Origin of the sequence: Thioalkalivibrio sp. AKL8, assembly GCF_000380525.1 — a bacterium.
Classification (GTDB): Bacteria; Pseudomonadota; Gammaproteobacteria; order Ectothiorhodospirales; family Ectothiorhodospiraceae; genus Thioalkalivibrio; species Thioalkalivibrio versutus.
In genome coordinates this window covers 167520-280153 of sequence record NZ_AQYF01000008.1, presented here as the reverse complement: position 1 = coordinate 280153, position 112634 = coordinate 167520, and the positions used below count along the sequence as shown (strand labels likewise).

Annotated in this window: 108 protein-coding genes, 2 tRNA genes, 1 other RNA gene and 6 pseudogenes (1 of these 117 only partly in view); 72 read left to right on the top strand and 45 right to left on the bottom strand. The window is 65.5% G+C overall.

What is annotated here, in order from left to right; genetic code table 11:
- The 7 genes from G335_RS0108650 to G335_RS14270 all read left to right on the top strand — a co-directional run.
- Positions 1–2017, top strand: partial view of a nitrate reductase gene (locus G335_RS0108650; protein WP_018176477.1) — the 3' portion only. The gene continues 674 nt to the left of window position 1, outside the view; 2017 of the gene's 2691 nt are visible here — the last part of the coding sequence; its start codon lies off the left edge, out of view; its stop codon occupies positions 2015–2017.
- Positions 2018–2019: 2 nt separating this feature from the next.
- Positions 2020–3468, top strand: a complete 1449-nt coding sequence (gene cysG / locus G335_RS0108645; protein ID WP_026304799.1) for a siroheme synthase CysG — start codon at positions 2020–2022, stop codon at positions 3466–3468.
- Entirely contained in the window at positions 3465–4316 is an 852-nt protein-coding gene (locus G335_RS0108640) for a uroporphyrinogen-III synthase (RefSeq protein WP_026304798.1), read from the top strand. The genes cysG and G335_RS0108640 overlap by 4 nt, the downstream gene beginning before the upstream one ends.
- A 59-nt stretch (positions 4317–4375) precedes the next feature.
- Positions 4376–5317 (top strand): aldo/keto reductase, encoded by a 942-nt coding sequence (locus G335_RS0108635; RefSeq protein ID WP_018176474.1) that lies wholly within the window; start codon positions 4376–4378, stop codon positions 5315–5317.
- A 36-nt stretch (positions 5318–5353) separates the two neighbouring features.
- Positions 5354–6022, top strand: a complete 669-nt coding sequence (locus tag G335_RS0108630; RefSeq protein WP_018176473.1) for a DUF6064 family protein — start codon at positions 5354–5356, stop codon at positions 6020–6022.
- A gap of 70 nt (positions 6023–6092) precedes the next feature.
- Positions 6093–6365 (top strand): cupin domain-containing protein, encoded by a 273-nt coding sequence (locus tag G335_RS0108625; protein ID WP_018167919.1) that lies wholly within the window; start codon positions 6093–6095, stop codon positions 6363–6365.
- A 75-nt stretch (positions 6366–6440) separates the two neighbouring features.
- Positions 6441–6590: a hypothetical protein gene (locus G335_RS14270; RefSeq protein ID WP_018176472.1), complete on the top strand. Its 150-nt coding sequence runs from the start codon at positions 6441–6443 to the stop codon at positions 6588–6590.
- Here G335_RS14270 and G335_RS14495 read toward each other — a convergent pair.
- Positions 6591–6785, bottom strand: a pseudogene (locus tag G335_RS14495) (hypothetical protein); the annotation flags it as partial. It lies immediately after the preceding gene.
- A gap of 90 nt (positions 6786–6875) precedes the next feature.
- Here G335_RS14495 and G335_RS13550 point away from each other — a divergent pair.
- Together G335_RS13550 and G335_RS0108610 are read left to right on the top strand one after the other, a co-directional pair.
- A complete protein-coding gene (locus G335_RS13550) occupies positions 6876–7004 on the top strand; it encodes a type II toxin-antitoxin system RelE/ParE family toxin (RefSeq protein WP_018176471.1) in 129 nt (42 codons plus the stop codon).
- Positions 7005–7023: 19 nt separating this feature from the next.
- Positions 7024–7302, top strand: coding sequence for a HigA family addiction module antitoxin (locus tag G335_RS0108610; RefSeq protein WP_018176470.1), 279 nt, complete (start codon positions 7024–7026; stop codon positions 7300–7302).
- Between the two features lie 102 nt (positions 7303–7404).
- Here the strand turns inward: G335_RS0108610 and G335_RS0108605 are convergent, their stop codons facing one another.
- From G335_RS0108605 to G335_RS0108585, 6 genes are all read right to left on the bottom strand, one after another.
- Positions 7405–8082, bottom strand: coding sequence for a glutathione S-transferase family protein (locus G335_RS0108605; protein ID WP_018176469.1), 678 nt, complete (start codon positions 8080–8082; stop codon positions 7405–7407).
- 4 nt (positions 8083–8086) lie between these two features.
- Complete coding sequence (locus tag G335_RS0108600) at positions 8087–8551, bottom strand: EVE domain-containing protein (protein WP_018176468.1); 465 nt, start codon at positions 8549–8551, stop codon at positions 8087–8089.
- A 31-nt stretch (positions 8552–8582) separates the two neighbouring features.
- The gene (locus G335_RS0108595; protein ID WP_018167914.1) at positions 8583–9230 is read right to left on the bottom strand and encodes a 5-formyltetrahydrofolate cyclo-ligase; all 648 of its coding nucleotides are present in this window, start codon (positions 9228–9230) and stop codon (positions 8583–8585) included.
- Positions 9231–9260: 30 nt separating this feature from the next.
- Positions 9261–9446, bottom strand: a non-coding RNA gene (gene ssrS / locus G335_RS13895) — 6S RNA.
- 74 nt (positions 9447–9520) lie between these two features.
- The gene (locus G335_RS0108590; RefSeq protein ID WP_018167913.1) at positions 9521–9955 is read right to left on the bottom strand and encodes a rhodanese-like domain-containing protein; all 435 of its coding nucleotides are present in this window, start codon (positions 9953–9955) and stop codon (positions 9521–9523) included.
- Positions 9956–10000: 45 nt separating this feature from the next.
- Positions 10001–10507 carry a heme-binding protein gene (locus G335_RS0108585; RefSeq protein WP_018176467.1) on the bottom strand — a complete coding sequence of 169 codons (507 nt, stop codon included), beginning with the start codon at positions 10505–10507 and terminating at the stop codon, positions 10001–10003.
- Positions 10508–10656: 149 nt separating this feature from the next.
- Between G335_RS0108585 and aroC the strand changes: the two genes are divergently transcribed.
- The 7 genes and pseudogenes from aroC (at position 10657) to greA (ending at position 19925) form a co-directional block, all read left to right on the top strand.
- Positions 10657–11760 (top strand): chorismate synthase, encoded by a 1104-nt coding sequence (gene aroC / locus G335_RS0108580; protein WP_018176466.1) that lies wholly within the window; start codon positions 10657–10659, stop codon positions 11758–11760.
- 44 nt (positions 11761–11804) lie between these two features.
- Positions 11805–12968: an MFS transporter gene (locus G335_RS0108575; protein ID WP_018176465.1), complete on the top strand. Its 1164-nt coding sequence runs from the start codon at positions 11805–11807 to the stop codon at positions 12966–12968.
- 71 nt (positions 12969–13039) lie between these two features.
- Positions 13040–13834, top strand: a complete 795-nt coding sequence (gene dapB, locus G335_RS0108570) for a 4-hydroxy-tetrahydrodipicolinate reductase (protein WP_018146247.1) — start codon at positions 13040–13042, stop codon at positions 13832–13834.
- Between the two features lie 411 nt (positions 13835–14245).
- Positions 14246–14503 (top strand): annotated as a pseudogene (locus G335_RS14355) (hypothetical protein).
- Between the two features lie 518 nt (positions 14504–15021).
- Positions 15022–16155 carry a glutamine-hydrolyzing carbamoyl-phosphate synthase small subunit gene (gene carA / locus G335_RS0108565; protein WP_018176464.1) on the top strand — a complete coding sequence of 378 codons (1134 nt, stop codon included), beginning with the start codon at positions 15022–15024 and terminating at the stop codon, positions 16153–16155.
- 60 nt (positions 16156–16215) lie between these two features.
- The gene (carB, locus tag G335_RS0108560) at positions 16216–19449 is read left to right on the top strand and encodes a carbamoyl-phosphate synthase large subunit (protein WP_018146245.1); all 3234 of its coding nucleotides are present in this window, start codon (positions 16216–16218) and stop codon (positions 19447–19449) included.
- Positions 19446–19925 carry a transcription elongation factor GreA gene (gene greA, locus G335_RS0108555; RefSeq protein WP_018146244.1) on the top strand — a complete coding sequence of 160 codons (480 nt, stop codon included), beginning with the start codon at positions 19446–19448 and terminating at the stop codon, positions 19923–19925. Before carB ends, greA begins: the two co-directional genes overlap by 4 nt.
- A 49-nt stretch (positions 19926–19974) precedes the next feature.
- On the opposite strand, the gene yhbY is transcribed toward greA, so the two are convergent.
- On the bottom strand, positions 19975–20274 hold the full coding sequence (gene yhbY / locus G335_RS0108550; RefSeq protein ID WP_018146243.1) for a ribosome assembly RNA-binding protein YhbY: 300 nt from the start codon (positions 20272–20274) through the stop codon (positions 19975–19977).
- Between the two features lie 68 nt (positions 20275–20342).
- Between yhbY and rlmE the strand changes: the two genes are divergently transcribed.
- The 31 genes from rlmE to G335_RS0108395 all read left to right on the top strand — a co-directional run bounded on the left by rlmE (position 20343) and on the right by G335_RS0108395 (position 52022).
- A complete protein-coding gene (rlmE, locus tag G335_RS0108545) occupies positions 20343–20969 on the top strand; it encodes a 23S rRNA (uridine(2552)-2'-O)-methyltransferase RlmE (protein WP_018167907.1) in 627 nt (208 codons plus the stop codon).
- A 43-nt stretch (positions 20970–21012) separates the two neighbouring features.
- Complete coding sequence (gene ftsH, locus G335_RS0108540) at positions 21013–22992, top strand: ATP-dependent zinc metalloprotease FtsH (RefSeq protein ID WP_018146241.1); 1980 nt, start codon at positions 21013–21015, stop codon at positions 22990–22992.
- 104 nt (positions 22993–23096) lie between these two features.
- Positions 23097–23984: a dihydropteroate synthase gene (gene folP, locus G335_RS0108535; protein ID WP_018176463.1), complete on the top strand. Its 888-nt coding sequence runs from the start codon at positions 23097–23099 to the stop codon at positions 23982–23984.
- Positions 23984–25324 (top strand): phosphoglucosamine mutase, encoded by a 1341-nt coding sequence (gene glmM / locus G335_RS0108530; RefSeq protein WP_018167905.1) that lies wholly within the window; start codon positions 23984–23986, stop codon positions 25322–25324. The genes folP and glmM overlap by 1 nt, the downstream gene beginning before the upstream one ends.
- A gap of 145 nt (positions 25325–25469) precedes the next feature.
- Positions 25470–26237 (top strand): triose-phosphate isomerase, encoded by a 768-nt coding sequence (tpiA, locus tag G335_RS0108525; RefSeq protein ID WP_018176462.1) that lies wholly within the window; start codon positions 25470–25472, stop codon positions 26235–26237.
- Entirely contained in the window at positions 26234–26617 is a 384-nt protein-coding gene (secG, locus tag G335_RS0108520) for a preprotein translocase subunit SecG (protein ID WP_018167903.1), read from the top strand. Before tpiA ends, secG begins: the two co-directional genes overlap by 4 nt.
- Before the next feature lie 22 nt (positions 26618–26639).
- A tRNA-Leu gene (locus tag G335_RS0108515) sits at positions 26640–26724 on the top strand.
- A gap of 265 nt (positions 26725–26989) precedes the next feature.
- Positions 26990–27346 carry an NADH-quinone oxidoreductase subunit A gene (locus G335_RS0108510; RefSeq protein WP_018146236.1) on the top strand — a complete coding sequence of 119 codons (357 nt, stop codon included), beginning with the start codon at positions 26990–26992 and terminating at the stop codon, positions 27344–27346.
- Positions 27337–27813 carry an NADH-quinone oxidoreductase subunit B family protein gene (locus G335_RS0108505; RefSeq protein ID WP_012982122.1) on the top strand — a complete coding sequence of 159 codons (477 nt, stop codon included), beginning with the start codon at positions 27337–27339 and terminating at the stop codon, positions 27811–27813. The genes G335_RS0108510 and G335_RS0108505 overlap by 10 nt, the downstream gene beginning before the upstream one ends.
- Before the next feature lie 17 nt (positions 27814–27830).
- On the top strand, positions 27831–28550 hold the full coding sequence (locus G335_RS0108500; RefSeq protein ID WP_018146235.1) for an NADH-quinone oxidoreductase subunit C: 720 nt from the start codon (positions 27831–27833) through the stop codon (positions 28548–28550).
- Positions 28543–29796 (top strand): NADH-quinone oxidoreductase subunit D, encoded by a 1254-nt coding sequence (locus G335_RS0108495; protein WP_018146234.1) that lies wholly within the window; start codon positions 28543–28545, stop codon positions 29794–29796. Before G335_RS0108500 ends, G335_RS0108495 begins: the two co-directional genes overlap by 8 nt.
- Positions 29796–30326 carry an NAD(P)H-dependent oxidoreductase subunit E gene (nuoE, locus tag G335_RS0108490; protein ID WP_018167902.1) on the top strand — a complete coding sequence of 177 codons (531 nt, stop codon included), beginning with the start codon at positions 29796–29798 and terminating at the stop codon, positions 30324–30326. Before G335_RS0108495 ends, nuoE begins: the two co-directional genes overlap by 1 nt.
- 1 nt (position 30327) lies before the next feature.
- A complete protein-coding gene (gene nuoF, locus G335_RS0108485; protein ID WP_018176461.1) occupies positions 30328–31608 on the top strand; it encodes an NADH-quinone oxidoreductase subunit NuoF in 1281 nt (426 codons plus the stop codon).
- A 33-nt stretch (positions 31609–31641) separates the two neighbouring features.
- A complete protein-coding gene (gene nuoG, locus G335_RS0108480; RefSeq protein WP_018176460.1) occupies positions 31642–34041 on the top strand; it encodes an NADH-quinone oxidoreductase subunit NuoG in 2400 nt (799 codons plus the stop codon).
- A gap of 12 nt (positions 34042–34053) precedes the next feature.
- Entirely contained in the window at positions 34054–35118 is a 1065-nt protein-coding gene (gene nuoH, locus G335_RS0108475; protein WP_018146230.1) for an NADH-quinone oxidoreductase subunit NuoH, read from the top strand.
- Between the two features lie 10 nt (positions 35119–35128).
- On the top strand, positions 35129–35617 hold the full coding sequence (gene nuoI / locus G335_RS0108470; protein ID WP_018146229.1) for an NADH-quinone oxidoreductase subunit NuoI: 489 nt from the start codon (positions 35129–35131) through the stop codon (positions 35615–35617).
- A 15-nt stretch (positions 35618–35632) separates the two neighbouring features.
- Positions 35633–36289 (top strand): NADH-quinone oxidoreductase subunit J, encoded by a 657-nt coding sequence (locus tag G335_RS0108465; RefSeq protein WP_018146228.1) that lies wholly within the window; start codon positions 35633–35635, stop codon positions 36287–36289.
- An 89-nt stretch (positions 36290–36378) separates the two neighbouring features.
- Positions 36379–36684 carry an NADH-quinone oxidoreductase subunit NuoK gene (nuoK, locus tag G335_RS0108460; protein WP_018141813.1) on the top strand — a complete coding sequence of 102 codons (306 nt, stop codon included), beginning with the start codon at positions 36379–36381 and terminating at the stop codon, positions 36682–36684.
- 6 nt (positions 36685–36690) lie between these two features.
- Positions 36691–38700: an NADH-quinone oxidoreductase subunit L gene (gene nuoL / locus G335_RS0108455; RefSeq protein ID WP_018146227.1), complete on the top strand. Its 2010-nt coding sequence runs from the start codon at positions 36691–36693 to the stop codon at positions 38698–38700.
- Positions 38701–38752: 52 nt separating this feature from the next.
- Complete coding sequence (locus G335_RS0108450; RefSeq protein WP_018167897.1) at positions 38753–40267, top strand: NADH-quinone oxidoreductase subunit M; 1515 nt, start codon at positions 38753–38755, stop codon at positions 40265–40267.
- Between the two features lie 13 nt (positions 40268–40280).
- Positions 40281–41729 carry an NADH-quinone oxidoreductase subunit NuoN gene (gene nuoN / locus G335_RS0108445; protein ID WP_018167896.1) on the top strand — a complete coding sequence of 483 codons (1449 nt, stop codon included), beginning with the start codon at positions 40281–40283 and terminating at the stop codon, positions 41727–41729.
- Between the two features lie 3 nt (positions 41730–41732).
- Positions 41733–42077 carry a DUF2818 family protein gene (locus G335_RS0108440; protein ID WP_026304797.1) on the top strand — a complete coding sequence of 115 codons (345 nt, stop codon included), beginning with the start codon at positions 41733–41735 and terminating at the stop codon, positions 42075–42077.
- A gap of 60 nt (positions 42078–42137) precedes the next feature.
- Positions 42138–42214, top strand: a tRNA-Met gene (locus G335_RS0108435).
- 197 nt (positions 42215–42411) lie between these two features.
- Complete coding sequence (gene rimP, locus G335_RS0108430; protein ID WP_018176459.1) at positions 42412–42867, top strand: ribosome maturation factor RimP; 456 nt, start codon at positions 42412–42414, stop codon at positions 42865–42867.
- A gap of 77 nt (positions 42868–42944) precedes the next feature.
- The gene (nusA, locus tag G335_RS0108425; protein ID WP_018146222.1) at positions 42945–44438 is read left to right on the top strand and encodes a transcription termination factor NusA; all 1494 of its coding nucleotides are present in this window, start codon (positions 42945–42947) and stop codon (positions 44436–44438) included.
- Positions 44439–44502: 64 nt separating this feature from the next.
- Positions 44503–47268, top strand: coding sequence for a translation initiation factor IF-2 (gene infB, locus G335_RS0108420; RefSeq protein ID WP_196802249.1), 2766 nt, complete (start codon positions 44503–44505; stop codon positions 47266–47268).
- Positions 47268–47735 (top strand): 30S ribosome-binding factor RbfA, encoded by a 468-nt coding sequence (gene rbfA / locus G335_RS0108415; protein ID WP_018176457.1) that lies wholly within the window; start codon positions 47268–47270, stop codon positions 47733–47735. The genes infB and rbfA overlap by 1 nt, the downstream gene beginning before the upstream one ends.
- Before the next feature lie 31 nt (positions 47736–47766).
- Entirely contained in the window at positions 47767–48741 is a 975-nt protein-coding gene (gene truB, locus G335_RS0108410) for a tRNA pseudouridine(55) synthase TruB (protein ID WP_018176456.1), read from the top strand.
- 114 nt (positions 48742–48855) lie between these two features.
- Positions 48856–49125, top strand: coding sequence for a 30S ribosomal protein S15 (rpsO, locus tag G335_RS0108405; protein ID WP_018146218.1), 270 nt, complete (start codon positions 48856–48858; stop codon positions 49123–49125).
- 122 nt (positions 49126–49247) lie between these two features.
- A complete protein-coding gene (gene pnp, locus G335_RS0108400; RefSeq protein WP_018167890.1) occupies positions 49248–51335 on the top strand; it encodes a polyribonucleotide nucleotidyltransferase in 2088 nt (695 codons plus the stop codon).
- 69 nt (positions 51336–51404) lie between these two features.
- On the top strand, positions 51405–52022 hold the full coding sequence (locus G335_RS0108395; protein ID WP_018167889.1) for a class I SAM-dependent methyltransferase: 618 nt from the start codon (positions 51405–51407) through the stop codon (positions 52020–52022).
- A gap of 181 nt (positions 52023–52203) precedes the next feature.
- Here G335_RS0108395 and G335_RS0108390 read toward each other — a convergent pair whose 3' ends face one another.
- Complete coding sequence (locus tag G335_RS0108390) at positions 52204–52482, bottom strand: hypothetical protein (protein ID WP_018146215.1); 279 nt, start codon at positions 52480–52482, stop codon at positions 52204–52206.
- 111 nt (positions 52483–52593) lie between these two features.
- On the opposite strand from G335_RS0108390, the gene G335_RS0108385 reads away from it, so the two are divergent.
- Positions 52594–54042 (top strand): circularly permuted type 2 ATP-grasp protein, encoded by a 1449-nt coding sequence (locus G335_RS0108385; protein ID WP_018146214.1) that lies wholly within the window; start codon positions 52594–52596, stop codon positions 54040–54042.
- A 1-nt stretch (position 54043) separates the two neighbouring features.
- Positions 54044–55003 (top strand): alpha-E domain-containing protein, encoded by a 960-nt coding sequence (locus G335_RS0108380; protein WP_026313083.1) that lies wholly within the window; start codon positions 54044–54046, stop codon positions 55001–55003.
- A 19-nt stretch (positions 55004–55022) separates the two neighbouring features.
- Here the strand turns inward: G335_RS0108380 and G335_RS0108375 are convergent, their stop codons facing one another.
- Complete coding sequence (locus tag G335_RS0108375; protein ID WP_018146212.1) at positions 55023–55847, bottom strand: proteasome-type protease; 825 nt, start codon at positions 55845–55847, stop codon at positions 55023–55025.
- Positions 55848–56009: 162 nt separating this feature from the next.
- Between G335_RS0108375 and G335_RS0108370 the strand changes: the two genes are divergently transcribed.
- Positions 56010–56606, top strand: coding sequence for a histidine phosphatase family protein (locus G335_RS0108370; protein ID WP_018176455.1), 597 nt, complete (start codon positions 56010–56012; stop codon positions 56604–56606).
- A gap of 107 nt (positions 56607–56713) precedes the next feature.
- Positions 56714–57313 carry a histidine phosphatase family protein gene (locus tag G335_RS0108365; protein ID WP_018176454.1) on the top strand — a complete coding sequence of 200 codons (600 nt, stop codon included), beginning with the start codon at positions 56714–56716 and terminating at the stop codon, positions 57311–57313.
- Positions 57314–57376: 63 nt separating this feature from the next.
- Here the strand turns inward: G335_RS0108365 and G335_RS0108360 are convergent, their stop codons facing one another.
- Entirely contained in the window at positions 57377–57826 is a 450-nt protein-coding gene (locus G335_RS0108360; protein ID WP_018146209.1) for a host attachment protein, read from the bottom strand.
- 235 nt (positions 57827–58061) lie between these two features.
- Between G335_RS0108360 and G335_RS0108355 the strand changes: the two genes are divergently transcribed.
- The 3 genes and pseudogenes from G335_RS0108355 to G335_RS0108345 form a co-directional block, all read left to right on the top strand.
- Positions 58062–59099 (top strand): DUF21 domain-containing protein, encoded by a 1038-nt coding sequence (locus G335_RS0108355; protein WP_018176453.1) that lies wholly within the window; start codon positions 58062–58064, stop codon positions 59097–59099.
- 20 nt (positions 59100–59119) lie between these two features.
- A pseudogene (locus tag G335_RS13545) lies at positions 59120–59449 on the top strand (hypothetical protein); the annotation flags it as partial.
- 296 nt (positions 59450–59745) lie between these two features.
- Positions 59746–60000, top strand: a pseudogene (locus G335_RS0108345) (hypothetical protein); the annotation flags it as partial.
- Between the two features lie 30 nt (positions 60001–60030).
- Here G335_RS0108345 and G335_RS0108340 read toward each other — a convergent pair.
- The 3 genes from G335_RS0108340 to G335_RS0108330 form a co-directional block, all read right to left on the bottom strand.
- Positions 60031–60417 (bottom strand): YajD family HNH nuclease, encoded by a 387-nt coding sequence (locus G335_RS0108340; RefSeq protein WP_018176450.1) that lies wholly within the window; start codon positions 60415–60417, stop codon positions 60031–60033.
- 70 nt (positions 60418–60487) lie between these two features.
- On the bottom strand, positions 60488–61522 hold the full coding sequence (locus tag G335_RS0108335; RefSeq protein WP_196799424.1) for an alpha/beta fold hydrolase: 1035 nt from the start codon (positions 61520–61522) through the stop codon (positions 60488–60490).
- On the bottom strand, positions 61512–63533 hold the full coding sequence (locus G335_RS0108330) for a site-specific recombinase (RefSeq protein ID WP_018176448.1): 2022 nt from the start codon (positions 63531–63533) through the stop codon (positions 61512–61514). The genes G335_RS0108335 and G335_RS0108330 overlap by 11 nt, the downstream gene beginning before the upstream one ends.
- A 266-nt stretch (positions 63534–63799) precedes the next feature.
- Here G335_RS0108330 and G335_RS0108325 point away from each other — a divergent pair, with 266 nt between their 5' ends.
- The 3 genes from G335_RS0108325 (at position 63800) to G335_RS0108315 (ending at position 66356) form a co-directional block, all read left to right on the top strand.
- Entirely contained in the window at positions 63800–64414 is a 615-nt protein-coding gene (locus G335_RS0108325; protein WP_018167879.1) for a BMC domain-containing protein, read from the top strand.
- 1 nt (position 64415) lies between these two features.
- Entirely contained in the window at positions 64416–64988 is a 573-nt protein-coding gene (locus tag G335_RS0108320; protein WP_018167878.1) for an NUDIX hydrolase, read from the top strand.
- Between the two features lie 78 nt (positions 64989–65066).
- Positions 65067–66356, top strand: coding sequence for a TlpA disulfide reductase family protein (locus G335_RS0108315; protein WP_018176447.1), 1290 nt, complete (start codon positions 65067–65069; stop codon positions 66354–66356).
- A gap of 144 nt (positions 66357–66500) precedes the next feature.
- On the opposite strand, the pseudogene G335_RS14185 reads toward G335_RS0108315, so the two are convergent.
- Positions 66501–66596, bottom strand: a pseudogene (locus tag G335_RS14185) (rhodanese-like domain-containing protein); the annotation flags it as partial.
- Positions 66597–66780: 184 nt separating this feature from the next.
- Between G335_RS14185 and pgaA the strand changes: the two are divergent.
- From pgaA to pgaD, 4 genes are read left to right on the top strand one after another with little or no spacing between them, the layout of a single operon-like run.
- Positions 66781–69177 carry a poly-beta-1,6 N-acetyl-D-glucosamine export porin PgaA gene (gene pgaA / locus G335_RS0108310; RefSeq protein ID WP_018176446.1) on the top strand — a complete coding sequence of 799 codons (2397 nt, stop codon included), beginning with the start codon at positions 66781–66783 and terminating at the stop codon, positions 69175–69177.
- Positions 69177–71234 (top strand): poly-beta-1,6-N-acetyl-D-glucosamine N-deacetylase PgaB, encoded by a 2058-nt coding sequence (gene pgaB / locus G335_RS0108305; protein ID WP_018176445.1) that lies wholly within the window; start codon positions 69177–69179, stop codon positions 71232–71234. Before pgaA ends, pgaB begins: the two co-directional genes overlap by 1 nt.
- 9 nt (positions 71235–71243) lie before the next feature.
- Positions 71244–72506 carry a poly-beta-1,6-N-acetyl-D-glucosamine synthase gene (gene pgaC, locus G335_RS0108300; protein WP_018167874.1) on the top strand — a complete coding sequence of 421 codons (1263 nt, stop codon included), beginning with the start codon at positions 71244–71246 and terminating at the stop codon, positions 72504–72506.
- Between the two features lie 34 nt (positions 72507–72540).
- Positions 72541–73056, top strand: a complete 516-nt coding sequence (pgaD, locus tag G335_RS0108295; RefSeq protein WP_018167873.1) for a poly-beta-1,6-N-acetyl-D-glucosamine biosynthesis protein PgaD — start codon at positions 72541–72543, stop codon at positions 73054–73056.
- A gap of 113 nt (positions 73057–73169) precedes the next feature.
- Here pgaD and G335_RS0108290 read toward each other — a convergent pair whose 3' ends face one another.
- Positions 73170–73844: a rhodanese-like domain-containing protein gene (locus tag G335_RS0108290; RefSeq protein WP_026304796.1), complete on the bottom strand. Its 675-nt coding sequence runs from the start codon at positions 73842–73844 to the stop codon at positions 73170–73172.
- A gap of 273 nt (positions 73845–74117) precedes the next feature.
- Between G335_RS0108290 and G335_RS0108285 the strand changes: the two genes are divergently transcribed.
- Positions 74118–74708 (top strand): Sbal_3080 family lipoprotein, encoded by a 591-nt coding sequence (locus tag G335_RS0108285; protein ID WP_018167871.1) that lies wholly within the window; start codon positions 74118–74120, stop codon positions 74706–74708.
- 35 nt (positions 74709–74743) lie between these two features.
- Here the strand turns inward: G335_RS0108285 and G335_RS0108280 are convergent, their stop codons facing one another.
- The 3 genes from G335_RS0108280 to G335_RS0108270 all read right to left on the bottom strand — a co-directional run bounded on the left by G335_RS0108280 (position 74744) and on the right by G335_RS0108270 (position 78016).
- Positions 74744–76048 (bottom strand): TlpA disulfide reductase family protein, encoded by a 1305-nt coding sequence (locus G335_RS0108280; RefSeq protein ID WP_018167870.1) that lies wholly within the window; start codon positions 76046–76048, stop codon positions 74744–74746.
- A gap of 108 nt (positions 76049–76156) precedes the next feature.
- The gene (locus G335_RS0108275; protein WP_018167869.1) at positions 76157–77671 is read right to left on the bottom strand and encodes a GGDEF domain-containing protein; all 1515 of its coding nucleotides are present in this window, start codon (positions 77669–77671) and stop codon (positions 76157–76159) included.
- Positions 77672–77782: 111 nt separating this feature from the next.
- Entirely contained in the window at positions 77783–78016 is a 234-nt protein-coding gene (locus tag G335_RS0108270; RefSeq protein ID WP_018146192.1) for a hypothetical protein, read from the bottom strand.
- A 137-nt stretch (positions 78017–78153) separates the two neighbouring features.
- On the opposite strand from G335_RS0108270, the gene G335_RS0108265 reads away from it, so the two are divergent.
- From G335_RS0108265 to G335_RS13540, 5 genes and pseudogenes are all read left to right on the top strand, one after another.
- Entirely contained in the window at positions 78154–79470 is a 1317-nt protein-coding gene (locus G335_RS0108265; protein ID WP_018176444.1) for a rhodanese-like domain-containing protein, read from the top strand.
- 236 nt (positions 79471–79706) lie between these two features.
- Complete coding sequence (locus tag G335_RS0108260) at positions 79707–80318, top strand: TetR/AcrR family transcriptional regulator (RefSeq protein ID WP_018176443.1); 612 nt, start codon at positions 79707–79709, stop codon at positions 80316–80318.
- A gap of 34 nt (positions 80319–80352) precedes the next feature.
- Complete coding sequence (locus G335_RS0108255) at positions 80353–80844, top strand: DsrE family protein (RefSeq protein WP_018176442.1); 492 nt, start codon at positions 80353–80355, stop codon at positions 80842–80844.
- A 70-nt stretch (positions 80845–80914) separates the two neighbouring features.
- Entirely contained in the window at positions 80915–81415 is a 501-nt protein-coding gene (locus G335_RS0108250) for a DsrE family protein (RefSeq protein WP_026304795.1), read from the top strand.
- Between the two features lie 380 nt (positions 81416–81795).
- Positions 81796–82842 (top strand): annotated as a pseudogene (locus tag G335_RS13540) (diguanylate cyclase).
- Positions 82843–82858: 16 nt separating this feature from the next.
- Here G335_RS13540 and G335_RS0108240 read toward each other — a convergent pair.
- The 3 genes from G335_RS0108240 to mscL all read right to left on the bottom strand — a co-directional run bounded on the left by G335_RS0108240 (position 82859) and on the right by mscL (position 85069).
- Positions 82859–83626 carry an ABC transporter permease gene (locus G335_RS0108240; RefSeq protein ID WP_018146186.1) on the bottom strand — a complete coding sequence of 256 codons (768 nt, stop codon included), beginning with the start codon at positions 83624–83626 and terminating at the stop codon, positions 82859–82861.
- Positions 83623–84591 (bottom strand): daunorubicin resistance protein DrrA family ABC transporter ATP-binding protein, encoded by a 969-nt coding sequence (locus G335_RS0108235; protein WP_018169332.1) that lies wholly within the window; start codon positions 84589–84591, stop codon positions 83623–83625. Before G335_RS0108235 ends, G335_RS0108240 begins: the two co-directional genes overlap by 4 nt.
- Positions 84592–84658: 67 nt before the next feature.
- Positions 84659–85069, bottom strand: coding sequence for a large-conductance mechanosensitive channel protein MscL (gene mscL, locus G335_RS0108230; protein WP_018169333.1), 411 nt, complete (start codon positions 85067–85069; stop codon positions 84659–84661).
- 225 nt (positions 85070–85294) lie between these two features.
- Here mscL and G335_RS0108225 point away from each other — a divergent pair, with 225 nt between their 5' ends.
- Complete coding sequence (locus G335_RS0108225; protein ID WP_018176438.1) at positions 85295–86788, top strand: plastocyanin/azurin family copper-binding protein; 1494 nt, start codon at positions 85295–85297, stop codon at positions 86786–86788.
- A 53-nt stretch (positions 86789–86841) separates the two neighbouring features.
- Here the strand turns inward: G335_RS0108225 and G335_RS0108220 are convergent, their stop codons facing one another.
- The gene (locus G335_RS0108220) at positions 86842–87189 is read right to left on the bottom strand and encodes an antibiotic biosynthesis monooxygenase (protein WP_018169335.1); all 348 of its coding nucleotides are present in this window, start codon (positions 87187–87189) and stop codon (positions 86842–86844) included.
- A 198-nt stretch (positions 87190–87387) separates the two neighbouring features.
- Positions 87388–87690, bottom strand: coding sequence for a DUF3817 domain-containing protein (locus G335_RS0108215; RefSeq protein WP_018176437.1), 303 nt, complete (start codon positions 87688–87690; stop codon positions 87388–87390).
- Positions 87691–87799: 109 nt separating this feature from the next.
- On the opposite strand from G335_RS0108215, the gene G335_RS0108210 reads away from it, so the two are divergent.
- Positions 87800–88417 carry a class I SAM-dependent methyltransferase gene (locus G335_RS0108210; RefSeq protein WP_018176436.1) on the top strand — a complete coding sequence of 206 codons (618 nt, stop codon included), beginning with the start codon at positions 87800–87802 and terminating at the stop codon, positions 88415–88417.
- A gap of 38 nt (positions 88418–88455) precedes the next feature.
- On the opposite strand, the gene G335_RS0108205 is transcribed toward G335_RS0108210, so the two are convergent.
- The 5 genes from G335_RS0108205 to G335_RS0108185 all read right to left on the bottom strand — a co-directional run bounded on the left by G335_RS0108205 (position 88456) and on the right by G335_RS0108185 (position 92931).
- The gene (locus G335_RS0108205) at positions 88456–88725 is read right to left on the bottom strand and encodes a hypothetical protein (RefSeq protein ID WP_018176435.1); all 270 of its coding nucleotides are present in this window, start codon (positions 88723–88725) and stop codon (positions 88456–88458) included.
- 172 nt (positions 88726–88897) lie between these two features.
- A complete protein-coding gene (locus G335_RS0108200) occupies positions 88898–89332 on the bottom strand; it encodes a DsrE family protein (RefSeq protein ID WP_018176434.1) in 435 nt (144 codons plus the stop codon).
- A 353-nt stretch (positions 89333–89685) separates the two neighbouring features.
- A complete protein-coding gene (locus tag G335_RS0108195; protein ID WP_018176433.1) occupies positions 89686–91320 on the bottom strand; it encodes a methyl-accepting chemotaxis protein in 1635 nt (544 codons plus the stop codon).
- 279 nt (positions 91321–91599) lie between these two features.
- Positions 91600–92232 carry a hypothetical protein gene (locus G335_RS0108190; RefSeq protein WP_018650391.1) on the bottom strand — a complete coding sequence of 211 codons (633 nt, stop codon included), beginning with the start codon at positions 92230–92232 and terminating at the stop codon, positions 91600–91602.
- A gap of 69 nt (positions 92233–92301) precedes the next feature.
- Positions 92302–92931: an alternative oxidase gene (locus G335_RS0108185; protein WP_018169342.1), complete on the bottom strand. Its 630-nt coding sequence runs from the start codon at positions 92929–92931 to the stop codon at positions 92302–92304.
- 236 nt (positions 92932–93167) lie between these two features.
- On the opposite strand from G335_RS0108185, the gene G335_RS0108180 reads away from it, so the two are divergent.
- Entirely contained in the window at positions 93168–93587 is a 420-nt protein-coding gene (locus tag G335_RS0108180; RefSeq protein ID WP_018146175.1) for a rhodanese-like domain-containing protein, read from the top strand.
- Between the two features lie 165 nt (positions 93588–93752).
- A complete protein-coding gene (locus tag G335_RS0108175) occupies positions 93753–94679 on the top strand; it encodes a hypothetical protein (protein WP_018169343.1) in 927 nt (308 codons plus the stop codon).
- 86 nt (positions 94680–94765) lie between these two features.
- Here the strand turns inward: G335_RS0108175 and pyk are convergent, their stop codons facing one another.
- Both pyk and G335_RS0108165 read right to left on the bottom strand, forming a co-directional pair.
- Positions 94766–96229 carry a pyruvate kinase gene (gene pyk / locus G335_RS0108170; protein ID WP_018176431.1) on the bottom strand — a complete coding sequence of 488 codons (1464 nt, stop codon included), beginning with the start codon at positions 96227–96229 and terminating at the stop codon, positions 94766–94768.
- 279 nt (positions 96230–96508) lie between these two features.
- The gene (locus tag G335_RS0108165; RefSeq protein WP_018176430.1) at positions 96509–97093 is read right to left on the bottom strand and encodes an ion transporter; all 585 of its coding nucleotides are present in this window, start codon (positions 97091–97093) and stop codon (positions 96509–96511) included.
- A 476-nt stretch (positions 97094–97569) separates the two neighbouring features.
- Here G335_RS0108165 and G335_RS0108160 point away from each other — a divergent pair, with 476 nt between their 5' ends.
- Positions 97570–98217, top strand: coding sequence for an HD domain-containing protein (locus G335_RS0108160; protein ID WP_018176429.1), 648 nt, complete (start codon positions 97570–97572; stop codon positions 98215–98217).
- 412 nt (positions 98218–98629) lie between these two features.
- Here the strand turns inward: G335_RS0108160 and G335_RS0108155 are convergent, their stop codons facing one another.
- From G335_RS0108155 to G335_RS0108095, 14 genes are all read right to left on the bottom strand, one after another.
- Positions 98630–99067 carry a GreA/GreB family elongation factor gene (locus G335_RS0108155; RefSeq protein WP_026304794.1) on the bottom strand — a complete coding sequence of 146 codons (438 nt, stop codon included), beginning with the start codon at positions 99065–99067 and terminating at the stop codon, positions 98630–98632.
- 328 nt (positions 99068–99395) lie between these two features.
- The gene (locus tag G335_RS0108150) at positions 99396–100499 is read right to left on the bottom strand and encodes an SEL1-like repeat protein (protein WP_018176427.1); all 1104 of its coding nucleotides are present in this window, start codon (positions 100497–100499) and stop codon (positions 99396–99398) included.
- Between the two features lie 267 nt (positions 100500–100766).
- On the bottom strand, positions 100767–102563 hold the full coding sequence (locus G335_RS0108145; protein WP_043690014.1) for an SLC13 family permease: 1797 nt from the start codon (positions 102561–102563) through the stop codon (positions 100767–100769).
- A gap of 524 nt (positions 102564–103087) precedes the next feature.
- Positions 103088–103408: a HigA family addiction module antitoxin gene (locus tag G335_RS0108140; RefSeq protein WP_018176425.1), complete on the bottom strand. Its 321-nt coding sequence runs from the start codon at positions 103406–103408 to the stop codon at positions 103088–103090.
- On the bottom strand, positions 103408–103686 hold the full coding sequence (locus G335_RS0108135) for a type II toxin-antitoxin system RelE/ParE family toxin (RefSeq protein WP_026304793.1): 279 nt from the start codon (positions 103684–103686) through the stop codon (positions 103408–103410). Before G335_RS0108135 ends, G335_RS0108140 begins: the two co-directional genes overlap by 1 nt.
- Positions 103687–103889: 203 nt before the next feature.
- Positions 103890–104261: a SecDF P1 head subdomain-containing protein gene (locus G335_RS14180; RefSeq protein WP_143592464.1), complete on the bottom strand. Its 372-nt coding sequence runs from the start codon at positions 104259–104261 to the stop codon at positions 103890–103892.
- Positions 104262–104282: 21 nt separating this feature from the next.
- Positions 104283–104846, bottom strand: a complete 564-nt coding sequence (locus tag G335_RS0108130) for a GNAT family N-acetyltransferase (RefSeq protein ID WP_018176423.1) — start codon at positions 104844–104846, stop codon at positions 104283–104285.
- A gap of 293 nt (positions 104847–105139) precedes the next feature.
- The gene (locus G335_RS0108125) at positions 105140–105976 is read right to left on the bottom strand and encodes a toll/interleukin-1 receptor domain-containing protein (protein ID WP_018176422.1); all 837 of its coding nucleotides are present in this window, start codon (positions 105974–105976) and stop codon (positions 105140–105142) included.
- Positions 105977–106309: 333 nt separating this feature from the next.
- Positions 106310–107416, bottom strand: coding sequence for a molybdenum ABC transporter ATP-binding protein (modC, locus tag G335_RS0108120; RefSeq protein WP_018176421.1), 1107 nt, complete (start codon positions 107414–107416; stop codon positions 106310–106312).
- Positions 107413–108105, bottom strand: coding sequence for a molybdate ABC transporter permease subunit (gene modB, locus G335_RS0108115; RefSeq protein ID WP_018176420.1), 693 nt, complete (start codon positions 108103–108105; stop codon positions 107413–107415). Before modB ends, modC begins: the two co-directional genes overlap by 4 nt.
- Positions 108106–108111: 6 nt before the next feature.
- Positions 108112–108912, bottom strand: coding sequence for a molybdate ABC transporter substrate-binding protein (gene modA / locus G335_RS0108110; protein WP_026304792.1), 801 nt, complete (start codon positions 108910–108912; stop codon positions 108112–108114).
- Positions 108913–109166: 254 nt separating this feature from the next.
- Positions 109167–109553: a winged helix-turn-helix domain-containing protein gene (locus G335_RS0108105; protein ID WP_018176418.1), complete on the bottom strand. Its 387-nt coding sequence runs from the start codon at positions 109551–109553 to the stop codon at positions 109167–109169.
- A gap of 317 nt (positions 109554–109870) precedes the next feature.
- Entirely contained in the window at positions 109871–111829 is a 1959-nt protein-coding gene (acs, locus tag G335_RS0108100) for an acetate--CoA ligase (protein WP_018176417.1), read from the bottom strand.
- Between the two features lie 102 nt (positions 111830–111931).
- A complete protein-coding gene (locus G335_RS0108095) occupies positions 111932–112543 on the bottom strand; it encodes a 3'-5' exonuclease (protein WP_018176416.1) in 612 nt (203 codons plus the stop codon).
- Between the last annotated feature and the right edge of the window lie 91 nt (positions 112544–112634).

Below are 112634 nucleotides of genomic sequence, written 5' to 3'. Positions count from 1 at the left end.
CAACGGCCTGCTGGATCACCTGCGCCGCGAGGATGCGCTGGACCCGGCATTCCTGGAACGCCATGTCGATGGCTTCGCCGACGCCCTGGCGGCGGCGCGCGCCTCCAGCCCGTCGATTGCCGTGACCGCTGAGGCCTGCGAACTGGACCCCGAGGCGGTGGCCACCTTCTTCCGCTGGTTTGCTCGAACGGAGCGGACGGTTACCGCGTTCTGTCAGGGCATCAACCAGTCCGACAGCGGTGTGGACAAGGCCGGGACGATCCTCAACGTGCACCTGGCCACCGGCCGCATCGGCCGCCCGGGCATGGGCCCGTTTTCGCTGACCGGTCAGCCCAATGCGATGGGTGGGCGCGAGGTTGGCGGACTGGCCAGCCAGTTGGCCGCGCACATGGGCTTCGACGAAGTGTCCCTGGATCGCGTAAGCCGCTTCTGGAATGCACCGAATCTCGCCCGCAAGCCGGGGCTCAAGGCGTTGGATCTGTTCCGCGCGGTCGAGTCGGGGCAGGTGAAGGCGATCTGGATCATCGGCACCAACCCCTTGTTCAGCCTGCCCGAAGCCGAACGCTTCGAGCGGGCCCTGCGCGACTGCCCGCTGGTCGTGGTCTCCGACTGCGTGCGCGAGACCGAGACGACCCGCGTGGCCGACGTGCTGTTGCCGGCGACCACCTGGGGCGAGAAGGACGGCACGGTGACCAATTCCGAGCGGCGCATCTCGCGCCAGCGCCCGTTCCGGGAACCCCCGGGCGAGGCGCGTCACGACTGGTGGGCGCTGGCCGAGGTCGCCCGCCGCCTGGGCTTTGCCGAGGCCTTCCCCTATACGCAGCCGGTGGAGATTTTCCGCGAGCATGCGGCCCTGTCCGCGTTCGAAAACGACAGCACGCGGGACTTCGATATCGGCGCGCTGGCCGCGACCGACGCGGCCGCCTTTGAGGCCCTCGAACCGGTGCAGTGGCCGCTGCCCGCCGGAGCCGAGGCGGGAACGCCGCAGCTCTACGCCGATGGCCGCTTCTTTACGGCCAACGGTCGTGCGCGGCTCGCCGCCGTGACCCCGCAATCGCCGACCGACACGATCGATGCCGAATACCCTTTGCGCCTGAACACCGGCCGCATCCGTGACCAGTGGCACAGCATGACCCGCACTGCGAGTACCCCGCGCCTGAGCGCGCATCAGTCGGAGCCGTTCGTCGAGATCCATCCGGTAGATGCCGGGCTGTTTCGTGTGCAGGCGGGTGATCTGGCCGCGGTGACCAGCCGTCACGGGCACCTGCTGGCGCGGGTGCAGGTGAGCCGCGAGCAACGCCCCGGCAGCGTGTTCGTGCCGATGCACTGGAGCCGGCCGATCGCGCGGCTGGCGCGGGTGGATGCCCTGGTGCCCGCGCATGTCGATCCGGTCTCCGGGCAGCCGTCGTTCAAGCACACGGCCGTCTCGGTGCGCCCGGCGGCGATGGGCTGGCACGGCTTCGTGCTGAGCCGCGAGCCAGTGAGCCTACCGGAGGCCGACTACGCGGTGACCGCGCGCGGCCCGCGGCATCTGCGCTTCGAACTGGCCGGGCGCGGCGCGCCACCCGAGATCCCCGACTGGCGGGCACGGCTGGACGGTCCCGGCGAGTGGCTGGAGTTCGCCGACCCGGCGGGTGGTCGCTACCGCGCCGCGCGTATTCACGTGGGCCGGCTTGCCTGCGTGCTGTTCGCGGGTCCCGACCGCGGCCTGCCCGAGCGCGAATGGCTGGGCGGTCTGTTCGCGGCCGAGTCGATCACCGATGACGAACGCATGGCCCTGCTCACGGGGTGTCCGCCGAACGGCCAGGCCGCACGCGGGCGCATGGTCTGCGCCTGCTTCGGCGTGGACGAGACGCGCATCCGCACGGCGATTCGCGAGCAGGGGCTGGCGAGCTGCGAGGCCGTGGGTGCCTGCCTCGAGGCCGGCACCAACTGCGGCTCCTGCCGCCCCGAGATCCAGACCCTGTTGAATGAAGAATCCGAGGCGCCCACGGATCCCGTGGCGCGGGAGGGATGAGCATGGAACACCTGCCGATCTATATGCAGTTGCACGGCCGCCAGGCCCTGGTGGTCGGGGGCGGTCCGGTGGCCGCGCGCAAGGCGGCGCTGCTGCTGGAGGCCGGGGCGCGGGTGCGCCTGCGAGCCCCTGACTACAGTGATGCCGCCGAGCGCTTGTTGCGCGAGCACCCGGAGTCGATCACCCGCGAGCCGGGAGCCTACCGAACCGAGTGCCTGGGACCGGTGGCGATCGTGATCGCCGCGACCGACAACGAGCAGGTTAACCGCCAGGTCTCGGAGGACTGTGTTGCGCGCTCGATACCGGTGAACGTGGCGGACCAGCCCGAGCTTTGCAGCTTCATCCTGCCGGCCATCGTCGAACGCGGCCCGTTGACCATCGCGATCGGCTCCGGTGGCCGTGCCCCGGTGCTGGTGCGTCTGCTGCGCGCGAAGATCGAGAGCCTGATACCGGACGGCTACGGGCGCCTGGCGGATCTCGCCGGTCGCCTGCGCGACCGGGTGCGCGCCCATTTCGACAGTGTGAACGCGCGGCGGGCCTTCTGGGAGCGTGCGTTTGCCGGGCCGGCCACCGAGCTGGCGCTGGCCGGACGTATGGACGCGGCCGCAGAGCGTCTGGAACAGGAATTGAATGAAGCGGATGCCGCTACGCCAGGCGAGGTCTATCTGATCGGCGCCGGGCCGGGTGATCCGGACCTGCTGACCTTCCGCGCGTTGCGTCTGCTGCAGCAGGCCGACGTGGTCGTCTACGACCGCCTGGTGTCCTCCGAGGTGGTGAACCTGGCCCGGCGCGAGGCCGAGCGCTTCTATGTCGGCAAGGAGCGCGATCACCACTGCGTGCCGCAGGAGGCGATCAGCGAACTGCTCTCGCGGCTGGCGCGCGAGGGCAAGCGCGTGGCTCGGCTGAAGGGCGGCGACCCGTTCGTGTTCGGCCGCGGCGGCGAGGAGCTGGACGTGCTCGCCCGCGACGGCGTGGCCTACCAGGTGGTGCCCGGCATCACCGCGGCCAGTGGCTGTGCCGCCTATTCGGGCATCCCGCTAACCCACCGTGATCATGCCCAGTCCGTGCGCTTCATTACCGGTCATACCCGCGAGGGCCGGCTGGATGTGGACTGGTCGCAGTTGATGAACACCCGCGAGACGCTGGTGTTCTATATGGGCCGCAAGGGGCTGGGGGAGATCTGCCGGGGCCTCAAGGGTGCGGGCCGTGCCGGGCGGACCCCGGCCGCGATCATCGAGAACGGCACGACCGCCCGCCAGCATGTCGTGACCGGCACGTTGGACACCCTGGCCGCCCGCGCCGAGCGCGAACAGGTCGGCTCGCCCAGCCTGATCGTGATCGGCGAGGTCGCCGCCTGCCACCAGCGCCTGGCCTGGTTCCGGCCGGATGCCGGGTCGGCCACGACGTTCCCGCAGCTGATGCCGGCATCCGGTGTCGTGACCGCGGCGTGAGCGGATTGGAGGATCGTACGCATGCGGTCTCTGGCGGGCTGGCCGGCGTCCGGGTCGCGCTCCCGGAGAGCCGTGCACTGGAGGTGTTTGCCGGGCTGCTGGAGCGGCGCGGGGCCGAGGTGTGGCGTTGCCCGTTGGTCGCCATTCACGACAGCCTCGACCAGTCGGCCATCGAGTCCTGGCTGACAACCGCCACCGAAGCGCCGTTCGATCGGCTGATCTTCCTGACGGGCGAGGGGTTTACTCGGCTGACCGGCTTTGCTCGGCGCGCCGGGCGCGAGAATGCCTGGCTGACGGCCGTGGCCGGGACCCCGACGCTGGTGCGGGGCCCCAAACCCGGCCGCGCGATGAAACCGTTCGGTGTGCGGCCCGACGCGGTGGCGGCGGCACCGACCACCGAGGGGATCATCCAGACCCTGTCCGGTCAGGAGCTGCACGGACAACGCATCGGTGTGCAGCTCTACGGTGCGGAGCCCAACCGCCGTCTGCTGGATTTCCTGAGGGCGGCAGGCGCGGAGGCGTTCCCGGTCTGGCCCTACCGCTACGCGGATGCCGCCGAGACGGGGCGTGTGAGCGAGCTGATCGAGGCCCTGATCGCGGGCCAGGTGGATGCGATCGCCTTTACCAGCCAGGCTCAGGTCCGGCGTTTGCTGCGGGTCGGCCAGGCCGATGATCGTCAGGATGCATTGCGGGAGGCGTTGCGGCGCACCATGGTCGCGGCGATTGGCCCCGTGGTGGCGGATGAACTGCACGCTCACGGCATTACCCCCACTGTGGTACCGGATGGTCGATACTTCATGAAACCGCTGGTCTCGGCGCTGGCCCGGCACCTGCAGGCCGTCGCATAGGGAACTTGTGGCGCGGCCGGATGGCCCACGGATGGAGTCTTCTTCGGTGATCACCTGCCATGAAACATCCATCCCCGCGGCGTTCACGCCGATCCTTCCTGCGCTGGATGGCCGGGTCCGCGGTGGCGGCCGGGGCCGGGTGGCCCCTTGTCGGTGGGACCGCCGAGGGGCGTGAGCCGCAGCGCAAGCCGATCCCGTCTTCCGGGGAGGAGATCCCGGTGATCGGGATGGGGACGTGGATTACCTTCAATGTGCCGGAGGATCCGGAAGCGCTGGCGGTGCGTACCCGGATCCTGGATACCTTTGTCCGCCGTGGCGGCGGGATGATCGACTCCTCGCCGATGTACGGGCGCGCGGAGGCGGTGGTCGGTCACGGCCTGCGCGAACTGGGCCATCCGGAGGGTGTGTTCTCGGCGACCAAGATCTGGACGCGCAGTACCTCGACCGGCCGCGACCAGCATTCGGAGTCGCGGGATCTGTGGGGTGTCGACACCCTGGACCTGCAGCAGGTGCACAACCTGCAGAACTGGGAGGCGCACCTGGAAACCCTGCGCGAGCGCCGTGAGGCGGGGGAGGTTCGCTATATCGGTGTGACCACCTCGCACGGGCGGCGCCACGACGAGCTGGAGCGCATCCTGCGGCGCGAGGACCTGGACTTCGTGCAGCTGACCTACAACGTCCTGGATCGCGAAGCGGAACAGCGCCTGTTGCCGCTGGCCCGGGAACGCGGGGTGGCGGTGATCGCGAACCGCCCGTTTCGGCGCAAGGCGCTGATCAACCAGTTCGCGGGGCATCCGCTGCCGGACTGGGCGGCGGAGATCGAATGCGAGAACTGGCCGCAGTTCCTGCTCAAGTTCATCGTCTCGCACCCGGACGTGACCTGTGCGATCCCCGCGACCTCGGTGGTGGCGCACATGGAGGAGAACATGGGCGCGCTGTACGGCCCCATGCCGGACGCCGGAATGCGCAGCCGCATGGTCGCGTACGTGCAGGACCTGTAGGGTTGGCCTCCGAATCCTTGCGACCGGGGAGCCGACATGCTGCCGTTTGAGGCCTCGACCTGGCTGGCGATCCTGGGCCAGTACAACACCGCGATCTGGCCCCTGCACGGGATCGGCGCACTGCTCGCACTGGTGGCTGTGGGGCTGGTGGTTCCGGGTTCGCGTGCGGCTGGCCGTGTCATTGGCCTGTTGCTGGGCGTGCTGTGGATCTGGACCGGGGTGGCCTTCTTCGGCGGTTCGCTGGCGCCGTTCCACTTCGCCGCCGAATGGCTGGCCGGAGTGTTCGTGGCCCAGGGCCTGATGCTGGTGTTCGCGCTGACCCTGATGGGCCAGGCCCGCTTCGGCTGGCCCGGCCGGCTGGGGGGAGGGGCCGCGATGGTGCTGATCGCCCATGCCTTCGTGGGGTACCCACTTCTGGACGCCGCGCTGGCCGAAACGCCCTGGACGCAGCTGCAATATGTCGGCGTGGTCCCGGGACCGGTGATGCTGCTGACCCTGGGGATGCTTTTGCTGGTGCCGTCGCGTCCGCCCCTGGTGCTGGCGATCATCCCGCTGCTGTGGACGCTGGTCACCGGCTACATGGCCTGGGGCCTTGGCCAGTGGCTGGAATTCCTGCCGGCCGCCCTCGGCGTGGGGGCGTTCGTGCTCCTGCTGCTGCGGCGCTTCGGAGGTGCGGCTCGGGCAGGCCCGCGCCCGGGTGTTTGACCGGGCCGCCGGTTGGTCTGCGAACGCGTTGGGTTTAGGCTCGCGTGCTCTCGGTATTGAGGAGGCTGTCATGTCCATCGAAGTGATTCATCGCCCGGACCACGACCACCTGGAACGCCTGGGGGTGTTCGACTGGCCGGTCTGGGAGAAGGAGATCTCGACCTTCCCCTGGCACTACGACGAGCGCGAGGTCTGCTACATCCTGGAAGGCCAGGTCACGGTGACCCCGGACGGCGGCGAGCCGGTCACGGTCGGCGAGGGCGACCTGGTCACCTTCCCCGAGGGCATGGACTGCACCTGGGAGATCCACCGCGACATCCGCAAGCACTACCGCTTTGGCTGAGCCGCTTGTCAGTGGATTGCATTGACCACCGTAACGTTACGGATTACAGTCGAAGTTGCGTGCCAAGGAAGGCCGATGATCAGGAAGATTCGTCACAAGGGACTAAAACGCTTGTATGCGAGCGGCGATCGCCGTGGGTTGCCGGCGGACCATGTGGAAGACCTGGAAGACATTCTCGCGCTGCTGGATGCAGCGACCCATCCCGGACAGCTAGGGAAACACTGATCAATGTACACGCTCGCGTTGGCACCCCAGGTTTTCCGAGACAAGGCGCGTCGTGCAGCGGGTAGTGGTTCTACCCGCCAGCGGCGCAACGCAGGATCGGGGAACCTGGGGTGCCAACCTCACAAGCCATTGAATGCAAGGGGCTCGGTCGCTTTTGCGCGCGCACGGCGTTGCGGTTCCCTTGTGCAGAGTGACTGCACGGCAGTCGCCGCGCCTTGTTCGCGCGCAAAAGCGACTCGAGCGCGAGTGTGTACATTGATCAGTGTTTCCCTAGATCTCCCGGGCATGGATTTTCATCCGCTGCGTGGGGATCGCGCCGGCTTTTTCTCGGTGCATGTGAACGGCAACTGGGTCGTCACCTTCCCTTTCAGTGGCGACGATGCGGATCAGGTGGATTATGAAGATTACCACTGACCTTCAGGAAGACGCGGCGATGCGGAACCCGCCCCACCCCGGGCGGATCCTGCGCCGGCGTGTGCTGCCGGGGCTGGGTCTTTCGGTGACGGAGTTTGCGCAGCATCTGGGGATGTCCCGCAACGCGGTCTCGCGTGTTCTCAACGAACACGCCGCCATTTCACCGGATTTTGCGGTGCGTCTGGAGAGTGGGGGAATCGGCGAGGCACGCCACTGGCTCACGATGCAGACCAACTACGATCTGGCCCGGGCCGCGGCTCGGGACGAGAATCATATCCGGCGCTTTGCGGCGGCCTGATCGTTGCTGCTCCTTTCGTCGATGTAGCAAGCAGTCCAGTGGGAGCGTGCCTGCGCCAGCGCCTACCGCCGTTTCGCGGCCAAGGCCGCTCCCACATGGTCTTCAGCGGGCGAGCCAGTGGGTGTTGAGGGGGGTGTTGAAGGTCTCCTCGACGCGGCGGAGGTAGTAGAGCATGTCGACCGGCAGGTTGATGCCGTCGTGCATTTGTAGCGGGTAGAGGTCGGCGGCGATCACGCAGTCGGCGATCGACGGGTGGCCGAGGTAGAAGCGGTTGGCGGCCAGGTGCTTGGCCAGTTCCGGCAGGTGGCTCAGCTTGGCGAGCTGGTTGTAGCCGTCGTAGCGGTCGTTGGCCAGCTCCTCCAGCGACAGGCCGAAGCGGTGCTGCACATGCGCCTTGAAATCGGCCAGGGCCTCGGCGCTCTCGCCGATGCCGTGAAAGCCCGGCGCCAGCGGGGCGTAGAGCCGGTCCAGCACGATCTCCACCTTGGCGCGCCAGTCCACCAGGGCCTGCCAGGCGTCCTCGGTGATGACGCCGTCGGAGAGTGGCTCGCCGGTCGGGAACAGGTGGTCGATATCGCGCAGTGCCGTGACCGTGTCGGTGTGCAGCGTACCGTCGTCGGTTTGCAGGATCGGGGACTGGCGGGCCACGCCCAGTTCGAAGAAGGTCTCGTCGTCGAACCAGTCCAGCGCGCGGGTCTCCAGCGCGACACCCTTGTAGCCGCAGGCCAGGCGCAGGCGGTCGGCCTTCGCATCGTGCGGGAAGTGGTAGAGCGTGGCCACGCGGTTACTTCCCGCGCTGGGCGTGGCTCAGGATGAAGTCCCACTGGTCCTGGGTGATGGGCATTACCGACAACCGGTTGCCGCGGCGCACCAGCGGGCAGTCCTCGAGCTGCGGCTGCTGCTTCAGCCAGTCGAGGGTGATGATGTCGCCGAATTTTTCCTCGAAGGCGACGTCCACGCGCAGCCAGCGCGGGTTGTCCGGGTCGCTCTTTGGGTCGTAGTGCGGGTCTTCGGGGTCGAAGGCGCAGGTGTCCGGATAGGCCTCTTTCTCGATGCGCAGGATGCCGACGATGCCCGGCGGCTTGGCGTTGGAGTGGTAGAAGAAGGCGAGATCGCCTTTCTTCATCTCGTCGCGCATCATGTTGCGCACCTGGTAGTTGCGGATGCCGTCCCACGGCTCCACGCCGACGCGTTCCAGGTCGTCGATGCTGAACTCGTCGGGCTCGGACTTCATCAGCCAGTAGGCCATGCGGGCTCCTCGTGCCAAATAAGGGGTGTGGTCAGGTGTGCGTATTGTGCCGCGCGCGGTCTGGCAGCGCATGCCAGCCCTGCTCGGTGACGACGCCATCCAGCGGGACGTCCCAGGGGCGAGTCGGCAGCGCCGGGACGCCCTGCAGCGAGTGGGCCACGCCAATCAGCTTCGGCCGGCGCATGCCGAAGCGACGCCGGGCGAAGTAGCGGTCGTAGTAGCCCGCACCCATGCCCATGCGGTTGCCGGCGGTGTCAAAGGCCACCAGCGGCATCAGCACCACCTGCATCTCGCGGCGCCAAATGCGTGGGGCGTCCGGACAGGGTTCGGCGATACCGAAGCCGTTGTGGCACAGCGCATCGCCCGGGGCCCAGGTGTGGAAATGCATGTGCCCGGGGCGTTTGTCGTCCATCACCGGCAGGGCGATGCGTGTGCCGCGCCGGGCCAGGGCGACAGTCAGTGGGGTCAGGTCGACCTCGCCGCGCAGGCCGCGATAGGCGCCGACACAATGCGGCTTCCAGCGCTCGAACCAGCGCAGCAGATGTCCGCAAATGGCGGCAGAGTGGTGGTCGAGCTGGGCATCCGACAAAGCCGCCCGCGCGCGGCGCAGGCGCAGACGCAGGGCACGCAGATCGTCGGGCGATAGCGAATCTTGAACGGAGTCGGTTTCCGCAGACATAAAGGAAATCGGGATCAATAAAGAAGTGGACGCGCCCCGCAGGCGCCGGCGTGGCCCTTGACCTTGAACCTAGGGCTCAGGTGGGAGAAGTCTCCGGATCTTTAGGCTTTCCGCTCGAAGACGGACATGCACAGCGAAACGGAAGTACTCGGTCCCGTGGTGAAAAATTAAGGCTCAAGGGTACCACCGGGCCACAATCGAACGCCGCAGTGACGCGTCCGAGTTCATTATGAACCAAACCCCCCGGGGTGCGCGCAACCCCCGTGGCTGTAGGGGATCCGTCGCGGGCCTCAGCACTGCTCCCAGGGCAGGCCGTGGTAGCGCCAGCCACCCCGAGTGGAGCGCTTGTGGTTCTCGTCCAGCGGTCCTTCGAAGCCTTCGTCCACCGAGAAGACATGCTCGATGCCGGCGTCCACCAGGGCCTGCCCGGCGTCCAGCGTGCGCTTGCCGCTGCGGCAGATCAGGTACAGGGCCGGTGCTTCTTCGCTGTGATCGCTGACGCCGCCCAGCAGCAGCTTGCGCACCTGGGGCACGAACTGTGGGTTCACGGTCCAGTCGGGTTCGTCGATCCACGGGATGTGGATGGAGCCGGTCGGATGGCCGACGAACAGATACTCCATGGTTGAGCGGACGTCGATCAGCAGGTCGCGCGGGCGTGCCTGCAGACGCTCGTAGGTCTCCACCGGCGAGATGCGTTTCGGGGCGGGGCGGGGGGTGTCGGTCATGGTGTTTTCCTGGGGGCGGGCGCCGTTCCCTGGCACCCGCAATGCTTACATGGCGAAGTCGAGGCGTTCCTGGACCCGGTCGATCCCGGCCTGGGCGCATTCCTCGTCGAGATCGCCGCCGGGCGCACCGGACACGCCGACCGCTCCGAGCATGCTGCCGGCCGCTTCGATTGGCAGGCCGCCGGCCAGCATGATGATGCCATCCACGTGGTTCATCTCCATGCGGATGTCTTCGCGGTTGTCGCGGAAGTTGGCGGAGGTGGTGCCGGACATGGTCACGGCCCGGGCCTTGTCGCCGGCAATCTGGATGGTCTGCACGCCGGCCATGCGGTCGCGCAGGACCACTTGGTCGTTGCCGGCGCGATCAACCACGACCACCGCGGTCTGGTGGCCCATTTCGCGGCAGGCCTCGACGGCGCCCATGGCGATGTCGTTGGCCAGTTCCAGGGTCATGAAGCGCTGGCTGTAGACATCGGCCTGCGCGCTGCTGGCGAGGCCAAGGCACAGGGCCGCGGCGGTGCCGGTCACCAGGCGGGTCAGGGAATTCGGCATGGGTTTCCTCCTGTTTGGTTTCTTGTGCTGCATATCGATCATGGCAGATAGGGGACGTGGTTGCCGAGCGCGCCATTCCGCCCGTCGCCGACCGGCCGCCGGGTGGGGGAACAGGCGACAGGCGGGCATGGCGCGGCTACACTACGCGCATGTCGGGAAACAGCTTTGGGCGACTGTTCGTCGTCAGTACTTTTGGTGAGAGTCACGGGCCGGCCCTGGGCGCGGTGGTGGACGGTTGTCCGCCCGGTCTGGAGCTTTGCGAGGCGGATCTGCAGTTTGACCTGGATCGCCGGCGGCCGGGCCAGTCGCGCCACACCACCCAGCGTCGCGAGCCGGATCAGGTCCGTATCCTGTCGGGGGTGTTCGAGGGGCGTACCACGGGTACGCCGATCGGGCTGCTGATCGAGAACGTCGATCAGCGCTCCAAGGATTACGGCGACATCCAGGACCGCTTCCGCCCGGGGCATGCGGACTACACCTATCACCAGAAATACGGCGTGCGTGATTACCGCGGCGGCGGGCGCAGTTCTGCGCGCGAGACCGCGCTGCGGGTGGCGGCCGGCGGCATCGCGCGGCGCTATCTCGAGCAGCGCTACGGGATCACCATCCGCGGTTGGTTGTCGCAGCTCGGCCCGATCGAGCTGGAGCCGAAGCAGCCGGAGATCGCGAACGACAACCCGTTCTTCTCCCCCGACCCGGACAAGGTCGCGGAACTGGAGGAGTACATGGACGCCCTGCGCAAGTCGGGCGATTCCATCGGGGCACGGGTGACGGTCGAGGCGACCGGGGTGCCGGCCGGCTGGGGCGAGCCGGTGTTCGACCGCCTGGACGCCGACCTGGCGCACGCGCTGATGAGCATCAACGCGGTGAAGGGCGTGGAGATCGGCGCGGGTTTCGAATCCGTGACCCAGCGCGGCACCGAGCACCGCGACGAGATCACCCCCGAGGGCTTTCTGTCCAACCACGCCGGCGGCGTGCTGGGCGGGATCAGCACCGGTCAGGCGGTGCAGGCCAGCATTGCCATGAAGCCGACGTCCAGCATCCGTCTGCCCGGGCGCAGCATCAACACCGCCGGCGAGCCGGTGGAGGTGATCACCAAGGGGCGGCACGACCCCTGCGTGGGCATCCGCGCGACCCCGATCGCCGAGGCGATGATGGCGCTGGTGCTGATGGACCACGCCCTGCGTCACCGTGCGCAGAACGCCGATGTCCCGGACTCGGGGCTGGAGCTGCGCGACCATCCCGGCGAATGACGCGGCCTACGGCCGTGTCGTCCTGATCGTGTAGCGGTCCCCTCATGGCAGTGACGCAGAACGCGCGCCTGTCCGCGGTCTATTTCTTCTATTTCGCCAGCCTCGGCGCCTTCATGCCGTTCTGGGGGCCGTACCTCTCCGAGGAGGGGTTCAGCGGCGCCCAGATCGGCGAGCTGATGGCGATCGTGCTGGCGACCAAGATCATTGCGCCCAACGTCTGGGGCTGGCTGGCGGATCGCGCCGGCGCGCACATGCCGATCGCCCGCTGGGGCGCGCTGGGCGGGGCGGTCGCCTTCACCGGCGTGCTGCTGTACACCGGGTATTGGTGGCTGGCCGTGGTGATGGCGGCCTACAGCTTCTTCTGGAACGCGATCCTGCCGCAGTTCGAGGCGGCCACCATGCGGTCGCTGGGGCGGGATGCGCATCGCTACGCGTTGGTCCGGCTGTGGGGCTCGGTCGGCTTCATCGTCGCGGTGGCGGTGCTGGGCTGGGCCTTCGACCGGATCGCCGTGGCCTGGCTGCCGTGGATCGTGCTGGCGGTGCTGATCGCGGTGGTGGCGGCGTCGCAGTTCGTGCGCGAGCCGGCGCGCAACCTCGACGAGGATAATAACGCCCCGCCCCTGCTAACCGTGCTGCGCCGCCCCGAGGTGATCGCGCTGTTTGTGGCCTGCTTCTTCATGCAGGCGAGCCACGGGCCGTACTACGCCTTCTTTACCCTGTACCTGGAACAGGCCGGCTACTCGCGCTCCGTAGCCGGGCAGCTGTGGGCGCTGGGGGTGGCGGCGGAGGTGGTGCTGTTCCTGTTGATGCCGCGGCTGATCCTGCGTTTCGGCGCCTGGTTGTTGGTGTCGGCGGCGCTGGTGCTGACGACGCTGCGCTGGGGGCTGCTGGCGGCGGTCCCGGATTCGTTGCCGATGCTGCTGTTCATTCAGATCCTGCATGCGGCCAGCTACGGGGTGTACCACGCGGCGGCGATCTCGCTGATCCACTATTTCTTCCCCGGGCGGTTGCAGGGGCGCGGGCAGGCGCTGTATTCGTCGCTGGCCTTCGGGTTGGGCGGTGCCTCGGGATCCTTGGTGGCCGGCTATCTGTGGGATGGCATCAGCCCAGCCTCGGTGTATGTGTTCGCGGCGTTCCTGGCCGCGGCCGGGGTGATCGCCTCGGTGTATGGCGAATGGCGTTTCCGCACCCCGGTGCGAACCCTGTAACTGGCGTGCCGGGGCAAAGCTTCGTAGGGTGCGCGTAACCCGATGGATCGATAGCACTGGATGGAACAAAGATGATTCGAATTGCGATTGCGGGCGCCGGCGGGCGCATGGGCCAGAACCTGGTGCAGGCGGTGGACGAACACCCCGATGCCCAGCTGGGGGCGGCCAGTGAGCGCCCCGGCAGCGAGACCATCGGTCAGGCGGTGGGCGCGGAGGGCCGGGTGCGCCTGGTCGAGGATCTGGCGACGGTTACCGACGATTTCGATGTGCTGATCGATTTCACCTCGCCGCAGGCGACCATGCAGCACCTGGAGCTGTGTGCGAACGCCGGAAAGGCACTGGTGATCGGCACCACCGGGCTGGATGCGGAGCAGGAGCAGCGCTTGCAGGCGGCGGCAGGGGATCTGCCGATCGTCTATGCGCCGAACATGAGTGTCGGGGTCAATCTGACCTTCAAGCTGGTGGAGCTGGCCGCGCGGGCGCTGGGCGACAGCGTGGATGTGGAGATCCTGGAGGCCCATCACCGGCACAAGGTGGACGCGCCCTCCGGTACCGCGCTGAAGCTCGGGCGTGTGGTCGCGGAGACCCTGGGCCGCGATCTGGAGCAGGACGCCGTCTACGGGCGCGAGGGCCAGACCGGAGCCCGTGACCGGCGCACTATCGGTTTTGCCACGGTGCGCGGCGGCGACATCGTCGGCGAGCACACGACTCTGTTTGCGGGTGATGGCGAGCGTGTGGAGATTACCCACAAGGCCTCCAGTCGCACGGTGTTCGCCTCCGGTGCGGTGCGTGCGGCGGTCTGGCTGGCCGGCGCTGGCAATGGGCTGTTCGACATGCAGGATGTGCTGGGGCTGCGCGACCTCTAGCCGGTAGGGGCTGCGTTTGGCGAAGGCTAGGCCTGGTTCGTCATCCGGTGTTTACGGTGCCTTCGACCGGCCGACAGGCTTGTTGTGGCTGGCCCTGGTTCGGCATCGGGTGTTTACGGTGCTTTCGTCGAGCCGCCTGCCAGGCGCTGACTCGCCAGCGCGCCGCGAGTTACTTCTTTGCTCGTGCAAAGAAGTAACTAAGAAACACGCCCGACTGCCGCGACCCCGGCCCGCTGCGCGGGCCGGGGTTTCCCTCGCTCCGAGGCTTTTCGCGGGCGGCGCTGAACTCGCTACGCTGCGCTTCGCTCAGACATCCAGCGCCTTGAATCCCGCGAAAAGCCTCTCCACTCGGCGCGACGACAACGGGGAGGTAAGTCAAAACAACGGCTATCCCAGCGTTGTTGCCAATGGATGATGGCTAGGTCTTCATACATCTTCGGCACGCGCGGCCTTCGGCCATGGCGTGCCGCGCCCGCGTGGCGGGCGCCGGGGGCGTAGGATGCGGATGAGCGAAGCGAATCGCATCAGGGTTTCGCACGGCGTGGGAGATGGTGCGTTTCGCTGGGCTCAACCGCACCCTACGAGATGCCGTCTGTTTTGACCTTCCCCTCCCGTATGGAGCCCCTTGCGGAAGGGTGCTCGGGCCGGGAGAAGGCGCTGGATGTCTGAGCGGAGCCGCAGGCGCAGCGAGTTCAGCGCCGCAGGCCCGAGGGCCCTGGAGCAAGGTTCCCGGGCGGAATCCGGGTGCGCCTCGAAGGGTACTTTCTTGGGTAAGCAAGAAAGTACCTCGCGGTGCGCTCGCGAGAGAGCGCCTGGCAGGTGGCGGACCGGAGCCGCCGTAAACACCGAGCGATGAACCAGGGCCAGCCTGAATGGCCAGGCTAGCCACGGAGCATCGGTTTCATACTTGGGCCGGGTAGGCGGTGTTCGGGCCCGGAAAGCGGGCGGCGAGTGGCGGGCGGAGACGCCGGAAGTGGGGATCTCGTTGGACGCCGCGCGCGGCGCTCGCGTACACTTGAAGGCGTAATCGTATCCGTCCTCCGAGCACCGAATCGTTGCCGAAAAAGGGGTTCACACCCCGGTAGAGTGGTGCGGACGAGGGCGGGTCGCAGATCCCGAACGAATCGCAGTACCGCCGCCGGCGAATCGCCTGGCGGCCCCGACCCAGACCACCTGGAGGTCCCCCTGTGTCCGCGCCTGCTCTGCTCGTCCTGGAAGATGGCACTGTGTTTCATGGTCAGGCGATTGGCGCCCTGGGCCAGACGGTTGGCGAGGTGGTGTTCAACACCGCGATGACCGGGTACCAGGAGATCCTCACCGATCCGTCCTATCACCGGCAGATGGTCACGCTGACCTATCCGCATATCGGCAACACCGGAACGAACCCGGAGGACGACGAGTCCTCGCGGGCCCATGCCGCGGGCTTGATTATCCGTGATCTGCCGCCGCTGGTGTCCAACTGGCGCTCGCGCGAGTCGCTGCCGGACTACCTGCTGCGTCATGGCATTGTGGCGATCAGCGGGATCGATACCCGCAAGCTGACCCGCATCCTGCGCGAGAAGGGCGCGCTGAACGGCTGCATTCAGGCCGGCGACGTGGACGAGGCCTCGGCCCTGGCGGCCGCGCGCGAGTTCCCCGGGATCAAGGGCATGGATCTGGCGCGCGAGGTGACCACGCGCAGCCGCTACGAGTGGCTGGAAGGGACCTGGCAGCTGGGCGAGGAGCCGGCGCGGGTCGATGCGAAGGCCGCCGACTATCACGTGGTGGCTTACGACTTTGGCATGAAGCAGAACATCCTGCGCATGCTGGCCGATCGCGGCTGCCGCGTGACCGTGGTCCCGGCCGAGACGCCGGTGGACGAGGTGATGGAGCTGAAGCCCGACGGGGTGTTCCTGTCCAACGGGCCGGGCGATCCCGAGCCCTGCACCTATGCGATCGAGGCGATCCGGGATTTCTGCGAGCGCAAGCTGCCGCTGTTCGGGATCTGCCTGGGGCATCAGTTGCTGGGTATCGCCAGTGGCGGCAAGAGCGTGAAGATGAAGTTCGGCCACCACGGGGCGAACCACCCGATCCGGCACGAGGCCAGCGGGCGAGTGATGATCTCGTCGCAGAACCACGGCTTCGCGATCGACGAGGACAACCTGCCGGAGACGCTGACGCCGACGTACCGGTCGCTGTTCGACGGCACGCTGCAGGGCATCGCCCGCACCGACTGCCCGGCGTTCAGCCTGCAGGGCCACCCCGAGGCGAGCCCGGGGCCGCATGACGTGTCCCCGGCGTTCGACGACTTTGTCGAGATGATGCGCACGGCGCGCAGCTAACGCCTTCCCCCCGATTTTCCGACCGAATTTCCGATTTCGACAGCCTGCGAGAGCCGTCACATGCCCAAGCGTACCGACATCCAGAGCATCCTGATCCTCGGGGCCGGCCCGATCGTGATCGGTCAGGCCTGCGAGTTCGATTACTCCGGCGCCCAGGCCTGCAAGGCCCTGCGCGAGGAGGGCTACCGGGTGATCCTGGTGAACTCCAACCCGGCGACCATCATGACCGACCCCGAGATGGCGGATGCCACCTACATCGAGCCGGTGGACTGGCAGACGGTCGCCCAGATCATCGAGAAGGAGCGCCCGGACGCGGTGCTGCCGACCATGGGCGGGCAGACCGCGCTGAACTGCGCGCTGGACCTGTCCCGGGAAGGCGTGCTGGAGAAGTTCGGAGTGGAAATGATCGGTGCCAACGAGGCGGCGATCGATATGGCCGAGGACCGCGACCACTTCAAGGCGGCGATGGCTGATATCGGCCTGGATACGCCGACCGCGATGCTCGCGCACTCCTGGGAGGAGGCGCAGGAGATCCAGCCGAAGATCGGCTTCCCGGTGATCATCCGGCCGTCGTTCACCCTCGGTGGTTCGGGCGGCGGCATCGCCTACAACCGCGAGGAGTTCGAGTACATCGTCAAGAACGGGATCGATCTCTCGCCGGTGAACCAGGTGCTGCTGGAGGAGTCCGCGCTCGGCTGGAAGGAGTTCGAGATGGAGGTGGTCCGTGACAAGGCGGACAACTGCATCATCATCTGCTCGATCGAGAACCTCGATCCGATGGGCATCCACACCGGCGACTCGATCACCGTGGCCCCGGCGCAGACCCTGACCGACAAGGAATACCAGATCATGCGCGACGCCTCGCTGGCGGTACTGCGCAAGATCGGCGTGGAGACCGGTGGCTCCAACGTGCAGTTCGCGATCAACCCGGAGAACGGGCGCATGATCGTGATCGAGATGAACCCGCGGGTGTCGCGTTCCTCCGCGCTGGCCTCCAAGGCGACCGGCTTCCCGATCGCCAAGGTCGCGGCCAAGCTGGCGGTGGGCTACACCCTCGACGAGCTGAAGAACGACATTACCGGTGGTCTGACCCCGGCCTCGTTCGAGCCGTCCATCGATTACGTGGTCACCAAGATCCCGCGCTTCACCTTCGAGAAGTTCCCGCAGGCGGATGCACGCCTGACCACCCAGATGAAGGCGGTGGGTGAGGCCATGGCCATTGGCCGCACCTTCCAGGAGTCGTTCCAGAAGGCGCTGCGCTCGATGGAGACCGGCATGGACGGCCTCGACGAGCGCATCGATCTGACCGCCGATGACGTGACCGATCAGCTGCGCACGAAGCTCGCCAACCCCAGCCCCGAGCAGGTGCTGTACGTGGCCGATGCCTTCCGTGCGGGTTTCTCGATCCAGGATATCTTCGACCTGACCGCGATCGACCCCTGGTTCCTGGCCCAGATCCAGGAGCTGGTGGACGTCGAGAAGGGCGTGAAGGACCGCATCCTGGGCGAGATCAGCGCCGAGGAGATGTACCGTCTGAAACAGCGCGGATTCTCCGACCTGCGCCTGGCGAAGCTTGTGAACGATACCGAGAAGGCGGTGCGCAAACACCGCCATGGACTGGGCGTGCGCCCGGTGTACAAGCGGGTGGATACCTGTGCGGCCGAGTTCGCGACTACCACGGCCTACATGTACTCCTCGTACGAAGAGGAGAACGAGGCGGATCCCACCGACAAGCAGAAGATCATGGTGCTGGGCGGCGGGCCCAACCGCATCGGTCAGGGCATCGAGTTCGACTACTGCTGCGTGCATGCCGCGCTCGCGATGCGCGAGGACGGGTACGAGACCATCATGGTCAACTGCAACCCGGAGACGGTCTCGACCGATTACGACACCTCGGACCGGCTGTATTTCGAGCCGCTGACGCTGGAGGACGTGCTGGAGGTCGTGGCGACCGAGAAGCCGGCCGGCGTGATCGTGCAGTACGGTGGCCAGACGCCACTGAAGCTCGCGCGGGACCTGGAGGCCGCTGGCGTGCCGATCATCGGCACCAGCCCGGACTCCATCGACCTGGCCGAGGACCGCGAGCGCTTCCAGGCCCTGCTGAACAAGCTGGGGCTCAAGCAGCCGCCGAACCGCACCGCGCGCAGCGAGGAGGAGGCCGAGAAGCTGGCCGAGGAGATCGGCTACCCACTGGTCGTACGTCCGTCCTACGTGCTCGGTGGGCGCGCGATGGAGATCGTGCGCGACCGCGAGGACCTGCGCAGCTACATGAAGAACGCGGTGTCCGTCTCCAATGATGCCCCGGTGCTGCTGGACCGCTTCCTGGATGACGCCATCGAGGTCGACGTCGACGCGATCTCGGATGGCGAGAACGTGATCATCGGCGGGATCATGGAGCACATCGAGCAGGCCGGCGTGCACTCGGGCGACTCCGCCTGTTCCCTGCCGCCGTTCTCGTTGTCCATGGAACTCCAGGACGAGATGGTCGAGCAGGTGCGCAAGATGGCACTGGGCCTGAAGGTCGTCGGCCTGATGAACACCCAGTTTGCGATCAAGGGCGACGATATCTACGTGCTGGAGGTGAATCCACGGGCCTCGCGCACCGTGCCGTACGTCTCCAAGAGCGTCGGACGGCCGCTGGCCAAGATTGCCGCGCGTTGCATGGTCGGGCAGACCTTGCCCGAGCAGGGCGTGGGCGATGCGGTCTATCCGGACTATTATTCGGTGAAGGAATCGGTGTTTCCGTTCGCCAAGTTCCAGGGCGTGGACCCGATCCTGGGGCCGGAGATGAAATCCACTGGCGAGGTGATGGGGGTCGGGCGCAGTTTTGCCGAGGCGTTCGCCAAGAGCCAGCTGGGAGCGGGCGTACTGTTGCCGTCCACCGGCAAGGCCTTCGTGTCGGTGCGCGAGATCGACAAGCCGCACGTGGCGGAAGTGGCCCGGCGCCTGGTGGAGTTGGGCTTCGAGGTCCTGGCGACGCGTGGCACGGCGAACGTGCTGGAGGAAGCCGGCATTCAGGTGACGCGCGTGAACAAGGTCACCGAGGGTCGCCCGCACATCGTGGACATGATCAAGAACGACGAGATCAGCTTCATCATCAATACCGTGGAGGGGAAGCAGTCGACCTCCGACTCCTACACCATTCGCCGCGAGGCGTTGATGCACAAGGTGGGCTATACCACCACGATCGCCGGGGCCAAGGCCACCGTACAGGCCCTGGATCACCTGGGGGCGAATGACGTCTTCCGGCTGCAGGACCTCCACCAGGAAAATCTCGGAGGGAAAAGCGCATGAACAAGACGCCCTTGACCGTGACTGGCGCGGAAAAGATGAAGGAAGAGCTGAAGAAGCTGAAGGGCGAGGATCGCCCGCGCGTGGTCAACGCGATCTCCGATGCGCGCGAGCACGGCGACCTCAAGGAGAATGCCGAGTACCACGCGGCACGCGAACAGCAGAGCTTCATCGAGGGCCGCATCCGCGAGCTGGAGTCGAAGCTCTCCAACGCCCAGATCATCGACGTGGCCACCCTGCCGCAGACCGGCAAGGTGGTGTTCGGGACCACCGTGGTGCTGGAGGCGACTGCGGACGGGCGCCAGGTCACCTACAAGATCGTTGGTGACGACGAGGCCGATATCAAGAACAACATGATCTCGGTGTCTTCGCCGATTGCGCGGGCGCTGATCGGCAAGGAAGAAGGCGACGTCGTGACCGTGCAGGCCCCGGGCGGGGAGACGGAATACGAGATCCTGGAGGTTCGCTACGTCAACTGATGACGCGGCGGGTCCCGGTCGCGCTCAGGGGCGCAACCGGGCGGTGGGGTCAGGCCGGGTCCAGGGAGACCTTCGGGTCATCCGGGTTGCGGCGGAACAGGGTGGCGACATAGCCGACGCGTTGCACTCGCGCGGCGCCGGTGCGTTCACAGAGCTCTTCCACGGTGCCGTTGCGGACCTCGCGGTCGCCGATGTTCACCTTGATCTTGACCAGCTCGTGGTGGGTCAGCGCCAGCTCCAGCTCCGCCAGTACGGCATCAGTCAGCCCATTGCGGCCAATGGTCACGATGGGCTTGCGCGGATGGGCGAGGCTGCGCAGATGGCGGCGTTGCGCGTCGGTCAGATTCACAGGAGGCCATTTTTCAGTGTTTAAACATCAAAATTGTAGCATGCCGTCCGCAGCTGCGAGGCCGCTCAATGCCCAAGCGTAGCCGCTCCAGTCAGCGCTGGTTGAAGGAGCATTTCGACGATCCCTACGTCCAGCGGGCCCAGCAGGAGGGTTACCGCGGGCGGGCGGTGTACAAGCTGCAGGAGATCGATGAGCGCGACCGGTTGCTGAAACCCGGCATGCGCGTGGTGGACCTCGGCGCGGCACCGGGCGGCTGGACGCAGTACGCCGCTCGGAAGATTGGCCGCAAGGGCGTGCTGATTGCCACGGACATCTTGCCGATGGACCCGGTGCCGGGCGCGGAGATCGTCACCGGCGACTTCCGCGAGGACGCCGTGCTGGACGCGATACTTGCCCTGGTGGGCGATGAGCGTGCCGATCTTGTGCTTTCCGACATGGCCCCCAACCTGACCGGGACGGGTGCGGTGGATCTGCCGCGTTCGATCCATCTTTGTGAACTGGCGCTGGACTTGGCGACACGCATTCTGAACCCCGGGGGCGCATTTCTGGTCAAGCTGTTTCAGGGTGAAGGTTCTGATGCCTATCTGGCCGAGGTGCGTCGGCGGTTCGGCTCGGTAAAGGTGCGCAAGCCGAAGGCATCGCGGCCACGGTCACGCGAAGTGTACGTATTGGCGCGTGAGCCCCGGGATGTGTAAAGCTGCCAAAAGCTAACGATTAAATGTTCTTCGAGGTGTCGTTTTGAACGGTCTGGCCAAGAATCTGATCATCTGGGCGGTAATTGCCGTCGTCCTGATGTCCGTCTTCAACAACTTCGGCCCGCAGCAGCAGACGCAGGATGTTCGGAGCATTACGTACTCCGAGTTCATCCGCGACGTGCAGGGCGGTCGCGTGGACAACGTGACCATCAAGGGTGAGAAGATCGAGGGTACGACGATCGAGGGCCAGGCGTTTACCACGGTGAACCCGAACGACCCCGGTCTGATCGGCGACCTGCTGCAGAACAACGTGGAGCTGAACGCCCACGAGGAAGCCGAGCGCTCCCTGCTGATGAGCATCCTGATCAGCTGGTTCCCGATCCTGTTGCTGATCGCCGTGTGGATCTACTTCATGCGCCAGATGCAGGGCGGTGGTGCCGGTGGCAAGGGCGCGATGTCCTTCGGCAAGTCCAAGGCCAAGCTGATGTCCGAGGACCAGGTCAAGGTCAGCTTCAATGACGTGGCCGGCTGCGACGAGGCCAAGGAGGAGGTGACCGAGCTGGTCGACTTCCTGCGCGACCCGTCCAAGTTCCAGAAGCTGGGTGGCCAGATTCCGCGCGGCGTGCTGATGGTCGGCTCTCCGGGTACCGGCAAGACGCTGCTGGCCAAGGCGATTGCCGGCGAGGCCAAGGTGCCGTTCTTCAGCATCTCCGGTTCCGATTTCGTCGAGATGTTCGTTGGCGTGGGCGCCTCGCGCGTGCGCGACATGTTCGCCGAGGCCAAGAAGCACGCCCCCTGCATCATCTTCATCGACGAGATCGACGCGGTCGGTCGCCAGCGTGGTGCCGGCATGGGCGGCGGTCACGACGAGCGTGAGCAGACCCTGAACCAGCTGCTGGTCGAGATGGACGGCTTCGAGGGCACCGAGGGGGTTATCGTGATTGCCGCGACCAACCGTCCGGACGTGCTTGACCCGGCGCTGCTCCGCCCGGGTCGCTTCGACCGCCAGGTGGTGGTGCCGCCGCCGGACGTACGCGGTCGCGAGCAGATCCTCAAGGTGCATATGAAGAAAACGCCGATCTCCGACGACGTGCGTCCGGATCTGATCGCGCGCGGCACGCCGGGTTTCTCCGGCGCGGATCTGGCCAACCTGGTCAACGAGGCGGCGTTGTTTGCGGCGCGCTCCAACAAGCGCCTGGTGGACATGTCCGACTTCGAGCGCGCCAAGGACAAGATCATGATGGGCGCCGAGCGCAAGTCCATGGTGATGTCCGAGGACGAGAAGAAGCTGACCGCCTACCATGAGGCCGGCCACGCGATTGTTGGCCTGACGGTGCCGGAGCACGACCCGGTCTACAAGGTCAGCATCATCCCGCGTGGGCGGGCCCTGGGCGTGACCATGTTCCTGCCCGAGGAGGACCGCTACAGCCACTCGAAGACGCGTCTGGAGAGTCAGCTGGCGAGCCTGTTTGGCGGGCGTCTGGCAGAAGAGATTATCTTCGGCAATGACAAGGTGACCACCGGAGCCTCGAACGATATCGAGCGCGCCACTCAGATCGCCCGCAACATGGTCACCAAGTGGGGCCTGTCGGAAAAGCTCGGCCCGCTGGATTACGGTGAGGAAGAAGGGCATCCGTTCCTGGGTGGGCAAATGGGCAAGTCGAAGCCGATGTCCGACGACACTGCGCGCCAGATCGATGCCGAGGTCCGTCACATCATCGATGCGAACTACCAGCATGCGAAGCAGATCCTGGTCGACAATATCGATACGCTGCACGCGATGGCGCGGGCACTGATGAAATACGAGACCATCGACGACAAGCAGATCGCGGACATCATGGCCGGGCGCGAGCCCCGCGAGCCGGCGGATTGGGATAGCGGCGGCGGTTCCGGTGGCTCGGCGCAGGCCAGCGACGAGGCCGAGGGTGGTGCCTCGGATGCCGATGGTGACGCCAAGGACGGCTCCGATGGTCGGGGTGACGATGACAAGGGTGTGGTCGGCGGTCCTGCGCCGCAGTCCTGATCCGTCCACTTCGTGACCGGGCTTGGGTCCGGTCGCCGCCACTGGCCGCCAGGCCCTCGTCCTGGCGGCCTTTTTCGTTGGGTACTCACAGGAGAACGCCGATCGTGCCGACTGACGCACCGGTACTGCAATGCGGGGGGCACGCCCTGGACCTTGGGCAGCCGCGGATCATGGGGATTCTGAACGTCACCCCGGACTCGTTCTCCGACGGTGGCCAGTACGCGCGGGTGGAAGATGCGCTGACGCGGGCCCGCGCCATGGTCGCGGAGGGGGCCGAGATCCTTGACGTGGGCGGTGAATCCACTCGCCCCGGTGCGGCGCCAGTGGCGCTGGAGGATGAGCGTCAGCGGGTGCTTCCGGTCATCGAAGCCCTGCGCGCGGAACTGGATGTTCCGCTGTCCGTGGACACCATGAAGCCGGAGATGATGCGCGAGGCGGTTGCCGTCGGTGCCGGGATGCTGAATGACGTGAACGGCTTTCGCGCCGAAGGGGCGCTGGCGGTCGCGATGGGGGCGGCCCGCGAGCGTGGCGTAGCGCTTTGCGCGATGCACATGCAGGGCGATCCGCAGTCGATGCAGCGGGCGCCGCATTACGACGATGTGGTGGACGAGGTGCGCGCCTTCCTCGAGCAGCGGGTGGCGGAGTTGTTGCGTGGCGGCGTGCCGCGCGGCCAGATCCTGCTGGATCCGGGCTTCGGCTTCGGCAAGACCCTGGAGCACAACGTCGCGCTGTTTCGCGGCCTGCCGCGCCTGGCGGCCTCCGGCTTGCCGCTGCTGGTGGGCGTCTCGCGCAAGTCGATGATCGGTCAGCTGCTGGATGACCGTCCGGTCGCTGAGCGGGATCCCGGCAGTGCCGTGGCGGCCCTGTTGGCGGCACAGGCCGGTGCGCGTGTCCTGCGTGTGCACGATGTCTCGGCGACCCGTGATGCCCTGGCGCTATACTCAGCGTTGCGACCGGATGGTGGCGACGGACAGGACAATCGAGGGAACTGATGGGCAAGTATTTCGGAACCGACGGCATCCGTGGGCGCACCGGCGACTGGCCGATGACGCCGGAGTTTGCGCTGCGCCTCGGGTATGCCGTGGGCGAGGTGCTGGGCGAGAACGGCCACCGCCAGGGGCCGGTCCTGGTGGGCAAGGACACGCGCGTGTCCGGCTACATGTTCGAGTCGGCACTGGAGGCCGGGTTGTCCGCCGCCGGGCTGGACGTTGCGTTGCTGGGACCGATGCCGACCCCGGCCATCGCCTACTTGACGCATACCTTCCGTGCCACTGCGGGCGTCGTGATCAGTGCCTCGCACAACCCATTCCACGACAACGGGTTCAAGTTCTTCACCCCCGAGGGCGACAAGCTGCCGGATGCGACCGAGGCGGCTATCGAGGCGCGTCTCGATCAGCCGGCACAGCCCATCAACAGTGCGCGTCTGGGCAAGGCCGTGCGCATCCAGGATGCCGCTGGACGCTACGTCGAGTTCTGCAAGAGCGCGATCCCGGCGCGTTCCGAGCTGCGCGGGATGAAGATCGTCATCGATTGTGCCCACGGTGCGACCTACAACGTCTCCCCGCACGTGTTCGAGGAGCTGGGGGCACAGGTCGAGATCCTCGGCGCCAGTCCGGACGGCTACAACATCAACGACGGGGTCGGCGCCCTGCACCCGGAGAACGTCGCCGAACAGGTGCGGGCGACCGGGGCGGATCTCGGCATCGCGCTGGACGGCGACGGCGACCGGGTGATCCTGGCCGATGCCGACGGCACCGTGGTCGACGGGGACCAGATCCTCGGTATCCTGGCGCTGGCGCGGCAACAGGCCGGGGGCTTCGACGGCGGTGTGGTCGGGACCCTGATGACCAACCTGGGGCTGGAGCAGGCCCTGGGGGGCGCCGGCATCCCGTTCGTGCGCGCGAAGGTCGGGGATCGCTATGTCCTGGAGGAGCTCCGCCGTCGCGACTGGACCCTGGGCGGCGAGGGGTCGGGTCATATTGTCTGTCTGGAGCACACCACGACCGGCGACGGTACGGTGGCGGCGTTGCAGGTTGCACACCTGATGCACCGTACCGGTCAGCCGCTCTCGGCGCTCGCAGCGGCCATTCCCAAGCTGCCGCAGTGCCTGATCAACGTGCCCGTCAGCGGTGCCGCGGCCGGCTGCCTGGAGGCCGAGCCAGTGCGCGCCGAGGTCGCCGCGGTGGAGGATCAGCTCGGCCAGCGTGGCCGGGTCCTGCTGCGTCCCTCCGGTACCGAGCCCCTGGTGCGGGTGATGGTTGAGGGCGAAGATGTCGACGAGACCCGCTCGGCCGCCGAGCGCATCGCGGACAGCATCCGGGCGGCGATCTGATTGCCGCAACCAAGCCTCGCCTGCGCGCCCCGCGACGGCTTGGTTGATTTGCTACCGGTGCGCCGGTAACATCCCGCCGCTCTAATCATCATGATCGGACCCCGTGTATCTGCGGGGTTCGGCCGATCGCAGGAGGAAGATCCGCATGCGCACGCCGCTGGTCGCCGGAAACTGGAAGATGAACGGTTCGCGGGACGCGAACCGCGCGCTCCTGTCCGCCCTGAAGGGCAGCCTGGGCGACATCCGGGGCGTGGACGTGGCGGTCTGCCCGCCCGCGGTCTACCTCGCCGAAATCGCGAATGACCTGTCCGGTGGCCCCATCGCCGTCGGCGCGCAGGATTGTTCCGACCAGGAAAAGGGTGCCTACACCGGCGAACTGGCCGGCTCCATGCTGGCCGAGGTGGGCTGCCGCTATGTGATCGTCGGGCATTCCGAGCGCCGCGAGCGGCAGAACGAGGACAATGCCTGGGTAGCAGCCAAGTTCGTTGCGGCGCAGGCCGCCGGGCTGACGCCGATCCTGTGTGTGGGCGAGCAGAAGGCCGACCGCGAAGGCGGGCGCACCGAGACTGTGGTCGCCGAGCAACTCGATGCGGTCCTGGATGCGGCCGGAGTCGAGGCGTTCGACCGCGCCGTGATCGCCTACGAGCCGGTTTGGGCGATTGGCACCGGTCTGACCGCCACGCCGGAACAGGCCCAGGAAGTGCATGCATTCATCCGCAATCGTGTTGCGGGTCGCGACCCGCAGGTCGCAGCCGCTCTGCGCATCCTCTACGGGGGCAGCATGAAGGCCGATAATGCGGCCGGCCTCCTGGCGCTCGAGGACATCGACGGCGGTTTGATCGGCGGTGCCTCGCTGGATGCCGACGCATTTTCCGCCATTGCCCGCGCCGCGGGCGAGCAGGTCGCGGCATGATTTACGGCCTGCTCCTGGTGGTCCAGGTCGCGGTATCGCTTGGCCTGATCGCGCTGATCCTGATGCAGCACGGCAAGGGCGCCGATGCCGGCGCGGCCTTCGGCAGCGGCGCATCGGCGACGGTGTTCGGTGCGGCCGGGTCGGCGAACTTCCTGAGCCGCTCGACGGCCGTGCTGGCGGTGGTCTTTTTCCTCAACAGCCTGACGCTTGCGTATCTGGCGGCATCCAGCCCGGAGGCCGAGAGCCTGCTGGACCAGATGGAGGCAATGGAAGAAGAGGGCGATGGTCCGCCGGACCTCCCGCCCGAAGTGCTCCCGGGGCAAGAGCCCCCGGGTGGCAGCGGCCCGCAATCCGGCCGGCCGGCCGATGTGCCCGATTGAGATCCGGTACCTGTACGAATTGGCAGATGTGGTGGAATTGGTAGACACGCTATCTTGAGGGGGTAGTGGCGCAAGCCGTGTGGGTTCGAGTCCCACCATCTGCACCAAATACTCGTTGCCCCGGGCCGCTGAATATCTGTCGGCGCCCGGGGTAATCAACAATAAAAACAGCATCTTATAAAATTACGAATACTTGACACCGTTTTTGGGCATCACCTAGACTCCGTGCCCGGTGTACGGCTCTGCCGCGTCTGTGCGGGACCGAGTCGTACCCGCGCTTTCAACCAGCAACGCTGAACGGCTCGCCGGCGCGCTCGATCCACGCGACGCCTCGCGAACCTGCCCGCCTGAGGCGGCGTACGGGAGAGAGAAATGCTGGAAGGTTATTTACCCATCCTGCTGTTCATCGCAGTAGGCATCGTGATCGGCGTCGTGCCGCTGGTGGTCGGTATGGCCGTGGGTCCGCACAAGCCGGACGCGGCGAAAAATTCGCCCTACGAGTGCGGCTTCGAGGCCTTCGAGGATTCGCGGCTGAAGTTCGATGTCCGCTTCTACCTGGTCGCGATCCTGTTCATCATCTTTGATCTCGAGATCGCGTTTCTCTTCCCGTGGGCCGTGTCGCTAGACACCATTGGCCTGTTCGGGCTTCTTGCGATGGCCCTGTTTCTTGTCATTCTGGTCGTCGGTTTCATCTACGAGTGGAAGAAGGGGGCGCTGGAATGGGAATAGAAGGCGTTCTTGAGAAGGGCTTCGTCACCACCTCGGCGGACAAGCTCATCAACTGGGCCCGCACCGGGTCGCTCTGGCCGATGACCTTCGGTCTCGCGTGCTGCGCGGTGGAGATGATGCATGCCGGTGCCGCGCGCTACGACCTCGACCGCTTCGGGATCATCTTTCGGCCGAGCCCGCGCCAGTCGGACGTGATGATTGTGGCCGGCACCCTGGTCAACAAGATGGCGCCGGCTCTGCGCAAGGTCTACGACCAGATGCCCGAGCCGCGCTGGGTGATCTCCATGGGCTCCTGCGCCAACGGGGGCGGGTACTACCACTACTCCTATGCGGTGGTGCGCGGTTGCGACCGCATCGTGCCGGTGGATGTCTACGTGCCGGGGTGCCCGCCGACGGCGGAGGCGCTGCTCTACGGCATTATCCAGCTGCAGAACAAGATCCGGCGCACGAACACGATCGCGCGCTGACGCACCCGGGGTAGCAGATGGCTGAACAAGACAACTGGACCGACGCCCTGCGGGCGGAACTGGGCGATGCCCTGGAAAGCCTGCACGAGGCGAACGGCGAGATTACTGTCGATATCGCACCGGGCTCCTGGCGCGAGGCGGGCGAGAAGCTGCGCGACGCCCTGGGCTTCGAGATCCTGATCGACCTGTGCGGGGTGGACTACCTCGAATACGGGCAGGACGAATGGGGCACCGACTCCGCCACCAATACGGGCTTTTCCCGCGGTGTCGAAGCGGCGACCTCCGGGCGTTTCACCTTCGATGATGCTCCGGAAGATTCCAACTGGGACGGCCCGCGGTTCACCGTGGTGGCCCACCTGCTGTCGCTCGAGCATAACCGCCGCGTGCGGATGCGCGCCTGGCTCAGTGACGAGGAGTTCCCCGAGGTCGAATCCCTCGTGGACGTCTGGGCCTCGGCCAACTGGTTCGAGCGCGAGGCCTTCGATCTGTTCGGCATCCTGTTCTCCGGGCATCCGGACCTGCGCCGCATCCTCACGGACTACGGCTTTGTGGGGCATCCGTTCCGCAAGGACTTCCCGCTGATCGGGCATGTCGAGATGCGTTATGACGCCGAGCAGGCCCGTGTGGTGTACCAGCCGGTGACGATCGAGCCGCGCGTGCTGGTGCCCAAGGTGATCCGCGCCGACCATCGCTACAGCGAGGGCGAGAAGCCGGGCGAAGGAGCCGAGAATGCCTGAGATTCGCAACTTCACCCTGAACTTCGGGCCGCAGCATCCCTCCGCCCACGGCGTATTGCGCCTGGTGCTGGAGATGGATGGCGAGGTGGTGCAGCGGGCCGACCCGCACATCGGCCTGCTGCACCGCGGCACCGAGAAGCTCGCGGAGAGCAAGCCGTACAACCAGTCGATCGGCTACATGGACCGTCTGGACTACGTGTCCATGATGGCTAACGAGCACGGCTATGTGCTCGCGATGGAAAAGCTGCTGGGCATCGAGGCCCCGCTGCGCGCGCAGTACATCCGGGTGATGTTCGACGAGATCACCCGCATCCTGAACCACCTGATGTGGCTGGGGGCGCATGCGCTGGATATCGGCGCCATGGCGGTGTTCCTGTACGCCTTCCGTGAGCGCGAGGACCTGATGGACTGCTACGAGGCGGTCTCGGGTGCGCGCATGCACGCGACCTATTACCGCCCTGGCGGTGTCGCGCGGGACCTGCCCGGCACGATGCCGAAGTATCAACCGTCCTCCTGGAAGTCGCAGGAGGTGGTGGATGACCTGAACAAGATCCGTCAGGGCTCGTTGCTGGACTTCATCGAGGCGTTTACCGAGCGCTTCCCCGGCTGCGTGGACGAGTACGAGACCCTGCTGACCGATAACCGGATCTGGAAGCAGCGCACTGTCGGGATCGGCGTGGTCGACCCGGATCGTGCGAAGCAGCTGGGCTTCACCGGCCCGATGCTGCGCGGCTCGGGAATCGAGTGGGACCTGCGCAAGAAGCAGCCCTACGAGGTCTACGACCGTCTCGATTTCGACATCCCGGTGGGCACCAACGGCGATTGTTACGACCGCTACCTGGTGCGCATCGAGGAGATGCGCCAGTCGAACCGCATCATTCGTCAGTGTGTGGACTGGCTGCGCCAGAATCCGGGCCCGGTGCTCCTCGAGGATCACAAGATCACCCCGCCAAAGCGCGAGGAGATGAAGGCCGACATGGAGGCCCTGATCCACCACTTCAAGCTGTTCACCGAGGGCATGTGCCTGCCGGAAGGCGAGGCCTACGCGGCGATCGAGCATCCGAAGGGCGAGTTCGGGGTCTACCTGGTCTCGGATGGTTCCAACAAACCGTATCGTCTGAAGGTCCGTCCGCCGGGCTTTGTGCACCTGTCCGCGCTGGACGAGATGGCGCGCGGCCACATGCTGGCCGATGTGGTCGCCATCATCGGGACTCAGGACATCGTATTCGGGGAGATCGACCGCTGATGGCTGCCGAACAGAAAACTGTCGCCTTCCACAAGCACGCCGCGAAGAAGGTCGAGCTGAGCGCGCACGAGCGCGAAGAAATCGACGCCTGGCTGGCGCGCTATCCCGAGGATCAAAAGCGCTCGGCCGTTCTGGGGGCTCTGCGTGCGGTGCAGCACGAGGATGGCTATCTCTCCACCGCGAAGATGGATGCCGTGGCCGACTATCTCGGGCTGCCGGCGATCGCGGTGTACGAGGTGGGTTCGTTCTACTCCATGTACGAACTGGAGCCGGTGGGCAAGCACACCATCATGGTGTGCGACAACATCTCCTGCATGCTGCGCGGCGCCGAGCCGATCATCGAGCATCTCGAGAAGCGTCTGGGCATCAAGCGCGGCGAGAGTACACCGGACGGCAAGTTCTACCTGAAGCTGGAAGAGGAGTGCCTTGCAGCCTGTTGCGGCGCCCCGATGATGCAGGTGGACCACAAGTACTACGAGAATCTCACCCCCGAGCGGGTCGACGAGATCCTCGACGGTCTGGAGAAGTAGCATGGCCAACCAGATCTGCTTTGCGACGCGTTACCTGGACAACGCCGCCGCGCTCGAGACCTACAAGAGCGTCGGCGGCTATCAGGCGCTGGAGAAGGTCTACAAGGGCAAGATGGCCCCCGAGGACGTGATCGAGGAGGTCAAGACCTCCAACCTCCGCGGCCGCGGAGGTGCGGGTTTCCCAACCGGTCTCAAGTGGTCGTTCATGCCGCGCAACAGCCCGGGGCAGAAGTACATCGTCTGCAACTCGGATGAATCCGAGCCGGGTACCTGCAAGGATCGCGAGATCCTGATGTACAACCCGCATGCGCTGATCGAGGGGATGGCGATCGCTGGGTACGCGATCGGCGCGACGGTGGGCTACAACTACATGCGCGGCGAGTTCATGGACGAAGTGAACACGCGCTTTACGGCCGCGCTGCAGGAGGCCTACGAAGCCGGCTACCTCGGCAAGGACATTTTCGGCTCGGGGGTGGACTTCGATCTGCATCCGTCGCTGGGGGCGGGCGCCTATATCTGTGGCGAAGAGACGGCGCTGCTGGAATCGCTGGAAGGCAAGAAGGGCCAGCCGCGCTTCAAGCCCCCGTTTCCGGCCAACTACGGCCTGTACGGCAAGCCGACCACGATCAATAACACCGAGTCGCTCGCCTCGATCCCGTCGATCATCCGCAACGGCGGCCAGTGGTTCGCGGATCTGGGTGTGCCCAAGTCCGGGGGCGAGAAGCTGTTCTCGGTGTCCGGGCACGTGAACAAGCCGGGCAACTTCGAGATCCCACTGGGCACTCCGTTCAAGGATCTGCTGGAAATGGCTGGCGGTGTGCTGAACGGGCGCAAGCTGAAGGCGGTGATCCCGGGCGGATCATCGGTGCCGGTGGTACCGGGCGACGTGATGCTGAAGGCCAACATGGACTTCGATTCCATCGCGCATGCCGGTTCCATGCTGGGTTCCGGGGCGGTGATCGTGATGGACGAGACCGCCGACATGGTGAAGTCCCTGCAGCGGATCTCTCGCTTCTATTTCTCCGAGTCCTGTGGCCAGTGCACGCCCTGCCGCGAGGGGACCGGCTGGCTCTACCGCATGCTTACTCGCATCGTCGAGGGCCAGGGCCGACCCGAGGACCTGGAACGGCTGGACGACGTGGCCAGCAAGATCGAGGGCCATACCATCTGCGCCCTGGGCGACGCCGCCGCCATGCCGGTGCGCAGCTTCGTCAAGCATTTCCGCCACGAATTCGAATACTACATCCAGCACGGCCGGAGCCCGGTGGCAGACGCCGCCTGACGCTCTACCGCGCCATCGCATCAGGAATCGAGCATGAGTCAGGATCAGAAACAAGATCTGGTCAGCATCGAGATTGACGGCCGTACGGTGGAGGCGCCCAAGGGCGCCATGCTCATCGATGTCGCCGATGATGCCGATATCCGCATTCCGCGGTTCTGCTACCACAAGAAGCTGTCGGTGGCGGCCAACTGCCGTATGTGTCTGGTCGAGGTGGAAAAGGCACCCAAGCCGTTGCCGGCCTGCGCCACGCCGGTGATGGACGGCATGAAGGTGTACACCCAGTCCCCGCTGGCGCTACGCGCGCAGAAGGGGACCATGGAGTTCCTGCTGATCAACCATCCGCTGGACTGCCCGATCTGTGACCAGGGCGGCGAGTGCGAGCTGCAGGACGTGGCCATGGGCTACGGCGAGAGCGTGTCCACCTATACCGAAGCCAAGCGCGTGGTGAAGGACAAGGACATCGGTCCGCTGATCGAGACCGAGATGACCCGCTGCATCCACTGCACTCGTTGTGTGCGCTTCGGCGAGGAGATCGCCGGGGTGCGCGAGCTGGGCGCGACCGGACGCGGCGAGCACATGCGCATCGGCACCTACGTCGAGAAGACCGTGGCCCACGAGCTCTCCGGCAACGTGATCGACCTGTGTCCGGTTGGGGCGCTGACCGCCAAGCCGTCGCGCTACAGCGCGCGTGCCTGGGAATACGCGCAGGCGGCGACGATTGCCCCGCATGATGCGGTCGGCTCCAATCTGTTCCTGCATACCGACGACGGCCGTGCGATGCGGGTCGTCCCGCGCGAGAACGACGCGGTCAACGAGACCTGGATCTCCGACCGCGATCGCTTCAGCTACACCGGTCTGTATGCGGAGGATCGACTGACCCGCCCACGGATCAAGGTCGACGGCCAGTGGCAGGAGGTCTCCTGGGAGACCGCATTGAGCTACGCCGTCGAGGGCCTGAAGGAAGTGGCCCCGGCGCGCGTGGGCGCGTTGCTCTCGCCTGCACTCTCGCTGGAGGAACACTACCTGGCGCAAAAAGTGCTGCGGGGCATGGGTGTCACCGACATCGATCACCGCGTGAATCAGCGCGATTTCCGTGACGAGGCGGCGGCTCCGCTGTTCCCGTATCTGGGGGTCGCGATTGGCGAGCTCGAAAACGCGGATGCCGTTCTGCTGGTGGGCAGCAACCCGCGCCGCGAGCAGCCGTTGCTGGCACACCGCCTGCGCAAGGCGGCCTCGCGCGGTGCACATGTGAGCCTGATCAACGACATGCTGCTGGACCTGACCTATCCGGTTCAGGCCCAGCTGGTCGGCGACGAGCATGACCAGGTCCTGGCGCTCGCCGGAATCGCCGGGCAGCTCGCCGCGGCCGGCAAGTCGCTGCCGAAAAAGCTGGAAAAGATCGTCAAGGCGGCCGCGACAGACGACGGCGAGACGCGGGAAGCCTTCGAACGCGCAGCCCGTGCGCTGCTGGACGGGAAGCGGGGCCATGTGCTGCTGGGCGCCGCTGCAATCAACGGGCCAGCCTTTGCCACGTTGCGGGCCCTTGCAGGCTGGATCGCCAAACATACCGGTGCCAGCCTTGGCTACCTGCCGCAGGGCGGGAATGCCGCGGGTGCCTGGCTGGCTGGCGTCCTGCCGCATCGTGGCCCGGGTGGGGCGGAGCTGGATGTCGCCGGTACGAATGCCGCTGAGATGATCGAGCAGGGACGCGATGCATTCGTGATCGCCGGGCTGGAGCCGGGCCGCGATGGGGTCGATCCGGCGGCCTTCCAGGCAGCCCTGGAGCGTGCCGGTCTGGTGGTGGCCCTGAACAGCTTCGCCACGCCTGAACTGGAGGCTGTGGCGGATGTGCTGCTGCCGATCGCCACAAGCTTTGAGCAATCCGGGACCTTCGTGAACGCCGAGGGCCGCTGGCAGAGTTTCCGCGCCGCCTCGCGCGCCCCGGATGACGCCCGGCCGGGCTGGAAGGTCTGGCGCGTGCTGGGCAATCTGCTCGACCAGAGCGGCTTCGATTACCTGGATTCGCCCGCAGTGCGGGACGAGCTGAAGGGCCAGCTGGCGGAAGCCAGCTTCGATACCGGTGTCAACCTCAACAAGGTGCAGGTGGAGGTGCCCGAGGCCGGCGCGGGCGACGGGCTGTACCGTGTGCAGGCGGCCGCACTCTACAGCGGCGATCCGCTGGTGCGCCGTGCCGAGCCGCTGCAGACCAGCCCCGAAGGGCTGCTGGCCGAGAGCGTGCTGGTGCATCCCGAGTCTGCCGGCGAGCACGCCCATGGCAGCCGCGTGCGACTGCGTCAGGGCAAGGCCGAAACGGAATTGACCCTGTTGCTGGACGATTCGGTGCCGCCGGGTCTGGCCGTGACCTTTGCGGGTTCCGCGGCCATGGGGGCCCTCGGCCTGCCGAACACCACGGTCACGCTGGCGCGGGCCTGAGGGACTTAAGACATGTTCGACTGGATGATGAACCTCTTCTACAGCCTTCCGACGGTCATGCAGATCCTGATCGGCATTCAGCTGATCGTGATTCCGCTGATGCTGGCCGTGGCCTACACGACCTTCGCCGAACGCAAGGTCATCGGTTACGCCCACGTGCGCATCGGCCCGAACCGGGTGGGCCCGCGCGGCTGGTTGCAGCCGATCGCGGACGCCCTGAAGCTGTTGACCAAGGAGGTCATCCTCCCGACCAACGCTAATCGCTTCCTGTTCCTCAGCGCCCCGGTGCTTACGATTGCGCCGGCTTTGGCGGCCTGGGCGGTGGTTCCGTTTTTCGACGGCGGGGCCCTGGCGGACGTGAACGCCGGCCTGCTGTATCTGCTGGCCCTGACCTCCCTCGGTGTGTACGGCATTATTATCGCGGGCTGGGCCTCGAACTCGAAGTACGCGCTGCTGGGCTCGCTGCGCTCGGCCGCGCAACTGGTCTCCTACGAGATCGCGATGGGCTTTGCCCTGGTGGGCGTGCTGATGGCCGCCGGCACCCTGAACGTGGGCGGGATTATCGAGGCGCAGTCCGGGAGCATGTACCACTGGTTCCTGCTGCCGCTGCTGCCGATGTTCTTCGTGTACTTCATCTCCGGGATCGCGGAGACCAACCGTGCGCCCTTCGACGTCGCGGAGGGCGAGTCCGAGATCGTGGCCGGGTTCCATGTGGAATACTCCGGCATGGCGTTCGCGGTGTTCTTCCTCGCCGAATACGCCAACATGATCCTGATCTCGGCGCTGACCGCGATCCTGTTCCTGGGGGGGTGGCTGTCGCCGTTCCAGGGCATCCTGCCGGCCGCCGTGTTCGACTGGCCGGTGATCGGGGCGCTGCTGGATCACGGGATTCACTGGTTCCTGTTCAAGACCGCGGTGTTCCTGTTCGCCTTCCTGTGGTTCCGCGCCACCTTCCCGCGCTATCGCTATGACCAGATCATGCGCCTGGGCTGGAAGGTCCTGATCCCGGTGACCATCGTCTGGCTGTTTGTCGAGGGCGTGCTGGTCGCGTTCAACGTCGGCCCGTGGTTCGCCTGAGGAGATCGTGATGAAAGCCGTGCGCCGTTTCTTCAAGAGTTTCCTGTTCTTCGAGCTGCTGCTGGGGCTGCGCCTGACCGGGCGTTACCTGTTGAGCCGCAAGTTCACCGTGCAATACCCGGACGAGAAGACGCCGATGTCGCCGCGCTTCCGCGGACTGCACGCCCTGCGCCGTTATCCCAACGGCGAAGAGCGCTGCATCGCCTGCAAGCTGTGCGAGGCGGTGTGCCCGGCGCTGGCAATCACCATCGACTCCGAGGAGCGCGACGACGGCACGCGGCGGACCACGCGCTACGACATTGACCTGTTCAAGTGCATCTTCTGCGGCTTCTGCGAAGAGGCCTGTCCGGTGGATTCCATCGTAGAGACGCATCTGTTCGAGTACCACTTCGAGAACCGGGGCGAGCAGATCATGACCAAGGACAAGCTCCTGGCCATTGGTGACCGCTTCGAGAAAGAGATCGCGCAGGCCCGCGCGGTCGACGCCCCCTACCGGTAACGCAGGGAACGCCTCATGACCTTCGAGCTTGTCCTTTTCTACCTGTTCGGTGCGATCCTGCTGGGAGGCGCGCTGGCGATGATCAGCGTGCGCAACCCAGTGCATGCGGCGCTGTTCCTGGTGCTTTGCTTTGTTGCCGCCGCGGCGTTGTGGGTCATGGCGGAGGCCGAGTTCCTGGGCATCGTCCTGGTGCTGGTGTACGTCGGCGCGGTCATGGTGCTGTTCCTGTTCGTGGTGATGATGCTGGACATCAACCTCGCCAAACTGCGCGAGGGCTTCGCCGAGTATCTGCCGGCAGGGATCGTGGTCGCGCTGGCCATGGCTACCGTGCTGGTGCTGGTGATTACCCGCTACATCACCATGGACGCCCCCGAGCGCGCCGGCCCCGAGTACGCCAACACCGAGGCCCTGGGCGCGATCCTGTACACCGAGTACGTCTATCCGTTCGAGATCGCCGCGGTCATCCTGCTGGTCGCGATCATCGCCGCGATCTCGCTGACCATGCGCAAGCGGCCGGACAACAAGTCGATCGACCCGGGCAAGCAGATGGCGGTCTCCCGCGAAGGGCGGGTGCGCATGGTCGCCATGCCGTCGGAGAAGAAAGAAGCCCCGCGCCGAGGTGCGCAGGGGTCCGGGGCGAACGCCCCGGGCAGGGACGACGGCTCGAAGTAGGCACACCGAGTACACAGGCATCCCGGCCGCGCGCCGGGACCCGGACACCGGGGGCGGCCGACGTCCCCGAAAGAACTCAGGGCTAGAACATGATTACGCTAGAGCACTACCTGGTGCTGGCCGCGCTTTTGTTTTCCATCAGCGTGGCCGGGATCTTCCTGAACCGGAAAAACGTGATCGTGCTGTTGATGTGCATCGAGCTGATGATGCTCGCGGTGAACATCAACTTCATTGCCTTCTCGTTTTTCCTGCAGGACCTCGCGGGCCAGGTGTTCGTGTTCTTCATCCTGACCGTCGCCGCGGCCGAGGCGGCCATCGGCCTCGCCATCCTGGTGTTGCTGTTCCGTAATCGCGGAACCATCAACGTCCAGGACATGGATGCAATGAAGGGATAAACGGCCATGGATACGATCTATCTGCTCATTGTTCTGGCGCCACTGTTCGGCGCGATCGCCGCCGGCCTGTTCGGTCGCCAGATTGGCCGTGCCGGGGCGCACACCGTCACCATCCTGGGGGTGGCGGTGTCGTTCATCCTGTCTGTGGTGGTCTTCTGGGCGCATGTCTTCGGGGATGCCGGGGTCTACAACGAGACCCTCTACACCTGGCTGGTGTCGGACGGCATCCAGTTCGAAGTCGGGTTCCTGGTCGACAACCTGACCGCGATGATGATGCTCGTGGTCACCTTCGTCTCCCTGATGGTGCACATCTACACCATCGGGTACATGAAGGACGATCCAGGCTATCAGCGCTTCTTTGCGTACATCTCGTTGTTCACCTTCTCCATGCTGATGCTGGTGATGGCGAACAACTTCATGCAGCTGTTCTTCGGCTGGGAGGCCGTGGGGCTGGTCTCCTATCTGCTGATTGGCTTCTGGTACAAGCGCCCGACCGCAACCTACGCGAACATGAAGGCGTTCATCGTGAACCGCGTCGGGGACTTCGGTTTCCTGATCGGCATCGCCGCGCTGGTGTTCTATACCGGCAGCCTGAACTACACCGAGGTGTTCGCCGAAGGCCAGGCGATGAGCGAGGCCACGATCACCATCTGGCCGGGCTGGACCTTCGGCCTGCTGGACCTGGCGCTGATCTTCCTGTTCATCGGTGCGATGGGGAAATCCGCCCAGGTGCCGCTGCACGTCTGGCTGCCGGACTCCATGGAAGGCCCGACGCCGATCTCCGCGCTGATCCACGCGGCCACCATGGTGACCGCGGGCATCTTCATGGTCGCGCGCATGTCGCCGCTGTACGAGTTCTCGGTCGCGGCGCTGTCGTTCATTCTCATCATCGGCGCGATCACTGCGTTCTTCATGGGCCTGATCGGGCTGGTGCAGAACGACATCAAGCGCGTGGTCGCCTATTCGACGCTGTCCCAGCTGGGTTACATGACCGTGGCGCTGGGTGCGTCGGCGTACGCCGCGGGGCTGTTCCACCTGATGACCCATGCTTTCTTCAAGGCGCTGCTGTTCCTGGCGGCCGGCTCGGTGATCATCGCCATGCACCACCTGCAGGACATGCGCGCGATGGGCGGCCTGCGTCGGTACATGCCGATCACCTACGTGACGGCGCTCATCGGGTCACTGGCGTTGATCGGCTTCCCGTTCTTCTCCGGGTTCTTCTCCAAGGACGCGATCATCGAGGCGGTGGGCTATTCCGAAACCCCGGGGGCCACGTTCGCCTACTGGCTGGTGCTGGCCGGGGTGTTCGTCACCGCGCTATACACCTTCCGCATGTTCTTCATGGTGTTCCATGGCGAGGAGCGCTATGACCAGGCACACAAGTACATGCCGGACCACGGCGACGAACACGACGATGAGCATGGCGATGACCACCACCACGGTCCGTTGCAGCCGAAGGAGTCGCCGTGGGTGGTGACCGTGCCGCTGATCCTGCTGGCGATCCCGTCGGTCGTGGCTGGCTACTTCATCGGTCCTATGTTGTTTGGCGACTTCTTCGCCAACAGCCTGTTCGTGTTGCCGGAGCAGGATGTGCTGGCGACCAAGGGCGAGACCTACACCGGGGTCATCGGCTTTGTACTGCACGGTCTGATGCTGCCGGCGTTCTGGCTGGCAATGGCCGGCCTGGCGACCGCCTGGTACCTGTACATGAAGCGCCCGGAACTGCCGGCGTTGATCGCCGAGCGCCTGAAGCTCGGGGTGCGCATCCTCGAGGACAAGTACGGCTTCGACCGCTTCAACGACTGGTTCTTTGCCGGCGGGTCGGTGCGTCTCGGGCGGGCGCTGTGGCGCTATGGTGACGCGCTGATCATCGACGGCTTGCTGGTCAATGGCACGGCGCGCTCGATCGGCTGGATCTCGTCGCGTGTCCGCCACATGCAGTCCGGCTTCCTCTACCACTACGCGTTCGTGATGATCATCGGCCTGCTGGTCCTGATGTTCGCCTTCGTGATCTGAGCGGCTTCGACACCCATGCGCTCGAAGCCCATCGCTGTTTCAAGGAACGACCATGTTTGCTGACTGGCCTATCTTGAGTCTGTTGATCTGGCTGCCGATTCTCGGCGGCTTCCTGGTGCTCGCCGCCGGGCGCGACGCGCCCCATGTGGCGCGTCGGCTCGGGCTCGCGGTGGCCGTAGCGACCTTTGTCGTCAGCCTGCCGCTCTGGTTCGTGTTCGAGCGGGGGACCGCCGAGATGCAGTTCCAGGAGCTGGCCTCCTGGATCCCGGCGTTCAACGTGAACTACCACCTGGGTGTGGACGGCATCTCCATGCCGCTGATCCTGCTGACCACGCTGATCACCGTGGTCGTCGTGGTTGCCGCGTGGGAATCGGTGAAGGACCGCATCGCCTACTACATGGCCGCGATGCTGGTGATGGAAGGCCTGATGATCGGCATGTTCGCATCGATGGATGCGGTGCTGTTCTACGTGTTCTTCGAGGCGATGCTGATCCCGATGTTCCTGGTGATCGGGATCTGGGGCGGTCCGCGGCGCGTCTACGCCACCCTCAAGTTCTTCCTCTACACCTTCCTCGGTTCGGTGTTCATGCTGGTCGCGCTGATCTGGATGTACATCCAGTCCGGCAGCTTCCTGATCCAGGATTTCCATGCCCTGCAGATCGGCCTGACCGCGCAGATCCTGATCTTCCTCGCGTTCTTCATGGCGTTCGCGGTGAAGATCCCGATGTTCCCGGTGCATACCTGGCTGCCGGATGCCCACGTGGAAGCGCCCACTGGCGGCTCGGTGATCCTGGCGGCGATCATGCTGAAGATCGGGGGCTATGGCTTCCTGCGCTTCTCGCTGCCGATCACCCCGGATGCCAGCGCCGTGCTCGACACCATGATGATCGTGCTGTCGCTGATCGCGATCGTCTACATCGGCCTGGTGGCGCTGATCCAGAGCGACATGAAGAAGCTGATCGCGTATTCGTCGATCGCGCACATGGGCTTCGTGACCCTGGGCTTCTTCCTCGCGTTCTACATCTACTCCAACACCGGTGACTGGGAAGGCGCCTCGCTGGGTATCGCCGGCGGCATGGTGCAGATGATCTCGCACGGCTTCATCTCGGCGGCGATGTTCCTCGCGGTGGGGGTGCTGTACGACCGCCTGCACAGCCGGCAGATCGCCGACTACGGCGGTGTGGTGAACACCATGCCGTGGTTCGCCGCGTTCTTCGTGCTGTTCGCCATGGCCAACACTGGCCTGCCGGGCACGTCCGGATTCGTCGGCGAGTTCATGGTCATCCTGGCCGCGTTCAAGGCGGATTTCTGGATCGCGTTCCTCGCCGCGACCACCCTGATCCTGGCCGCTGGCTACACCCTGTGGCTGGTCAAGCGCGTGATCTTCGGCGCGGTGGCCAATGAGAACGTGGCCGGTCTTTCCGACATGAATCGCCGCGAGTTCTTCCTGATGGGCGTGCTGGCCTTCTTCACGCTGCTGCTGGGCGTGTGGCCGGCCCCGCTGCTGGATGTGATGAACGCGACCATCGACCACCTCGTGGCGCATATCGCGCAGTCGAAGCTCTGAAGGGGCGCCTGACATGAATTTCGAGATCCCCAATTTCCTCCCCGCCGTGCCCGAGATGTTCGTGCTCGGGATGGCGTGCCTGATCCTGGTGATCGACGCGTTTCTGCCGGATTCGCGGCGTGATGTCACCTACGGCCTGGTGCAGGCGACCCTGGTCGCGGCGGCGGGTCTGACACTGTGGATGATGGGGCCGGAGACGGTCCTGACCTTCTCGGATACCTTCGTGAAGGACCCGATGGCCGACATCCTGAAGGTGGCGGTGTACGTGACCAGCTTCCTGGTCTTCCTGTATGCCCGTCCGTACCTGATGGAGCGCGGTATCCACAAGGGCGAGTTCTACGTGCTGGGCCTGTTCGCGGTGCTCGGCATGATGATCATGATCTCGGGGCACAACCTGCTGACCCTGTACCTGGGCCTGGAGTTGCTGTCGCTGTCGTCCTACGCGCTGGTCGCGTTCTGGCGCGACAACTCGCGCGCCACCGAGGCGGCCATGAAGTACTTCGTGCTGGGCGCTCTGGCATCCGGTTTGCTGCTCTACGGCATGTCCATGATCTATGGCATGACCGGTTCGCTGGATATTGCCGTGATCGCCGCCGAACTGGTGGCTGCGGACGAGAGCATGAACGTCCCGCTGGTCTTCGGCCTGGTGTTCCTGGTGGTCGCGATCGCGTTCAAGCTGGGGGCAGTCCCGTTCCACATGTGGGTGCCGGACGTCTACGACGGCGCGCCCACGGCGGTCACGCTGTTCATTGCCACGGCGCCGAAGATTGCGGCTTTCGCCTTCCTGATGCGGCTGCTGGTGGAAGGCATGGGGCCACTGCACGCTGACTGGCAGGGCATGCTGATTATCCTCGCGGTCCTGTCGCTCGCAGTGGGCAACGTGATCGCGATCGCCCAGACCAGCATCAAGCGCATGCTGGCCTATTCGACGATTGCCCATATCGGGTTCCTGTTCATGGGGATCCTGGCGGGCACCGACAGCGGGTACGCCTCGGCCATGTTCTACGTGATCGTCTACGCGATCACGGCCGCCGGTGGTTTCGGGATGATCGTGTTCCTGTCGCGCAAGGGGTACGAAGCGGACCAGATCGATGACTTCAAGGGGCTTGCCAAGCGCAACCCCTGGTTTGCGTTCATCATGCTGCTCCTGTTGTTCTCCATGGCCGGTGTGCCGCCGACCGTCGGCTTCTATGCCAAGCTGGCGGTGATCCAGGCCGCCGTGGGCGCGGAACTGGTCTGGCTGGCGATCGTCGCGGTGATCTTCTCGATCATTGGCGCCTTCTACTACCTGCGTGTGGTCAAGATGATGTTCTTCGACGACCCCCAGGAAGGTGCGGAGGAGCCGGTCCAGCCGTCCGGTGCGCTGGCCGCTGCGCTTAGCATTAATGGGCTTGCGGTGCTGCTGTTGGGAATTTTCCCGGGCCTGCTGCTGTCTTTAACCCACTACGCAATTATCGGGTAACTCGTGACACAGTGGATTCCGTTTGATGTTCTAGTCTGGGGGTTTGTGGTGGTGGCGTTTATCAGCGCCAACCTGCCCTGGCTCAGTGATCGTATCGGCCTGATGGTGTTGCCGGAGAGTGGCATCAAGGGTCCGTGGACTCGCATTGGCGAATGGCTAGTGCTGTATATCGTGATCGGCGCAATCGGGAAGGGGCTGGAGTTCCAGGCGACCGGCGGCATCCACCCGCAGGGCTGGGAGTTCTACGTGATCACCCTGTCGCTGTTCGCGATGTTTGCCCTGCCCGGATACATCTGGCGCTACGACCTGCGTCCACACCTGCGGGCTGGCCAGCGCCGGGCACGATAAATAATCGGCGACAGCCCTTGCGGGGCGGGTCGCCGCTTTGGTATAGTTCTGCGTCTCGGATGCGGGGTGGAGCAGTCTGGCAGCTCGTCGGGCTCATAACCCGAAGGTCGCAGGTTCAAATCCTGCCCCCGCTACCAATTGTCAGAGAGGCCCCGTACGGGGCCTTTTTGTTAAGGGTCTTCGCCCGGTGTGGTGAATCGCCCTTGGGCCGCGCTCCCGCGCGCCTCGCAGCACCCAAGGTGTTGCTGTCATCTGGAGAGGTGTACGAGGGGCGTTCGGCGCCCTTTTTTTGTTTCCGGGTCCCGCCAAAGGGACGGAGTCGATCGAGACGCCCTTGTCGCAGAAGGCTGAACAACTGAAAACACTGCTGACCCCGGTTGTCGAGGGGGAAGGCATGCAGCTGTGGGGGCTGGAGTACCACTCCGGTTCCACGCCGCCTGTCGTGCGGATCTATATCGATGGCGAGAATGGCGTCACGGTGGACGATTGCGCGCGCGTCAGCGATCAGGCCGGTGCGGTCATCGAGGTCGAGGAGGCTCTGAAGGGGAACTACACCCTGGAGGTGTCCAGCCCCGGTATCGAACGCCCTCTGTTTACCCCCGAGCAGTTCCGGAGCTACATCGGTCATCCGGTGAAGGTGCGTCTGGCATGGCCGGAGCATGACCGCCGCAATTTCCGTGGCGTACTGCTGTCGGTGGAAGATCCGATGATCGAGGTGGAAGTGGACGGCATGGCCTACGAGCTGCCGCTGGCCGCGATCCACAACGCGCGTGTCCTTGAGCAGCTATAAAAAATAGCTGTAGTCCAGGGCGCTGCTACGCTTTTTGTTGAATCGGCAGGCAACTGCCGAGTGCGGAGAGGCAAGACATGAACAAGGAGATCCTGCTGGTCGCTGATGCCGTGGCGAACGAGAAGGGAGTGGAGAAGGACATCATCTTCGAAGCCCTGGAATCGGCCCTGGCGATGGCGACCCGCAAGTACCACGGCGGCAAGATGGACGTGCGCGTGAGCATCGACCGCGAGGAGGGTGATTACGAGGCCTTCCGGCGCTGGACCGTGGTGGACGACGAGGACCCCGAGTTCGAATCCCCGGAATACCAGACGCTGCTGTCCTATGCCCAGCAGAAGAATCCGGATGCCCAGGTCGGCGACGTGATCGAGGAGCCGGTCGAGGCCGTGGACTTCGGTCGCATTGCGGCCCAGGCCGCGAAGCAGGTCATCGTGCAGAAAGTACGCGAGGCCGAGCGAGCCAAGGTCGTCGCGGAGTACCAGGATCGCGTTGGCACGCTGGTCATGGGGATCGTCAAGCGTACGGATCGCAATGGCACCTATGTGGACCTCGGGAGCAACGCCGAGGCCCTGATCCCGCGCGAACACATGATCCCGCGCGAGACCGTGCGTACCAATGACCGGCTGCGCGGCTATCTCAAGGAGATCCGCCCCGAGGCCCGTGGCCCGCAGTTGATCCTCAGCCGAACCGCGCCGGAGTTCCTGATGGAGCTGTTCAAGCTCGAGGTGCCCGAGGTCGGCCAGAACATTATCGACATCATGGGCGCGGCCCGTGACCCGGGTATGCGTGCCAAGATTGCGGTGCGCTCCAACGACCCGCGTCTGGATCCGGTCGGCGCCTGCGTCGGCATGCGCGGCTCGCGTGTGCAGTCGGTGTCCAACGAGCTGGCCGGCGAGCGCATCGACATCATTGTCTGGGACGAGAATCCGGCTCAGTTCGTGATCAATGCGATGTCGCCGGCGGAGGTCCTGTCGATCGTGGTCGACGAGGACAAGCAGTCGATGGATATCGCGGTCGAGGAAGACAAGCTGTCACTGGCCATCGGCCGTGGCGGCCAGAACATCCGCCTGGCCTCCCAGCTGACCGGCTGGGAACTGAACGTGATGACCGAGGAACAGGCGGCCGAAAAGAGCGACGCCGAGGCCCAGCAGTTGGTCGCGTTCTTCATGGAGGCCCTGGATGTCGACGAGGAAGTTGCCAGCATCCTGGTTCAGGAAGGCTTTACGACCCTGGACGAAGTGGCCTATGTGGAAGAGGCAGAACTGCTGGCGATCGAGGAGTTCGACGAGGCCATGGTCGAGGAGCTGCGCAATCGTGCGAGCGACGCGCTCCTGACCAAGGCCATCGCGGCCGAGGGTGGCGATGGCTATCAGCCCGCGGAGGATCTCCTCGGCATGGAAGGCATGAGCCCGGCGCTGGCGAACAAGCTGGCGTCACATGGCGTGTGCACCATGGAGGACCTGGCGGAGCAGGCATCCGACGACGTGGTCGAGATGACCGGCCTGGATACGGAAGAGGCGTCGGCGCTGATTATGACGGCGCGCGCCCCGTGGTTCGAAACCGGGGAGTAAGCCCCGGTCGCTCGTCTCGCGGACGCGTATCACAGGCTGTCGGTTGGCCTGAAAAGAATCTGGAATGGAGGTAGGCGCCATGGCGCAAATGACAGTGCAGCAATTCGCGGAATCGGTGGGAACACCGGTTGACCGCCTCATGGTTCAGCTCAAGGAGGCGGGCGTCGAGGTCGATGGTCCGGAAGCGGCGATCACCGATGCCGAAAAGCGCAAGCTGCTCGATCACCTCCGTCAGGCGCATGGCGAGGGCGACGCAGGGCGCGTGACCCTGAAGCGCCGGACCCAGGCGCAGACCCTCAAGGTCAGCTCCGGCCAGGGGCGCTCCAAGACGGTTAACGTCGAGGTGCGCAAGAAGCGGACCCTGAAGCCCAAGCCCGCCGAGGCACAGCCCGAGGCCCCGGTGGAAGAGCCGCCGGTAGCCGAGGAGCAACAGGCCCCGGCGCCCGAGGCCCCGGAAGAAATCCGTGCCGCCGGCCCGGCGGAAGAGGCGGCCCCCGAGGCCCCGGTCGAGGACGAGACCCCGGTCGCCGAAGAGGTGCCGGTCGAGGAGCCCAAGGCCGAAGAGCCGGTCGTCGAGACCCCGGCCGAGCCGGAACCCGAGCTGGCCGAAGAGGCCCCAGTCGAGGAGCCCGCTGCCGAACCGGAGCCCGTGCCCGAGAAGCCGAAGCGTCCGCTTAGCCGTACCGAGCAGCTGGCGCTGCAGGTGGAGGCCGAGCGCGAAGCCCAGCGCAAGGCGTCCGACGCGCGCAAGCAGGAAGCCGTTGAACGCGAAGAACGCCAGAAGCGTCGGGCGAAAGAGCTCGAGGCCCAGGAGGCCAAGCGCGAGAAGGAAGAACAGACACGGTTGGAGCGCGAAGCCGCAGCCCGGCAGGCCGCTCCGGCGGCTGCTGCCCCGGCAGCCGATGCCAAGGCCGGCAAGGGCGCCCGCAAGGGTGGTCGCAAAGACGAGCGCAAGGAACTGCATGTTGCCGGGGACCGCCGCGGTCGCCGCAAGAAGGGCGAGAGCCGCAAGGCCCAGTCCGCAGCGGCTCAGGCCGTGACCAGCAAGCACGGCTTTGCCAAGCCGACCGCGCCGGTGGTGCGGGATGTCGAGGTGCCGGAAACCATTACCGTGGCCGACTTGGCCCAGGCGATGGCGATCAAGGCGCCGCAGCTGATCAAGGCCCTGATGGGCATGGGCGTGATGGCCACCATCAACCAGTCGATTGATCAGGACACCGCGATGCTGGTGGTCGAGGAGATGGGGCATAACCCGATCGCCGCGAAGGAAACCTCGGTCGAGGACGAGATCGATACCGGTCTCGAGCAGAATGCCGAGGCCCGTCCGCGGCCGCCGGTGGTGACCGTGATGGGTCACGTCGACCACGGGAAGACCTCGCTGCTGGACTATATCCGCAAGGAGAAGGTCGCCTCTGGCGAGGCGGGCGGGATTACCCAGCACATCGGCGCCTACCACGTGAAGAACAACCACGATGGCGTGACCTTCCTGGATACCCCGGGGCATGCCGCGTTTACCGCGATGCGTGCCCGTGGCGCCCAATCCACCGACATTGTGATCCTGGTGGTTGCGGCGGATGACGGCGTGATGCCGCAAACCATTGAGGCGATCCAGCATGCGAAGGCTGCGGGCGTGCCGATGGTCGTGGCGGTCAACAAGGTCGACAAGCCCGAGGCCGAACCGGATCGGGTCATGAACGAACTGGCCCAGCACGAGGTCATCCCCGAGTCCTGGGGCGGCGATACCCAGTTCATTCAGGTCTCCGCCCATACCGGCCAGGGGATCGACGATCTGCTGGAGTCCCTGGGGCTGCAGGCCGAGGTGATGGAGCTGAAGGCCCCGGACGAGGGTCCGGCGCGTGGTGTGGTCATCGAATCGCGCCTGGAGAAAGGCCGCGGTCCGGTGGCGACCATTCTGGTCCAGTCCGGCAAGCTCAAGCACGGCGACATCGTGCTCTCGGGCAAGGAATACGGCCGCGTGCGGGCGATGTTCGACGACACTGGTGTGGCCGTGAAGGAAGTCGGCCCGTCGATGCCGGTCGAGGTCCTGGGCCTGTCCGGGGTGCCGGACGCTGGCGACGAGGTGCTGGTGGTGGCCGATGACAAGACGGCCCGCGAGGTCGCAGAACATCGCGACACCAAGCAACGCGAGCGCAAGCTGGCCGCGCAACAGGCGTCGAAGCTGGAGAACATCTTCAACCAGATGCAGGACGGCCAGATCGCGACCGTGAACATCCTGATCAAGGCGGATGTGCAGGGCTCGGCCGAGGCCCTGCGCGAGTCGCTGATCAAGCTGTCCACCGACGAGGTCCGCGTGAAGGTGGTCTCCGCCGGGGTGGGCGGGATCTCCGAGTCCGACATGAACCTGGCGATGGCCTCCGAGGCGATCGTGATCGCGTTCAACGTGCGTGCCGATGCGGGCGCGAAGCGCCTCGCGGCGGAGAACGAGATCGACGTGCGCTACTACTCGGTGATCTACGAGGCGATCGACGACGTGAAGCAGGCGCTGTCCGGTCTGCTGTCGGCCGAGATCCGCGAAGAGATCGTCGGCCTGGCGCAGGTGCGCGACGTGTTCAAGGCCTCGGGCTTTGGTCAGGTGGCCGGCTGTCTGGTGATGGAGGGCGCGGTCAAGCGGGGCAACCCGATCCGCGTGCTGCGCGACAACGTCGTAATCTACGAGGGCGAGCTGGAGAGCCTGCGTCGCTTCAAGGACGATGTGAACGAGGTCAAGGCCGGTACCGAATGTGGTATCGCGGTGAAGAACTACAACGACGTGAAGGCGGGTGACCAGATCGAGGTCTTCCAGCGCGTCGAGGTGGCCCGGACGCTCTGATGCCCGGTAACCGCGACTTCCATCGTTCCGACCGTGTCGGGGAGCAGATCCAGCGCGAGCTGGCCGAGCTCATCCGCATGGAGGTCAAGGACCCGCGGGTCGGCATGATCACGCTGGCCGGGGTCGAGGTGTCGCGCGATCTGGCGTATGCCCGAGTGTATTTCACCCAGCTCGGCGGGGCCGAGAAGGGTCAGGAGGCGCAGACGGGCTTGAACAGCGCCGCCGGTTTTCTGCGTCGGGCCCTGGGGCAGCGCATGCGTCTGCGCTCGGTGCCGCAACTGCGCTTCATCTATGACGATACGCCGGAGCGCGGTGCGCACCTGTCGTCACTGATCAACCAGGCGCTGGCCGAGGATCGGGCGCATCATGCGGACGATCCCGAGGCCCCGGATGGGGACGGCGCGGCAGATGACGGTGGCTCCGACGAGCGACGCGGTCCGGACGAGGGACCGGAACGCGGGGCCTGAGCCCGGGCGTTTTCGGCCGGGCGGTTCATCCATGGCGAGCAAGCGGCGCGAGGTCGACGGCATCCTGTTGCTGGACAAGCCGCGGGGGCGCAGCTCCAACCAGGCGCTGGGCCGGGTCAAGTATCTGTTGCAGGCGAAGAAGGCCGGTCATACCGGGGCACTGGACCCGCGGGCGACGGGCCTTTTGCCGTTGTGCTTCGGGCAGGCCACCAAGGTCTCCGGCTGGCTGCTGGATTCGGACAAGCGCTATGTCGCCGAGGCGCGCCTGGGTGTGGAGACGGACAGCGCGGACCTCGATGGCGCAGTGATCCGCGAGGCGGCGGTGCCGCCGCCCATCGAGCCGGCCACCCTGCGTGAGCTGGAGCGGCGGTTCAGTGGCGACCAGGCGCAGGTCCCGCCAATGGTCTCGGCCCTAAAGCATCAGGGCAAGCGCCTGTATGAGCTCGCGCGTCAGGGGGTGGAGGTGGACCGCCCCCCGCGTCCGGTGCAGATCCATTCCCTGGAGATCGAGCAGATCGCGGCGGACGGCCTGCGTTTGAAGGTGCACTGTTCCAAGGGGACCTATATCCGTTCGCTGGTTGCCGACATCGGGCATGCGCTCGGTTGTGGAGCGGCGGTGGATACGTTGCACCGGGTCGGGCACGGCCACTTCGACGCCGCCGCGATGGTCTCGCTGGATGCCATTGAGGCGGCATTCGAGGCGGGGGGGGTGGCCGCCATCGAGGCCTTGCTGCAACCGGCGGAGGCGGCGCTGGCGCACTGGCCGTCGGTCACGCTCGCCGCCGCCGCCAGCGCCGCCATGCGCCATGGCAACCCGGCCGCGCCGACCGCCGTGATCGGGCAGGCCCCAGGGGCGGCGGATGCCCCGTACGAAGGGGATACTGGCTGGCCCCTGGTGCGGATTTTTGATGACGGTGGCCGCTTCCTTGCGGTCGGTGTTCGCGACCCCGACGGGCAGATCCGGGCGCGGCGTTTGTTCGTGCCGGCGGCGCACGCGCCGGCCTGAGCGCGCCCGGTCTCTTTCTGTTCACGTCGTCGTGCGTCGTGCTACCATTGCCCGCCTATCGCCAGCGCCACTGGTCGGTTAACGGTTTAGAAATTTTTCAGGAGTCAGGTTTTCATGTCGCTCACCACCGAAGAAAAATCGGCCATCGTCGAGAAGCACAAGCGCGATCCCAACGACACCGGTTCGCCGGAAGTCCAGGTCGCGTTGCTGACGGCCCGCATCCAGCATCTGATGGGGCACTTCGACAAGCACAAGCAGGATCATCACTCGCGCCGCGGCCTGTTGAAGATGGTCAGCACGCGCCGCAAGTTGCTGACCTATCTCAAGCGTCATGACCAGGAGCGCTATCAGGCCCTGGTTCAGGAGCTTGGGCTGCGCCGCTAAGGCCGGCATGACGGGCCCGCGCCATTGGTGCGGGCCCGTTCGCTTTCGGGCCCGCACCAATGGGTCGCGAGAGCCAGAATTCAGGCATCAAAGTCGCAAGAACACGGGAAACGGGAAATAACGTGGCATACAAGAAGTCATTCCAGTACGGAAACCATACGGTCACCTTCGAAACCGGTGACATCGCTCGTCAGGCCAGTGGCGCCGTCATCGTCAATATGGCCGAGACCGTGGTGCTGGTCACCGTGGTGGCTCGCAAGGAAGCCGACCCGGGCCGAGACTTCTTCCCCCTGACCGTGAACTACCAGGAGCGCACCTACGCGGCCGGCAAGATCCCGGGTGGATTCTTCAAGCGCGAGGGGCGCCCGAGCGAGAAGGAAACCCTGACTTGCCGCCTGATCGACCGACCGATCCGTCCGCTGTTCCCGGAAGGCTTCAAGAACGAGACCCAGGTGGTCGCGACGGTTATGTCGATCAACCCCGAGGTGGATCCCGATATCCCCGCGATGCTCGGGACCTCGGCCGCGCTGGCGCTCTCCGGCGTGCCCTTCGCCGGGCCGATTGGCGCCGCGCGAGTCGGTTACCGCGCCGGTGAATATCTTCTGAACCCGACCTACAGCGCCCTGGCGGATTCCGACCTTGATCTCGTCGTGGCGGGCACCGAGAACGCCGTGTTGATGGTCGAATCCGAGGCCAACCAGCTCTCCGAAGAGGTGATGCTGGGTGCGGTGATGTACGGCCACGAGCAGATGCAGGCTGCGATCCAGGCGATCAAGGAACTGGCGGCCGAGGCCGGCAAGCCCGCGTGGGAGTGGCAGCCGGCAGCGTCGCTCGAATCGCTCGAGGAGCAGATCCAGGGGGTGGTCGGCGAGGAACTGGTGGAGGCGTACCAGATCGCCGAGAAGCAGGCGCGCACGCAGCGCATTGGCGAACTGCGCGGCAAGGCCGTGGAGGCCCTGGTCAGTGAAGACGAGTCCGGGCCCAGCCTGGATGACGTGAAGACGGCCTTCCACGACCTGGAGTACCGCCTGGTCCGTGATCGTATCCTCGACGGCAACCCGCGCATCGATGGCCGCGACACCAAGACGGTGCGCCCGATCCATGTGGATACGGGCGTGCTGCCGCGCGCGCACGGCTCCGCCGTGTTTACCCGGGGCGAGACGCAGGCAATGGTGGTGGCCACCCTCGGCACCGATCGCGATGCCCAGATCATCGACGCCCTGGAAGGCGAGCGCCGCGACCGTTTCATGCTGCACTACAACTTTCCGCCTTACTGCACCGGCGAAACCGGCTTTGTCGGGACACCCAAGCGCCGCGAGATCGGCCACGGGCGCCTCGCCAAGCGTGGCGTGCAGGCGGTGATGCCGAACGAGGCGGACTTCCCCTATGTGCTTCGCGTGGTCTCCGAGATCACCGAATCCAACGGGTCCAGCTCCATGGCCTCTGTCTGCGGTACCTCGCTGGCGCTGATGGATGCCGGCGTGCCGCTGAAGGCTCCGGTTGCAGGTATTGCGATGGGCCTGATCAAGGAAGGCGATCGCTTCGCCGTGCTCTCCGACATCCTCGGCGACGAGGACCATCTGGGGGACATGGACTTCAAGGTGGCCGGCACCAACGACGGCGTGACCGCGTTGCAGATGGACATCAAGATCGACGGGATCACCCGCGAGATCATGGAGCGGGCGCTGGCCCAGGCCCGTGAGGGCCGCATGCATATCCTCGGATGCATGAACGAAGTGCTGCCGCATCATCGTGACGAGATGTCCTCGCACGCGCCGCGCTTCATCACCATGAAGATCAACCCGGACAAGATCCGCGACGTGATCGGCAAGGGCGGGGCGACCATTCGCGCACTGACCGAAGAGACCGGCGCGACCATCGACATCCAGGACGACGGCACGGTGAAGGTCGCCTCCACCGATCAGGCGGCGGGCCTCGAGGCCAAGCGCCGTATCGAAGAGCTGACTGCGGATATCGAGGTGGGGCGCCAGTACACCGGGAAGGTGGCGAAGATCATGGACTTCGGGGCGTTCGTCTCGATCCTGCCGGGCCGTGACGGTCTGGTCCACATCTCGCAGATCTCCGATGAACGTGTCGAGAGCGTCGGCGATTTCCTCGCGGAAGGGGATTCGGTGACGGTGCGGGTTCTGGAAGTGGACAAGCAGGGCCGCATCCGTCTGAGCATGAAGGCGGTCGAACCCGAGTCCTGATCGGACTCGCTTCGATCACGGGCGCTGCTTTTCCCGGCGTCCGGCCATTCAGATTCGGGACGCGTGGGCATGGACCTCGTCAGTATTCGCAAAAGTTACCGGCGCTACGCTCGCCACTACGACGCCACCTTCGGTCGAGTGTTCGCGACCGGGCGCGCCAGCGCGCGGGAGACCCTGGCGCCGGTCTCGGGCAAGCGCATCCTGGAGGTCGGGGTCGGCACCGGGATCTCGCTGCCGGATTACCCGGATGACTGCGAGGTGGTGGGGATCGATGTATCCCGCGAGATGCTGGAGGTTGCGCGTGGGCGCCTGAACGGTGGTCTGCCGGCAGTATCTGGCCTGTGCGAGATGGATGCCGAAAAGCTCGGCTTCGCCGATAATAGCTTTGACGCGGTGGTCGCGATGTATGTGGCAACCGTGGTGCCCAACCCCGATGCCCTGTTCGCCGAGATGTGGCGAGTCTGCCGCCCCGGGGGGCGCTTGCTGGTGGTTAACCACTTTGCCTCGCAGCAATGGTTGTTGCGCGGCGTCGAGCGCTGCCTGCGGCCGCTGTCAAAGGCCGTTGGGTTCCGGCCGGACATGGAATACGAGGACTTCGTGCGTGTGACCGGGCAGGAGCCCTGCATGGTCGCCCCGGCGAGCCTGTTCGGCTACTGGAAACAGGTCGAATTCCGCAAGCCTGTCTGAACGTTCGTCCTCGCATGGCGCCGCCACGAGCCCCGTGATGGCGAGGAGCGCAGCGACGAAGGAAGCAACCTCCGTCCGCACCCCCTGCGTTTTGTTCGGTTCGGTTGCCTGGCCGCCCAGGAAGGCCGCCATGTCGCTACATTCCTTGCGATGGCAGGGCTTGTGACAAGGCCATGGTTGGTCAGCGGCGGGTGAACAACGGCAGCTCGTGGCGCCGCGCATTGGCGGCGAGGAACTGCCCGCGGCCATCCCGCTCGGCATCCAGCCCGGCCTGTTCCGTTGAAGGTTCCCCCAGGATTGTTGCCAGGAAGACCTCCAGTTCCCGCCCGTCCACCCGCAACCTGCCGAAGGGCGTGCCGTCGGCGGCCGCATACCAGAACAACCGTGGCTGCCAGTTGCATCCCTGGATCTTTGGGTGGCGGTAGAGTTCGATCAGGCGCTGTTCGAGTGCGTCGGACATGGGAACCTCGGTCGGGGCGGGCCGGACGAAACGCTGTGGGCAGAAACGTCGACTGTCGCCAAAAGGCGTTACTGTAGAACAACACCATCCCCGCGTCAGAGGACCCGACGAATGGCCATCGACTGGAAGCAATACGATTCCGCCCCGTTTTACGATGAACTGATCGAGAAACCTGGCCAGCCACGGCCTCCGGCTCGGGCACTCGCGGAATACCTGGCCTCGCTGGACGCGGGCGAGATCCACAGCCGCAAGCAGGCCGCGGACAGCGCGATTCTCGAGATGGGTATCAGCTTCACGGTCTACACTGAAGGCGAGAACATCGACCGTGCCTGGCCGTTCGACATCATCCCGCGGGTCATTGCGCGCAAGGAATGGGATCAGGTCACGGCCGGCCTCGAGCAGCGCCTGAATGCCCTGAATCTGTTCATTGACGATATCTACAACGAGCAACGGATCTTCCAGGACAAGGTGATTCCGCGCTACGTGCTGAACCAGTCAAAGAACTTCCGCGAACAGTGTGTTGGCATCAAGCCGCCGCAGGGCGTCTGGGCACACATCTGCGGCTCGGACCTGGTGCGCGACGGCTCGGGGCAGTTCTACGTGCTGGAGGACAACCTCCGCGTGCCCTCCGGCGTGTCGTACATGCTGGAGAATCGGCAAGTCACCAAGCGGGTGTTCCCGGAGCTGTTCGAGAGTTCCAGCATCCTGCCGGTGGATGAATATCCCACCCAGCTGTTCGACATGCTCGCCTCGATCTCGCCGCGTCCGCAGGACTACCCGGAGATCGCGGTGCTGACGCCGGGGATCTACAACTCGGCCTACTTCGAACACTCCTTCCTCGCCCAGCGCATGGGCGCGGAGCTGGTGGAGGGCGCGGATCTGGTGGTCGGCGACGACGACTGCGTCTACATGCGCACCATCGATGGTCTGGAGCGCGTCGACGTCATCTACCGGCGCATCGACGACGAGTTCCTGGATCCGGAAGTCTTCAATCCGGATTCGATGCTGGGCGTGCCCGGGCTGATGCGCGCCTGGCGCCAGGGCAACGTGGGGCTCGCCAACGCGCCGGGCGCGGGCGTGGCCGACGACAAGGTGATGTATGCCTTTGTGCCGGACATTATCCGCTATTACCTGGATCAGGAACCGATCATCCCCAATGTGCCGACCTATCTCTGCGTCAACGAGAAGGATCGTGCCTACGTGCTGGATCACCTTGACGAGCTGGTGGTGAAGCCGGCCAACGAGTCCGGTGGCTACGGCATGCTGGTCGGCCCGCACGCAACCAAGAAGCAACGGGCCGAGTTCGCGCAGCTGATCAAGAAAGACCCGCGCAATTACATCGCCCAGCCGACGCTGGACCTTTCGGTGGCCCCGACGCTGTGCGGTGACGAGATCGAACCGCGGCACCTGGATCTGCGCCCGTTCGTCCTGCAGGGCGTGCGCACCGACGTGACCGCCGGCGGGCTGACCCGCGTGGCGATGCGCAAGGGCTCGCTGGTGGTGAACTCCTCGCAGGGCGGGGGCAGCAAGGACACCTGGATCGTGGACGAGGAGAACTAAGATGCTCTCGAGAGTCGCAGAACGCGTGTACTGGATGGCGCGCTATGTGGAGCGTGCCGAGAACACGGCGCGCATGGTCATGGCCTTCAATCTGCTGGCGCTGGACATGCCGAAATCGGTGCAGCTGTCCTGGAAGGGGCTGGTGGACGTCACCGGTAACGAGGCCCTGTTCGACAACCACTACCAGCGCGAAGATGAACGTAACTGCGTGAAGTTCCTCTTGGCCGATGCCGACAACCCCAGCTCCATCCTCAACTCCCTGCGCGCCGCGCGCGAGAACGTTCGCACCACGCGCGATCTGGTGCCCTCCGAGGCCTGGGAGGTGATGAACGAACTCTATCTGTTCGCGCGCGACCATATCGATCAGGGTATCGGCAAGCGCGGGCGTTTCGAATTCCTCTCGGACGTGATCCAGCGCTGCCAGACCCTGACCGGGCTGCTGGCCGGAACCATGAGCCACGATGCCGCCTACGACTTTATCCGCCTGGGACGCAACCTGGAGCGGGCCGACATGGGGACGCGGCAGATCGACGTTGGCGCACTGCGTCACCTGAAGAAGGATGGCGAGGATCCGGGGCCCTACGAGGGACTGCTGTGGACCAGCATCCTGCGTTCGGAGAGCGGCTTCCAGATGTATCGTCAGCATGTGAAGCGGCGTATCAACGGCGTGGATGTGGTTCGCTACCTGTTGCAGGACACGGCCTTCCCGCGGTCGGTTACCCACGCCCTGACCCAGGTACAGGACGCGCTGGAAAAACTGCCGAACAACGAACTGCCTCTGCGCCTGGTGATCCAGGGGCGCCGTCACGCGGCCGATGCGCACGTGGACGAATTGATCAAGGAAGAGGCCCTGCACGCCTTCATCGACGTGCTGCAGCGGGATATCGGAGATATTCACGGCGCGAACGCCGAGACCTGGTTCCTGGCCTCGCCGGCGCAGGTGCAGACTCAGGCGGCGTAGCGTCGCCGCGCTGCCGTGTTCAGCGCCGCGGCTTTTTCGTCTTGGCCGAGGAAGACCCCGCCGTCTTGCCGGAGCCGCGGCTGACGCGCGTCCCGCGCAGCTTGCGTTCGTGGGCGGATTCCCAGTCGAAGCGCGGCAGGTCGGTGAAGGCCTTCTTGATGTTCATGTCCCAGGCCTGGGTGAGCGACCGCAGGTAGTCGTCGTCCGTCTCCAGGCACAGGTAATGGTCGAAGGTCAGGGTGCCGCGCTCATAGACCATCACCTCGATCGGTGGCCCCACGGTCAGGTTCGAACGGATCGTCGAGTCGATGGAGACCAGGGCACAGCGCGCGGCATCGCCCAGCGGGGTGGTCGGGTCGATGATGCGGTCCAGAATCGGCTTGCCGTATTTGCTCTCGCCGATCTGCAAGAAGCGTGTCTGCTGCGAGGTGGTGATGTAGTTGCCCTGCGGGTAAACCATGAAGATCGCCGGCGCGTCCTGGCCGATCTGGCCGCCGATGATCAGCGTGGCCTCGGCCTTGATGCCGGAGCGGGACAGTGCCTCGGAGTGCTTTTCCGCCTCTTCGCGGTTGAGCCGGCCCAGATAGTCGGCCGCATCCGACATGCGCTCCACGGTGGCCAGGCTCTCGTCGGCACCTTCTTCCATGTCCCGTTTGAGCTGCTGTACCACGGATTGCGTAGTGGCGAGGTTGCCGGCAGCGAGGACCACAAAGACCCGCTGACCCTCGATCTCGAAGGTGTGCATCTTGCTGTAGGTGCTGACCTGGTCGACGCCGGCATTGGTGCGGGAGTCGGAGGCGAAGACGAGACCGTCGTCCAGATCGATGGCGACACAATAGGTCATGGGGACGCGGGTTTCCGGGCAAGGGGGTGACGGCATACTAGGGCTGGGGTCGGGGGGCGTCAACGCGCCGGGCGGATGGTTGCGCCCAGAACATGCATCGAACCGATGCCCTTGGGTGACGGTCTCTTGCTTCGTTGAACCCCTTTCTCACTGGAGGTCCCGATGCTTCGGCGCTGGTTCTTGTTCCTGATCATCCTTGGATTTTCCCCCGTAATCGCGAGCGCCGACACACTGGCCCCGGATGCGCTGATCGAGCGCATGCAGGCGGGTGGGCTGGTGATCTACTGGCGGCATGCGGCCACCGACCGCAGCCAGCGGGACACCGACCTGTCCGACATGAGCCGTTGCGAGGGGCAGCGCAATCTCGACGACCGCGGGTACGAGCAGGCACGTCAGGTGGGCGAGGGCTTCGAACGCCACGCGATCCCGGTCGAGCGCATCCTGAGCTCGCCCTTCTGCCGCAATGTCGACAGTGCCCGGATTGCCTTCGGCGAGGACTCCTGGGAGGTCCGTGACGACCTGTTCAATGTGCCGCCAGTGCGTGACCGTCAACGCCAGCAGGAGCTGGTGGATGCATTGCGGCGCTATCTGGTGACGGCGCCGGGGGATGCCGGGAAGAACGTGGTGATCGTGGGCCACAACATCAATCTTCAGCAGGCCGCCCGGGTTCGCATCGACGAGGGTGAAATCGCCGTGTTCGAGCCCGGCAGCGACTCGCCCCGGGTACTCGGGGTGCTGACGCCCGACGACTTCGACTGAGCCCCGGGAGACTGGGAGGCGCGGGCCCGGTGGGTGTCGGGTACCGCGGCCGCAGAGCGTCCGCACACAAGGGAAACACCGAATCCATCACTCGCGAGGAGGACGGCATGCGAAATGGGATACTGAGCGCAATCCTGGCCCTGTTGCTGGTGGCGTTCGCTACCGCAAATGCGGGGACGCTGGCACCGGATGCGCTGATCGAGCGTATGCAGGCGGGTGGGCTGGTGGTGTACTGGCGGCATGCGGCGACCGATCGTTCGCATGACGACTACGACCTGTCCGACATGGACGATTGCGAAGGACAGCGCAATCTGAGTACGCGCGGGCGCGAGCAGGCGCGCCAGGTGGGCAAGGGCTTCGATCATTACGCGATCCCGGTGGAGCAGGTATTGACCAGCGAGTTCTGCCGTAACTGGGAGACCGCGCACTATGCCTTCGGTGACTACGAGATTCGGACCGAGCTCTACAATCTGCCGATTATCCAGGACGATGAGCGCCGCGAGGACCTGATCGAAGGCCTTCGGGGGCATCTGAATACTCCGCCCAGGGATCCGAAGCAAAACATCGTCGTTGTGGGCCACGATCTCAACCTGCGCCACGCCGCGGATGTGGAAATCGAGGAGGCGGAAATGGCGGTGTTCGAGCCACACGCCGACGGCCCGCGCCTGCTGGGCACGCTGAAGCCGGACGATCTCGGCAAGCGATGAGGGGCGTTGGAGCCGACCGGTCGCCCCTGGCCCCGCTATGCGGGGCCAGGGCTGGAATGGTGCCTAGTAGAGGAAGTCGGGCAGGTGCTTGCGCAGGGTGGTGGCGTCGGTCGACTTGGTGATGTTCTTGGCGACCTCGGCGGTGACGCTATGGGCGACGGTCGGGTCCAGCATTTCGCGCAGGGCGCCCAGGAACGAGGGTGCGGCGACGATCACCAGTTTTTTGAAGGTGCCGTCGTTATGGGCGGACTTGAGGCGTTCGGCCACCTGACGGGCAAAGCGGTTGCGCTCGTTGGCGGCCGGGTCGGTGCTGTCCTGCATGGCGTGGCGGGCGTCCCCGCTGGCGCTGCTCCAGCTGCGCCCGGGACGATCCGAGACGAGATCCTGATTGTGGGCGCGGGATTCGCTGTGCGAGAGCGTCTCGCTCTCGTGCATCCCCTGGCAGGCACGGCCCTCGCAGGTGAAGATGCGGGCTCGTGCGGCGTCGGCGACAACGATCCAGACAGTATCCATGCAGATCCTCCTGTAGCGTATTCGGTGGCCCGACCGGCCGTTTCCTGACGTACCGGGCCGCTGTGGTGCCGGCCCGACAGGCATCGGCCCCATCTCCAAGTGTAGATGTTTTGCCGGTTTGCGGGTGCGGCTTGGCACGACGAAACGAACGTTCCGTGCGGGCGCGCACGGCTTGCCACGCGGTACCCTGAAGCCTCTCCCGTTCGTGCGCCGTGTTGCCCAAGGAAAAGACCCCATGAGCGTCCTCACCTGGCTGGGTATCCTCGTCTGCCTGTCCCAATCGGCGATTCTGTCCGGACTCAATCTCGGACTGTTCTCGCGCAGCAAGCTGGAGCTGGAGGTCGAGGCGCAGAAGGGTGACCGGCGCGCGGAGCGCCTGCTGGCCCTGCGCGCCGATGCCAACTTTGCCCTGGTGACCATTCTCTGGGGAAACGTCTCCGTCAACGTGCTGCTGGCGTTGTTGTCGGGTTCGGTGATGGGCGGCGTGGCGGCATTCCTGTTCTCTACCGTGGTGATCACGATCTTTGCCGAGATTCTGCCGCAGTCCTACTTTTCGCGGCATGCCCTGCGGGTCGCCGGGGCGCTGTATCCACTGCTGCGCTTCTACCAGATCCTGATGTACCCGGTGGCACGGCCCACTGCCTGGGTGCTGGACCGCTGGCTGGGGGGCGAGGAGATTCGCTTCTTCCCCGAGCGGGACCTGCATCACCTGATCGACCTGCACATGCAGGCCCACGGCAGCGAGATTACCCGGGTCGAGGGGCGGGGCGCGCGGAATTTCCTCGAGCTGGACGACATCCTGGTGCAACACGAGGGCCAGGCGCTGGCCCCGGACAGCGTGATCACGCTGGGCTTCGAGGCCGGGCGTCCGGTGTTCCCGGCGATCGAGTCCCGTACCGATGATGCGTTCCTGCGTCGACTCAATGGACCGGGTCGCAGCTGGATGGTGGTCATCGATCCCGAGGGCGAGCCGCGCACGGTGATCCGGGTCGCGGATTTTACCCGCGAGGCGCTGTTTGCGCCGGAGCGGTTCGATCCCCACCATCACTGCCATCACCCGCTGGTCGTGCGTGATGGCAGCCACCGGCTGGGCAGCCTGGTATCCCATTTCCGGGTGCGCCCGGCCAGCAGCGGTGACACGGTGGTTGGGGACGACGTGATCCTGCTGTGGACCGATAGTCAGCGCCGGATATTGAGTGGGTCGGATATCCTTGGGCGCCTCTTGCGCGGTGTCGGCCGGGAGGCCCCTGCGGACACGCCGGCGCCGGTTTGATTGTGATACCGGGGGGGCGAATGGAGTTCAGGATCGTGGGAGGGGCGGGGATTGCCCCCTATCTGGAGGATGTTGCACGCCTGCGCATCGCAGTCTTCCGCGAGTGGCCATATCTCTACGACGGGAGCGCGGAGTACGAAGAGCGGTATCTGCAGGACTACGTCGGCTGCCCGGACAGTACGCTGGTACTCGCGCTGGAAGGTGATCGCGTCGTGGGGGCCTCCACTGCGCTGCCGCTGGCTGCGGCCGAGGCGGAATTCCAGGCCCCGTTCCTTGAGCAGGGACTGGACCCGGCGGCGTATTACTACCTGGCGGAATCGGTACTGGAGCCGGACTTCCGCGGCCAGGGAGACGCTGATTGAATCGCGCGCTCGCGCTCGAGTCGCTTTTGCGTGCGAACAAGGCGCGGCGACTGCCGTGCAGTCATTCTGCACAAGGGAGCCGCAACGCTGTTCGCGCGCCCGTTCTCGTCAACAACGGGCGGCCGAGCCCCTGCATTCAATCGCTTGTGGGGTTGGTGCCCCCTGTTCCCCGATCCTGCGTTGTGCCGCTTGCGGGTAGAACCACTACCCGCTGCACGACGCGCCTTGTCTCGGAAAACAGGGGGCACCAACGCGAGAGCGCGATTCAATCAGCGTCTCCCTCGGGGGCGGGGCATCGGTTCTTCGACGAGCGCGAGGCGGCAGCGCGGCGCCTGGGCTTTGCCCATGCGACCTTCTGCGCGGTGGTGCGCCCGGAGGATCACCCGCGACGCCCGGCCGGTTACCGGCCCCTGGACGGGTTCTGGAGAAAGCGCGGCTACCGGCGCGCCGAGGGGCGGGTTGGCCACTTCCCGTGGCCGGATATCGGCGCGAGGCAGGAGAGCCTCAAGCCATTGCAGTTCTGGTGGCGCCGGCTCTGACCCGATGCCGACATCCAGCCCGCAGTCGTTCTACGCCTTCGGGTCGTCGCCGCCCCGGTCGTTATCGTCAAGCAACCCGGCCAGCCCGGCAAAGGGGTTGTGGGTGGCCGAGGAGGTGCTCGCCGTATTGCCGCTGCCCGGAGTGGCGTCGGTGTAGCGCTGGTGTTCGTTGTCGTGGCAGTACAGGCACAGCAGCTCCCAGTTGCTGCCGTCGGATGGATTGTTGTCGTGGTTGTGGTCGCGGTGGTGCACGGTCAGCTCGCGCAGATTGACGCGGGTGAATTCGCGCCCGCAGCGGCCGCATACCCACGGATACATCTTCAACGCTTGCTCGCGGTAGCCCTGTTCCCGTTCCGCCTGGTCGCGGCGGCTGCGGGCAACCAGGTCGTCGAGGCGGTTGGGGGTCGAGTGGCTCATAGGGCGTTCTCCGAAGGTTGGCTGGGTCCACCGTAGCGCCAGCGCGCGGTGGTGGCCAGAGAAACCCGAGTCAGTGCTTTTCGCGCAGGTACTGCGCCAGGGCGTCGGGCGAACGCTCGTGGCCCGAGGGGAGGCTTCCTTCGGGGTCCCGCAGCCAGGCGGCGACGTCGTCAAAGGTGGTCTCGGCCCCGGTATACCGGGTCAGCATGTGATAGCCCTCGGGGTAGAGCGCGGCCCGATGGTCATCGGATCCCTGGGCGGTCAGGGCCTCCAGCAGGCGCGCCAGGGGCAAGGGTGGCACCAGATCGTCGCGCGCTCCGTACAGCGTCAGGCTCGGTGGGGGCAAAGCCGGGCCCGCCTCCAGCGCGTGGGTCATCAGGGTGGTCAGGCCGTCCAGGGCATCGATGCGGGCATCACGCAACACCAGCGGGTCGTCACGCATCTGTTGTAGCACCGCGGGGTCATCGGTGGGGTGGATGTCGAGGTCAGCGGCCATCTCGCCGTCCAGGCGCCAGCCGGGCGCCAGGCGCGCCCCGAGCCACAGGCCGAAGCGCTGATACCAGGGCATGTCGCCACGGCTCCAGACCGCCGGGGCGATCAGGACCGTGCCGGCGACCCGGGGCGATGCAGTGGCGGAATCGGTCGTTTCCTCCATGGCCAGAAGCGCGACAGCGCCGCCCATGCTCTTGCCGATGAGGTAGGGCGTCTGGTCGGGGTAGCGCTCTTGCAGCAGCCGGAGTGCGGTGCGGGCGTCCTCGGCCAGCAGTCGGTGACCGGACCAGTAGCCGGCGTTGCGCGTGGCTCCGAAGCCGCGCTGGTCATAGGCATACACCGCAATGGCGTGCCCGGCCAGCGCCTCGCCCAGCGCCTGCATGCTGCCACCGTGGTCGTTGAAGCCGTGCAGGGCCAGCACAACCCGCTCGGGGGTGTCCGGCCCCCAGCGGTGCAGCGGCAGCCGGTCGCCATCCGTCGTGTGGATCACCTCGGAGGCGATCAGCGGGGTGCGGGTCTCGTCACCGGACGGGCTGGGTACCGTCCCGGCACAGCCGGCGAGCGATAGCGCGAGTGTCGGCGCCAGCAGACGCAAGGCCCTGCTAACGAGCATCGGACTCGTCGTCGCCTCCGTTGGTCGTGGTCTGCGCGCCGGGCGGGAACAGGAATTCGCCCGGACGTTCGCGCAGGTGGCGACCATAGGCGCGAACGACGCGGCCAAAGGTCCCGATGCGCACGCCACGGGCGCGCAGCGCAACGTACAGCGCGAGCCCGAAGCTGACCCACAGGTTAACTGCCCCGATCAGCAGCACGAACACCAGAAACAGGACGAACATGCCCAGCCCGGGCGCTTCGCTGGCGGTGACATAGCCGAGGTTGGCCGAGGCAAAGGCGACGTGCTGGATGTCCAGTGGCAGGTTCAGCAGGTAGCCGACATATCCGGTCACTCCCAAAAGCACGCCGAACAGGAAGTTGCCGATCAGTGCACCGTAGTTGTGGCCGATCCAGTCGGCCAGGCGGTGGCGCGCCCCGGTCGGCAGCAACCGGCGCAGCAGCGGATGCTCGCGCAGGCGGCCGGGCAGGTCGAGGTAGGCGCAGCGGTTGTCGAAGAAGCCCGCAATCAGGCCGGAGACGAACAGCCAGACCCCGGCGATCGCGGCAAAGAATAGCGCCAGGCCCATGATCGGGTGCAGCCCGTCCACCAGGTAGTCGACCTCGCGACCGGACAGGACCGGAGCGTTGAACAGACCCGCCGCAAACAGACCGATCAGGATGGCGGTCGGCAGCGCGATGCCCACGTTGCCGAGTACTGCGGCGAACTGCGAACGGCCCACCCGCATCAGGAGATCTGCCATGGTTCGTGGATCGGCTGTGCCGCGTTCGCTTTCTTCGATGGCGGCGGCCAGACGCGCGGCGGTCATTGCCGGCTGCTTGGTGGCCACGGTGAAATGCAGGATGTGGATCAGCACAAAGCCGAGGCCGTAGTTCAAGCTCACCCACAGGGTGTTGACCGCGTGGGACAGTCCCAGGGATTCAATCTGGATTTTGATCAGGGCCATGACCGCGATGATCAGCCCGGCGCCGGCTCCGGAGCGCAGCATCTGGAAGTATTCGCCGCGCGACTGCGTGATGTAGTGCTCGCCGGTGTCGCTGACTTGCTGGGTGATGCTGCGCGAGACCAGCTTGATGTTGTCCTGCCACAGCGCGCGTACGCCGTGCTGGCGGGCGCTGATGGTGATGAGTTCGCGGAACACCCCGACCGAGGCCGCGCGCGTGTCGCGGTCCGCGTCCGGCTCCAGCAGGTCCAGTAGCTTGTGAATGCGGCCGAGGGTCTGGTCCAGACGTTCCAGAAGGTGGGTGAGCGACAGGCTGTTGCCATGGGTGATGGCCAGCTGGCGCAGGCGCGCGATCTGCTCGCTGCACTGCTCCAGAAGCACCCGCGCGTGGCGGTCGTCCATGCGTTCGCGGTTGGGGTCCTCCAGGGTGGCGCGGTAGTCACGCACGTAGGCGGAGATCTCGCGCTCCTGGGCGACAAAGGCCGAGTTGTGCTCGGCGATCGATGGGTCCAGGCGCAGCAGTTCCGGCTCCAGCTCCTCCGCGGCCACCCAGATCGACAGCATCTCCAGGGCGTAGAGGATTTCTTCGCGTGCCCGTTGCAGGACCCCGGGGTGTTCCCCGGTCAGGCAGCCCAGGGCCTCCAGCAGGCGCCACCAGGCATCGTCCGGCAGGGCCGCAACCCAGGCGGCGTCATCGGTCTGGTGAAACACGTGATAAAGCACGTCTTTCAGGTCGCGCCGGTCCATCGGGCGCGGATTGATCCGCTCGTAGATCAGCTCCGCGGCCTCGCGGAAGAAACCCTTGCGCGAGAACAGCCCGATCCCGGTGTACAGCGTCAGGTGCCGGGCGTCCTCCAGCCCGTCCTCCAGGCGCTCACGCAGCCGGTCCTGCAGGCGCGGGTTCTCGCCCAGGGCGAGGGTTAACTGCTCAATACGGGAGATCACCGGCGCGACATTGCGCGGGTCCTCCGGGCGCAGCCAGTCCACGAGCTGGCGCAGGGTCTCGGCCAGATCGAGATCGGCGTCTTCCACGCTGGCGAGGAGGTGTTCCGCATCCTTCTTCGGCATGACAATCCCTGTGGCTGCGGGGTTGGCGTTGCATTATACGAGCGTCTTCCCGGGACGTGTGGCCGCCCGAAGGCCGGCCCGTGAAGGCACTCAACGTTGAGCTTGGGGCGCGCTGCGTTCACAATACGTCCTCCAATTCTCCCGCGTGTGCACGCGAGCCCGCCCATTTCGGGGCGGCTTGCATGAGGCGTGCGCGGATTCCCGCGCGGGTTCGGGCCGCGACGTGCGGGAACCATGGGCCGCAGGCCCTGGCCCAGAGCGAATCGATGATCCAGCTGCGCACCTACGTCTACATGGATTCCCTCCAGCCGCAGCTGGCGGAATACATGGCTACGGTCTCCCAGGGCTTCCTGCCCGTTCCGGGAGACTCCTGCCTGTGGGTGGAAGTGTCCCCGGGGATGGCGGTGCACCGCCTGACCGACGTCGCACTCAAGGCGACCAACGTGCACCTCGCGCAGCAGGTGGTGGAGCGCGAATTCGGCTCCATGGTGATCCACCACCGCGACCAGAGCGATGTGCAGGAGGCCGGCCGCGTGCTGCTGGCACGCCTGGGCGCCAGCCAGGACGATCGCCAGCCCTGCCGCATCCCGTGGCAGGAGACCATCCGCGGGATGACCCCGGATCACACCGTGCTGATCAACCGCCAGAACCGTCGCGGCAACATGATCCTGCCGGAACAGAGCATGTTCATCCTCGAGGCGGAGCCGGCGGGGTACATCATCTATGCCGCGAACCAGGCCCTGAAGGCCGCCAACGTCTCGCTGATCGACGTGCGTGCGGTGGGGGCCTTTGGCCGACTGACCCTGGCCGGCAGAGAGGGCGATGTGGACGAGGCCGCGCGCGCGGCGATCCACGCGCTGCACAACCCCGCCGGGACCTGAGATGCATCGCGCCCAGCTGCTGGACCTGCTCGCCCGACACCAGACGACCTTCATCGAGGAGGCCGGCTACGTCCGCCGCGCCCTGGAGTTCGTCAGCGAGCACCCGGACTGCTTCCACTGCGATCTCCTGCCCGCGCATGTAACCGGTTCCGCCTGGGTGGTCAGCCCCGATCGTGAGCAGGCCCTGTTGCTGCTGCACGGCAAGCACCACCGCTGGTTCCAGCCCGGCGGGCATGCCGACGGCCAGGCCGACATCCTGCAGGTGGCGCTGCGCGAGACCCACGAAGAGACTGGCCTCGCCCCCGAGCAGATCCGCCTGGTGGAAGAGGATGTCTTCGATCTCGACATCCACACCATCCCGGCCAGCCCGCATTTCCCGATGCACGAGCACATCGACGTGCGCTTCCTGCTGGAGATCGACGACCGCCTGCCGGTGCCCGGCAGCGACGAGTCGAACGACATCCTCTGGGTGCCGCTGCAGCACGTCTCGCGCTACAACAACTGCCGTTCCCTCTGGCGCATGGTGGAGAAGACCCGACGCCTGCGTACCTACCAGCACACCCACCTGCGCTGATCCTGCCCCGGCTTCGGCGCCTCCGTGCGCCGTTCCCGCGAACGCGAGTGGGCGCTATAGTCGCGGTCGGTTCCCTTGATGGATGCCCGCGTGTCGATACGATCCCTGCCGCGTTTGGCCTTGCTGCTGTCTCTGCTTCTGCTGCTTCCGCCAGCGGGTGCCGGCGAGGTGGAATCGCACACCGTCACGGTGACCGATCCCGCTGGCGTGGACCTGGAGGTCACCGTGTACCCGGCCGCCGGCGATCGAGTCTACCTCTGGCTGCTGCCACAGGCGGGCGAACACGCCAACCATGCGCGCCTCGGCCGCGAGCTTGCTGCGATGGGTGTCGAGGTCTGGCAGGTCGATCTGCTGGATGCCCATTTCCTCCCGCGCACCAACGAGAGCATGCGCAGCCTGGATGGCGTCAGCGTAGCGGCGCTACTGCGCGCGGCGCACGAGCAGACCGGCAAGCAGGTGATGCTGGTGGCCTCGGGCCGCCCGGCGATCACCGCCCTGCGCGGCATGCGTCAGTGGCAGGAGGACGGCCCCGAAGAGGCTTACGTACTCGGTGCGGCGCTAGCCTTCCCCAACCTGATGGTCGACACGCCGGTGGCGGGTGCCCCCGCCGAGTTCGTCGATGTGGTGCGCGCCACCAGTCTGCCGGTCTTCCTGCTGCAGCCCACCCAGGGCGTCTATCGCTGGCACCTGGACGACATCCTGGCCGACCTGCGCCGTGGTGGTAGTGCCGTGTTCGTGCAGACGGTCCCGCATGTGCGCGACTTTTATTACCTGCGCCGTTCCGATCCCGAGCCGGAGGAACAGGCCGCGGCCGAGCGCCTGCCTGCGCAACTGCTGCAGGCAGGCCGGCTACTGGCCAGCGTCCCGCGCCCGCTGGCGGCCGCGCCGCTGCCGGAGGCCATCCGTGCGATCGAAGTCGGCCGCGGGCTGGTGGAGCGTGATCGTCCACGGCCGGTCGCGGACTTCACGCTGACCGATCACCTGGGTGACGAGCAGTCGCTGTCCGATTACGACGGCCAGGTGGTGCTGCTGAATTTCTGGGCCAGCTGGTGTCCGCCCTGCGTGCACGAGATCCCGTCGATGAACCGCATGGCCGAGACCCTGGGCGAGGGCTTCGCCATCGTATCGGTCAATTATCAGGAAAGCGCCGAGCACATCACGGCCTTCATGCAAGAGGTGCAGGTGGATTTCCCGGTCCTGATGGACTTCGACGGACGAGTAGCTGCCGACTGGCGCGTTTTTGCCTTCCCCAGTTCGTTCATTCTCGACCGTGACGGCCGCGTCCGCTATTCGGTCAACAGCGCCATCGAATGGGACGACCCCGACGTCATTGCCACCGTCGAGGCCCTGATGGCGGAGCCGAAGTAGCTGATTCGCTGCCTGGCGGAGTCACCGCCGATTCGCCACCCATTCCGTCCTTGCGAGCACCGCGAAGTAATCGGGTGGGGCTGTGCCCTGGTCTGGCCGAGGGCTTCGCTGCGCTTGCAACGACGAGGCAGGCGTCCTCTCGGGTTAGCCGTCGGTCTCGCCCTCGACCGTGGTCAGGCCGAAGGCGTGCCACATCTGCATGCCGCCGCGGTACCACTTGAGGCGCTCGGCCGGGTAGCCGAAGCCCCCGAATCGGCTTCCGGGAGGATTGTTAATATCCGGTCTCCTGCATGTTGTATGTGATAGCCTTCACAAAAATGAAAGGTCGCGGGTTAGGGGGCTGATGGACAGGGGAGTGGAGTATGACCGGGCGCGCATGCCCAGGGTCTTTGTCGGGAAGTGGGCACGGGTCACTTGCGGCGTTGTGCTGCCATGGATCCTGTCGGTCCCCGGCTACGCTGCAACTCTGGACCAGGAGCGCGAACAGGCCGTTGCACTTGCCCAGGAAGGACGGGTGTTCGAGGCCGCCGAGCGCTTGCGTGCGCTGGAGGCCCGCTCCCCGAATCAGCCCCGCCTGCAAGCGGACCTGATTGTTGTGTTGCGTCTGGTCGGGGATAACGCGGCGATCGTCTCTCGAACCCAGGACCTCGATCCCGAGTCCGTCCCGGACTATGCCCACATGAGCTGGGCCTTCGCCCTGCGTGACGAAGGCGAATTTGCGGCAGCGGCGGCTATCCTGCGCGACTCTAGGAAAAGGCTGGGTAGTTCCGCGCAGATCCTTTTCGCCGTGGCCAGCGCCGAGGCAGGTGATGCAGCAACGGCGCGCCAGGCCCTTGCGGAAATCGACCCCTTGCCCGAATCGGTTCAGGAGCTGGCTCTGATAGCGTATGGCTTGCGCCAGTCGGATACACCGCGTCAGGCCCTGGCAATGGCCAATCGTGCGCGCGCCCGCGATCCGCAGCATCCTCTGGCTTTTCAGGAGCAGACACTGGCCTTGTGGACGCTTGGGGCCAGCAACCGGGCGTTTGCCGCGATGCAGGAACGCCCGGACCTGTTCGAGGTCGATGTTCGCTATCAGGCCGAGGCGGATGCGATCGCGGCGGATATCCGGCAGGCACTGGATATCCGCTCCGAGCTGGAGGCCGAAGGCCGCCACGAAGAGCGGGACCGGGAGCTGAATCGGGTCCTGGCCAGCGCGGACGAATTTCTTTCGCGCATCCCGGAGGCGCATCCGCAGCATTTGCGGGTCCGTTTCGATCGAATCGCCTTGTTGCGGGAACTCGAGCGAATGCCGGAGACGGTTGCGGCGTTCGAGGCACTACCGGAGCGCACAATCGCCCCGGCCTATGTGCGTCGAGCGGCGGCCGATGCCTACCTGGCTGAAGAGCAGCCCGAAACGGCCCTGCCCCTGTACGAGTCCCTGGTTCCGGAGGACGAGCCGCCGGAGGTCTCGTTGCTGCTGGACCTCTATTACACGCACATCGCGCTCGAGGAATATTCCGCGGCGGCGGATCTGCTTGAGCGCGCCCAGCGCCACACGCCGGTCTGGCTGGATATCGATCCGGATCGTGATCCGATCCCCAACTGGGAGCGGGTCGACGTCGATCAGCTTCGGGTGTATGACGCGGCCTATCGCCAGGATCTCGATCGAGCCTGGGAACGCAGTGGAGAACTGGTCCGCCAGGCTCCGGCCCACGCCGGTCTGCGGAACACCCAGGCGCGCATGGCTCGCTGGCGCGGCTGGCCGGTGCGCTCGCGGGACATCACCGAAGTGGCAGAGCGCTGGGCGCCCGATGCACGGGATACGCGACTCAATCGGGCGGAGAATGCGCGCGACCTGGGCGAGCACGACACCTGGGTCCAGGAAGTCGAGTCCCTGCGGGCCGATTATCCCCGCAGTACGGATGTTCAGCGCCTGTCCGAAGAGCTGGAAGACCGTGGCCGCCCCTCCATCGAGAGCGAGGTCGTTTTTGGCCGGACATCGGGTGGCGAAGGGCTGGTAAGCGGTGATCGCGACCGGGAATGGCGTACCCGACTGAATTCGCCCTGGTCCGATCATCCACTTCGGGCCTTTCTGGAACATCGCTACACCACGGCGTCATTCGGCGATATCGATGGACGCTATGACCGCATTGGTGCGGGCATCGAGTGGGACGCGCGGCGCCAGCAGGCCTGGTTGCGCTTCGATCGTGATCTCAAGGGGGATGCCAATCCCGGGATCGCGGCCGGGTGGTCGCGGTGGCTCGGTGACCACTGGCGGATCGGCGTCGAAGCGGACAGCTACTCGATGGAGACGCCCTTGCGGGCGATCGATGCGGGTCTGAAAGGCTGGTCGGCCTCGGCTTCCGTGGACTGGCGGGCCCACGAATCCCTTTCGGCGTATGCCAACGTGGGCCTGTTGTCGATTGATGACGGCAATCGCCGGAGCTCGCTGGGCGGGGGCGTCACACGACGAGTGTATGCCAGTGCCCACCACACGACCGATGTGGGCGCCGATTTCTTTTTCCAGAACAACAGCCAGCCGGGCGGACCCTATTTCAACCCGGAGCAGTCGGCCAGCACCTCCGTTCGGGTGGACCACGACTGGATTACCTGGCGTGACTACGACCGGGCCTTTACGCAACATTTTCACGCCGCGGTCGGTACGGGCTACCAGTCCGGGTTTGGCAGTGACCCGACGGTGGCGCTGCGCTACGAGCATCGCTGGGATCTGGATCGTCGCTGGTCCGTCGACTACGGCCTCGGCTGGGGTTCCACCACCTACGATGGTGACCGGGAAGACCGGCTGTTCGGGCTTGTGCGCCTGCGAGGGACCTTCTGATGCGTCGTCTTATGATCATCCTGCTGATGCTTGCGGGGGTATCGCATGGCCTAGTGCATGCGCAGGACGCCTTCACCATCCCGGATGGGCACTTCCTCGCGCTTTCCTATCACGATGTACGCGACGACGTGCAGCCGGGGAGGGATGCGGACCCGTACGCCGTCAGCACGCAGCGGCTGGTGGAATGGTTTGACTGGATGGAGCGGCAGGGGTGGCGGCCGGTTTCGTTGCAGCAGATCGTTGATGCCCGCGAGGGAAGGGAGCCGCTGCCGGCCAATGCGGTGCTGCTGACCTTCGATGATGGTCTGGCCAGTGTCTACAGCCACGTGTTCCCGTTGTTGCAGGCCTATGAGTATCCGGCGCTGGTCGCGCTGCAGACCGGTTGGTTGGAGACCGTCTGGGCGGGCGAGGATGTCACCTACAACCCCGAGACATTCGCGGATGTCGCGAGCCCCGAGCCGGCAGCGGATCAGCCCCCGCCCGGGACCGTCACGTACAACGAAGCGCCGCTCGGAGCCGAGGGCTTTCTGGCGCTGTCCGAGTTGCGCGAGATGCAGGCATCGGGGCTGGTGGAATTCGCCAGTCACAGTCACGACCTGCATCGCGGCATCCTGGCCAACCCGCAGGGGAACGAGCAGCCAGCGGCCATTACGCGTCGTTATGACCCGGAAATCGGCCGTTACGAGGACCACGACACATTCCGTCAGCGGATCCTCGATGACATGCGGGCCAGCAATGCCTCGCTGGAGGCGATGGTAGGTGTTGCGCCGCGCGCCATCGTCTGGCCCTACGGCGCTCACAGTGCGGAGGTGGACGCACTGGCGACGGAGGCCGGGATGCCCTGGTCGATCTCGCTAGGCGCGGACCCGGTCAACCACCCGGAACAAGCGCGGGTCAACCGCTTGCTGATCAGTGGAGATCCGCGGCCGGTACAGATTGCGCAGAGCGCGCGTCCCGAATCCGCGACACGTGCGACATCGCCGCAGCCACAGCGGGTGGTCCATGTGGATCTTGACTACGTCTACGATCCCGATCCGGAGCAGACCAATCGCAATCTCGGTGTACTCCTGGACCGCATCCAACGGATGCAGGTCCGCACGGTCTACCTGCAAGCCTTTGCCGACCCGAACGGTGATGGCAACGCGGATGCGTTGTACTTTCCGAATCGGCACCTGCCCGTGCGTGCCGACCTGTTCAATCGCGTCGCCTGGCAGCTGCGGACGCGGGCCGGCGTGCGCGTGTATGCCTGGATGCCACTGCTCTCCTTTGATCTGCCCGATCAGGACCTCCATGCCGAACTGTCGGTGCAGCGGCCCGGGCCCGAAGGTGCCCCCGTGCCGGCGGATCGTGACTATCGCCGCCTGAGTCCGTTTCTTCCTCAGTCCCTGGAGATTGTCGGCGAGATCTACGAGGACCTCGGGATGGCGGCAAGCGGTATTGCCGGGGTGTTGATCCACGACGACGCCTACCTGGCAGCCGACGAGGACCTGGCGGCCTGTCAGGACGGAGCGCGCTGGCCCGGAACGGCGGACCGCCCGCTCTCGGATTGCACTCTGCGGCCGGAGGAGAAGACCCAGGCCCTGATCGATTTCGGGGAAGAGGTGATCGGCCGGCTGCGCTATTTCACCAATCTGTCTCTCGAATTTCGCACCGCGCGCAACCTGTATGCGCGGGTGATTCTCGAACCGGAAGCCGAGGAGCGGTTCGCCCAGGCGCTGCCCGCTGCGGTCGAGGCATACGACGAGGTCGCCATCATGGCCATGCCCTGGCTGGACGGGACCGAGCTTCCGCCGGATGTCTGGCTGGCCCGACTCGCGGATGCGGTGGACGAGCAGATCGGGGGCTTCGAGGACGTTGTATTCGAGTTGCAGGCGCGTGACTGGCGAGGCGAAGGCCGCTGGCTGGAAGCGACGCTCTTGCGCGACTGGATGGAGCAGCTTGTGCGGCGCGGGGTGCTGAACTTCGGGTACTACCCGGACGACTTCCTGCGGGATCAGCCGGAATTCGGCCCCACGTTCGAGGGCATGTCTCTGAATGCCTTCCCTCATCCGCGATAGGGAGTCGGCATGACCTTCAACGCCCTGACCAATTTTGCCTTCTTCTACCCGCTAATCATGGCCTGGGTCTGGATCATTGGGGGCGTCTGGTATTACCTCCGCTGGGAGCGCCGCAAGGGGGCCGATCCCGATCATCCGCCCGACAGTGGCAGTCTGGCTGCGTGCAGCATCATCATTCCTTGCTTCAACGAGGCAGAGGTGATTCGCGACACGATCCATTACGCCCATGCGAGCGAGTACCACGACTTCGAGATCATCGCCGTCAACGATGGCAGCAGCGATGCAAGCCCCGAGATTCTCGAACAATTGACTCACGAGTATCCCCGTCTGCGCGTGGTGCACCTGGCCAGCAATCAGGGCAAGGCCGTTGCCCTGCGGACCGGGGCACTGGCGGCGCAGAACGACTTTCTGATCTGCATCGACGGCGACGCGTTGCTGCATCCGAACGCCGTGGCCTGGATGATGTTCCACCTGACTTCGGGTCCCCGAGTGGGCGCCGTTACCGGTAACCCGCGCATCGTCAATCGCAGCAGCCTGCTGGGCAAGCTTCAGGTTGGGGAGTTCTCGGCCACTATCGGTCTGATCAAGCGCGCCCAGCGAGTCTACGGGCGCATATTCACCGTCTCGGGCGTGATCGCGGGTTTTCGTCGCACGGCCCTCGATCGGGTCGGGTACTGGAGCAGCGACATGGTCACCGAGGACATCGATATCTCCTGGCGGCTCCAGCTCGACCACTGGGACATACGATACGAGCCCAATGCGCTGTCTTACATCTACATGCCGGAGACTCTGGCAGGACTTTGGCGTCAGCGCCTGCGCTGGGCTCAAGGGGGGGTGGAGACGGTGCTCCGCCACGGCGCCAGTCTGTTCCATTGGCCCAAGCGGCGGCTATGGGGCGTGGCCCTCGAGTATGGGGTCAGTATCGTCTGGGCCTACGTCATGTTTGTCATCATCCTTGTGGCCTTTCTGGGTCTGGTGATCGAGCTTCCGGAAGGCTGGATCCAGCCGGGGCTGCTGCCGCAATGGGCGGGCGTAATTCTCGGACTGACCGCGCTGATGCAGTTCCTCGTCAGTTTGATGATTGATCGTCGCTACGAGGTCGATGGCCGGTTTTTCCGCAATTATTTCTGGGTGATCTGGTATCCACTGGCGTTCTGGCTGTTGTCCATGGTCACCACGGTCGTGGCGGTCCCGCGCGCCCTTCTCAAGCGTTCCGGAGAGCGTGCTCGATGGATCAGCCCGGATCGCGGGCTGCGGCCCCCGGAAGAATGAGCCCATGAAGCACTTGCGACCGCGTGTTCCCAAAATGATCGACCGCTCGGATCTGGAGCCGAGTAGAAAGCGCTATATCAGTCAGTTGGTCAGTCTTGTTGGATGGGGCATCTGGATCTACCTGTTCACACCCCTGATCGCATTGGTCGGGTGGGCGCTGGGCGTGGAGTTGTTCGAGCGCTACATCCTGGATGACCCCATGGGCACGTTGCGGGCAATTCAAACGTACGCCATCGCGATTGTCTCGGCGGGCGCGATCTTCATAGGGTGGGCCGGTTACAACTGGTTCCGCTTTCACAACAAGGAACGTCGGCGCGCACCGGAACCGGTCGGGACCGAGGAGTTGGCCCGGCATTTCGGCATCGATCGTGACGAGGCCGAGATTATCGCAACGGCTCGCATTGTGACGGTTCATTTTGATGAGACCGCACGGATCGTCGATGTCCAGACCATGGTTCCGCGAGCTCCATCGGAGCTCGCAGGCGATTCCGACGAATCCAGTGACTCTGATCCGCCGGCGGACCCGAATGGGGAGCGCCGCTACGGCTGACTGGCGGTGGTTTCTTTGTACGCCCGTTATTGGTTGGCCTTGCCGCCCGCGGGGTTACCTACACGCCGGATTGCTTCGCAGCGCTCGCAATGACGAGATGGACGCCAAGCGGGCTAGTCGCTGGTCTCGCCCTCGACCGTGGTCAGGCCGAAGGCGTGCCACATCTGCATGCCGCCGCGGTACCACTTGATGCGCTCGGCCGGGTAGCCGAGGTTGGTCAGGGTGCGGATGTTGGTGGGTGACTGGCCGCACCAGGGGCCGTTGCAGAACAGCACCAGGGTCTTCGCCCGGCTGAAGTCGTAGAAGTCGCCGTCGAAGATTGCGCCGAAGTCTTCGGTCAGCACGTTGCGCACGTCGTCCGGGTCCGCGCCGGAGGCGAAGTGCAGGCGGTCCCAGGGGATGTTGACGGCGCCGGGGATGGTGCCGCGGCGGTATTCGCGCGGGGTGCGCGAATCGATGATCACCAGGTCGTCGCGCTCCGTGGTCTGCTGGAGGTAGTCGATGAACTCCAGTTCGCCCAGGGTCTCGACGCCGCGGCCAAGGCTCATCGGCTGGATGCAGAATGGCGGGCAGGGCCGCGCGATCTGTGCGTAGTCGAGGTCGATGGTCGCGAAGGTGTCCTGGTCGCGGGCTACCGTCACGGTCTCGTTGCCGTGGCGCACGTCGAATGCGGCCATGTCGGCGGTGATGCCGACCTCCGTTTCCGCGAATGCCGGAGCGGTCAGGAACAGGACCGCCGCTGCGAGCAGGCTCGATCGCACTTTTCGTGCGCTAAAGGGTGCTTTCATGGGGGGAGTCTCCGCTACGTCTCTCATACGTCGAACGTAGTCTCGAACTGCGGCGCTTGCGCGAAATAACGCCTGCCCGCGTGGGCATTTCCTGACCCGGCACGGTCCTGCACGAGGGGGCGCGCGATCCATCAGGCGGGGGGTGACCGATGATGTACGGACGCCTCGGTATTCGGGGAGTCGTGCAGGTCTGGTAGGGTGCGCGCTCGTTTGCGCGGGGCAGGTGCGCGCAGGATTGCGTCCAGAGGAAGGAAGGTGTTTGTGTTGCGAGGAATGCGTACGTTTTGGGTGGCCGGCATTGCGCTGGTGGCCACCGGATGTTCCATCACCCAGTCGATTGAGCCACTGGATGCGGTGGATGTCAGCCTGGTCTGCGTGCTCGACAACCCCGAGATCCACATGGCTGGATTTCAGCCCGAGATGCGCGAACTGATCGAGCAGCGAGGTATCCGCACGGACGTCTATTCCGGTTCCCGCCCTGCACGGTGTTCGCATTACCTGGAACACACCGCGAACTGGAAGTGGGATCTGGCAATGTACCTCTCGTACGCCGATCTTCGCGTCTATGACGCCCAGGGCCTGGCGGGGCAGGCCACCTACGATGCCCGCAGCGGTAGCGGGCGGATGGACAAGTTCGGGCCGACCCGAGAGAAGCTGGCGCCGCTCGTGGACGAGCTGTTCGCGCAAGTGAATGCCGTGGAGTTGATCCGCGGAGGTGAACAGGCGGATCAGGGACGCGATGAAGACTCCGACGGCCGTTCGGTCGAGGCGCGACTGGAAGAGCTGGATCGCTTGCACGACCGGGGGCTGATTACCGAAGCGGCCTACGAGGAGCGCCTGCGCGCCATCCTGGCGGATCTTTAGCACGCCCCGCGCGGCGCCGCGCCCTTTCCCGACCGCTACGCGTCTTCGTCCAGCAGGTCGCGGATCTGGTCGATCACGCCGGGTTCGGTCCATTCGATGGCGCCGAACAGGTAGTAGCGCAGGCGGCCCTTGCGGTCGACGACGTAGCTGGTGGGGTAGGCCATCGCGCGCCAGTCGTCGAGGGAGTCCTGTTCCGGATCGAGGAGGATGGTGAACTCGGTCTGCACCTCGTCCTCGATGAAGCGTTGGATGGTGTCCTCGTCCTCGCCCAGGTTCACCGCCAGGATGCGAAAGCCTTCGTCGCGCAGTTCGTCCTCCAGCAGTTGCATGGACGGCATCTCGTGCACGCAGGGCGGGCACCAGCTGGCCCAGAAATTGATCAGCACCACCTCGCCGCGATAGTCCTCCAGTCGATGGATATCCCCCGCCAGGTCGGGCCGCTCCAGCGGCGGGGCCGCCACGGGTTCATCCAGGGCGTTGAGCTGTGCGTCGGTGCCGCTTGGGGTGCGTACTGCCAGGTCCGTGTCCGGTCCGGCCACGGCGGGTGTGCGTTGATGAGGCAGCCGCGTCAGCAGTTCCAAGGCGAAGATGATTTCGCGGTGGAAGGTCTCGCTGGCGAGTCGCTCGGCTTCGGTCGCATCGGGGCGGAAGAAGAAGCGGTCGCGGATCCCGGGAAGCAGGCGCGCCCCCACTGCACTGCCGCCCTCGGTCAGCCCGCTGCGAATCCGCCCGAGATGCTGGCGCTGGGGCGACTGGGCCGGTTGCAGGATGTACACCGGCAGATTGGTCAGCCGGACGATGGGTTGTAGTTCGGCCTCATCGGTATCCACGCCGGTATGCAGGAAGGGGCTGGTCATCAGCAGTCCGGCCAGGTAGTCCGCCTCGGGGTGGGCTTGTTGCCACTGGTACAGGCCGGTGAGCAGCCAGGGCAGGGCACGGTCATGCCCGAAGGCATAGACCGGTCGTCCGGTATCGGTGTGGGTTGCCTCGATCAGGTCCGTCACCGTGGCGGTGGGCATGTCGTCGAAGCTGGATGCCGCCTCGGGCAGGAAGTGGCCGGTGAACGGATCGGCCAGCCAGGTCTCGACCCCGGCCGCCTGCAGCGCCAGCGCCTGTTGTCGATGGCCGTCCTGCAGGCCGTGTTCGGAGGGGAACCACAAAAGCACGGCGTCGCCATCGGCGCGATAGCGTTCCACCGGGATCTCGGCCCCGCCGGCCTCGATCGAAGCGGCGGCGTCGACTGCGCCCGTCGGGCCGTTCGCCTCCTGCGCCAGTGCGGCGAACGGGATCATCAGCAGGGCCGCGAGGGCAAACAGGCGTACGAGAATACGGTGTGTCATGGAAACCTTGGTGAAGGGGCTCGGGAATAGACGCGCGAGAGCTTGATATTGCTCCACGGATCTCCTGCAGGGTGTCAGGATTGTGTTCGCAGTCGGGGATTCCGGTCCCTACAACGCGGGCATGCCTGCAACGGGTATGGGTTCGGCGGGGGCGATCATGATGCGGTCACGTCCGCCGTCCTTCGCGGCGTACAGGGCCTGGTCGGCGCGTCCCAGCAGCGAGTCCATGGTGTCGCCGGGGTGGAAGCTGGCGATCCCGGCCGAGCAGGTCTGGCCGTTGGGCATCGCGGTGCGCAGGCGTTCCAGCACGCGGCGGGCCTGCTGCGCATCAATGTGCGGGAACACCACCACGAATTCCTCGCCGCCAAAACGTGCCAGCAGGTCCGTGGGCCGCAGGATGGGACGCCAGGCATCCACCATTTCCTGCAGCAGGGCATCGCCGGCTGCATGGCCGTGGGAATCGTTGAAGCGCTTGAAGTGGTCAATATCCAGGAATGCGAGGTTGAGCGGGCCCTGGGTGCGTTCGGCGCGGGCGATCTCGCGGGTTAACTGTTCTTCCAGGTGGCGACGATTGCCGGCCCCGGTCAGCGGGTCGGTACGCGAGAGGTTCTCCAGGCGCTTGGCCTGGTGCTGGGTCTCGCGCAGCAATCCAGCCATGCGGTACAACACCAGCAGGAACAGCAGGATGGAGGCGATCGCCGCAACGCGAATGATCTCCATCTCGCTGCCCGCCGTGAACAGGATCACCATCGGCACCAGGACGGACGCGGCGCCCAGCACGAGCAGACGCCGGCCGGAGAGCTCGGCGTGCGAGATGTGTGCGCGCGGTTCGGTCTTCGCGGAAGGATGCCATGCCGCCGCCACGATCAGGGAATAGGCAATCAACCAGAAGGCATCGGTCAGTCCGCCCGCGGTGTACCAGCCGGTGGAGTTGCCGTGGGCGTAGAGCAGGTCGGCCGTCAGATAGGCGAGCATCCCCAGGAGGAGGAAACTGTGGGCCGTGATGCCGGTTCGGTGGAGGAACACCAGGCGCAGGACCAGGGGCAGCAGGATCAGGTCCGCGACCGGATAGCCCGTGGATACCAGCAGTTGCAGCCAGGTCAGGTCGGGGTCGTAGGTGTAGGGTGCGATCAGCAGGGCCCACCCGAGCACCGCGGCCGAAATGCCCACGATCAGGGCATCCACAAACGCGCCGTCGTCGCGTGCGGTCTGGCTTCCCAGTTGCCACAGCGCGATGGCGAACAGCGGGTATACCGACAGGTAGAAGATATCCGCGGCTGAGGGGAAGGGTTCCAGGCCCTGCAGATCGAGCCAGTACCAGATGCCGTGGCCGATGGCCGCCAGCGTCAGTACGGTGGCGATCAGGCCCCAGGCGGTCGCGGCGAATGGCCTCGGCCGGCGCAGTGCGGCGATGCCGACAGCGAGGGCAGCGCTTGTGGTGCCCAGCACGTAGAGACTGCTGGCCAGCAGGCCATAGGGCAGGGCGACATAGGTTGCGGTCAGCAGGAGGCCAATGCCCAGAAGAACCTGCCAGGTATCCGGCCGAACGGCCCGGGCGCCGCGATGGTTTCCCCCGTCAGCGCAGTGCGTGTCGTCGTGCTGGATACTGGCCCATTTCCCCATGGATAATATGGTGACAGACCGATTGCGGGTTGTCCCGTTTCGGCATGCCTCTTGAGCCGCTCAGCCGGGCGCCACGGGCTACAAATAGCCCGTGGCGCCCGGCAGGTTACGTTACAGGCCGATCAGTTCGGCGTGGACACCGGTCGCGGTTACCGTGTCCAGCAGCTTGCGGCTGTCGACCCGTTCCGGATCGTACTCCACCACCATCAGGTGGGGCCGTTCGTCGTGACTGGAGGCGGCCATGACGCCGGGGAGTTCACGCAGGGTGTCCTGGATGCGCTCGCGGGCCGCGTGGTCGGTGTTTTCGTCGATGTGGATGGTGACATCCGCCATGTGATTGCTCATTGGGGGTTCCTTCGGCTGCTGGGCCGTGTGCCTTTACCCTGAATATAGACACTGTACGGGGTGGCTCAAGCGGAGGCCTGGCCGGCGGCGGAACAGGGGGCTATGGTGGAGGGATGGACGCCAAAAGGAGAATCACGATGCGAGCGATCTGGCTGGGACTGGCCCTTGCCGCGGTAGGTAGTACCGCGCAGGCCGAAGAACTGACGGGCGACACGCTGCTGGAGGCCGCCAACGCCGAGATCACCAACATCGACAAGGAGGGCCTGCAGGAGTGGATCGCCAGCGAGCCGGACCATGTCGTGATCGACGTGCGCACCCGCACCGAGATCGAGCACACCGGCGGGCAGATCCGGTCCAGCGAGACGCTCAATATCCCGCGTGGCTGGATCGAGTTCGAGGTGCCCGGCGAGATCCCGGACAAGGACACCCCGATCGTCGTCTATTGCGGCCAGAACCTGCGCAGCGTGGCCGCCGCGCAGACCCTGCAGCAGATGGGCTACACCAACGTGCAGAACTACCCCGGCGGCTTCTTCGAGTGGCAGGACGCGGGCCTGCCACTGTACGTGCTGGACAAGGCGCGCGACTCGTTCCTTTATGACCGGCCGCAGGAGGTGACCGATGGCGTGTGGTCGGCGATTGGCGCGACCCAGCCCTCCACCTACGAGAACTCCGGCCACAACAACAACCTGTCGTTCATCATCACCGAGGACGGCGTGGTGGTGATGAACGCCGGCGACAACTACCTGCTGGCTAAATCACTGCACGAGGAGATCCGGAAGCTTACCGACCAGCCAGTGAAATACGTGGTGCTGGAGAACGCCCAGGGCCATGCCATGCTCGGCATGACCTACTGGCAGGAGCAGGGCGCCACGGTGATCGCGCACAAGGATGCCTGGCGCGAGATCGAGGCCAACGGCCAGGCCAGCCTGGAGGGTGCGCCCAACCGCACCCGTGACAAGGCGTTCATGACCGAGCTGGGTACGCCGGATGTGACCTTCGCCACGCGCCTCGACCTGGACATGGGCGGCGAGACCATCCAGATCCGCTACCTCGGACCGGGCCATGCCCCGGGCGATATCGCCATCTGGGCGCCCGAGCGCAAGGCGCTGATTACCGGCGACCTGGCCTTTCACCAGCGCATGCTCCCGATCTTCGATTACACCGATACCGCCGGCTGGATCGAGACCTGGCATGAACTGGAGGCCCTGGATGCCGACTACATCATCCCGGGCCACGGCGAGCCGGTGAATGACTTCGACGTGCTGCGCCGCTACACCCACGACTACCTCGTGCATCTGCGCGAGGAGGTCCAGCGCATCCTCGACGAGGGCGGCACGCTGAACGATGCCTACAACATCGACCAGTCCGCCTACCGCCACCTGGACACCTACGGTGAACTGCACCGCCAGAACGCCGGCCGCGTCTTCCGCACCATGGAGTTCGAGGACTTCTGAACCGGAATCCGGGTGCGGTGACCTGGTCATTGCGAGCGCAGCGAAGCAATCTCCATCCGAAACCACCGGACCCAGGGTCGACTCAGGGTCCGGTGGTATATCCCTGGGCGGGACCGGCGGCATTGGGCTCGGTCGACAAGCTCGCAAAGCCTTTTTCTCACCCCATATCGGCTTGCATATGGCATTCACCAGATATTCGCGCTAAATTAGAACGAACGTTCGGTTCGGTTGTGGTGATGACGGAAAACCCGAAGCAATCAGTGCGCGGTGCCGCGCTGCGCAAGCTCGTGCTGGATACTGCCCTGGAGCGGTTCAGTCGTGATGGCTATTTCAATACCTCCATCCATGACATCCGTCGCCAGGCCGGGGTCTCCATCGGCTCGATCTATCACCACTTCGGCAACAAGGAGGCGCTGGCCAAGGCGCTGTACGACGACCTGCTGCAACGCATGGACGCCGGCCTGGCCGAGGTGATGGGGCGCGAGAGTGACTGCCGTGCGCGCTGTGACGGGATCATCGCGTTCCTGTTCCAGGCCGCGATCGAGGCCCCTCAGACCCTGCGCTTCGTGCTGGAGGCGCGCCACCGCGAGTTCCTTCCGGACGAGCCGCCGGTGTGTTCCTCGCAGCCGTTCCAGCGCATGCGCGAGTGCATCGAGCAGGGCATCGAGCGTGGCGAGGTACGACCGATGGAGGTTCCGGTAGCCGCTACCGCCGCGTTCGGCGGCGCGATCCGCCTGCTGCACCTGCACCTCGACGGTGTCCTGGAGCAACCGCTGGCGCACTACCTGGCCGAGACGCAGGAGGCTGCCTGGCGGGCCATCGCCATGACTCCGGCGGATCGACCGTGACCCCCGCTTTCAATCATCGAAGGAGATTCCCCTGATGAAGATCGTTGCTTCCGTGTTCCTGCTGCTGGCCCTTTCCCTGACCGCCCTGGGTGTCCAGGCCGATGCCCCAACCGACGCTCGCGCCCTGGAGGGCGTCGAGCAGGGTCGTGTCGTCTTCGACCTGAACAACACGGACCCGGAGATGCTGGCGCTGTACCTGATGGTGATTCGCGAGACGCATGAAGACCTGACCGACCAAGGCGTGGAGCCGGACATGATCCTTGCCTTTCGTGGCCAGGCCGTGACCATGATCAGCGAGGACCGCGAGCGCTTCGAACTGACCGAGTTCGATCACCTGGACGCGATCGAGGAGCACATTGCCGCCTTGCGGGAGAAGGGCGTGCGCATGGAATCCTGCTCCGTGGCCACGCGGCTGTTCGGCGTGGACGCTGGCGAGCTGCTGCCCGGCATCGAACCGGTGCGCAACACCTTCGTCTCCCTGACCGGCTATCAGGCGCAGGGCTACGCGGTCATCCCCATCTACTGAGTCCGAGTGATTCAGGCTCCGAGTCCGGGGACGAGACACCCGGACCTAAACCACGAAAGGAGGAGTATCCATGCGAAACCGAATAGTGATCCTGCTTGTGGCCCTGCTGCTGCCGCTCGGGCTGGGTTCGACGGCCGCCGCCGAGGGCCTGGACAACCGCGAGGCGACCCAGGGCATCGAGACCATGCGAGCGGTCTACGACATGCGCAAGTCCGACCCGAACGTGATGCTCGCCTATTTGCGTGGCATCGCCACCAACCACGAGAACCTGATCAAGGAGGGTGTGGAGCCCGATCTGCGCATGGTCTTCATCGCCGAGGCCGTCAAGTTCATCACCACGGATCCCGAGCCGGAGATCGCTATCGACCACGGCGACACCCTGGAAGAGATCGCGAAGGCTGTCGACCGCCTCGATGAGCTGGGCGTGAAGATGGAGGTCTGCGCCGCCGCGACCCGCGCCTACGGGGTGGACAACGACAAGGTGCTGGACGCGATCCAGCCGGTCCGCAGTGGGTTCATCGCCGTCATGGGCTACCAGAACCAGGGCTACGCACTGGTCCCCGTCTACTGAGTTCCCGTCGGCCCTCACACGGGCCCGTTCTTGTCGTCGCAGGGAGGCGACGACTTTTTTGCCGGCAGCGGAGTGGAAAACCGCTGCGAACCTGTCCGGGGGGCGTCGGGCGCACGGGGCATCCGTGACCCGGTCTCCCTGATCATCGGTCCCTCCTCTATCGGCCTCGAGTGACGCCCTCCACTCGGCCCCGTGCTTTTCGAATACCATGCTGCGCGAGATTCGGGAGTTGCTCCGGCGGGAAACCTTGCGGGCGGGGCGGTGTCCCAGCCTCGCGTGCTGCCAAACGGCATTGGCGCGAAGTGATTTCGCACCGTGGGCGCCCCGGACGATCGAACCGGGGCGCCCACGGCCCTCACCGAATCCACGGGATCAACGCAATGCCCAGCAGTCGTGATCTGCTTGACGGACTGGCCCACCTGACGGGGATCCGCAATGCCCGGCGTCTGGAGTACAGCCTGCTCAAGACGCTGGACGACATCTACGAGAGTGCCCTCATCTGGGCGATTCAGCTTGATGCAGAAGGCCAGCCCCGGAGCCTGCATACCTTTGATCGCAAGCACGATGCCGTGATGACGGTGCCGTTCGATCCCGAGGATCAGCCTGTGCCCGCCGGGTTGCTGGAGCAGGCGTTGGCGACCGGTCAGCCGGTTTCGGAGGCCGACGTGTCCGGCCGCCGGGTCTCGGTCTTTCCGATGTCCGGGCTCAACGAGTTCAGTATCTGCCTGGTGTTTTCATTCGATGGCGATGGCGATGGCGCTGACGCGTCACTGGATGCACGCCTGGTCAAGAGTTTCCTTTCGGTGTATCGCAACTTCGTCAAGCTGATTGATGACGCCCAGACCGATGAGCTCACCGGCCTGCTGAACCGCAAGACCTTCGACGACAATTTTCGCGACCTTGCGACACTGGAGCGCAGCGTCCACCGGCCGGGCCTGGCGGAGGACCGCCGCTAGGAGGCCGATCCCGAGGAGACTCAGATCTGGCTGGGCGTGATCGACATCGACGACTTCAAGAAGGTCAATGACGGCTTCGGCCACGTCTACGGCGACGAGGTGTTGATTCTTCTCGCGCGGCTGCTGCAACAGAGTTTCCGCGACAATGACTTGGTCTATCGCTTTGGCGGCGAGGAGTTCGTGGTGCTGGCCGAGGTTGCCGGTGCCGACAGGGCGGCCGCAGCCTTCGAACGCCTGAAACACGCGGTCGCCGCCTGCACATTGCCGCGGGTCGGCCGGGTTACGACCAGTATCGGCGTGACCCAGTTGCGCCCCTACAAGACCGCCAGCGTGGTGCTGGACGAAGCCGATCAGGCCCTGTACTACGCCAAGGCAAACGGCAAGAACCAGGTCTGTTTGTTCGACCGCCTGGTTGCCGAAGGCGCGATTCAGACGCCCACGATCAGGACCGGGGAAATCGAACTGTTCTGACCGCGCTTGTCGGCCGCTAACCGCGCGCTAGGCGGCGGTTGAGTGCGTAGACCGACAGCGGCGCGAACACCAGCACGATGCCCAGTGCCCAGGCCAGCGACCAAAGTGCCGGCTCAAGGGCCGGACCATCGGCATTCATCAGTGCGCGCGCCGCGTCGGCCAGCAGCGACACCGGGTTGGCCTGCACGAAGCCCTGCAGCCACGGTGGCATCGTATCCACCGGCACGAAGGCCGAGCTCACGAAGGTGACCGGGAACAGCGCGGTAAAGCCGAACAGCTGCACGTGTTCCGGGTCGCGTGCGATGACGCCGACCAGCACCATCACCCAGGAAAAGGCCACGGCAAAGGTCAGCACCAGCGCCACCATCGCCAGTAGATGCGCCCACGAAGTCTCGAGCCGAAAGCCCAGCAGGAATCCGACGACCAGCAACAGGGCAATGCACAGCAGCTGCTTGACCACGTCCGCCAGGATGCGCCCGGCCAGCGGCGCCCAGCGCGGGATGGGCAGGGCGCGAAAGCGGTCGAACACGCCGCGGGTCAGGTCGGTGTTCAGGCCGTGGCCCACGTACACGGTGACGAACAGCATGTTCATTACGATCACGCCTGGCAGCACGAACGCCAGGTAGTTCTCTGGCGAGCCGGCAATTGCCCCGCCGAATACGAACAGGAACAGCACCAGAAACAGGATCGGCTGGATGCTGTAGTCGCCCAGCTCCCAGGGGTTGCGCCGCACCTGCACCAGGCTGCGCCAGGCGAGCGCCAGGGTCTGATCGAGGGCCTTCATGGCGTGTCCTCCGCGTTGCCCGACTCTTCGCGGCAGGCCCCGCTGCGCCCGGTCAGGGACAGGAACACATCATCCAGACTGGCGCCGCGCAGCCCCAGCTCCGCGACCTCGATGCCGGCGGCGTCCAGCTCTCGCAGCAACGCGGGCAGCAGGGCCGGGTCCGACACCGGTACGCTGATCGTTTCGCCCTCCACACGGGGCGGGGTGCCCACCATCGCGGCGACCCGCTCGCCGGCCGCCGCGGCCTGTTCCGCGCGGGCCACCATCAGGAACAGCGAGCGTCCGCCGACCCGGGCCTTCAGCTGTGCGGCGGTGCCTTCGGCGATCACGCGTCCGTGGTCCAGTACTACGATGGCATCGGCCAAGGCGTCGGCTTCCTCCAGGTACTGGGTGGTCAGCAGCACGGTTGTGCCGTCAGTCTGCAGTTGGCGGACACGCTCCCACAGGTCGCGGCGGGCCCGCGGGTCGAGGCCAGTGGAGGGCTCGTCGAGGAACAGGATGCGCGGGCGCCCGACCAGGCTGGCGGCCAGATCCAGCCGGCGCCGCATCCCGCCGGAGTAGGTCTGGGCCGGGCGCTGACCGGCCTCGCGCAGGTCGAAATCCTGCAACAACTCGTCAGCGCGGGCCCTGGCGTCACGGCGTTTCAGGCCCAGCAGGCGGCCGATCAGGATCAGGTTCTCCCGTCCGGTCAGCTTCTCGTCCACCGAGGCGTACTGGCCGGTCAGGCCGATGATCTCGCGCACCCGAGCGCCGTCGCGAGCCACATCGAAGCCGCCTACACGGGCGACCCCGGCGGTGGGCGTCAGCAGAGTGGCGAGCATACGCACTACGGTTGTCTTGCCGGCGCCGTTGGGCCCCAGCAGGCCCAGCACGTGGCCGGCCGGCACCCGCAGATCCACGCCGTCCACGGCCCGCGTACCGCCAAAGTCGCGCACCAGGCCTTCCACTTCGATGGCGTTGTCCAAACTCGTCTCCCTGTTCGATGCCCTTGCTGAGACGCCGTCTGGCCGTACCGGTTCCTCAGCGTGTCCCTCAGTCACCTTGCCGCACCTTCAACAGGTCGCGGATCTCCGTCAACAGTTTCTCTTCGTTGCTGGGCGCCGCGGGTTCCTCCGCTTTGGCCTCTTCCTTGCGCTGCAGGCGGGCGATCCCCTTGATGGCGGCGAATACCACCACGGCGATAATCAGGAAGTCCACCACGCGCTTGATGAACAGTCCGTAATTGATCGTGACCGCCGCCACGCCGTTCTCCGCCTCGCGCAGCACGATCGCGAGTTCTCCAAAGTCGACCCCGCCGATCAGCAGGCCGATGGGTGGCATCACTACATCGGATACCAGTGATGACACGATCTGGCCGAACGCCAGCCCGATGATGACCCCCACGGCCATGTCGACCACGTTGCCGCGCGCCACAAACTGCTTGAACTCGTTCACGATGCCCATGGCCCCTCTCCAGTCGATGACGTTGCTAGATCTATAGGCCACAGCCGGGGCTGTTGCTGTGGAAGGGTGGAGGGGGAGACCCAAGTTTGCACGGGGGATACGTCAGTGCGAGTGCCGCGGCGTTGCACTCGACGCGCGTGATTTTTCGGCGCGATGCTGTGAATAGATGCATGGTCTATAAAGGTTATAGCGGAGCGTTGTGGATCCGCTCCAGAGGAGGGGGCAATGAAACGACCAGAATCGGCATATCCTTCGGCCATCGGACGTAATCCACTGGGTGCCCATTTCGCGGCCGGGCTCGCGGTGGTCCTGTTGTGGTATTTCGCCTCAGTGGCCCAGGCGTCGATGGGGCCGGATTTCAGCGAGCTGTTTGGTAACAGCGACTTTATCGAGATCATCGAGCGTGACGAGGGGCTCGAGACCCGGCCGACCGGGTACGTCTCCCAGGACGCCGAACCGGATCATGTATTCCGGATCGACCTGGACGAGGGGCAGGTGCCGATCGGGCAGGGCGTGGTCTACGACGGCTTCCTGATCGACGGAAAACTGCCCGGGCCAACCTTGCGGGTGACCGAGGGCAACATCGTGCGTATGGAGATCAGCAACAGCGGGGATGTGATGCACGGCGCCTCGATCCACGCGGCCTACACGCAGACCTCGAAGCATGTCGGGCACATCCTTCCCGGGCAGACCAAGTCGATCACCTTCCGCGCGACCACACCGGGGGTCTTTATGTATCACTGTGCCCCGGGTGGTCATGCGATCCCCATGCACGTGATGTTCGGGCAGTACGGCATGATCGTTGTCGAGCCGCGCGACGAACCCTACAAGCTGGAAGCCGACCTGGGGCAGGAGCCGGACCTGAAGCTCTATATGTTGCAGCACGAGCTGTATGCCAGCGGCAAAGAGGCGGTGGAAGGGGATGCCAGTTACACCGCGTTCAACGGCCAGCTGTTTCGCTACGTGGAGAACCCGATCCCCGTCCGTCCGGGGGACTACGTACGCATGTACTTCCTCAACGTGGGCCCCAATCTGCTGTCGACCTTCCATATCGTCGGCATCGTCTGGGATTACGTGTACTGGCAGGGGCATCCCGAGGCACTGTGGCCCGGTGGGCAGACGGTGACCACGGGGCCGTCGGATTCCTGGGTGATCGAGTTCCGTATACCGCCGGAGGAAGGGGTCTACACCATGCTGGATCATGGCGTCGGGGCCACCAGTCGGGGTGCCATTGGGCTGCTGGATGCCCGAGCGGATGCGGATACACCAGCCGCGATTCTGGCCGAGGGGCCCGTTTACGAGTCGGAGGAACGTGTGGAACGGATCAGCGAAGCCCGCCGCATACTTTCACCGTTCGGGATTCCCGAAGTCGAGGCCAATCCGATTCCCGCGCGGGCCGACCGTCCGGTTCGCTTCGGAGCGGATGTGGACGAGGTCGTGATCGAGATGAAAGGCAATTCCTTCTATCCGAAGAGCGTTGAGGTGGCCCCCGGCACGAAAGTCACCTGGGTCAACGAGGATGTCTTCACCTATGGGCTCGGGGAGACCTCGGGCGCTCACAACGCCGTCGCCATGCGGGGGCCACAGTCGTTTTCAACGGCGATGCTGGAGCATGCCGAAAGCGACAGCGTCACGCTGACGGAGCCGGGTACCTACGACTACATCTGTGCCCCGCATCCCTACATGCAGGGGCGCATCGTCGTACGTGACCCCGACTGAGAGTTGCCTGCCCGACCGCCTGTAGTCGTCCAGGATTGGCGCGCCGGCGGGTTTCAGGATCCGTGGGCGGTGCGCGAGTCTTCAGGCGCCTGGGCGCGCTCGTGCATCCCGTAGTCGCGGACCACCTCGGCCACGCGCAGGCGGTAGTCGGCGAAGATGCCGCCGCGGCCGGCCGCCTGCACCTGGCGGTGTTCCTCGAGGTTGCGCCATTCCCGAACGGCGGCTTCATCCCGCCAGAAAGACAGTGACAGCACCTTGCCCGGCTGGCTCAGGCTCTCGAAACGCTCGATGGAGAGGAATCCGTCGACGTCTTTCAGGTGTTCGCGCAGACTCGCGGCCGCATCCAGGTAGTCCTGTTTGCGTTCGGCGTGTGGTTCCACTTCGAAGATTACGGCGATCATGGTGGGCTTTGGTATGGGGATGAAGGGCCGATTAGACCACGCGAACGTCGGTGTTGGGGAAGGCATTCAAGGGACGAGTGGCCAGTCCGATTCATCGAGGCACACCTGGGGCTGTCATCCCGGCTCTGCGCTTCGCTCCGGCCGGGATGACGAGCGGGGGCAGCAGCCGGTTGGGTGGTGGCCCGTGATGAGTGAGCGTCAGGCCGTCCTGGCCGCGCTTGCGTTGGGGATTTCGCGCCGGATCAGGTGGTCGACGTAGAGAAAGCCGAAGGGCACCACCCCAAGGAACAGGACCAGCAGCCATTTCCAGACTGGCCACCCGCTCAGGTGGCTGGCGATCAACGACGTCGCGCCATAGACGATGAACAGGATGCCGTGCACCCAGCCCACGTAGGTCACCGCCAGTGGCATATCCGCGTAGGTGCGTAGCGGCATGGCGACAAAGAGCAGGGTGACGAGGGAAATGCCCTCGACAATGCTGATCAGGCGGAAGAATTTCATAGGGCTGGCCCGGCGGCATGGGAATCGGCGCGGAGGGTAGCACACGGGGCCCGAACGCCTGATAACCTTCCGGTACGAGAAGCCTTTGCTCCGGTAACCAGGAACCCGCATGAGCACCAAGCCGCACTGGGAAGACGTCTACCAGACCCGCGCCACCGATGCCGTGGGGTGGTATCAGGCGGAGGCGCGGACGTCGCGGGCCCTGATTCGGGCGGTGGCGTCGGCCCCCGATGCCGCGATTGTCGATATCGGTGGCGGTGCCTCGGTCCTGGTGGACGAACTGCTGGCTGAGGGCTATCGCAACCTGACGGTGCTCGATCTGTCCGGGGCGGCGCTCGAGAAGGCGCGCGAGCGGGTCGGGGAGCGCGCCGCAGCGGTCGCATGGCAGGAAGCGGACGTACTGGAACACGCATTCCCGGAGGCAGCGCTTGATGTCTGGCATGACCGCGCGGTGTTTCACTTCCTGATCGCCGCGGATCAACGGGCCCGATACGTGCAGCAGGTGCAGCATGCCCTTCGCCCAGGGGGGGATATCGTAATCGGGACCTTTGCGCTGGATGGCCCGGAAAAATGTTCCGGCCTGCCGGTGCAGCGGCATTCCCCGGAGACCCTGCAGGACGCGTTCGGTCCGGGTTTCGCGCTGGTGAAGTCGCAACGCGAGGTCCACGTGACCCCGGGCGAGACCGAGCAGCCGTTCAACTGGTGCGTGTTCCGCAAGAACGACTGATCCCGACCGCACCACGTTCAGCGGTGCCGCCGCGGCGATCAGCGGCGTTTGACCTCCGCGGCATGGGCCTTGGCCCGGGAGCGGATCTCCTCGAAAAACAGTGCCTCCCAGCGGGTGTTGCGTTCGTCCCTCGACAGGGCGTTGTCCTGCGCCTCGCGCTTGAGGCGCTCATCCGCCCCCGCCTCCGCAGCGTCCAGGATCGTCTTGAAGCTCTCCTGTGCCGCGGCCGCCTTCGGGTCGATCCCTTGGCGTTGCAGGACATCGGCCAGCAGTGCCCCGCCTTTCTTCCACTTCGACCAAAGCCTCATAAGTGGCCCCCTGGGGTTCGTTTGGAACGGCCCGGTCCCATGCGTGACGGGCTCGGAGCCTGGGCTCCGCCAGACAACAAACAGTGTACCCGGGCGCGCCTGCGATGGAATCCGGCCGTCCAAACGGAAAAGGCCCTCCGAAGAGGGCCCCGTCAGCATCGAAAGCGGGCGATCAGTTCGAGAAGAAGCGCACGTTCGGATCGGCCATATAGGCACCGACTTCTTCCGGGTCGGCCGGGGTGATGCCGTCAAGCAGGTCGGCCTCGGTGTAGTCCGTGTTCGGCAGGAAGATGGCGCAGGTCTCAACGGTGGCGCCGTTGTTGAGCAGGTTCATCATCAGCTGCTGCGCGTTCCGGTCGGCCGGCTGCATGGTGGCGCCCTCAAAATCTTCGGTCGCCATCGTAGCGGCGGGGCCGCACAGCAGGACGCGGATCTCCTGACCCTGACGCATGCTCTGGTTGGCCAACACCATGGACATGAACTGGGTGTGGTCGTCGGCCGAGGTGACGCTGACGAACAGCTTGGAGGGCTCATCCGCCTGCGCAACTGTGCCGGCACCGGCGAGGGCGAGAAGGGCGGAAGCCGCTAGAGTCTTGATGGCTCGCATGGAGTCTCCTGATTGGTTCGAAAAATGGAACGTCAGAAGATAAGCGTATGCTGATCATAAATGCAAAAGAATGCGTCTAGATCGTGTTTATCGGGCTCCCCGAAATTCATCCACCTTCGGCAGGTGGAAGCATCGCGAACAACCTGAGGTACTGAGGCTCGGAGTGCGGCCGGGGTCTCGAGTTCCCGGTGGCCCTTGACGAGCCTCCATTTTTTGCATCGCAAGTTCGGAGCGCGTGGCTTCTCCTGACGGATCCGTTTCTTCGGATGCTTTCGTGCAAAGCGGTGGCCGCCCGCCTGGCAAGCCGGAGCCGAAGCCGAAGCCGAGCTCGCGGTGCTCTGTAGGAGTGGGGGTCAGCCAATGCGGTAGGCGGAGGCCAGGTCGCGTACACGCGAGGCGATGTCCGCGACCTCCTGGCTGGCGGTCGCCGTCTGGCGGGCCCCGTTGGCGGTATCGCCGGTGATGTCATTGATGGCGTAGATGTTCCGGTTGATCTCCTCGGCCACCGCGTTCTGTTCTTCGGCCGCGCTGGCGATCTGCGTGGTCATGTCGCTGATCCGACCGACTGCCTGGACGATGGATTCCAGCGCCTGGCCGGCGCGTTCGGCGTCGTTGCTGGTGGCCTCGGCCATTTCGCGGCCGCGGCCCATCGCGGTGACGGCGTTGCGGGTACCCGCCTGGAGCGACTCGATCATCGCCTGGATATCCGCCGTGGAGTCCTGCGTGCGCGAGGCGAGGGTACGCACCTCGTCGGCGACCACGGCGAAGCCGCGTCCCTGTTCGCCGGCGCGGGCGGCCTCGATGGCCGCATTCAGGGCCAGGAGGTTGGTCTGCTCGGCAATGCCGCGAATGACGTCGAGCACCGAGCCAATCTGCTGCCCCTTCTCGTCCAGGTTGCGCACGGATTCCTCGATGGTCGCGACCTCGCCCGACAGGCGTCCGATGTCGCTGACCACCGTGCGCACCACTTCGCCACCCGCGCGGGACTCCTGATCGGCTTCCTGGCTGGAGGACGCGGCATCGGAGGCGTTGCGCGCGACCTCCTGCACCGTCGCGGCCATCTCGTTCATCGCCGTCGAGACCTGTTCGGTCTGCGAGCGCTGCTGGTCGATGTTCCCGTTGGTCTGGGTACTGACGGCGGACAGCTGTTCCGCGGCAGAGGCCATCTGATCCGTCAGGGTGCGCAACTCGCGGATCGAGTCCTGGAATTGGTCGAGCATGCTGTTCAGGGCGCCTGCAGTGGCGCCGATCTCGTCGTCGGAGCGAACGTCGACCCGGCGCGAGAGGTCATGGTGCTCGGCGATCTCCGTGAGTGTCGCGCGCATCCGCGAGATCGGGAGTGCCACCGAGCGATACGTCCACACCCCGGTGACCACGACGATGATCAAGACCACCAGCATCAGCGCGCCGCTGCGCACCAGAACCTGGGTGTAGAACGCCGATACCCGCTCGGCCTCGGTCCCGGCAACATCGATCTGCAGGTCGACCAGCTGGGTGATCTGGTCGCTGATCGGATCGATGGTGTCGTACAGGGGACCGTTGAAGGCGTCGAGCTCGCCCTGGACATCACCGGACATCCCGCCAAGAGCCTCCTCCAGGCGGTCCAGGTGGGCGTTGGCTGCGCGGAACAACCCGCGGGCACCATCAGCCAGTTCCTGCTCACGGGGCGTCAGGGTCGTGGCCAGGTAGGCGTCCCAGATCTCGGCGATCTCCTCTCGTGCCTCACGGACGTCGGCGAGAGCCTCTTCCGCCGTCATCCGTCCGGCGTCCGCCTTGTTGACCGCGTCGATGACCAGCACCGCATAGTTGTCGGCGATGGTCTTCAGCTGCTGCAGGGGCACGACGCGGTCGTGATAGATGTTCTGCACGCCCTCTTCGATGTTGGCTGTGCCGCGTGCGGCCAGGGCCGCCAACAGCAGGAGCGCGGCCACGGGTACCACGATGGTGATGACCAGCTTGGATCGAACAGAGAGCGAGCGGAAATTCATGGGCGGTCCTTGTGTGGCCAGTATTGGGAGCAGCCCGCAACCTCGGGCCTTGACCACTGTAAACGGCCTGGCCGGCCAAACCTTGAGGTGGGTCACCCGTGGCGACGTCCGCTAGCAGTCCACTCCCAGCCGGTTCGAACAGGTGTCGGGCCTGCGCGGTTGGCGGCGTACTTGTCGGGGGTTCAGCGGCGTTTTCTGCGGGGTCGGCTGACCAAGCAAAAGGCAAGGTTTGACCCCGAAGGTTTGAACCCGAAGGTCGCGAAGGTCTCGCGTTCTACTTCATCTCGCGGACGGTCCGGACGACAGGGTCTCGCGGATGCGCCGCACGTCGCGCACATACTCCAGCATGGCCGTCATGGCATCGGCGAACAGGTAGGCCGCGAACAGGACCAAACCACCCGCGAACAACCCGGCGAGGGGCCAGAGGATCGCCGTCAGGAGGGCCAGTCCCCAGCTCGCCGGTTCCACCAGCTCGGCTTCAAGGCCGAACGCGGCCACCGCGGTGCCCGCAAAGGGCTCCACCGCCGTCAGGGAGATGACCGACAACGCCAGCGCGAGCAGCACGAAGGCAATCGCCAGCAGCTCGCCGACCAGCCGTGTGCAGACGACAACGCAGGTGATGGCGGGATAGTCCCGCGTCTCCAGCGCGCCCAGTGCGCGGGCCCTTCGCCACAGGAGCACGACCCAGGCCAGCACCGCAACGGCAAAGAGGGCCTGCAGCAACACCAGGGATGCGACCGGCCAGGGCACCTGCGGCGTTTCCTGTGCCAGCGTCCAGAGCGTCACCGATGTCAGTAGCCCGACCAGGCCCGTCAGGACCGCGATACCGCGCAGCCCCCATCCCGCCAGCCGCTGCAGGGGGAGTGCGCCCTCGGTCCCGCCGGTTGTCTCGTCGTTCACGGCCGTCTCCATGTCGTTCGCATACGGCCACACGATAGTGCCCGAAAACCGGCCCCGTCAGGTCGCGGGAGAGCGCCCGGGTCAGTCTTTCTTGCCGAGCAGGTCGGCGAAGCCGTGGTTAACGTCCCGGTGGCCTGCCTCATCGGCGCGTACCGCGCGGATCACGTCGGACAGGCGGGCATCTTCCGGAAGGTTCCAGTACTGGATTGCGCGTGCCGGCGCGGCGACGTTATCGAGCCCGCCGGACTCCACTTCCTCCAGGTACTCGGTGTAGCTGACGACCGCTTCCTCTTCAAAGTAGCCTACGATCCGGTGCGCCGTGCGCGACGAGATGATGTAGATCATAAAGAACAACGTGTAGAAGAAGCCCTGCGCCAGGATGATCAGGAAGCGCTCCAGCCAGTTGGGCGAGGTGATCTCAATGAAGGTGAGCAGGTGCATGCGCTCGTTCTCGGCCTCGTCCATCAGCGTGCGGATCCAGCCGTGGTCATCCTCCATGCGCCGCAGCGAGCGCAGGTGCTGCAGCGTGGCGCCCACCATGCCGGGGACGCCCGCAACCGTCTCCAGGACCACGGCGCGGTGTCCGTAGCGCCGGGCAAAGAAGGTGTCGGCGAAGAATCGCATCAGCGAGGTAAAGCCCCGTGCGACGCGGTCGGAGAAATCACGGGGTTCGTGGTGGCGGCTCAGGTCGATATCGCGGTCGTTCGGCATGCTGCCCCTAACGCTGATCAGTGCGCCGTTTCAGGCGGCAGGTATCCATGGAGCATAGAACCCGCCGTCTGAAATGTCGTGGGGCCGCTTCACAGAGCGTGAAACCCCATGCATGACAGAAGCCCGGACCGGGTTTCTGATGTCCAATGTCGAGGTTGTGGATCGGGCGGTGCAATCGGGGGAACCGGGAGCCGAGAAGGCGGCCTCAGAGAGAGGCGAACATCAAAGGAGAACGCATGGCGAACGAAACGAGCAAGCCGCAGCTGGAGATCAGCGTGAACGCGGCGCGCGAACTGGTCGATATCGGCCTGGCCGTGTTGCTGGATATCCGTCAGCCCTTCGAACTGGAGCTGGAAGGCGCGGTAGAAGGTGCCGTCCCTGTGCCCCTGTTCCGCCTGAAGCAGTTGCTGGGTCGCGAGCTGTCCGAGGAGGAACAGGAACTGCTGGATGCGGACGAGCCGGACGAGCGGGATTTCCAGCACTTCATCTCCCTGATCAACCGCCACCACGTCACCCAGGACCAGATCCTGCTGTGCCTGTGCAACAGCGGCCGCCGCAGCCTGCGTGCCGCAGAGCTCCTGCGGGACCTCGGGTATGCACGCTGCCTTTCCGTCCGGGAAGGTTTCCGCGGCTGGACCAGCAAGGGAGACACATGATCCATGGGCATGTTCGCCAGTGCTGATCGCGGATATGGGCTATCTAAGGAGGTGAGTGGGGGCGACTTCGCCTCAATGGTCACCGTTTCGGGCCCTGACCCGGGGCCGACCCCGTCATGACCGTCAATGGGCGCCGGCCGGGTGATTCTACGGAGGGGCGCTGCCATGCTTCGACTGCCGGCCGTTCCGTTTGCCCACCAATCCTGGTGCCGACTGCACATCGTCGCGCTTGTCGGGTTGGCTCTGCTTGTCGGAAGCCCTCTACTGGCGCATGCGGATGGCGCCGAAGACTGGCTGGCCGCCATTGCCGAATCACCGCTGGGCGAGCCGATTGCCGTTACCTCCACTGTGCAGGGCGGCGTCGTCGAGGGGGCGGTGCACGCCCGGCTGCCGTATTCGTTTGCGCTGGTGGCCAGTGAGCTGGAAGCGCTTTCGGCGTGGTGCGAAATCACCGTCCTGCACATCAACATCAAGAGCTGCGTCTACCGCGAGGGGGCGGATGCCTTGCTGCACCTGTACGTGGGCCGTGCGCGTTACGAGCAGGCGGAGTATGCAGAGCGTGTGGAGCTCGTCAGGCGGTCGGCCCAGATGGGTGAGGACTGGCTGCTGATCGAGCTGGAGGGCGATCGTGGGCCCTACGGAACCCGGGATTACTCCATCGTCGTCCACGTCGTTCCGCACGACACGGGGACCCTCGTCAACCTCGAGTATTCGTTGCGCTTCGGGGTGATTGCCCGGCTGGCCGCGCTCGTCTACCTCGCCACCGGGGGACGCGAGCGGGTGGGTTTCACCGTGGTCGGTTACGAAAACGGCGAGCCACAATACATCGGCGGCCTGGAAGGCATGATCGAGCGCACCGTCATGCGTTTCTATCTTGCACTGCAGGCCTGGCTCGACGTCCGCGACCGGCCGGCTCAGGAGCTCCTTTTGGCCCGCCTGGAACGCTGGTTCGACCTGACCGACGAATACCCGCGCCAGCTACGCGAGCTGGACCGCGAGACCTACCTCGAGCAGAAGCAACGCGAGTACGCGAACCAGCAGAGGCTGCAGGATGCCCCACCGCCCCGCCGGCGCATCCTGCCCCTGGACTGACGGGCTATCCGAATCTCCCTGTCCTTGCAGCTCGGACAGGAGGCGGGTGTCGTGTTCTTCCGTCTTCGGCCGCATGGCGGTGTGGGTCAGGGGTGCTCCGGTGCGTTGGTGTATTCCTGGCGGGGGCGGTCGAGTTCGAGCAGTTCCAGGCGGTGGTTGCCGGTCGGATGGGGTCCCGAGGGGCCCTGGACGAGGAGGGCGAGGCCGTCGTCGATGCCGTGCTCGGTGAGCCACTGGCGCGCGAAGTCGTTCCAGTCGGCGCGGTCCTCGGCGACATCCACGGGGTGGACACCGTAGGAAAACTGCAGGCCCTGGGCGGTGGCCGGGTTCGGGGTGAAGGCGGCGATCCAGCAGGGCAGGCGCAGTCGCGCGATGCGCCGGGCGGTGGCGCCACTGGCCGTAGGCGCCAGGGTGACCCGTGGCAGGCGCCGCTGCGCGGTGTGCAGTACGCTGCGCGCGATGAGGTCGACGGCTCGGTCAAGACCTGCCTCGTCAGGGTCGTCCGGGCCGTCGGCGCCGATGCCGCCGTCGCGTTCCGGTTCGATGGAGCGGGCAATGGCCGCCAGCATCGCCACGGCCTCCACCGGGTACAGCCCCATCGCCGACTCGGCGGAAAGCATCACGCAGTCGGTGCCGCCGAGGATGGCGTTGGCGACGTCGGTGGCCTCGGCGCGGGTAGGGCGGCGCGAGGCGACCATGGACTCCAGCATCTGGGTGGCGGTGATCACCGGGCGGTTGTGCTGGTTGGCGCGTCGGGTGATGCGCCGCTGGGCGAGGGCAATGCGCGCGATCGGGATCTCCACTCCGAGATCCCCGCGTGCCACCATGATGCCGTCGGCGGCTTCGAGGATGCTGTCGAGCTGCTCCAGCGCGGCGGCGCGCTCGATCTTGGCGATGATGAAGGGGGCGTAGTCCAGTGCTTCTGCCGCCTTGCGCACCGCAAGGATGTCGTCGCCGTCGACTACGAAGCTCTGGCTGACCGCATCCACGCCGTGTTCCGCTGCAAACCGCAGCCATTGGTGGTCTTCCGTGGTGAAGGCGCGGATGCCGAGATCGATGCCCGGCAGATTCAGGCCCTTGCGCGAGCGCAGTTCGCCGCCGGTATGCACGCGGCAGATCACTTCTCTGCGCTCGACCGTCACCACCTCCAGCTCGATGAAGCCATCGTTCAGGAACAGGGCATCGCCCGGCTGCACCGCCTCCGGCAGGCTCGCGAACGACACGCTGACCCGCGAGGCATCGCCAATGCAGTCCTCGGTAGTCAGGGTGATGGTCTGGTCGGGGTGCAGTTCGATCGGCTCTTCCGCCAGTTCGCCGATACGCATCTTCGGACCGGGAAGGTCACCGAGGATCGCGACGCGGGTGCCGGTCGCATGCGCGGCGTCGCGGATGCGACCGATCAACTCGGCATGGTAGGCGGCATCGCCGTGCGAGAAGTTCAGCCGAGCTACATCGAGCCCGGCCAGCATCATGTGCCGCAGCGTCTCTGGTGAATCGGACGCGGGCCCAATGGTGGCAACGATCTTGGTCTTCTGCGTGGGAAACGGCATGGGCGGGTTATTCATCCGGGCGGTGTCTTAGGAGGGTAGACCGTCCGCGGGTACCTGTCGCCGTGCCCGTGGCGTGTCCATGTGCGGCCGCTGGAATTGTTAGACGACCCTCAGTGCGATGCGTCCGCTTTAATCGTGGCGTAACCCTGCCGGGGGAGTGATAGCGGCTCGTTGGGTCGAACGTTCGGACCATCGGAACAACATGGGTGTCCTCTTCTTCCTGGTCCTGGAGCAAGAAGGATGAGCGAGATAACAGCACAACCCATCGAGCGGTTTCGTTTATTCGTTCATGTCTTCGCGCTTTGAGCGCTCCTCCTGACGTCGCTTGCGAATGGTGCTGGACTTTATGAATGGCAGGAGTTTCAGCAGCCCCGTAACAAGGCGTGAACGATAGTACTCGACGCGTACGATGAAGCGGACAGCCCAGTGTTCCTTACCCAGCTTTTCCTTGGCCTCTGTCATCGCGGCACTGCTGCCGGCATTGCGGACGCTGGCCAGGCGGAACAGTTCAATCTGTCGGAGCAGGGCCGTGTGTCGCAGCAGCGGCAGGGGGCGGAGAAGTCGGATCAGGCGAGTGGATTTGAGTATCTCGTGAAGCAGTGGAAACGAGAAGATGATAATCAACACCGACAGCCAGTTTTCTTTGGTCGTCTTCCAGCGGTCATGCGAGATGGCCATGTAAAAAGCATACTCGACCACGAACACTGCCCAGATCAGCCAATCGGCGACCGTGATCAGGGGGTGTTCCACGTCTAACCAGTAAGTGATCGTCAGCGGTGCGGTCAGTATGGCGGCAATGATGACGGCAGCGGTCAGGTAATTGCTGAGCGATTCTTCAAGCGCCGATTCAAGCTTCAGTCGCACCGGCTCCCTCCCGCTACCCTGAGTGGCCGCCTTCCAGCGCACGAATGGCAATGGATAACGTCAGGCCAGGGATTCGTGCCTTTGCATGGCGCGTTCGTCATCAACACCGACTGTTCGCCACCATAGGCCGAGGTCAGGCTGGCGTCGGTACGGTGCCAAACAGAACGGTTTTGCGGCTCTTTGCGGCGGAAAATCCGGCCTTTTCCAGCAGGGCGAGCGCCGCGGCTGACGCCAGGAGCCCGTACCGCTGGGGTCGGTGAAGGCCGGCTGCAAGAAGATGGGGATCTCTTCTTCCGGCTGAGGGGGTACCACTAGCTCCGCCATGATCGGAAGGAGGGGCAACAGGCAAGGTCGACCCCATGCCATGCGCGCACCCAATAGCGTGACGCACTTGACTGAGACCGGCGCCGTAACGTGGAGCCCTTCTGATTCGGTTTCTCTACAATACCCGGCATCACACCCTTCCGGATCAACCCATGCAGCTGGAACAACGCGCCCGTTCCTTCGCCATTGCCGCGCATGCGCGCGTCGAGCACGTCTGCCGGTATACCGGCGAGCCCTATATCGTGCATCCGGCGCGGGTTGTGGAACTGCTGCGTTCGGTGCAGCACACCGAGTGCATGCGGGCGGCCGTCTGGCTGCAGGACACCATTCGGGATACCGGGGTCAAACCCGAGACCCTGGAGCGGCTGTTTGGTGCGGAGGTCGCAGAAATGGTGGTGATGATCAGCGACGTGAGTCATCCGGAGGACGGCAACCGTGCCCAGCGCAAGGCGATCGACCGGGCGCATCTGGCGCGGGCGACGGCCCCGGCCAAGACCGTGAAACTGGCCCAGCTGATCGATCTGGCCTGTACCGTATTCATGCATGATCGTGCCTTCACCCCGGTGTTTGTTCGCGAGAAGGCGGCCTGGCTGGAGGTGCTGGAGGGCGGCGACCCGTTGCTCTGGCGCCAGTTGCGGGATCTGACACCGGCCATGCACCCGGAAATGGCGGACAAGGACGCCGACTGGCGTCGAAACTGCCCCTTCGCACGGCGCTCTCCCCTGCGCCGGTACGATGTCGCAGTGGGGCGTGGTATTCGGGAAGGATCCAGCAACCAGGACACGGCTGCGGCCGGGTGAAGCGACAGTCCGAACCGCGCAGGAACAGGAACCGGTCCCCATTATCGCGGTCGGCGGCGGATTGGTTCTAGCGCGAGTCTTACACCGTCCCCAGCAGCGTTGGCCTCACTCGCCGGGGACACTCGCGGTGCTCGTGCCGAACGGGTGATGGACTAACTAACTGGAGGCTCGGCCTTGCGCGCCTCGGGAAGTAAGGGGTCAGACCTGGCCTTTTTCTCTGCCTTCACCACAGGGGCAAAAGGCAAGGTGTGACCCCATGCCATAGCGGGAGATGCCGCATTGCCGTCTGTCTGCGAGCAAGTTGGCCATTTTCGTCCCTGAAATTGTCCGTTTAAGGCCATCTGTGGGCCTGGAAACCGCTATAACCGAAAGTATTTCAGGCTCTTGTCGTGGTCCGACCCCGTCGCGCTTGTCAGCCCTTTTCCGGATCGGCTTCATCCGGGTGTTGCGGTGTCCGCTCGTCGGCGCGAAGTATGTTGACCACCATGAACCGCAGCCGGCTCCGCAGGAGGGAGACCTCGGCGGTCCCGTTCCGTTGGAGCCCCAGCAAACGTGCGCCAAGCGGCGACAGGATGGATATCTTCGCCTGTTCGGGTCTCGCGTCTTCCGGCTCGCAGAGTTCGACGACAAACGTCTCCTCGGTTTGCAGATCCAGTAGTCGTACCCGGGAGCCTACTCTGGCGATGGGCTCCCCGCGGGTTGCTGCCGCTTGGCTTCCATCGTCGAGCTTCTCGAGAAGGCAGGCGAGTTCCATCGGGGTGCCGATAGCTCCGCAGTAGTCCTTCCGGATCCATTGATGGGTTCGGGTATCGGCGGCTGGCCGAAGGTAATACGGGTTGTTGCGCGCCACGGTCGCATCTCCTGATCAGAAACAAGAAGAAGGGGGTTGGCCGGGCGCACGAACGAGGAAACGGCGCCCGGCCTAAGCGAGAGTTCTCATGGCGTTTGGGACTCCAGACCGAGTATTGCGGGGGTTGTCGTTACGAGAGCCGGATGCTAGACAGCTCCCTCGACAAAGGCAAATCCGTACGAATAGAGGCAGTTATCGTGTGCGTATAAGAGTCCGGCGTTCCCGGCTCAGCAGGATGGTGCCTGTCCCTGTCCTTCTCGTTACGACCTTGCCGTGGCCTCATATCGCGAGGCGCAAGATGCCTGATCGGCGCGTGCACGCGCGCCTATCATGTGATGGGCGGACCGAAGGGTTCGGTCTTGCGCGTCTCGGCCTCCGCGCGTTGCTCCGGGGTGAGTTGCTGGTGGATGTAGTCGCGCGCCTCGGCCGCCGGCTTGTGGCCCTGATCGGCGGCGCGCGCGAACCAGACCCAGGCGGCGACATAGTCGACCTCCACACCATGGCCGTCGGCCAGCACGATGCCCAGGTTGTACTGCGCCGGGGCCAGGCCCTGCCGGGCAGAGGCTTCATACCAGCGCGCCGCCGCCGACTGGTCCCGGGGTACCCCCAGGCCTCGATCCAGCAGGACCCCAAGATTGGCCTGGGCCTGGGGGTGGCCCGCTTCGGCCGCCGCCCGATACCAGTGAGCGGCAGCTTCCATGTCTTCCTTTGTGCCCTTGCCATCGCGGCAGAGATTCCCCAGTTTCGCCGCGGCGTCGGGGTCCCCGGCCTCGGCCGCCTGCTGATACCAGCGGACAGCGGCGGTCAGGTCCGCGTCCACTCCATCGCCCTGTTCCAGGGCGAGGGCGAGGTTGAAGGCCGCGTCGCGGTGTCCCGCGTTGGCCGCCTGGGCGTAATACCCGACGGCGGCCGTTCGATCCCGCTGGCAGCCGCTGCCCTGCTGGTGGGCGACCCCAAGGCTGTTTAGGGCATCGGGGTCGCCGCGTTCCGCGGAGCGTTTCCACCACTGGACGGCCTCGGTGGCGGCGGCGTCGCCGCCCTGGTTGAGCAGCAGAACCGCCAGATTGTTCTGTGCCGCGACGTGTCCTGACTCGGCCGCGCGGCGATACCAATGCCGGGCCATCTCGGTATCCGCCGGCTCTGCCTTCTCGGCCATCACGCCCAGGTTGAAGCTGGCATCGCTCAGTCCTTGTTCCGCAGCCTGAGTCCAGTATTCGCGTGCACGCGCCGGGTCCGCCTCCAGCCCCAGTCCCTCCGCGTAGAGGATTCCCATGCCGAGCTGCGCCCAGGCCGAGCCACCATCGGCGCGGGCCTCCCAGATATTCCGGGCGGCCCGGTAGTCGCCCCGTTCGAAGGCGAAAAAACCGTCGCGGTCGGCGCCGCCCGGACTGTCGGGGGGCAAGGGATTGGCAGATGAGGTGGGCGTGTCCATGGCTGATGCGCTCGGTGGCAGGTGACAGCCCGAGGATACAGGCCCGGATGCCTACCGCAAGACACAGCACGGAACATCGTCGGGGTTACACGGCTTGCCCCCTATTCGCCCGGCCGAGCCAGCCGGTCATGGCCCGTCTCCAGCCCGGACCTTGGCTCTTGAGGAGGCTTTACAGGCCACGATCCGGCAGCGACCGCTCGATGCTCAGTACCTTGTCGAGGCCCGAATCGGCAATGCGTGGCTGACCCCGCTAGCCCGTGCAACTTTTTAGGGCGGCCAAATCCACAGGATCAGCGGCACGGCAGTCACGATGACGATCAGCGACAGTGGCAGGCCCATGCGCCAGTAGTCGCGGAATTCGTAGCCACCGGGGGCCATGACCAGGGTGTTCGACTGGTGCCCGATCGGCGTCAGGAAGGCGCAGGACGCGCCCACGGCGACCGCCATCAGAAACGGATCCGGGGCGGCCTCCATCGACCGGGCCAGCGCGATCCCCACTGGCGCCGCCAGCACTGCCGCGGCGGCGTTGTTGACCACGTTCGACAGCAGCATGACCACGGCCATCAGCAGCGCGAGCATCCATGCGGGCGAGGCGGCCGCGCCCAGTGCGAACAGCCCATCCGCGATCAACTGCGATCCGCCGGTTGTTTCCAGTGCCTGTCCCACCGGCAACAAGGCCGCCAGCAGCACAATCACCGGCCATTCGATCCCGCGGTACACCTCGCTCGGACCGATCAGTCCCACCAGCACCATGGCTACAGCTGCCCCGACTAGCGCCGGCGCTGCCGGCACCCAGCCCAGGGCCACCAGTCCCAGGGCCAGGGCAAACAGGCTGGTGGCCAGGATGACCTTGCGCGGCCGGGCAATGCGCAGCCCGCGAGACGCCAACGGCAGACAGCCGAGCTCGCCCAGCGCATCGGGTAACTCCTCTTCGCTCCCCTGTACCAGCAGGATGTCACCGGCCCGGAAGCGCACCTGATCCAGCCGCTCGCGCAGCCGGACCCCCTGACGTGCAACCGCGAGTACGTTCAGTGCGTAGCGCTGGCGCAGTTCCAGGGCGCTGGCAGTGGCACCGACCAGGCGCGAAGTGGGTGTGACGATGGCCTCCTCCAGTGCCAGTTCGCCCATGGGGCTATCGCGGCCCTCTCCGCGGCCCTTTTGCGCGTCTTGTTCCTGTGCCTCTTCGAGCCTTGCCTCCAGCTCCATTCCCGTCACGTCCAGTAACGTCTTCAGGCTGTCGGGGTCCGCCTCGACCAGCAGGATGTCGCCCGCGCGCAGTACTTCATAGATGGCCGGCATCGGCTCGCGGCGTTCTCCGCGCACCAGACCGACCACCACCACCTCGGCCTCACCCTGCAGTTCGCGCATCAGCTCGAAGACGGTGTGCCCCACATAGCGATTCTCCTCGGTGACCCGCACCTCGGTCAGATAGGCGCTGATCTCGAACAGCTCGCCGGTCGCGGCCGGGCGTTCCCGCTGGGGTGTCAGGCGCCAGCCGATCAAGGCGATGAAGATCACGCCGACCGCGGTGACGCCCAATCCCACCGGCATGAAGTCGAACATCGCGAACGGCGCGCCCGTGATCTCCGCGCGGTACCCTGCGATGATGATGTTCGGTGGCGTGCCGATCATCGTCAGCATCCCGCCAAGCAATGACCCGAATGCCAGTGGCATCAGCAGGAAAGAGGGTGACCGGCCGCTCTGGCGCGCCATCCACACGGCCACCGGCATCAACAGGGCCAAAGCGCCCACGTTGTTCATGAACCCCGAGGCCAGGGCGACAATCACGGTCAGCGCGGTGACCTGCACCCAGGGGCGTTCCCCCACCCGGGTGAGTTGCCGCGCCACTGCGTCCACCACGCCCGCATTCAGCAGCCCTCGGCTCAGTACCAGGACCGCCGCGACCGTAATCACCGCCGGATGACCGAATCCGGAGAACATCTCGCCGAACGGGACCAGCCCCAGGAACGCCGCAGTCAGTAGCGCTGCAATGGCGACGATGTCGTAACGCCAGCGGTTCCACACGAACAACGCGAGGGTTGCCGTCAACACCCCAAAGATCATCCACTGCTCGGTCGTCACACCCGGATCCCTGGCTACTGTCTGCAATCAATGTAAGGCCTTCATACCCCGATTGCATCGTTCATGGCGGTCGGCAAGCGCTTGTTCTTCTAGCCCGGCAGTTGGCTCTTTAAGGCGTCCTGGAGGCTTCGGCCTAGCTGCTAGGCTTCAATGTTCAGTGCCTTACCGAGGTCCGACCCGTTTTTCCCACCGCTCGGAGGACTTTAGGAAGCAGCTTGAATGGGACAGCGCCGGCGGTGAATTGATTGACCGCCCCCGCGACATACAGGTCGGGCTCCGGGGCGTGAAAAAGCCAGGTTCCGGTCGACCCTGTGTGTCCTACGGCCTGCGGAACCGGCCTGAAAGGGGTGAAGTAACGGGGAAGCCGGAAGCGCAAGAAAGTGGGGTCAGACCTTGCCTTTTGCCCCTTGCCACCGTTTCAGAGAACTAGAGCTGGAAACTATGCCCTTCTGATCAGTGCCTTTTAGAGGTCCGACGCCGCAAGGTGTTTAGGTGGGCTCGATCGGCTACTGAGCGGTTGGTTGCCCCTGGTCGGATTGGTCATCGAACCGCATCTTCTGGACCTTGCCCAGCTTCACGTTTTTGCGCGCGCACCAGAGATCGTGCTGGTCTTGCATGGCCAGCCAGCTTTCCGGAGAACGTCCGAGCGTCTTGGATAGACGCAGTGCCATCTCGGGACTCACCCCGCTGCGACCCAGAAGGACACGCCCGAGCGTGGAGGGCGAGACATCGAGCTTGTCCGCCAACTGCCGGGCGCTCAGGGCGTACGGTTCAAGATAGACCTCGCGAATGAACTCGCCCGGGTGCGGAGGGTTGTGCATGGTCATCAGTGGTAATCCTCGTAGTCCAGGACGTGGACATTGCCGTCACGGTGTTCGAAGGTCAGGCGCCAGTTGCCGCTGACCCGGATGGTCCAGCGTCCTTGCTCGGAACCCTTGAGTGGGTGCAAGTGGAAGCCGGGGATATCCAGGTCTTCGATTGTGTAAGCGGTATCAAGGGCCGACAGCAGCATCCTCAGCCGCTTCGCGTGCCGAGGTTGTATGCCGGTGACGCTCCCCGACTCGTAGAAACGGCGCAGTCCCTTGTGCCGAAACGACTTGATCATGTCGCGAGTATAGCGTATCGCGCAATACGCAACATCCGAGCCCCTGGTTACAGGCTGTGAAAGCCTTTCACGGCCTGTTTCTAGCGCGGAAATTGGCAGTTTAACGCGGTATGGGGCCCTTGGTTTGGCCCTTACCGCTCTATGTTCAGTGCATTACCGACGTCCGACTCGGTAATGTTCTGGACTTCCTCGTTCTTCGTTTCTCAGTTCCTCGCACCGCACGGTGCCGCCGGTAATTCGCCTTCCAGAGTTCGCTGCCATGCCGTGGCAACTTCCTGAGAACTGAATATCCCATGTAAGTTTCCACTAGGAATTGGCGTCCATATTGTTGCCCTCGAAAACTGGCGACCAATGACAACGATGCGGGTCATCTTCCCGCTGTTTGCTTTCGTGAACGTCTCAAAACTTGTGGCACCAAGTTCTGTCAACTTGACGTAAACCGGCCAGCCCCTATCTGTCTTTTCCCCTGCCACTGATTTCTGCACATAGGGCGAGCACAGATGAAACTCTAGATCAGTGTCTGCTACCACAATGGCAGGAGTAACCAGCAACAGAACAGGCATCCATTTCAGCATGACGATTTCCTAAGGCCGCGCTCAGCCGGGGAAGGCCGCGTCTCGGCCTGATGCCGTCTGGAGCGACGTGTTAGAGCGTTTTCGTAGCATGGGAAGGTCGAGTGTGCTGTGACGCGGTTCCCCAACCCCGGACCCTATGGGGTACGGAATCCGCTTGCCGGCCTCGGCATATCCCCTGCGGGTGTAGTACTGGACAAGTTCCCGACGCACAGACACGACTACCAACACGAACTCCTCTACCCCCGGCGCAGCGCTCGCCCATGCCTCTGCGCGCAAGAGAAGCGAGTTACCTATTCCCTTAGCCTGCATTCCTGGCGCGACCGCACGCGTGCCGATATACGCCTCCCTTCCATTAACGTCAACCTGAACGCAGCCGACAGTTCGCGCACCATCCAAGGCGAGCATAATCCTTGATAGCCCCACTGCCTCCCCGATCTCCATCGGATTGGTTCTCTGGCCTCCAACCAAAATCGATTCGTGAGTCCAACCCCCGTCTCCGGTGCTGGGCCGATATGCGGCATTGACAAGTCGAGCGATGTCCTCCACATCGTCTGGTGTCGCCGTCCGATACACCAGATCGACCATTACCTTCTCCGCAGCTTTAACAGTGATTAGGTAGCGCGCACGGATATTGGTTGGGCGTCCGGGTTATATATCGTGAACGAGCGGAGGGAGATATCCCATTGCCAATTCCCTGCACGCTCGTCCGCCACTTTCGCCCCTGAAATTGGCTGTTTAAGGGCGTTGTGGGGCGCCGATATCGCGATACCGGGAAGCGTTTCAGGCACTTATTGTTGTCCGACCCCGTAGTGGGTTCCGACCGCCAAGGCGGACCCAAGGGGCAACCACCAGCCTGACACGACGAGCGCGACGCTGCCCTATTTTTGGGATTGGCCCCCAATATCATGCAGCCGGTCAATGGCCACGAGCAGGTCCTCCAGTCCATCGTTGTAGTTGTTCCTGAAGTCAGCGTATCGCTTCGTCTTGAGCAGCTCAGGAATCTCGCAGTCCTTGTATAACGCGGGCAGGACGTGGATGCGGCCTTGAGCAACCTCGTTCCAGTACTTTGCATGCCACTCCCTCTCGACCCATTGGGAGCTGACCGCATGCTCGGATAGAACAACGACCACGAAGTCGGCCTCCCGAAGACCGGAAGAAATCTTGGCAGGTATCGATTCGCCAACGTGGATATCCCACTCGTCGAGCCATGGGGTGTGGCCCGCAGCTTTCAGATCGGTCCCGATCCATCGGGCGAACGTTTTATCCCTCGAAGAGTGAGAGATGAATACTTTTGCGCCATGAGAGGTATTCCGGTAGCGAGCTTCTATCATTCGTTCGACCAGTACAGTGTCTACGTAGTGCAGCTCCGCGAGATAGCAGTTCTTCTCTTCGGCATCTAGATCGAGCTCGGGGTTCTTAAAGCGCGCAAAAGGCCCACAGAGGCTATGAAGCTCCTCTCTTCGACGCATTAAATCATCCGTCGTGACCGGACGGAGATGCTCCAGAGGGATGACAAAGTAGCCGGAGGCGACGAAGAAATCACCAAAGTACACGATAGCGACAGGCCTACCCTCAACCTCTACATCCTCCGGGATTTCATCCCAGTTGATGTCCTCGTCAAACTCTGTGTCTTCATCATCATAGTAGCCGATCCGACCAGCGTGTCGCCCTTCGACTATCTTGACGGAGCCATAAGGAATGTCTTTCGGGTTCACTTAGAGTCTCTCAATCAGATAATGCTACGGCAATCCGGAAGACCGTTCCTGAAGCCCTAACAGTGATTAGGTAGCGCGCACAGATATTGGTTGAACGTGCGCGCGATATATCCCGGATGAGGCAGCGTCACAGATGGGCATGTTTTCAGTGGGTTAGGAGGGTGCAAGGGTGGCGATGGGTCCTGGATATGTCGCGCGGGAGACCGGTGTTGGTACGTGGTGGGTTGGGTGGTGGCCATTTTGCATGGTCGTCAGCCGGATTCTGGCACGGGCAATATGGTTTGGCGAACGCTTCGAAGGTGTAGTGCCGGTTGGCGCCCGCGTGAAGGCCGCTCAGTCGAGGAAGGCGACGGATTTGACGAGGGCGTGGGCGCGGGTACCGGGCTGGAGGCCGAGGCGTTCGGTGGAGAGGCGGGTGAGTTCGGCCATCAGGGTCTGGCCGTCGTCCTGGCGGCAGGTGGCGAGGATGCGGGCGGGGCCGTGGTGGCCGGGGGCCTCGTCCAGGGCTTCGATGGTGACGGGGATGATGTTGAGGATGGAGACGTCCTGGGGTGGGGTCAGGGCGATGGAGACGTCGCGGGCGTCGATGCGCAGGCGGGCCTCGCTGCCGGCGCCGTTGGTGGAGCCGGGCGTGGCCGGAACGCGATAGCGTGCGTCCGGGGAGCCGAAGGGGTGCAGGCCGTGTTCGTCTGGCGGACCCAGCTCGCCCTGCAGGACAGATACGGCGCCCTCGTCGCGGAACAGGGGGGAATCGGGGCGGGCGAGGGCCTCGCGCAGGGGTTCCAGGCGTTCGAGTTGGCCGTCGTGCATGAAGGTGACGCGGTGGGCGAGGCGTTCGACCTCGTCCGGGGCGTGGGTGACCAGCAGGGTGGGGATGCCGGTCCTGTCGGACAGGCGGGCGAGGAAGGGCATGATCTCGCGCTTGGTCTGGGTGTCCAGCGCATTCAACGGTTCGTCGAGCAGCAGCAGGTCGGGGCTGATGAGCAAGGCGCGGCCCAGCGCCACGCGCTGGCGCTGGCCTCCGGAGAGCTGGTCGGCGCGGCGCTCCAGCAGCTCGGTGATGCCGAGGAGGTCGGCGACCTCGTCCAGGTGCAGGCGGCGCAGGGGCTCCGGGGTGCGTTTGTAGCCGTAGAGCAGGTTGCCGCGCACGGAGAGGTGCGGGAGGAGGGTGGACTCCTGGAACACCAGTCCGACGCGGCGGCGGTGCAGCGGGACGAAGGTCTTGCCGGATTGCCAGATGGTGTCGCCGAAGTGCACCTCGGCGCCGGGCGGATGCTCCAGGCCGGCGATGATGCGCAGGAGGGTGGTCTTGCCGCAGCCGGAGCGGCCGAACAGGGCGGTCACGCCCTCCAGCGGGAAGGCCGTGTCCACGTCCAGCGTGAAGCCGGGGCGTTCCAGCCGGGCCTGGATGCGCAGTGTTTCGCTCGTGGGTCGGGTCACAGGCGCACCGTGTCGAAGCGACGGTTGATCGCGTAGACCACGAACAGCACCACGAAGGCGAAGATGAGCAGCCCGAGCGACAGGCGATGCGCGGAGGCGAAGTCCATCGCCTCGGCGTGGTCGTAGATCAGGATGGACAGCACCTGGGTCTCGCCGGGGATGGCGCCGCCCAGCATCAGGATTACGCCGAACTCGCCGAGGGTGTGGGCGAAGGCGAGCGTGGCGGCGACGATGAAGCCGCCGCGCGACATCGGCAGGACCACGGTAAAGAAGCGGTCCATGCGCCCCGCGCCCAGCGAGCCGGCGATCTCGGTGGGGCGGCGGCCGAGGTTGGCGAAGGCCTGCTGCAGGGGCTGCACGGCGAACGGCAGGGAGTAGATCACTGAGGCGATCAGGATGCCCTGGAAGGTGAACGCCAGGTGGTTCAGGCCCAGGTTCTCCAGCGTGCTGCCGACCGGGCCGGCCGGGCCCAGCAGGACCAGCAGATAGAAGCCAAGCACGGTGGGCGGCAGGACCAGCGGCAGGGCGACCAGTGCCTGGATCGTCGTGCGCAGGCCGCCGGGGGCGCGGCCGTTGGCCAGCCACCAGGCGATGGGGGTGGCGATCACCAGCAGGATCAGCGTGGTGTACAGCGCAAGCTTGAGGGTGACCTCGATCGCCATCCAGTCCGTGGGGCTGAGCTCGAACATGGCCGGTTACGGGGCTGCCGCGGCCGTGTTGGCGGGCCCGTCTTCGGGGAGGGCCTCGCCGGGCATCACGAAGCCGTAGCGGCGCATGATGTCGCGGGCGGTGTCGCCGTTCATGTACTCGGCGAAGCGGTGGGCCGTGTCGTTGTGTTCACCGCGTCGGGTGATGATGAAGCCCTGGGTGAGGGGTTCGTGCAGGGCGTCGTCGATCAGATGGTAGTTGTGTTCGGCGAGGTCCGGGAACTCGGCCAGCGACAGGGCGATGATGCCGATCTCGGCGCCGCCCGCCTGAATCATGCGCGCGGTCTGGGCGATGTTGTCACCGTTGACGATCTTCGGTTGCAGGTCGTCCCAGATGCCGACGGATTTCAGCGCCTCCATTGCCCGCACGCCGTAGGGGGCGTGGGTGGGGGAGGCGATGGCGACGCGGCGGATGTCGTCGCGTAGCAGGTCTTCCAGTGTCATTTCCGAGGCATCCATGCGGTTGCTCCACAGCACGATGCGGCCGATGGCGTAGACCTCCGGCTCGGTCACCGCGTGGCCCTCGGCGCGCAGCTTCTGTGGGTAGGCGATATCGGCGGAGAAAAACACGTCGTAGGGGGCGCCGTTCATGATCTGCGTGGTCATGCGGCCGGAGGAGCCGTAGGTCACGCGTACGGCATCGTCCGGGTGGGCCTCGCGGTAGGCGTCCAGGATCTCGTCCAGGGCGAAGCGCAGGTCGGAGGCGGCCGCGATGGTCAGCGGGCCGTTGGCGGTGGTCAGGCCGGGTAGCAGGAGCAGCAGGGTCAGGAGGAGGGCGCGCAGGTGCATGGTGTAGGTTGTTCCCTGTGGCTGGGTCTTGGTGGACTCGGGTGGTTCCATTGGCGATTACTCGCTGCGCTCGCCCTTCGGGCCGGCTTTTGGCCGTTCAACGCAGCTTCGCTGCTTTTGTGCTTCGTCGCGTTGCTCCTCGCAGCGACGCGGCTCTTGTCTGGGTGGATATGCGTTTCGTTATATTTCAGTTTGCATATCGGTAGGCGCAATGATGCGGGGGCCAGGGAGACCCGTCAAGGCTGGAGTCGGGGTTACGGCTTGGGGTCGTCGGCGAGGAAGTCGGCGAAGGCGTGCAGCTCGTCGCGCAGGGCCTCGCAGGCTTGGCGTTCCATGTCGCGGTAGCGTGCCAGTACGGTCTCGCCGAAGGCGGTGACCTGGGCCCCGCCGCCGCCGGAGCCGCCCTTGGCGGTGGCCACCATGGGCTCGCGGAAGCTCTGGTTCATGGTCTCGACGAGGTCCCAGGCGCGGCGGTACGACATGCCGACGCTGCGCGCGGCCGCGGAGATCGAGCCCTTGTCGCGGATGGCCTCTAGCAGCATGGCCTTGCCCGGGCCCATGGCCGTGACCTCGCCCAGCAGCACGCGCAGGCGCGGGGCCTGGGGGTGGTCCTTTGGAGTGCCGGAGTGGTGGGTGCTCATGCGTTGTGGGGCCTGGGGTTTGCCGGTGATGGTGCCTGGGAGGGGTTGTGAGTGCGAATGATAACCCCCGCCCCGTCATTGCGAGGAGCCGAAGGCGACGCGGCAATCTCCGTCCGTAACCACCGGAATCTGATCAGTCGCGCAGTGCCAGCATCAGGAGATTACTCGCTGCGCTCGTCCTTCGGGCCGGCCTTTGGCCGTTCAACGCAGCTTCGCTGCTTTTGTGCTTCGTCGTTGCACTCCTCGCAATGACGGGGGGAGGGAGGGGGCCCGGGAAAGCCGGGAAGAGGCCGGGGCGCGGGGCCCCGGCCCGGGGCTCAGGCCTTGCCCTGGAGCTGCGGGATGACGGCCTCGTTCTCCAGCGTGGAGGTGTCGGAGGTGATCTCCTCGCCCTTGGCGATGGAGCGCAGCAGGCGGCGCATGATCTTGCCGGAGCGGGTCTTGGGCAGGCCGTCGGCAAAGCGGATGTCGTCCGGCTTGGCGATCGGGCCGATCTGGTCGGCGACCCAGTTGCGCAGTTCCTTGACCATCTCCTCGGCCTCGTCGCCGGTCAGGCGATCGCCCTGCAGGATCACGAAGGCGACGATGGCCTCGCCCTTCACGTCATGCGGGCGGCCGACCACGGCGGCCTCGGCGACCGCCTTGTGCGCGACCAGAGCGGATTCGACCTCCATGGTGCCCATGCGGTGGCCGGAGACGTTCAGCACGTCATCGATGCGCCCCATGATCCAGAAGTTGCCCTCGGAGTCGCGGCGCGCGGAGTCGCCGGCCAGGTAGTACTTGCCGCCGAACTTCGGCCAGTAGGTGTCCTTGTAGCGCTGGTCGTCGCCCCAGACGGTGCGCAGCATATGCGGCCAGGGCTTCTTGATGACCAGGTAGCCGCCCTCGTCTGCGCCCAGGCTCTTGCCGTCCTCGTCCACCACGTCGGCCGCAATGCCGGGAAGGGCCTGGGTGCAGGAGCCGGGGACCAGGGTGGTCGCGCCCGGGATCGGGGCGATCATGTTGGCGCCGGTCTCGGTCTGCCACCAGGTATCGACGATCGGGCAGCGCTCTTCGCCGACGGTGGTGTAGTACCACATCCAGGCCTCGGGGTTGATCGGTTCGCCGACCGTGCCCAGCAGGCGCAGCTTGGACAGGTCGTACTGCTTGGGCAGGTCCGGTCCGGCCTTCATCAGCGCGCGGATGGCGGTGGGGGCGGTGTAGAACACGGTCACGCCGTGGTCCTGGCACATCTTCCACCAGCGCCCGGCGTCGGGCACGGTCGGGGTACCCTCGTAGACCACCTGGGTGGCACCCACGGCCAGCGGGCCGTAGGCGACATAGGTGTGGCCGGTGATCCAGCCGACATCCGCGGTGCACCAGTAGACGTCGTCGCCCTGCAGGTCGAACACCCACTCGTTGGTGACAATCGCGCCCAGCAGGTAGCCGGCACTGGAGTGCTGGATGCCCTTGGGCTTGCCGGTGGAGCCGGAGGTGTAGAGCAGGAACAACGGGTGCTCGGCCTCCACCCATTCGGGCTCGCAGTCGACGGATTCGCCGTCCACGGCGTCTTCCCACCAGACGTCGCGGTCGGCGTGCATGGTCACGTCGTTGCCGGCCCGCTTGCAGACGACCACCTTCTCGACGTCGCCCGGGTTGGAGTCCAGGGCCTTGTCGACGTTGGCCTTGAGCCCCACGACCTTGCCGCCGCGCTCGCCGCCGTCGGCGGTGATCACGACCTTGGAGCCGGAGTCCACCACGCGGTCACGCAGGGCGTCCGCGGAGAAGCCACCGAACACCACCGAGTGGATCGCGCCGATGCGGGCACAGGCCTGCATGGCGATCACGGCCTCGGCGTTCATCGGCATGTAGATGATGACGCGGTCGCCCTTCACCACGCCCATGCCCTTGAGGGCGTTGGCGAGCTTGCCGACCTCGTTGTAGAGGTCACGGTAGGTGAGGTGGCGGGTGTCGCCGTTCTCCGCCTCGAAGACGATCGCGGTCTTGTTGCCGCGGACTTCGAGGTGGCGATCGATGCAGTTGTAGGAGACGTTCATGCGCCCGTCGGCGAACCACTGGTAATGCGGCGCCTTGGACTCGTCGAGACCCTGGGTGAACTCGGTCTGCCAGTCGATCTTCTCGCGCGCGAGATCGCACCAGAAGCCCTCGTAGTCGACCTCGGCCTTCTGGTGCAGGGCCTCGAGATCGGCCGGCTTCAGGCGGGCGTTTTCGGTGAACTCCGCCGACGGCGCAAAGTGGCGCGTCTCGGTGAGGGTGGACTCGATGTTGTCACTCATCAGGGCCTCCAGATCGGTTTTTGGTATGGGGTATGGGAGTGGCCAACCGCCAGCCCCTTTGGTGGGTGCGAGGATAGCATGCGAACCGGGCGCTGGCCGCGCTTACCAGAGCCACGCGGGGCGGAACAGCACGCGCCCCAGTGGCAGTTTTCCGTCCGGCGATTGCCGGCTCAGCAGTGCGGCGAACAGCTCGCCCGCGGCGATGGCGTCGAACAACGCGTCGTGCGCGCGGTAGGCCGGCAGGTTGTAGCGCGCGCGCAGGGTATGCAGGCGCAGCCCGTGGGCCGGGATCGGCTGGCCGGCGCGGCGCAGGGCCGTCTCCGCCAGGCGCAGTGTGTCCACGATGGCCAGCGGGGCGCTTACGCCATACAGGCGCTGGCAGGCCTGCTCGAGGAAGCCGATCTCCAGGGCCGCGTGGTGCGCCACCATGACGCGCCCGGCGAGCGCGTGGAACAGGGCGTTCAGGGCCTCGTCCAGCGGTACCCCGCTGGCGGCGCGCTGATCGGTGATGCGGTGGATGACGGCGCTGGCCTCCGGCACGGGCCCTTCCGCGCGCACCAGGCGCTGGTCCGCAGTGGCGAGGTCGATGCGCGGGCCCTCCATTGCCACCCAGCCCATGCTCAGGATGCGGTCGTGTTCCGGGTCCAGGCCGGTGGTTTCCAGATCCACTGCGAGAAAGCGGCTGGCGGCCACCGGCTGGCCGGCGGGCGGCATGGGGGCCTCGAGGAGCTCGCGCAGCGGGCCCGGCGGGGCGCGGCGCGCAGCCCGACGCCGGGCGCGGCAGAAGCGCCAGTGGCCAGGCGGG

Excerpts from the sequence above, each read along its gene's own strand:
- cysG (WP_026304799.1), top strand. The coding sequence starts at position 2,020 with ATGGAACACCTGCCGATCTATATGCAGTTGCACGGCCGCCAGGCCCTG.
- G335_RS0108635 (WP_018176474.1), top strand. The coding sequence starts at position 4,376 with ATGAAACATCCATCCCCGCGGCGTTCACGCCGATCCTTCCTGCGCTGG.
- G335_RS0108630 (WP_018176473.1), top strand. The coding sequence starts at position 5,354 with ATGCTGCCGTTTGAGGCCTCGACCTGGCTGGCGATCCTGGGCCAGTAC.
- G335_RS0108625 (WP_018167919.1), top strand. The coding sequence starts at position 6,093 with ATGTCCATCGAAGTGATTCATCGCCCGGACCACGACCACCTGGAACGC.
- G335_RS14270 (WP_018176472.1), top strand. The coding sequence starts at position 6,441 with ATGATCAGGAAGATTCGTCACAAGGGACTAAAACGCTTGTATGCGAGC.
- G335_RS13550 (WP_018176471.1), top strand. The coding sequence starts at position 6,876 with ATGGATTTTCATCCGCTGCGTGGGGATCGCGCCGGCTTTTTCTCGGTG.
- G335_RS0108610 (WP_018176470.1), top strand. The coding sequence starts at position 7,024 with ATGCGGAACCCGCCCCACCCCGGGCGGATCCTGCGCCGGCGTGTGCTG.
- G335_RS0108600 (WP_018176468.1), bottom strand. The coding sequence starts at position 8,551 with ATGGCCTACTGGCTGATGAAGTCCGAGCCCGACGAGTTCAGCATCGAC.
- G335_RS0108595 (WP_018167914.1), bottom strand. The coding sequence starts at position 9,230 with ATGTCTGCGGAAACCGACTCCGTTCAAGATTCGCTATCGCCCGACGAT.
- G335_RS0108590 (WP_018167913.1), bottom strand. The coding sequence starts at position 9,955 with ATGACCGACACCCCCCGCCCCGCCCCGAAACGCATCTCGCCGGTGGAG.
- G335_RS0108585 (WP_018176467.1), bottom strand. The coding sequence starts at position 10,507 with ATGCCGAATTCCCTGACCCGCCTGGTGACCGGCACCGCCGCGGCCCTG.
- aroC (WP_018176466.1), top strand. The coding sequence starts at position 10,657 with ATGTCGGGAAACAGCTTTGGGCGACTGTTCGTCGTCAGTACTTTTGGT.
- G335_RS0108575 (WP_018176465.1), top strand. The coding sequence starts at position 11,805 with ATGGCAGTGACGCAGAACGCGCGCCTGTCCGCGGTCTATTTCTTCTAT.
- dapB (WP_018146247.1), top strand. The coding sequence starts at position 13,040 with ATGATTCGAATTGCGATTGCGGGCGCCGGCGGGCGCATGGGCCAGAAC.
- carB (WP_018146245.1), top strand. The coding sequence starts at position 16,216 with ATGCCCAAGCGTACCGACATCCAGAGCATCCTGATCCTCGGGGCCGGC.
- greA (WP_018146244.1), top strand. The coding sequence starts at position 19,446 with ATGAACAAGACGCCCTTGACCGTGACTGGCGCGGAAAAGATGAAGGAA.
- rlmE (WP_018167907.1), top strand. The coding sequence starts at position 20,343 with ATGCCCAAGCGTAGCCGCTCCAGTCAGCGCTGGTTGAAGGAGCATTTC.
- glmM (WP_018167905.1), top strand. The coding sequence starts at position 23,984 with ATGGGCAAGTATTTCGGAACCGACGGCATCCGTGGGCGCACCGGCGAC.
- tpiA (WP_018176462.1), top strand. The coding sequence starts at position 25,470 with ATGCGCACGCCGCTGGTCGCCGGAAACTGGAAGATGAACGGTTCGCGG.
- secG (WP_018167903.1), top strand. The coding sequence starts at position 26,234 with ATGATTTACGGCCTGCTCCTGGTGGTCCAGGTCGCGGTATCGCTTGGC.
- G335_RS0108510 (WP_018146236.1), top strand. The coding sequence starts at position 26,990 with ATGCTGGAAGGTTATTTACCCATCCTGCTGTTCATCGCAGTAGGCATC.
- G335_RS0108505 (WP_012982122.1), top strand. The coding sequence starts at position 27,337 with ATGGGAATAGAAGGCGTTCTTGAGAAGGGCTTCGTCACCACCTCGGCG.
- G335_RS0108500 (WP_018146235.1), top strand. The coding sequence starts at position 27,831 with ATGGCTGAACAAGACAACTGGACCGACGCCCTGCGGGCGGAACTGGGC.
- G335_RS0108495 (WP_018146234.1), top strand. The coding sequence starts at position 28,543 with ATGCCTGAGATTCGCAACTTCACCCTGAACTTCGGGCCGCAGCATCCC.
- nuoE (WP_018167902.1), top strand. The coding sequence starts at position 29,796 with ATGGCTGCCGAACAGAAAACTGTCGCCTTCCACAAGCACGCCGCGAAG.
- nuoF (WP_018176461.1), top strand. The coding sequence starts at position 30,328 with ATGGCCAACCAGATCTGCTTTGCGACGCGTTACCTGGACAACGCCGCC.
- nuoG (WP_018176460.1), top strand. The coding sequence starts at position 31,642 with ATGAGTCAGGATCAGAAACAAGATCTGGTCAGCATCGAGATTGACGGC.
- nuoH (WP_018146230.1), top strand. The coding sequence starts at position 34,054 with ATGTTCGACTGGATGATGAACCTCTTCTACAGCCTTCCGACGGTCATG.
- nuoI (WP_018146229.1), top strand. The coding sequence starts at position 35,129 with ATGAAAGCCGTGCGCCGTTTCTTCAAGAGTTTCCTGTTCTTCGAGCTG.
- G335_RS0108465 (WP_018146228.1), top strand. The coding sequence starts at position 35,633 with ATGACCTTCGAGCTTGTCCTTTTCTACCTGTTCGGTGCGATCCTGCTG.
- nuoK (WP_018141813.1), top strand. The coding sequence starts at position 36,379 with ATGATTACGCTAGAGCACTACCTGGTGCTGGCCGCGCTTTTGTTTTCC.
- nuoL (WP_018146227.1), top strand. The coding sequence starts at position 36,691 with ATGGATACGATCTATCTGCTCATTGTTCTGGCGCCACTGTTCGGCGCG.
- G335_RS0108450 (WP_018167897.1), top strand. The coding sequence starts at position 38,753 with ATGTTTGCTGACTGGCCTATCTTGAGTCTGTTGATCTGGCTGCCGATT.
- nuoN (WP_018167896.1), top strand. The coding sequence starts at position 40,281 with ATGAATTTCGAGATCCCCAATTTCCTCCCCGCCGTGCCCGAGATGTTC.
- nusA (WP_018146222.1), top strand. The coding sequence starts at position 42,945 with ATGAACAAGGAGATCCTGCTGGTCGCTGATGCCGTGGCGAACGAGAAG.
- infB (WP_196802249.1), top strand. The coding sequence starts at position 44,503 with ATGGAGGTAGGCGCCATGGCGCAAATGACAGTGCAGCAATTCGCGGAA.
- rbfA (WP_018176457.1), top strand. The coding sequence starts at position 47,268 with ATGCCCGGTAACCGCGACTTCCATCGTTCCGACCGTGTCGGGGAGCAG.
- truB (WP_018176456.1), top strand. The coding sequence starts at position 47,767 with ATGGCGAGCAAGCGGCGCGAGGTCGACGGCATCCTGTTGCTGGACAAG.
- rpsO (WP_018146218.1), top strand. The coding sequence starts at position 48,856 with ATGTCGCTCACCACCGAAGAAAAATCGGCCATCGTCGAGAAGCACAAG.
- G335_RS0108395 (WP_018167889.1), top strand. The coding sequence starts at position 51,405 with ATGGACCTCGTCAGTATTCGCAAAAGTTACCGGCGCTACGCTCGCCAC.
- G335_RS0108390 (WP_018146215.1), bottom strand. The coding sequence starts at position 52,482 with ATGTCCGACGCACTCGAACAGCGCCTGATCGAACTCTACCGCCACCCA.
- G335_RS0108385 (WP_018146214.1), top strand. The coding sequence starts at position 52,594 with ATGGCCATCGACTGGAAGCAATACGATTCCGCCCCGTTTTACGATGAA.
- G335_RS0108380 (WP_026313083.1), top strand. The coding sequence starts at position 54,044 with ATGCTCTCGAGAGTCGCAGAACGCGTGTACTGGATGGCGCGCTATGTG.
- G335_RS0108375 (WP_018146212.1), bottom strand. The coding sequence starts at position 55,847 with ATGACCTATTGTGTCGCCATCGATCTGGACGACGGTCTCGTCTTCGCC.
- G335_RS0108370 (WP_018176455.1), top strand. The coding sequence starts at position 56,010 with ATGCTTCGGCGCTGGTTCTTGTTCCTGATCATCCTTGGATTTTCCCCC.
- G335_RS0108365 (WP_018176454.1), top strand. The coding sequence starts at position 56,714 with ATGCGAAATGGGATACTGAGCGCAATCCTGGCCCTGTTGCTGGTGGCG.
- G335_RS0108360 (WP_018146209.1), bottom strand. The coding sequence starts at position 57,826 with ATGGATACTGTCTGGATCGTTGTCGCCGACGCCGCACGAGCCCGCATC.
- G335_RS0108355 (WP_018176453.1), top strand. The coding sequence starts at position 58,062 with ATGAGCGTCCTCACCTGGCTGGGTATCCTCGTCTGCCTGTCCCAATCG.
- G335_RS0108340 (WP_018176450.1), bottom strand. The coding sequence starts at position 60,417 with ATGAGCCACTCGACCCCCAACCGCCTCGACGACCTGGTTGCCCGCAGC.
- G335_RS0108335 (WP_196799424.1), bottom strand. The coding sequence starts at position 61,522 with ATGCTCGTTAGCAGGGCCTTGCGTCTGCTGGCGCCGACACTCGCGCTA.
- G335_RS0108330 (WP_018176448.1), bottom strand. The coding sequence starts at position 63,533 with ATGCCGAAGAAGGATGCGGAACACCTCCTCGCCAGCGTGGAAGACGCC.
- G335_RS0108325 (WP_018167879.1), top strand. The coding sequence starts at position 63,800 with ATGATCCAGCTGCGCACCTACGTCTACATGGATTCCCTCCAGCCGCAG.
- G335_RS0108320 (WP_018167878.1), top strand. The coding sequence starts at position 64,416 with ATGCATCGCGCCCAGCTGCTGGACCTGCTCGCCCGACACCAGACGACC.
- G335_RS0108315 (WP_018176447.1), top strand. The coding sequence starts at position 65,067 with ATGGATGCCCGCGTGTCGATACGATCCCTGCCGCGTTTGGCCTTGCTG.
- pgaB (WP_018176445.1), top strand. The coding sequence starts at position 69,177 with ATGCGTCGTCTTATGATCATCCTGCTGATGCTTGCGGGGGTATCGCAT.
- pgaC (WP_018167874.1), top strand. The coding sequence starts at position 71,244 with ATGACCTTCAACGCCCTGACCAATTTTGCCTTCTTCTACCCGCTAATC.
- pgaD (WP_018167873.1), top strand. The coding sequence starts at position 72,541 with ATGATCGACCGCTCGGATCTGGAGCCGAGTAGAAAGCGCTATATCAGT.
- G335_RS0108290 (WP_026304796.1), bottom strand. The coding sequence starts at position 73,844 with ATGAAAGCACCCTTTAGCGCACGAAAAGTGCGATCGAGCCTGCTCGCA.
- G335_RS0108285 (WP_018167871.1), top strand. The coding sequence starts at position 74,118 with ATGCGTACGTTTTGGGTGGCCGGCATTGCGCTGGTGGCCACCGGATGT.
- G335_RS0108280 (WP_018167870.1), bottom strand. The coding sequence starts at position 76,048 with ATGACACACCGTATTCTCGTACGCCTGTTTGCCCTCGCGGCCCTGCTG.
- G335_RS0108275 (WP_018167869.1), bottom strand. The coding sequence starts at position 77,671 with ATGGGGAAATGGGCCAGTATCCAGCACGACGACACGCACTGCGCTGAC.
- G335_RS0108270 (WP_018146192.1), bottom strand. The coding sequence starts at position 78,016 with ATGAGCAATCACATGGCGGATGTCACCATCCACATCGACGAAAACACC.
- G335_RS0108265 (WP_018176444.1), top strand. The coding sequence starts at position 78,154 with ATGCGAGCGATCTGGCTGGGACTGGCCCTTGCCGCGGTAGGTAGTACC.
- G335_RS0108260 (WP_018176443.1), top strand. The coding sequence starts at position 79,707 with ATGACGGAAAACCCGAAGCAATCAGTGCGCGGTGCCGCGCTGCGCAAG.
- G335_RS0108255 (WP_018176442.1), top strand. The coding sequence starts at position 80,353 with ATGAAGATCGTTGCTTCCGTGTTCCTGCTGCTGGCCCTTTCCCTGACC.
- G335_RS0108250 (WP_026304795.1), top strand. The coding sequence starts at position 80,915 with ATGCGAAACCGAATAGTGATCCTGCTTGTGGCCCTGCTGCTGCCGCTC.
- G335_RS0108240 (WP_018146186.1), bottom strand. The coding sequence starts at position 83,626 with ATGAAGGCCCTCGATCAGACCCTGGCGCTCGCCTGGCGCAGCCTGGTG.
- mscL (WP_018169333.1), bottom strand. The coding sequence starts at position 85,069 with ATGGGCATCGTGAACGAGTTCAAGCAGTTTGTGGCGCGCGGCAACGTG.
- G335_RS0108225 (WP_018176438.1), top strand. The coding sequence starts at position 85,295 with ATGAAACGACCAGAATCGGCATATCCTTCGGCCATCGGACGTAATCCA.
- G335_RS0108220 (WP_018169335.1), bottom strand. The coding sequence starts at position 87,189 with ATGATCGCCGTAATCTTCGAAGTGGAACCACACGCCGAACGCAAACAG.
- G335_RS0108215 (WP_018176437.1), bottom strand. The coding sequence starts at position 87,690 with ATGAAATTCTTCCGCCTGATCAGCATTGTCGAGGGCATTTCCCTCGTC.
- G335_RS0108210 (WP_018176436.1), top strand. The coding sequence starts at position 87,800 with ATGAGCACCAAGCCGCACTGGGAAGACGTCTACCAGACCCGCGCCACC.
- G335_RS0108205 (WP_018176435.1), bottom strand. The coding sequence starts at position 88,725 with ATGAGGCTTTGGTCGAAGTGGAAGAAAGGCGGGGCACTGCTGGCCGAT.
- G335_RS0108200 (WP_018176434.1), bottom strand. The coding sequence starts at position 89,332 with ATGCGAGCCATCAAGACTCTAGCGGCTTCCGCCCTTCTCGCCCTCGCC.
- G335_RS0108195 (WP_018176433.1), bottom strand. The coding sequence starts at position 91,320 with ATGAATTTCCGCTCGCTCTCTGTTCGATCCAAGCTGGTCATCACCATC.
- G335_RS0108190 (WP_018650391.1), bottom strand. The coding sequence starts at position 92,232 with ATGGAGACGGCCGTGAACGACGAGACAACCGGCGGGACCGAGGGCGCA.
- G335_RS0108185 (WP_018169342.1), bottom strand. The coding sequence starts at position 92,931 with ATGCCGAACGACCGCGATATCGACCTGAGCCGCCACCACGAACCCCGT.
- G335_RS0108180 (WP_018146175.1), top strand. The coding sequence starts at position 93,168 with ATGGCGAACGAAACGAGCAAGCCGCAGCTGGAGATCAGCGTGAACGCG.
- G335_RS0108175 (WP_018169343.1), top strand. The coding sequence starts at position 93,753 with ATGCTTCGACTGCCGGCCGTTCCGTTTGCCCACCAATCCTGGTGCCGA.
- pyk (WP_018176431.1), bottom strand. The coding sequence starts at position 96,229 with ATGCCGTTTCCCACGCAGAAGACCAAGATCGTTGCCACCATTGGGCCC.
- G335_RS0108160 (WP_018176429.1), top strand. The coding sequence starts at position 97,570 with ATGCAGCTGGAACAACGCGCCCGTTCCTTCGCCATTGCCGCGCATGCG.
- G335_RS0108150 (WP_018176427.1), bottom strand. The coding sequence starts at position 100,499 with ATGGACACGCCCACCTCATCTGCCAATCCCTTGCCCCCCGACAGTCCG.
- G335_RS0108145 (WP_043690014.1), bottom strand. The coding sequence starts at position 102,563 with ATGATCTTTGGGGTGTTGACGGCAACCCTCGCGTTGTTCGTGTGGAAC.
- G335_RS0108140 (WP_018176425.1), bottom strand. The coding sequence starts at position 103,408 with ATGACCATGCACAACCCTCCGCACCCGGGCGAGTTCATTCGCGAGGTC.
- G335_RS0108135 (WP_026304793.1), bottom strand. The coding sequence starts at position 103,686 with ATGATCAAGTCGTTTCGGCACAAGGGACTGCGCCGTTTCTACGAGTCG.
- G335_RS14180 (WP_143592464.1), bottom strand. The coding sequence starts at position 104,261 with ATGCTGAAATGGATGCCTGTTCTGTTGCTGGTTACTCCTGCCATTGTG.
- G335_RS0108130 (WP_018176423.1), bottom strand. The coding sequence starts at position 104,846 with ATGGTCGATCTGGTGTATCGGACGGCGACACCAGACGATGTGGAGGAC.
- modB (WP_018176420.1), bottom strand. The coding sequence starts at position 108,105 with ATGTTCGAGCTCAGCCCCACGGACTGGATGGCGATCGAGGTCACCCTC.
- modA (WP_026304792.1), bottom strand. The coding sequence starts at position 108,912 with ATGCACCTGCGCGCCCTCCTCCTGACCCTGCTGCTCCTGCTACCCGGC.
- G335_RS0108105 (WP_018176418.1), bottom strand. The coding sequence starts at position 109,553 with ATGAGCACCCACCACTCCGGCACTCCAAAGGACCACCCCCAGGCCCCG.
- acs (WP_018176417.1), bottom strand. The coding sequence starts at position 111,829 with ATGAGTGACAACATCGAGTCCACCCTCACCGAGACGCGCCACTTTGCG.
- G335_RS0108095 (WP_018176416.1), bottom strand. The coding sequence starts at position 112,543 with ATGCCGCCCGCCGGCCAGCCGGTGGCCGCCAGCCGCTTTCTCGCAGTG.